The organism is Desulfitobacterium chlororespirans DSM 11544, assembly GCF_900143285.1.
In the GTDB taxonomy this organism is placed as follows: domain Bacteria; phylum Bacillota; class Desulfitobacteriia; order Desulfitobacteriales; family Desulfitobacteriaceae; genus Desulfitobacterium; species Desulfitobacterium chlororespirans.
Genome location: NZ_FRDN01000004.1, coordinates 353,351 through 468,693, shown reverse-complemented (window position 1 = coordinate 468,693; position 115,343 = coordinate 353,351). Strand labels below are relative to the sequence as shown.

Below are 115,343 nucleotides of genomic sequence, written 5' to 3'. Positions count from 1 at the left end.
CACTGTGGCTGCAGAAACTCTCTGAAGCATTATAGGGGAGAGACCGATGCTTTTCAGCAGTCTGCTGTTTACCTTTGCTTTTTTGCCGGTTACCATTCTTCTCTATTATTGCTTGGGAAAGCGGTTGAGAAACGGTGTTCTGCTTACGGCCAGCCTGTTTTTTTATGCCTGGGGAGAGCCTGTCTATGTGTTCTTGATGTGCGGTTCCATTCTAATCAATTATTGGCTGGGGATTCGCTTAGGCAAGGATGATGCCGGTGGCGGGAAGAGTAAGCTCTTTTTAATCATCAGTCTGGTGTTCAATTTAGGCTGTCTCACTTATTTTAAGTACTTCGCCATGATCATAAGTACGCTCACAGCCATGGGCGGTTGGAATGTGCAGGGGGAGGCGCCGGCCCTCCCCCTGGGAATTTCCTTCTACACCTTTCAGATCCTATCCTATGGGATCGATGTCACTAGGGGGAAAATAAAACCACAGAAAAGCCTGCTGCTTTTTGCTTTGTATATTGCTATGTTCCCCCAGCTGGTGGCCGGGCCGATTGTGAAGTATGGGGATATCGAATCCCAGTTAGCGGACCGGAGCATGACCTTCAAAACATTTTACGCCGGGATGGGGCGGTTCCTGGGAGGTCTAGCCAAGAAAATGCTGCTGGCCAATCCTCTGGGCCTGCTCTGGGCCGAAGTAAAGGTCATGCCAGGCACAGAAATGTCGGCTTTTTTGGCCTGGGCCGGGATTATGGCGTTTACCCTGCAGATCTATTTCGATTTCAGCGGCTATTCCGATATGGCCATCGGCTTAGGCAAGATGTTTGGCTTCCGTTTTAAGGAAAACTTCCGGCATCCCTATATGGCACAAAGCGTCTCGGAGTTTTGGCGAAGGTGGCATATTTCTCTGGGCTCCTGGTTTAAGGACTATGTCTATATTCCTCTGGGCGGGAGCCGGGCCGGGAAGTGGAAAATGCTGCGGAACCTGCTCATGGTTTGGTTGCTCACCGGGCTCTGGCATGGAGCAAGCTGGAATTTTGTTTTATGGGGGATTTACTTTGGCAGTTTAATCGCTATAGAAAAGTTGTTTTTGCAGACCTGGCTGCCGGGATGGCCCCGGGCTGTCCGGCATATCTATCTGTTGTTGCTGGTCATTATAGGCTGGGTGTTTTTTGAATTCACCAGCCTGGCGGATGGGTTGGGTTTTCTGGAGAGCATGCTGGGAAGAGGGGGAAACGGACTCATTGATGCTCAAGACATTATGAAACTAAAAGCTTATGCCCTTTTATACAGCGTTGGTATCCTTGCCGCATCGCCTGGGCTGGGGAAGCTGGCATCGTTATTGAAAGGGGTTGATGGCCGTAAATATCAATGGGCGGTAAGCTTGTATTATTGTGTGCTGTTGTTTTTGGCGACGGCCTATATGGTGGGTTCAACCTATAATCCCTTTATCTATTTTCGATTTTAGCCCGGAGGACGGGGATGGGGAGATGAGAAGATAGCAAGATGAGAATACAAGGATATGAGAGATGAGGATATGAAAAGATGAGGATATAAGAATGAAGAACAGAGGAAATTTTACTATGATCCGGAATGCTGTTGGCATGCTTCCCTTTGTATTGATGCTTGTTATGTTGATCATGCATCTGGCCCTTCCGGATAAGACTTTTTCGAAAGAGGAGCGGCGCTATTTAGCCCAATGGCCTGTTTTTCATATTGAGGAGGTAATTGATGGCAGCTATGGGAGTAAGGTTGAGTCCTATTTTTCTGATCAGTTCCCCTTTCGCAACTTTTGGATTCAGATTGAGGAGAGGCTCAGGGGATTTTTATGAATCAATAATAAACCAATGTTCATCTTCATCCTGCTTAAACAGATCATCAGTGCTGATACTCAAGCTGCAATCCCGTCCCGACTTCTTCCACATTTAAACTTTCTGCCAAGGCGATCTTGGGCCCCAAGCTGGTACAGTGACAGGCCCGAATGGTCTGGGGAGCAACGTTTTTAAGAAATTCTTTGGTTTTTCCATCTGGATAGGACCCGGATTGATTAAATGAAGCCCACCTATAATATCAATAACACGTTCATCCCGACAGACTTTTTGCGCATACTTCGTGATATTGCATATTCCTGCATGAGAACAACCTGTTATAATGATCAACCCTTTGCTGCTTTTGTAGACAAGGGCTGAATCATCCAGGATATAATCGTCTTGACCTTCGGTATTCTTATAGACTTTCCCCAAAGGGGTGAGGTTTTCAAAGTCATTGCTTTGTTCGATCTCTCCTAAAAATACTAAATTCTCGGTAAGCCATAAAGGTTCTCTGCTCAGTTGCAGTTGAAAATGACAAGCTACTTCAGCTTCAGGAATTCCGCAGCCTATTTCACCCCAGGGGTTATCCACTTTAGATAAAAAGCATTCCGGATGTGCGATCAAAGTTGGCTTATCCTTTAAGTGGGTTATTCCTTGATTTTGATAAAAATCAATTAAACTTCTTAACCCTCCCGTATGATCGACATGTCCATGGGAAAGAACCAAATAGTCAAGGTCAGAAAAGTCAAGATTCATTTTTTCGGAATTCTGCAGAAAAACACTGGTATGACCGGTATCAAAAAGAATCTTTTTTCCGTCTGCTTCTATATAGATAGAAAGCCCGGGTTCGGTTAGAAAGTACCTGTCTTTGAAATGGGGATTATTGGACAAAATCGTGTTGTTATCCACCAGAACTGTCAGCTTCAAGTTATCATCCCCCTTACGAATGATCTTACTTCGCTAATTTTGGGTTGCTCTCTCCGGGAAAGAGATCTCGTAATCTTATGTATTTAGTATAGTTTGAAAATTTCTGCTTTTCATTAGTACTCTCTGCTAATTAGGATCAAGATTCTTTATCCTGACAAGGGGACGAGGAGAGCCGGTGTCAAATGAACAGGCCCGTTCATTTACACAGGCTTTTCTCTTAAAGAATATTTTTCTTAGAGGATATTCTTGCTATTCCAGGCCCATCACGAACAAAGCCCGAAGTCTTGCCTCGTTACCACGGGTTACCGCCAGATCCTCCGGCATTCGCCCTGCGTGGAAATGGAGGACCCGGGAGCAGGCTTGGCCAATCAATTCGACATCATGGGTCACCACAAAGATCACCTTACCCTGCTGGGCCAGCTTCTTCAGGAGTCCCGCCACCTGGGCCATGCCGTCATAGTCAAGGCCGCTGGTTGGTTCATCGAAAACAAGCACCTCTTTGCCGCATACCATGCTGACCGCTACGGCGACGCGCTGTTTCTGTCCGCCGGAGAGGGTGTTGGGATGACGCTCCTTCAGTCCTTGCAGGTCAAGCTCTGTGAGAGTCTTCTCGATCAGAGAGCGGTCCGGATTTTTGATGCCGAAGGCGCACTCTTTGCTCACACTCTCAGCAAAAAGCTGATAATTCACATCCTGCATGACCATATAGGCGCTTTTTCGCCTGGCTTTAGGCTGGGCTTCTTTGCCTTGCCAAAAAAAGCTGCCCCCGCAGTCCTTGTGCAGGCCGCAGAGGGCTCTGGAGAAAGTGGTTTTTCCTGTCCCGTTATGCCCGATCACACCGATGATTTCGCCGCTGGCAGCCTGCAGGGAGATATTCTCAAGAATAGTGTGCTTTTTATAGCGCAAATTTACGTCCTGCAGGGTCAGGACAGGGGAGCCGGTAAGGGTGCGCTTTTCCACAGGATGGACCCTATCGAGGTCCACGGCCCGCAGGCCCATGAGGGAGCGCGCATCATCGGGTAAAGCCGCCAGTTGGGAAGGGGTGTAAATTCCGGCGACCCGCCCTTCCTCCAGATAGACGATCCGATCCGCCAGATCCATAAGATAGTAGAGCCGGTGTTCGGCAATGAGCACCGTTTTTCCCTGGCTCTTGATCAGCCGCAGATGGTCCTTAAGTTCCCGGATGGCTTTCATGTCCAGATTCGAAGAGGGCTCATCCAGCAGATAAACTTGCGGATTCATGGCGTAAACAGAGGCAAAAGCGATTTTTTGCTTCTCCCCGCCGGACAGTTCAAAAATATTCCGTCCCAGCAGTTTCTGGATGCGGAGGTCCCCGGCCGTTTCCTTGACCCGCCGGTGCAGCTCCTCCGGTGGCAAAGCTTCGTTCTCAATGCCGAAGGCTATTTCGCTGTCGGTGTCCACGTTAAAAAACTGGGTGCGCGGGTTTTGGAAGACGGATCCCACTTTCCCGGCGATTTGGTACATGGGGGTCCGGGCAATATCCAGACCGTTGACCACCACCCGCCCGGTCAGTTCTCCGGCGAAGAAGTAGGGAATAAGACCGTTGACCAGCCGGGTGACGGTGGTTTTTCCACAGCCGCTGCGGCCGCAGAAAAGCACACATTCGCCGCTTTCAATGGTAAGGTTTAACTCTCTGAGGTTTCCGGAGGTTTGCCCGGCATAGGCAAAAGAAACATTTTCGAATTGGATCACTATTTCCCCTCCTTACAGGAACTGCCCTGCGGCAAAATATACCCCAAAGCAGAACACCGTCAACAGATCCACGAGTCCGAAGCGGATCCGGGTCAGACAGGTGCGGGGGGCAGGGTTCTCAATTCCCCGGGTGACCGAGGCAATGGACAGTTCGTCCGCAGCCCGGGAGGCCGACATCATGAGAGGGACGTACAGGCATTCCGCCGTCATGACAGGCTGGATGAGAAGCCCCTTGAGGGAAGGGGATACATCCCGCAGATGCATGGCGTCTTTAATGAAGCGCCAGTCCTCCCGGATGGTGGGCAGGTAGCGCAGCATAACCGCCAGGGGGATGGTCAGGGATTTGGGGGCGCGGATTCTGTGCATAGCGGAAAGAAATTCGCTGACTTTGGTGGTGGCAATCACAATCCCCGCCAGAAATCCGCTGGGGTAGACTTTATGGAACAGGCCCAGGAAGGCGATCAGAGTGGTTTGCAGAGTTGTCTCCCCACCGGCAAGGGAGGCTTTTGTCAAAAGAAACAGGACAGTGTAGGCCATCAGCCCCACCAAAGCGTAGAGTCCTTTCCCGCCTGAAACCCCCAGGAGGGCAATCATCGACACCAGCCCCAGTACATAACTCAGGCTGGGAGCCATAGCGGTTGAGAGGACACAGAGCAGAATCAGCAGGATTTTGGTCCGGGGATCGAACCTAAGGCGTGGGCTTCCGTTCATGCCGTGATGCCTGCCTTTTCAAATTGTTTTTTCAGCAGCCTGCTTCCTGCCCAGCCGCTGAGGGCCGCCACGGCCACGGTGCCGAAAAGGATCGCAAAAGGCATCCAGCCTTGGGCTGCGGCGTTCATGGTCTCGATATAACTTGCCGAGGTGCCGCCCTCCAGCATATAGCTGCCCCAAGTGACCGGGTCGGCAAAAAAGCAGAGATAGGAACCTGTGCAGCCAAGGCTCAGGCAGATATAGGCCAGGATGTTCATTTTGACACTCTTGTACTTCTTCGTTCCGGCAAGGAAATCACCCAGAATACCGCCCAGGACATACCCGAGATCCATCGCCCAGTGCATGCCGGTGGCAAACCAGATGATACCGATCAAGATCCCCGCCAGGGCGATGGGCCCGCGCTTGGGCACTTTGGCCACAAGCAGCAGAAACACGGGACCGCCCAAGAGTGCGGCGCTCAAAGGCATATAAAATGTGGTGACCGGGTTGGGAGCCAGAGGCAGTCCGCCGATGAGCATGGTAATCCAGAGCAGGGCTGTAAAGATGCCGATGGTGACCAGATCCTTAACGGTCAGGCCCTGCTTGTTCAGGTAAGTTTGATTGGCCATAGATAAATCCTCCTCAATAAAGGCTGGCATATCCCCTCCGATTGACGGTAATTTGGATATGTGCTAATATCACAGTTAGACGAGGCTAACTGTGATATCTCAAACATACTATGCCGGGGATTTTCGGGCAATGGTTCTGGTGGAGCTTCGTCTGTTTCCGATAAAATTGCGTCCGATCGTGGCAGGAGGGTGATCCCAGTGACCGATGTTATTGAGGAAGTCTATGCCCCCATCCTTACTCAAAACGGATTTGTTCCCAGACCGGAAAATAAGCGTTTCGGTGCAATGGGGTTATGCTGGGAGCTGATTGGGGATCATGGCGCGGGATACTACTGGACCTATGGGCAAAGAGATCTGTTTGATATAAAGATCCATGACTTTTATTTTAATCAGGACATGATTATTGAGTTCCGTTTGCCGGCCTGTCTGAGCATTACCTATTATGAGTCGGTTTCAGGTGAGGAGCTGACTCCTCGTCGCCCCCTGAGCGCCGGATGCACCAAGGCCTTTGTGGGAGGCGAGGCTCCTTGCCGGGTGCTGATTCACGGGGGAATCCCCGTTCGCTGCATTGGCATTGAGATCATGCCGGCCTATTATGAGGATTATCTGAGGCGGCAATATCCCGGAGAGTATGTGAATCCTTTGGCGGCCTTTCAAACTCTTGACCAGACCGAGCATTTCCCGGAGATGGTGCGGCTGCTGGAACAGGTGAAAAACTATCGGGGCAGCGGTATCGCGGCTAAGCTGTTTTACGAAGGCAAGGTCGCCGAGGCGGTATCCTTGGTGGTAGAGCGGCATAAAGGACATCTTCCGAGCACGAAGCTCCAGCTGGCAGACCGTGACAGAAAGCAGATCGAAACCGTAACCGCTTATATAAACGACCACTACCCCTGCGAACTGCCCCTGGAACAGCTCTCCAAGATTGCCTGCATGGGCACGACCAAGCTGAAAACCTCTTTCCGGATCGTTCATGACTGCACCATCACCGAGTACATCCAGCAGCGGCGGATGAGCCGGGCCCAATATCTGCTCTCTGGGACGGATCTTACCATCGGCCAGGTTGCCCAAACCGTGGGGTATAAAAGTGCCAGCCGTTTTGCCGAGCTATTTAAGAAGAGCATGGGTTTGCGGCCTGGTGAGTACCGTAAAATATCAGGCTGATTTGACCGGGTCGAAAGAAAGCTATCCCACTCTACGCGATAGGCGGTTATCTCTTGGGAAATGATCTTAATGATCTTCCTATAGATTTAGCCGCCTTTTTGTGTTTAGAATAAGAGAAGACGGACTAGTGTAACGCTGTTAAAAACATAATAAGGGTTGAAGAAAATGATTTCACTCATTTAGAGTCTGAAAGGAGGGGGACAAATGAAGAATATCAGGGGTTATGAAACCTTTGTCAGAGTTGAGCCGCTCCATAAAGGCTGGTCCAGTGATCAGAAATATTACATAGAAACTGCGGAGGGCAGGAGGCTTCTTCTGCGCATAGCCGATAGCTCGGAATACAGCAGAAAAAAGGCCGAGTTTGCAATGATGGGGCAGGTTGCGGCCTTAGGTGTGCCCATGTCTCACCCTGTGGATTTTGGAATATGTGACCATGGAAAGAGTGTGTATTTGCTGCTTACATGGTGTGAGGGCGAGGATGCGGAGCTTGTTCTGCCACGATTGACAGAGCAAGAGCAATACCGGCTGGGAAAGCAATCCGGTGAAATACTCAAACGGATTCATTCCCTTCCTGCTCCGGAAGAAAAGGAAGAATGGAGCAGCCGCTTTAACCGCAAGGCCAGCCATAAAATTGCAAAATATCAGGCCTGCGGGATAAAGCTGAACGGTGACGATGAAATGATCGGATACATCGAAAACAACCGTCATCTCCTTTCCGGCAGACTCCAGTGCTGTCAGCATGGTGATTATCATGTAGGCAATATGATCATCTCAGGAGAGAATACCCTGTCCATCATTGATTTCAACCGCTTTGATTTCGGTGATCCTTGGGAGGAATTCAACCGCATCGTGTGGAGCGCAGCAGTCAGTCCTCCATTCGCTACCGGTCAGCTTGACGGCTATTTTGGCGGAAAACCTCCCCTTGAATTTTTTAGACTGCTGATATTTTACATTTCCAGCAACCTGCTCTCCTCAATTCCCTGGGCCATCCCCTTTGGCAAAGAAGAAATTGACACAATGAAGAAACAGGCAGAGGAGGTACTAGGCTGGTTTGATAATATGAAGAATCCCGTTCCAACCTGGTATTGGCAGGAAAGAAATGAAAGCATGAAATGATTAAAGGGGGGTAAATGGCTTGAGCTACCGTTATCAAACCAGCAAGCCGGTTTCCCGTTCAAAACTGCGCATGACCTTAGGGAGGATATATTTCACCTGGCGGCGATATTGGCAGTGGACATTTAACCGGTCAAACAGATATGCTTTGAGCTCAGGAGAGAAGGAGCTTGCTCATGGTGTGGCAACCCATAAAACGCCATTGTACAGGCGTTTACGCCATGTGGATATGTGGCTGCAGGAAAATAAAGCAGCCAACTTGAAGTTGGCTTGCGGAAAAATTAACAAGATTCTGGTGAAACCAGGGGAGACTTTTTCCTTTTGGCGCTTGGTTGGGAAACCGACACAAGCTAAAGGCTATCGAAAAGGAATGGTTTTGACAAACGGCTCATTTACGGCGGGTGTGGGCGGCGGTTTGTGCCAGCTCTCCAACCTTATCTATTGGATGACTCTGCATACCCCCTTGACGATCACAGAACGCTGGCGCCACACCCATGACGTTTTTCCCGATGCCAACCGGACTCAGCCCTTCGGCAGTGGTGCAACAGTTGTCTATAATTATGTGGATCTGCAGATCAGAAATGATACTCCCTATGAATATCAACTGCTGGTTAGCGTGGGGGATAATGATTTGGAAGGGGAATGGCGATGTGAGCATCCCAGTTCACGCACCTTCCAAATCTATGAAAGCCAGCACTTAATCAAGCAGGAATGGTGGGGCGGTTATACAAGGCACAATGTGATCAAGCGGAAGGTGTTGGATTTAAGCGGCGACCTGCTCGCCGATGAGTTTGTCACAGAGAATCATGCGCTGATGATGTATGAACCCTTGCTTCAAGCGGGGGAAGAAAGCTATTGAGGCGTTCGCCCATGGCAGGAGCCAGGGGAGATAGGATAGAACACTATAATGGTGATAGGGGGTAGTTGCCATGGAAGAACTAAAGGTATGCCCGTACTGCAATGGAGATATGGTACAGGGTTATATTCAAAGTCCGAGAATCATTATATGGAGTAAGAAAAAACACAGGCTATCGTTTTTACCTAAAGAATATGAGGGCGATATTATGGTCAAGGGAGCCAATTTGTTAGGGGCGTATGAGCAGGCATATTGCTGTCAAAAGTGTGAAACCATCATAATTCGCGGAAATAATTAGGGCTTGTTATTTCGGGAGGTTTTACGAATATAAATCAAATTCGTTTTGAGGATTACAAGATACTTAAACGCGATTCCACTCTGGAAAAGTCGTGGTGGCTATATGATGAAGTATATAGAACAAGCGATAAATATGAATTGCATGTTTTGCTTTACAATGAGAGCTTAGAATTGGAAGAATTTATTATTTCGTTTGGGGCGATTTCGTTTAGTGCCTAAGACAATGCCGTCCTCGACTCTTCAAGATACACTGTGTGACAGCAAATTTATGAACATTATCCGAAATCATAGACAAGATAATTTACATTTTGAGGTGGGAAAGCAGGAAGGATCAATGCAAAAGCCGATTACTTCTTTAATTTTATTTGTTGTTGTGTTTATCGCCGCATATTTGATGCTTTGCTATTGGCCAGGTTTTCGGATTAAATTATATGCTCCACCGATGGAATACTTTGCTGAAAGCATAAAGCATATGGCAGTTTTTAAAACGCTGGTTTCAGCCGTTGTGGGGTTATTGGCGGCTGGTATAGCGTTCGTTGTTCATGGGCGAGCAAAATGAAAACCGGCAGAGCAAAAAAAGCAACCGGTTAGGGTTGCTTTGACGGATGATACAAATAGTTTTCAAGGCCCATTAAAGTCCTTTCCAAAAATCTTTCTCAGTTATATGAAGTTGTTTGCGCAGAATTCTATCCCATAGATTTTGAGGAATCTCTTTGCTAACGGCATGGCTTATTTTGGTTCGTAGAAGAGTTCCATCATTCAGGACTTTTTCATAGTACCAATGATCCGTGTTCCGGACCATGATCCAACCGTTTTTATCACAAAAATGCTTCAAATCTCCAAACTTTGGTGCCATAGTTTATAATCCTGCCAGCGCACGGATTTCATCATCGTTTTCGCACAACATAATCCTCAATATATAGGGAAAATGGTGTGTTCGGTTTGGCGAATGGAGAAATAACTGGGAACGTTTTAAATAATCTTGAGCATAGAGCTTAAGGTCTTCAATTAAGTCCGCAGCGGCTAAATCTAATGTCGAGTTGTTGACATAAATCTCAAGTGTGTCAAGGGCAAGTGTTATTGAGCCATCGTCTTCCTGAATAACTTCCGGATTTAATTTATAATCATCCAGTATCATCTTGAGCAGATCAACCCGAAGCATCGCGATTTGTTCGGTCTGCTTTCTTTTTACAATGGCAGGATTAAAAGAGTTAAATACAGAATCATACAGGGTTGAAAACTGACTTCTGGCTTCAGTAAACTGTAATTCAGTCAACATGGTCATTCCTCCCTCACCTCCAATAGTATCATATGCTGTACTTTATGTACAGTATGAGCAAAATGCGCAAATGATATAACTGAGAAGCAAAAAAAGTAGCCGGTTAGGGCTACTTTAGCGGAAATATATCATGAGATTCGCCGATAGAAAGCGTATTGATTTGCTTACTGGCTTCAAAAGCATATCCCAAATTACGCAATGCTGCAAATCGGAAACGAAAACTAAAGATAAAAAGCAGCAATCGCCTGGGCCAGCGGAACCAGCAGCAATTGTCCCAGGAATGTTCCCAGAAGCTTGGCACTCATCAAAAAAACGACCAGGGCTTTGACATCGGCGTAGGGGCGGTTGCCCCGCAAAGCCTGATCGGTAATAATCGAGGACTTAGGATCGACAAATAGCATGAAAATGATATTGGCTGAGGTGTTAAGGAAGCCGGCTGAAGCAGCCGCTGCCAGGCGGTGTCCTTCCGGAACAAGGATAGCGGCATAATAGGCCGACATGCCCCCGACGGTGTATATGCCGGTAACCAGGGTGTTAAGAGCGATCAGTTCTTTGGGGATTTTTTGGAAGGGAAGATTGCGAACCATTTTTTTGCTCGGCAAAGTAAAATAATGCAGCAACCGGCCCGGGCTGCGTATCTTTACAGCCTCCCGCACAATGGCAGGAACGGAACCGGCCCTCTCCAAATTAAACACAGCGCGGTGAAAAAACTGCAAAAAAGTGGGCATAAAAAGGATGCCGGCAAAGGTGCCGGCCGTGGCCGCCAAGATGAGTCTGCGCAATTGAGGAAGGGGATCTATGCTCTGGCTGATGGAACTGTCGATCAAGCTGCCGATCATAGGGGCTTGAATGGTATGGGCAACGAGGGAGATGAGGTAAAAGAGGTTGAACAGGGTGACTGATAAAGCAAACTGGCCGGTTTTGACAGAGTTCAGGCGTACGGCGTAGGCAAAGGTATCGATCATATGAATGATCATCGTCACAACCAATAATTCACCAAGACTGAAAGGCATAGATTCACCCCCGTCTTTGCTATGCTATGGCAAGGATGGGGGTAAAATAACTGAAATAATAATAGAAATTGATTTTTTCTTTTGTCTTGCAGCGGTAAGAGGTATTTGAATGATTGACACCTTGGAGGGGGCAATAGTAAAATAAATGTGTATATGCACATAATTCCGGCGCAAATAACATGATGGAAGGCACCCGATTATGAAACAACAGATCAATCCGAAGCGACCCAGCCCCTGTCATTGCATAAATATCCGCAGGGCTTCCCGGGCTGTTACCCAATTTTATGATGACATACTAAAGCCCAGTGGAATCACCACTTCCCAACTATCCCTGCTCAAGCATCTTGAAATAGCAGAAACAGCCACGATCAGCGAACTGGCCAAAAGGATGCGTATTGATCGCACGACTCTGAACCGCAATATGAAACCATTGATTGAGGCCGAATTCCTTGAGATTAAGCAGGGCAAAGATTCACGTACCCGGCAAATCTTGTTGACGGATAAAGGAAAAGATGCCGTAGCTAGGGGCTGGAAGTTATGGGGAGTGGCTCAAGCATCGTTAAAAGAATATATGGGTGAAGAAGACCTGGCCAAGCTTGTTGAATTGCTGTCGAAGCTGGAAGCGCTTGCCCCTTGAGGTGAAGGAGTATAAGGCAACTAAAGACGGGCGCCTTTTAAGGAATAATATGTGTATATGCACGTTGTTGTGAGCCGTTCATCCCGGCCGATTAAATAGTGAGGAGGACGTAAACCCATGAAAGAAAAGATTAAAAAGTTTATTTTGGATTTAGGCGTCGATGATGTGGGGTTTGCAAAAGTCGAAGATTACCACAGCCCAAAATCCTACCCCATCGCAAGTTTCTTGCCGGAGGCCAGGACGATTATCTCTTTGGTTTTCCAGGAGCTGGATACATGCGAAAGCCCCAGTGTCACGATCGCCATGAACGGTCGTCTGGACATGAACTCTTTTCAGCGGTCCTGCAGCTATCAGATCAATCGCTTCCTGAAAAGAGAATTTCGGGCCAAGGTCGTGGATATGCCATATTCTTATCCTATGGAATTACATAAGGACAGACCGGCAATAGCAGACTTTTCCCAGCGCCACGCGGCGGTGGCCGCTGGAATGGGAACCTTTGGCCGGCACAACCTCGTTATTCATCCGCGCTTCGGAACACGGATCGGGCTGACGGCGCTGATCACCAACCTTGAGATCGAGCCGAATGAAAAAATAGAACAGGACCTGTGCAGGCACTGCGATCTGTGCGTCAGGAACTGCCCGGCCGGGGCACTTGACGAAGCCGGCAAAACAAGTGTCGGCAAGTGTATCAGGAACTCCCAGCCTTATGGCTTAGGGGCGAACATCGCCTTTTGGCAAGAGTTCAGCGGCAGCTCACCAGAAGAACAAAAAAATATGTTTATGGAGGAAAGATATGGGCGGCTACAACAAGCTGGCTCTATGGGAATGCAGTATTACTGTTTTAATTGCATGAAATTTTGCCCGGTCGGGGTGCGTTAAGTGATTACCGGCTGCGGCGGCATACGTTCATCACGGTTCGGAGAGAGGATGATCCGGATATCGGAGAAAAATGCCCGCCATTGGGAAGCCGGTACAGGGTAGAGTGCCTAATTGCTGCCTGTAAGCCATAGTTGGTCTTGCGAATCATCTTGAAAGACTGATCGGAAAAGATCAGCATGGTTTCGCAGGATACCGCTCTGCTTCTTTGGATGTGATCGATTTTTTGGTATTCCTTCATCATGTCGATGTAGAAAGAATTAACTTGGTTGTTCCAGAGCCTGGAGGTAAGCTTCAGGCTTTGTAGTTTGGCCAGGCCCTTCAGGGCGGGGGCCAGTTCCAGGAGGGCAAGACACAATTTGTTATGGCTGAATTTTTGATAGAGGACACGAAAAAAGGGAGTATTGCAGAGGGTCATCCACCAGGGCAGATAGATCATGGTTTCGATCAGATACAGTCTGGATAGACGGTCTGGGTTGCGGATGGCATAATCCAAGGCAAAAATTCCCCCCAGGCAAAATCCGCACAATTCAAACTGGTTTAAACCCAGTTTGTCGGCTACCTGATCGATCAGCTTGCCGATTTCCAAAACGCCTGCCCCAGGGATAAAGTTGGAACGGCCATAACCGGGCAGGTCCAGGGCCACGATCATCCTGTCCGGAAACAGTTCTTTCATGTTTTTACCGGCGAACATCCTCCCATCTAAATTCAGACCGTGGAGGCAAAGGAGAGGGCTGCCTTTGCCGTATAAGGCGTAGTGGATGGTAAAGCCGCCATAGGTTAGGGTGCCATGGCCTGATTTCATGGCTGAATCCCACCCAGCAGGCGATAAAATTTAGGGAGGGCAGGAGGGCAGGAGCCTTTAGCCAGGCAGGAGCATTTTGGCCCGCCGGAAGCCTGGTGCATCTTCTGCCATACTTCCCGGACATCGTCGGTCAAAAGATTTCCATATCTGAGGTCCTCTAAAAAGTCACAGAGACCGAAGTTGCCGGCGGTATCCACATAGCTGTGCTGGGTGCCGGCACCGCAGCCGAACTGTTCGGCAGACTCAAAATAGGGAAAGACGGAAGCCTTCGGGTAGCGCAGATCACCGTTTAAAGTGATATGCAGCTGTTTGAGCCGGTCTTGTTCCTCCGCATAAAGCAGGGCAGCATGGGGGCCGGACAATTTGCCGCAGGGAAGAGGTTCCACGATCCGCATTTCGTGGATTCCTTCCCCCTTGAGCATTTCCGCCAGTGCAAATAGTTCTCCTTCTGCCATAAGCTCCCGGGTGCCCACCGTCTGGCTCATGGTATACAGCCCTGCTTCCCGGGCATTCCTGATTCCGTTCAAAGCATGGTCGTAGGCTCCCGGATATCCTCTCAGCTCATCATGCTTTTCTTTCCGCACGGAATCCAGGCTGAGGGCGATGCCGAATAATCCCGCCGACTTTAAAGCTGCCGCCCGCTCTAGAGTCAGGTTAAAGCCGGTGGAAAACACCAGGACCATGCTTTTCTGCCGGTCCACAGCAGCAATAATCTCTTCCAGATCATCCCTGAGCAGGGGCTCGCCCCCGGTAAAACCGATGATTCCCACCCCTAGATCCTGCAGTTTTTGAATAATCCTGATCAGGGAGGGGGTGCTCAGTTCATTTTGTCCGGCAGAGGCCGCACTGCAATGCCAGCAGTTGTACCGGCATTTCCCGGTGACGGCGATATAAGCGGAAATGGGAGCCAGGCGCTTCCCCTGGACATGATTATCGAAAAAATCTGCCCCTTCTCCCGGTACCTGCAGGGCTATATTCAAAAAGGCAGGAGAATTAAGGGGGGGAATAAAGGAGTTCAGGAGATAGCTCTGCTCATGCCGGATCAACCGGTCGTGTTTAATGGCATTGAGGCCGCATTGGACCATGTTCTTCAGCCGGTAGTTGGGGGAGGGGGAGAACCGGCGGTGGATTTCCAGAAAATTGGCCAGAGTCCCCTTGTCCAGGCACATCCGGGCGATCATCCGTTTATTCATTGGCTTTCCTCCTTCGAAGATTGCGTTGGCTGCAGCTGGGTTTTTGGTAAATCCCGTACACATAGCGGTGGGTGGTTCCGGTAAAATGATGGTCGGTTAAGAGCTGGACCAGATCGGCGAAAACGGCGGGATCTCTTAAATCCAGCATAATGTCGAAACCGGCCAGAGCGCCGGTGGATACGATAAATTCAGCTAATTCCCGGCTTGTCGGGAAATTAAAATCCTGAAATCCCGCTTGGCTCTTAATTTTAGTGAAGGAATATTTCTGGAACCAGCCGTCGAAGGCTGCTAAATTGCGGGGATTGGGCAGAGGCAGCATCAACTTGGTGATTTTATGAACATGCCGGGCTAACAGCCGGGGGTAGATGTGGGCCACTTGGGGCAGGGTGTCTTTGGTATTGACGATAACGGCCAGATAACCCCCCGGTTTCAGAACCCTGTGGCAGTGCCGGATGACTTGCAGGGGGTTCCGGTATTTGATGGCCCAGGCGCAGATCACAACATCAAAGGTACCATCGGCGCAGTCCGCCAAATAGTGCAGCATATCGGAGGTGATCAGGGAAGCATCTTCACCAAGGTTTTGGCGGGCCTCCCTCAGCATGCCGGAGGAAATATCGACCAGGGTCAGCCGGGAGGCAGGAAACAACCCCTGCATGGCTTGGGCATTGTAGCCGGTTCCTGCGGCCAGGTCCAGGATCTGTAAGGATTGGGAAGGGTCCAGGTGTTTGCTTAATTCCCCAATCATTTCATCATTATAGCGGTGCATGGTGCTTAAAAACCATTGCTCGTAGCCGGGGCTGACCAGACTGTAGGAGCTGCCGATATCCTCGCCGGCTACGATGTGCCCGCCCAGAAACAAACGGGCCACTTTAGGATACAAACGAAGCTTGCTCATAGTTCCACCTCTGCAGGTTTTTCTTTAGTGCCTGTCACCAGATAATCGCGGCTGTTCAGCCGGACAATGGTGCTGTTAAAACCGGCCTGGACCATCATGGCGGCCAGGGTGGCAGATGGGATGGGATAGATTTTTTCCAGCAGACACCGTTCCAGTGTAAAGAGCAGTTGAGCTCTTAAACTACCAGGAGAGAAATCCTGAATGATCAGCAGCCCATCATCCTGAAGGATTTGGGATAGTTTGCTCAGTGCCGGTTCTTGATCCGCAATGTGGTGAAAACAATCTCTTAAAATGATTACATCGTAGAGGGGCTCCGGGCTTACCTTTGCCAAGGTTTCATTAATAACTGTAACCCGGAGGTTCCGTTCTTTAGCGATGGCCGTCATCCTCTGGGCCGGGTCGATGATGGTAACGTCATGGCCCAGCTCCAGTAGGCTATGAGCCAATACCCCCGTACCCCCGCCGATATCGGCGATCTTAAGGGGTTCAGGCTGCCCGGGCCGGCCTTTAGCGGTCAGAGCCCTGATCTGGCTGAGGACAGCCTCATGATCGTCCAGCCGGAAAGTTTTCATAAAGTTATCATAGGAGCGGTAAAAAACATCAAACAGGATACTGGTCATGACAGCACCAGGTTCTTAAACTTCTTCTCTATGTAGGTAGGAACGGCGGAAAACGGATGTTCAGTCATAAGAAAGACCTCCCTTATAGTGTAATTTTACACTGTAAGGGAGGTTCTGTCTATAATGTTTGGCTACTCTGGTGGCTGAACAAGAATTCTTCCGGTGATAAAGTGTTGGCAGAAAAAGACAAGATACTTGTGCCTGTGCTATAATAATCAACATGAAATACTTTAACACGCTTAAAGAAGTTTTCATATCGTCCCTGCCCCTGGCCGCAGTGATTATCATTGTGTGCGGTTTTGTAGCGCCCATGGAAAATGCTTACGATTACGTAAAGCTGGCCGTGGGCTATCTGGGTGTGGTTGTCGGTCAGGCTTTGTTTTTGAACGGACTTGATATCAGTATTCTGCCTATAGGAAAACTGGTGGGCAGTTCACTGATCCGGCTGAAAAAAGCCCTTTTCATTATTATAGTCGGTTTTTTGTTCGGACTTCTGGCCACCGTCGCTGAACCGGCCCTGTGGGTATTGGCAAAGCAGACTCATATGATTATGGCAGGCGTCAACGAAATGCTCTTCGTATGGGTTCTGAGCACGGGAATAGGCCTGTTTGTCGGGTTCTCCCTGTTCAGAATTTTGAAAGACTTGAGTATCAAAATCGTTTTCGCTGTGTTTTATATTGTGATCTTTATGGTGGTCATTTTTGTTCCTGAACAGTTCATCGCTTTGGCCTTCGATGGCAGCGGAGCAACTACGGGTGATGTGTCAGTGCCCTTTATCCTGGCCTTAGGTTTGGGGATTTCCGCTACTATGTCCAAATCCAAAACCAATGAAGACACCTTCGGCATCATTGGCTTGGCCTCAGTGGGTCCGATCCTGGCGGTGTTTATTTATGGTCTCGTGCTCAAAGCGGCCTATGGGGGAGTAATCCCTCCCGCCGGGCTGTATAATCCGGGTGCGGTGGAGCATCTCGGTGAAATCATTCTGGACAATATGGGAGGCGTTGCCCTGGCCCTGTTCCCGATTGTGATTGTATTTTTACCCTTTCAGCTTTTTCTGATTAAGCTGTCGCAGAGGGAGTTTGTCAAGATTCTGCTGGGAACCCTTGTCGTCTACGTCGGTCTGCTCATCTTTTTGTCGGGAATCGATTTCGGCTTTGCCTTCGCCGGCAAATATATTGGTGAAGTCTTTCTGGATGCTGCCCGCCCTGGTTGGTTTAAATGGCTGCTGCTGGTGGTCGGGTTTGTGCTGGGCGCCGCCATCACCTTGTCGGAACCGGCCGTCACCGTACTGGGGGAACAGCTTGAAGAAATAACCAACGGTCATATTACGAAAATGTCGATACGCATGACCTTGGCCATCGGTATAGGCTTTGCCGCCTTGATCTGCATGGTGAAGATCCTGACTCAAATCAATATTCTTTGGTTTTTGATTCCTCTCTATGCTATAGCGCTGATTATGCTCAGATTTTCCTCCCGGCTTTTCGTGGGTCTGGCCTTCGACTCGGGAGGAGTTACAGGAGGTGCCTTGACATCAGCCTTTTTAACTCCCCTTACCCTCGGAACGGCCCAGGCTGTAGCCGCTTCAGCAGGACCAGGTGCCCAGTCGGTTTTGATCAACGGGTTCGGGATTATTGCCTTTATCTCGGTTACGCCCTTAATCGCCGTGCAGGCTTTAGGCATAATCTATGATATACGGCTTAAAAAAGAACAGAAACTCATCACTGAGGCTGAGGCAGAGGAGCTTGAGGAATTGGCAGCGCTTGCCGCCCAGGCCGGAACTGCTGAAACCAAGGATGTTCAGAAAAATACGAAGGAAGAGGGCTTAGCCATGGAGGTAAAGGATCGTCATGAATAATTGTTTAAACGGCTTGGTTTTTCTGACGCTGATCGCCGGAAGAAAGCAAAAAGAGGCGCTCTTAGAGGCCCTCACGGAGACGGGAGGGCGGCTGGTCAACATTGTCTATGGCCGGGGTACGGTCAACGCGGGGTACCTTAAAAGCATACTGGGGATGGTGCCGGAAGAAAACAAGGTGGTCATAACCTGTCTGCTGCCTGGAGAAAAAACCGATGCCGTGCTGGAAATGCTGATCAAGAAATTCAACTTTGATCGGCCGAACACAGGAATTGCCTTTACGACACCTGTGGAAGAGCTGTCGCTTGCTAAGCGATGTTAGTGCCTTGGACACTTTTAGCAATTTAAATTGCAGGAGATTATAAATAAACTACAGGAGACTGTTAAAATGGAAAACGATAATAATAACAACCTAAAAGCTCTCTATATCATCGTCAATGCCGGCTTCGCCGACGAGGTGGTGGAAATCGCCCGCCAGGCCGGGGCAGGGGGAGGGACCGTCATCAACGCCCGCGGTTCCGGCCCGGTGCATAAATCGATTATGGGGATTACCGTCGATACTGAAAAAGAAATCATCTTAAGTATCGTAAGCGGGGATGTGGTGGAAAAGGTCATGGCAGCCATCGGGGAAAAGGCGGGGTTGAAATCCCCCGCCAATGGCATTTGCTTTATTATGCCTGTGGAAAAATGCCTGATTAAGCAATAGTGGTGTGGGGAGTAAGCCGGTTGGGATGTAATTTGTCCTAATCGGCTTATTTTTTATGGGAAATATGGCGCGCTTTTATATTGTTTTAATCATAACAATACTATTCCAAATGGGCTGACTCATGTTCTCCATCAGCCCTAATTGATAGGATGTGGTGAAGGGGCTTGGAGATGAAAGCCTCTGGACAGCTTCTCTACGCAGTCAGCGTTGCGGGTGCCGGGTAAAACATCGTTGAGACTTACAATGATAAATTTATCCTTGACTACCGCAGGCAGTTCCGAAAAAAGCGGGTTGTTTTTAAAAGAGGTGATTTTATCCTCCGGGCCGGTTTTCCCATAATCGATAACTACAACCGCCTCAGGTCTGCCCTGGGTAATTTCTTCATGACTAACAAATAACCAGTTTCGGTTGGCGGCGGCAAAGATGTTTTTGCCGCCGGCCAGCTCAATCATATTGGAAAGAAGAGCACTGCCTGCAGTAAAGAACATTCCGTCCTCCTCAGAATCGAAGACAAACACTGGAACAGGCTCTTCGATGCTGCCTAATTTACCCTGCACTTCCTTGATTTTTGCCGACATGCTTTGCACCACTTCCCCGGCCCGCTCCTCCACGTTAAAGATGCGGCCTAAGGTCAGAATTTCTTCATAGACATCATCCATCCGGGCATTGAACATGTTCGTGGGCTTGTTGATATAAGTAGTGATGCTGGCCTTGTCAACATTTTTCAACAGGGAAATGATTCGGGTGATGTCCAGAGAAAAAGATGTGCCGTAGATAAAGTCCGGTTTTGTACTCACTACGACTTCAAAGGGAGGATAGTTGTGACACCGGAAAGTATTTCCCTCCAGGCAGTTTAAGGAATTGTAAATTTCTTGATATTCAGGTAAAAAATCAGCAGCATGTCCTGTTGACACACCGACAATTTTATCCTGTAAACCAAGGGCGATCAGAGTTTCGATATTCGTTGCCTGCAAGGCAAAAATAGCTTTAGGCACTTCTACAGGTAGGGCAATTTCAATGGAATAGTCATGCTCGGACTGGGTTTCGGTCAGGCTGCCATGATATTGCTCTGCAACAGTGCGGGTATTTTTGATACCCATGCCGGCGTTCTCCGAATTTTTGGCTTCTGGTTTGGTTCCGTTGGCAAAACATAGAGTCAGCATTTCTTCAGCCAAGGTGATTTTGATGATAACAGGCTTATCGGTCGTTGCGTATTTTAAGATATTGGCAAATACGTTATCGAGTATACGTTCCATGGATTGCCTGGATAGTCTTAAAGAATACTGCTGATGAGTCAGAGTTGTTTTAACAGTAAATCCGCTGGATTCCAGCAGAAATATCCCATCAAAGACCAGTTTTTCAAAATCTGTACGGTTCAGGTTTTCTTCAACCTCTATGGACTGCCGTTCAGATCCCACAAAATAAGCAAAGAGGTGATCGGTGAGGCTTTTCAGTTGATTGGCCTTTTCAACACTTTTGACCAAATACTGCTGCAAACGCTGGTCATCCGAGACACGCTTATTCAAAATAATGTCCAGATAGACAATTAAGGCGGCTAGTGGTGTGCGAATATCATGAGACATGGTAGCTGCGAATTTTTGAAGAGCTTCTTGAGTTTGCTTTTGTTTGATTAGCACCTGGCGTATTCCATCGAGGTTTTCGGCTAAAGAAGTGATTTCATCACTTCCTCTTAAAGGTATGGCTATGTCCAGTTTTCCTCCCTGCATGAGCAGAACCTGCTGTTCCAATTCCAGCAGGTAGAATGTTTTGCGATGAACGAAAAACAATACGATGCCCAAAAAGACGGTAAAGAATATTAATAGACTCAAGAGCAGGGCAAGATCATAATCGTAATGTTTGAAATCAAGAGACAGGTTCAGTAACCCGTCTCCATCCCGGAAATGAACCGGGTACAATTCCTTCCACGGCAGGGGCTCATGCCGGATGCCGCTGTCCGGGGTCTCCGCCTGATAAGGAAGGGCAGAATGATAAATGAGGCGGTTATCTTCATACAGCGAAATGCTTGTAATCTTCGTGGTATCCACCCAATGGGAGATTTTAGAGAAATCATGAATGGCAACATCATTTTCCGTGATATAGTGCTGAAAATCAGCTGCCTCTTCCGCCATTCTCTGCTTCAAATAAGCCCCGTCTGCATATTTAACTTCTATCCCGTAGGAAAATAATTGTTGCGATAGGATAAAAACAAGACCGGCGCAGATAAACGCCAGAATGACGGATAAGACCAGCCTTCTGGCCAGTATTTTTTTAAACAATCCGATACCCCTTTCCCCAGACTGTGAGTATATACTTAGGGTCTTTGGGATCATGTTCAATCTTTTGCCGCAGGTTTTTGATATGAGTTACCACCGTATGATTGGAAAGGGGCAAAAAGGGCTGCATCCAGAGGGTCTCGTACAATTCCTCGGCGGAAAATATTCTGCCCCTGTGCAAAGCCAGATGCACCAACAGGCGGTATTCCATATGGCGTAAAGGAATACGTTTACCGGCAAGGATCACTTCCTCAGCTGAGGGGTAAATATGCAATTCCCTGATCTTGATCACATCTGAGCTTACATTATGGTCTTTTCCTTGGTAAACAGCGTATCTGCGCAGCAGAGCCTTGATTCTGGCCACCAGCTCAACGGGGGAAAAGGGTTTGGGCAAATAATCATCTCCCCCGATAATAAGGCCGGTTTCCTTATCCTCGATCCCGGCCTTGGCGGATAAAAATAAAATGGGCGCAATAGTGATTTCCCTGATTTCCCGGCAGGTCTCAAAGCCGGATTGGCCGGGCATCATAATGTCCAAAATGATTAAATCAATAGTCTGCCGATCCTGCAGTAAGCCGAGGGCTGTTTCACCGCTGTCGGCAGTGAGGACTTGATAGCCTTCACTCTCCAGCAAGATCCCAACACCCTCCCGGATATCCTCACTGTCATCAACAATCAGAATAGCTGCACACATGTTTGAGCACCTCCTTGACAAGAAGACGATGGCTTTATGTTTGTAATATTAAGTTACGCTAATTAAAAAGACAAGGGTAACCTAATTGTAAACTATTATAAAATCAGAGGTGATTCTGTTGTGCTTGGGCGATTTTTTTGTATAATTTTAAATCAGGGTTAGCTTGCGCTAACTTATGGTTTAAAATTTATTTATTATAGGGAGGTTTATTAATGAAAAAGGTCGCAAGGTCTATGGTTCTCTTATTGATGAGTGTGCTGCTGGTTTTTACACTTACCGCCTGCAGCCAGAATTCAGTGGATCAACAAGCTGATGAATCCGCCGCTGACGCAAACTTTAAGCCCTTTATTGTTCCGAATTTTAACAGGCAAGTATCTATTGAAAAGATACCTCAATCGGTTTTTGTGGTATCGACTACCAATGCTGAGATACTCTTGGCCCTTGGCCTGGAGGATAAAATAGTCGGGGTGGCGCCGGATATGAGCCAACAAGTGGCTCCGGAGTATCAGGATATCTGGAATTCCCTGAATGTTGTCGGGGAAGAAGTTACTGCTGCGGGAGGTGTATTTACCGGTTACCCCACCTTCGAAGAAATTGTCGCTACAAATCCGGATTTTATTTACGCTAATATCCTTACTTTGGGCGATTCAGGGAAAATTACCGCACTGTCCAATGTCGAGAAGACAGGAATCCCGATTTATTTAAGCAGTGTCTATAGTATGCCAAATACTAAGATGGATGACGTGTATACTGAAATCCTGACATTAGGTCGTATCTTTGATGTTGAAAAACGTGCTGAAGAATTAGTGGGTGAGATGGCAGCAAAGGTTAACAGTGTGAGTGAAAACCTGGGGGAAATCGAAAAGCCGGTGCCAATTTTTGTCTATGATTCTGAAGACGCCGGAATGATTTTTACAGCAGGCAGCGCAGCACTCTCGGACTTTATATCACTTGCCGGGGGGAACAACATCTTTTCCGATGCTTCTAAAGCCTGGTTGTTTGCCAATAAAGAAAAAATAATCGACAGCAAGCCTGAGATAATTGTCATTATCAACTATGGAGAGGTCAGCGCAGAGGACAAAATAGCCAGCATCAAGCAAAACCCGCTTTTTTCGGAATTGCCTGCCGTAGTCAATGACAAAATTATTGTTGTTGATATAAGTGAAACCCTGGCGGGGATACGCAGCGCAGATTGTGTAAAGAAGCTTGCCACAGCTTTTTATCCGGAAAAGTTTGAATAAGAGAAGATAAAGTGCGGTGGATTCGGGGAAGTCCACATGGAAAAACGCACAAGGAGATGAAATATGTTAATCAGTAAAAGATTGTTTGCTATAACCAGGGGCATGCGGGGAAGCGTTGTGCTCAAAGTAGTCATCGGTGTATTGGTGACCGGGACGTACATCATTCAAGGCGTGCTTACAGCTATGGTTTTAAGCCGTGTTTTTGCCGGGGAAGCCTGGGAGCAATTTATAGTAAATTTTGCTGTTATCTTAGGAATGATCCTCCTGCGCTCCGTATTTAACTGGTTCAATGAGGTGCAAAGCAAAAAACTGGCGGGCCAGGCCAAGGAAAAGCTTCGCTATACGATGTTTGAGAAGCTTTTGACCCTGGGGCCGGGTTTTTTGCAAAACAACCGTTCCGGCAGTATTCAGTCGGTGTTTGTGGATGGGGTGGAAGCCATAGGACCTTATATTTCCTACTATATACCCCATTGCTTCGTAACTCTGATCAGCTCCCTGGGGATACTGGCCTATGTGTTTTATTTGCACACCATGGTGGGCGCTATTATGCTCCTGGGTATGATTATCGTGATGGTGGTGCCTTCTCTGTGGATTAAAGTCATGCGCTCTACGGGCATGACCAGCTGGGAAAAGCGCAATCATTTCAATGCCCAGTTTCTCGATGCCCTGCAGGGTATGATGACCCTCAAAGCTTTCAACGCTTCGGAGGCCAAGGGAAAGGAACTGGAAAACGACTCACGGGAGTGGTATAAATCCATCATGCACAATCTGGCCGTCTCGTTGCTGGACTCCTGCCTGATTGGATTGGGTGCGGCCCTCGGTTCGGCTTTTTCCGTGGGTGTGGCCGCCTACCTTTTTGCCCTGGGCCAGCTTAGTCTCACCGGCATGTTTTTAATTCTGTTTTTGTCGGTGGAATGCTTCCGACCGATGACCGACCTTGTGAAATACTGGCATGTGGGATTCCGGGGTTTGACCGCTGCGGATAAAATCTTTGTTTTTTTAGACACTCGGCCCCAGATTGCCGAGCCGGAAGATGCCCCGCCCCTGGCGAAGGCGGGTTTCCACGGGGATGTGGTTTTTGATAAGGTCACTTTCGGCTACAACCAGGGAACCCGGCCGGCGTTGGCAAAGGCAACCTTTACCATCAGCCAGGGGGAAAAGGTAGCGGTCGTGGGGAAATCCGGGGCAGGCAAATCCACCCTGGTCAATTTGCTGCTGCGTTTTTTTGACCCTCAGGAGGGGAGTGTCCGCATCTCCGGGCGGGATCTTAAGACCGTGCCCAGCAGGTCTTTTCACGAGCTGATTTCGGTGGTGTGGCAGGATACCTATCTTTTTCACGGAACCATCGCAGAGAACTTGCGGATTGCCAAACCCGGCGCCGGCCATGAGGAAATTGAAAAAGCGGCCAAGCTGGCCAATATCCATGATTTTATTGTTTCTTTACCGGAGGGTTACGCTACACAAGTAGGAGAGCGGGGAGTGCGCTTTTCAGGGGGCGAGCGGCAGCGTATCGCGGTGGCCCGGGCATTTTTAAAAGATGCGCCTATCCTGGTTCTGGATGAGGCCACTTCCAGCCTGGATGCGGAGAATGAAGCCGCCATTCAGCAGGGGTTGCAGCATCTGATGGAAAACCGTACCGTGCTGATCATAGCCCATCGTTTTTCAACTATTCGTGAAGCTGACCGTATTATCGTGCTGGAAGATCATAAAATCGTGCAGACGGGTACCCATGACGAGCTCATGGCCAAGGGTAAGGGCCAGTATGCGCAGCTGCTGACAGCTCAGCTTTAGAAAAAGGAGAGAGACATGGAGACGAAGGATAATAGTGCATTTTTAAAAAAATTGGGGCGGGTAATGAAGCTTACCTTCTATATAAAAAACCACGCTTGGCTGATTGGGTTTTCCGTGCTCACCGGTATTTTCAATAAAACCCTTCCTGTGCTGAGCGCGGCCCTGGTAGCCTATATCGTCGGTACAGCAGCGGCGGGGGCAGCAGCCCAAGCTCTTGTTGTTTATCTGGTGGTGCTGGGTGTCGTTGTTCTGCTGCGGGCATTGTTTGAATATTTGGAGATGTACATTGCTCATGCGGCTGCTTTCCGCATGCTCCACGATTTTCGCCTGATGATCTACCGGAAGCTGGAACAGCTTTGCCCCGCCTATATGATTGACAAAAAGTCCGGCGCCGTTATATCAACTGTCATGGATGATGTGGAGCAGCTGGAGTGGTTCTACGCCCATACCCTGGGCACCTTCTTTATTGCCATACTGGTCCCCGCTGCTATTCTGATTTATATGCTTTCCCTTCATTGGCTGCTGCCCTTGGTATTGATACCGTGGATGCTGCTGACGGCAGTGACCCACCTGTGGTTCGGGAAAAAAGCCGCTGCCCAGGGGAAGGAAGTGAAGGAAAGCCTGGCCGAAGTCAATGCGGAAACCATTGACGGGGTACAGGGTTTGCGGGAAATTATTTCTTTCGGGCAGCAAAGCTCCTACCTCAACCGCCTGGTCGGCAGAACGAAACGCCTTAACGAAGCACAGGTCCGGGACGGCAAACGGTTGGGTATTGAACAGGCTCTGATCAAGGCCTTCACAGCTCTGGGCATGCTTTCCGTACTTATTGTCTCCTCCCAAATGGTCTCAACCGGAGTGATTCACCAATCCCTTTATCCTGTGGCGGTTATTCTAACTGTCTATGCCTTCAACCCCCTTTTAGAGCTTATGGGGATGATCACGAATTTTGGTTTGATTTCCGCTTCTGCAGACCGTGTGTTTTCTATCCTGGAGGCTGCGCCGGCTGCAGTGGACCGGACGGATAAGCCCCCTGCCCGGGTGTTGCTGCCTTATATTGCCTATCAGAAGGTCAGCTTCCGCTATCAGGAAAGTCTGCCTTTCGTGCTGGAGGATATCAGCTTTGAAGTAAAGCCCGGGGAAACGGTGGCCCTGGTGGGACACTCGGGGGCGGGGAAATCCACCTGTATCAGTCTGCTGCTGCGGTTCTGGGAGGTAACAGAGGGAGCCATCGCCGTAGACGGCGTGGATTTACGGGACATGCCCCAAAAAACCTTGCGGGAGATCATTTCCCTGGTGCCCCAGGATGTTTATCTGTTCAATACCAATATTCGCGACAATATCCGCCTGGGGTTGCCTGGGGCTGAGGATAGAGAGGTTGAAAAGGCGGCAAAAGCCGCCCTTGCTCACGATTTCATTATGGAGATGCCCGAGGGATATGATACCGTTGTCGGGGAGCGGGGGGCACAGCTTTCCGGCGGTCAGCGCCAGCGCATCGCCATCGCCCGCGCCTTTTTGAAAAATTCCCCCATCCTGCTTATGGATGAGGCGGTCTCCAACCTGGATACCACCCATGAGCAACGGCTGCAAAGGGCTATCAAAAATTTGCAGAACAACCGGACAACCCTGATCATTGCCCACAGATTGTCAACCATTATGTCGGCAGACCGGATTGTGGTTCTTGATCATGGGCAGGTAGCGGAAATGGGTTCCCATCAAGAGCTCATGGCCAAAGACGGTATTTACGCCAGATTGGTGGCGATTCAGGCCGGTGCCTAATAAAGGAGAGAGTGGTTTAAAGATGAAAAACAGGCACTTTTCATGGGTCATAACCGCATTGGTGGTATTGCTTATTGCATCCAGTGTGCTGTGCGTTATACTGGGGCCCGTCCATGTGGAAGCCCGCTTTACCTGGCGTATTCTGCTGCATCAAATTCTGGGGGAGCACAGTTGGCTGGAAGTGGATTGGGATAAATCTCAGTTTATCATCGTATGGCTGATCCGCTATCCCCGGGTTCTGCTTGGGCTGGTGGTGGGTGCAGGGCTGGCGGTGGTGGGTACCGGATTGCAGGCCCTTACCCGGAACCAGCTTGCTGATCCCCATTTGCTGGGCATATCTTCCGGTGCTTCCGTAACGGCCGTTCTGTCCATCCTTTTCGGCGTGTTTTCAAGCTTTGGGCAATATGGCTTGTCTTTAAGCGCTTTTATCGGGGCCTTGGGGACCATGATTTTAGTCTATTTTATTGCTCAGGAAGACGGCCGTGTCATCACCACCAGGCTGGTGCTGGGCGGGGTGGCTCTCTCCATGACCTTAGGGGGGATTACCAATCTCATGGTTACCATGGGAGGGTCGGAAGCAGGGATACGTTCGGCCTTGCAGTGGATGCTGGGCAGTTTATCCAGTGCATCCTGGGAGCAGCTGCCTATTCCTACTATGGTTATGCTGATCGGTACGGCAGCCCTGTTCATAACCTATCGTTCCCTTAACGGCATCCTGATGGGGGACGATGTGGCCATATCCATGGGTATCAATGTGGTCCGTTACCGGAAGTTCTTGTTGGTCACCACATCCATCATTACCGGAGTCCTTGTGGCCGTAAGCGGGGCGATTGGTTTTATCGGGCTGATGGTGCCCCATGTCTCCCGTATGATCGTGGGGGCCGACAACCGCAAGGTTATTCCGGTGAGCATGTTAATCGGCGCTATCTTTACTATCTGGATGGACTTGCTGGCCCGAACCCTGGTCCCCTCCTCGGAATTTCCGATCGGTGTGCTCACCTCCATTGTGGGGGGACCCTTTTTCATTTGGATGCTGCGCAAGAAGAAGAGAAACGCCCCGGGGAGGATTTAGATGGAATTGAAATTAACAGGTGTAACCTGCAAAATTCAGGATATCACCATTGTTCAGGATGTCAGCCTGGAGGTAAAGGATGGGGAATTTGTGGGCTTGATCGGTCCCAACGGCAGCGGCAAGACCACCTTGCTTAAGAATATTTATCGGGTCTATTCTCCCTGCCAAGGTGTGATTTCCATGATGGGAGAGGATATTTCCAGACAGTCCTTCAAAAAAACCTTTCGGAATATGTCCGTTGTGGCTCAGGAAATCACTCATGATTTTGATTTCATTGTCCGGGAAGTGGTGATGATGGGGCGCACCCCTCATAAGAGCATCCTTGAACAGGATACGGAAGAAGATGAGAGAATCGTCAGGGAGTCATTGGCTGAGGTCGGCATACTCGAACTGATGGACCGGCATTATGCAACCCTTTCGGGGGGCGAAAAACAGCGGGTGCAGGTGGCCCGGGCTCTGGCCCAGAAAGCGCAGCTGCTGATTATGGATGAACCCACCAACCATCTGGATATCGCCTATAAGATACAGATCATGAAAATGGTCAAGGACCTGGGCATCACTGTGCTGACCACCCTCCATGATCTCAATATTGCAGCCCTCTACTGCGACAGAATTTATGTCCTTAGTGAAGGAAGGATTGTTGGCCAGGGAACGCCTGAAGCCGTACTTTGCCCCGAAATGCTGGCAAAGGTCTTCGGGGTTGCCGCTGAGGTTTCTGTTCACCCCATGACGAAAAAACCAAACATCACCTTCTTGCCTTAATCATGAGACTGCTCCGGTTTTAATAATAGGAAAAGGGGAATGGCAGTGGAAAAACAAATTAAGATTGAGGAAAAGTGGAATAAAGCCGCCCATGAATATGACCATACGGTCAAAAATGAATTAAACAGCTTTAAAGGAAAAGCATGGCTTGAGCTGATTCAACAACATATTCCCCAGAACAGGCCTTTGCATATCCTGGATGTGGGTACTGGTCCCGGTTTTTTTGCCATTTTGCTGGCCGGAGCCGGTTACCGGGTGACGGCCATTGACAGCAGCCAGGGGATGATTGAGAAGGCAAGGCAAAACGCGGCAGAGGCGGGGATCAAAGCGGATTTCGCCCTAATGGACAGTCACCATCTTGATTTTGCCGATGATTCCTTTGATTTGGTCATCAGCCGTAATGTAACCTGGACTTTGCATGATCCGGTCACAGCCTATAGGGAATGGCAGCGGGTCCTGAAACCGGGCGGCAGTCTGTTGATTTTCGATGCCAACTGGCATCTCTATCAATATGACAGGGAATTGATGGACAAGGTAAAGCAACGGGATTCGGAATACAGAAGTCAATACGGCGAACCTGACGATGATTATTATGGGCCGAAGGCCAGGCGGGATGAATCGGCAAAGCTGCTTCTTCATGATCAGCAGCGGCCTGCCTGGGATAATGGAGCCCTTGCCGCTTTGGGCTTTATAGAAATCAGCAATGACCTCCATATTGCCCAACGGGTATGGGATGAAAAAGAGCAGCTCTTGTACGGAGCCAATCCTTTGTTTATGGTGGCGGCTAAGAAAAATGGATAAAAAACAGGGGGTCTTTTTCAAAAGATCCCCTTGACAAAAGGGTTTGGCTGCCATACACTATGGTCATGAATGAAGTTAGAAGCGTCAAACAACAAATCGGCTACGATATTTTAAACTTAGCCATGACTTATGTGGAACTGGATAAACAGGCCCGTTGCTATGGAACCGATACACAGATTTTTCACGCGGAAATTCATATGCTGTCGGCCATTGCCAGGCATCCCGGTATTCATGTGGGAGGGTTGGCCGAACTTTTGGGGATTACCAAAGGGTCGGTTTCCGAAATTATCAAAAAGCTGGAGAGAAAGGCTCTGGTTGTCAAGGAAACAGATGATTACAATCAATCCAAGCTCTCCCTGCGGCTGACGGAGAAAGGAGAGAAAGCCCACTGCAATCATATGCACTATCATGCTCTTTTGAACGGTATGGTAGAGAATGAGTTGGCTGGGGCTTCGGAAGATGAGGTTCAGTTTTTGTCCCGCTTTTTAACCGCGATTACGACTAAAGCGGAAGAATTAAGTCATCTTATTGGCGATTAAATTTTTTACCTAAAGAGTATGGTTGCCATACTCTTTTCGAAAAACAACAGTTAGAGGAGGCTGACCTTGGATACGAAAATCTTAACCAAACAAATCAAAGCCAAGAACAAAGCAGCGGATAGTTATATGACAGTGAGCGTATTGTCCGGCATTGCCACGACCTTTTTGGTGGTCTGGCTGGTCAATTTGTTTATAACCGAACAAGCGTCAATCCAGAAAATTATCCTGGCCGGAGCGGGCCTTTGCCTTTTGCAAGCCATGAAAGCCATTTTCTACGCCCTGGGAACCGGAAGGGCCCATGATGCGGCTTACCGCAGCTTGGCGGAAATCCGGTTGGATATAGTAAGCCATCTTAAAAAACTGCCCCTGAGTTTTTTTCAAAAGCGCAAAACCGGGGATTTGGCCAATATTATCAATCATGATGTGGAGCAGATTGAAATCTATCTCGCTCACGCCCAGCCGGAAATTAAAATCACCCTGTTGCTGCCCCTACTGGTGACCCTTGCCATGCTGGTCCTTGACTGGCGGCTGGGCCTGGCTTTAGTTGCACCTTTTCCGGTGATGGTGCTGTACCAAAAAGTTGTTTACAAGTTATGGGATAAAACCTTGAAACGCTATAATCAGAGTACGAAAGAAATGTCGGAAGACTTAATTGAATATATCTCCACCATGCCCGCCATCAAAGCCTTTGCCACCGATGAACAAAAAACCGATGCAGTCCTTACCCGTATGCGGTCCTATATCAGTTGGGTCAAAAAGATCATGTACACGGTTTCCGTTCCTTTAAGTATGGTTCAGATGCTGCTGGAAATCGGCCTGGTGCTGGTGGTGATCGTAGGGACGGGACTGATGATCAGCGGGCAGCTCTCCCTTATCCGTTTCATTCTGGCCCTGATTCTGGCTAATGTGTTTTCCAGCTCTTTAATCAGGTATATGTCCTTTCATCACGCCGATATTGTGCTGGGCCGTTCCGTGGAGAGCATTGCCACCATCACAGGTGAAAATCCCCGGCCGGATTATCCCCGAGACCCATCACTGGGTCCCGGAAATATTGAATTGCGGGATGTAACGTTCAGCTATGACGGCAGGGAGGAAGCCTTAAAAGAAGTCAGCCTCACTTTCCGGGAAAATACCATCAACGCCATTGTCGGCTCCTCCGGCTCCGGAAAATCCACCATTGCCAGCCTGATCATGGGTTTTTGGCCTGTGGAACAGGGAAGGGTAACCATCGGCGGAAAAAATATCGCAGCTATGAATGAGGGGGATTTGTCCGGACTGGTTGCCATCGTGCAGCAGGATACCTTCCTGTTTAACGCTACCATTGCGGAAAATATCCGCATCGGACGGGCCGGGGCAAGCAGGTCGGAAATCATGGAAGCCGCCCAAAAAGCCCGGCTCCACGAGATGATCAGCGAGCTGCCGGAGGGCTACGATACCATGGTGGGGGAAGGGGGGGCCAAGCTCTCCGGCGGGGAAAAACAGCGGATCGCCATTGCCCGCATGATGCTGAAAAATGCTCCCATCATTATTCTGGATGAAGCGACCGCCGCTATTGATCCGTATAACGAACATTTGATCCAGGAAGCGATTACCAATCTCAGTCAAAACAAAACCTTGATTATGATCGCCCATCATTTGAACACGATTGTCAATGCCGATCAGATCATCGTCATGGATGCAGGGCGGATGATTGCCAGGGGCAAACACCGGGAGCTGCTTGACACCTGCCCCCTTTATCAAGAGATGGTCCAAGCGCAGAAGAAAGTAGATCATTGGGAAATCAAGCAAAGCCAGGAGGTATGGACATGATCAAAAAAATTCTCTCGGTGGTAACCGGTCAGGGAAAAGCACTGATCGCCACAGCCACCATGGCTTTTACAGCAGCAGGTCTTTTAGGAGCTTATCTGATGTACTTGGTTATCGACATGCTGAATCATGTTCATACTTATCAGGAGGCCGGTGAGCTGACAGGACTGTGGATTGCTCTGTTGGCCATTGTACTGCTCAAAACCTTGATGGCAGTGGTGGCGGATATGGCCAAACACTTTGCTGGTTTTGAGGTGGTGCTCACTGTGCGGGAAAGCATGATCAAAAAGCTCAAGCAGTTCTCTTTGGGTTTTTACAGCAAGGAGCGGCTGGGTGAGATCAGCACCATCATCCATAAAGATGTGGACAATCTGGAGGGTGTGGTGGGGCATTTTTTCTCCGTGATGCTCAGCGATATTCTCATCGCCCTGATCCTTGGGGCCTGGCTTTTCAGCCAAAGTCCGCTTCTGGGGCTGGCCATGGTCTCCCTGCTGCCCCTGGCGGTGCTGATGCTGGTCTGGGGCTTTCGCAAAAATCTCAGATTGCAGGAAAAAACCAACGACGACTTGGCCGATATGGTCAGTTTGTTTGTGGAATACACCAAAGGCATTCCTTTGATGAAGGCCTTTTCAGAAAACCCGGCTTTCGAAGCCAAACTGCGGGGCAGCATCGAAAAATTCGGGGTAAGCGCCCGCCGGCAAGCCAAGACAGTGGCAGATTATGTGGGCAGGTTTTCGCTCTTCTTTGAGCTTTCTTATGCCATGATGATCATCACCGGCGCTTTGCTGCTGTACAGGGGAAGCCTGGAAATGGGGACCTTTTTGCTGTTTATTATTTTCAGCATGGAATTTTACAAGCCCTTTCGGAAGATTGAAAAATACTGGCTGGATTATCTCCAGGTCAAGGACAGCTACCGCCGGGTGGCGGGGATTCTGGAGGCCCCTACTGTGCCGGCGGTGGCAACACCCAGGAAGAGCGAAGCGTTTGACATCACCTATGAAAAGGTCAATTTCTCTTATGAAACCGATGAATTTGCCCTGAAAAATGTTGATTTCCGATTGCCCCAGGGAACCCTGACCGCCCTGGTAGGTCCCTCCGGGTCCGGTAAAACCACCGTTACCAACCTGCTGCTCCGTTTCTGGGATAGTCAAAGGGGTTCGATCAAAGTGGGCGGGGTGGATATCCGGGAGATGGATTACGATGAGCTGCTGGCTAAGGTCAGTATTGTTATGCAGAATGTGGTGCTCTTTGCCGACAGCATCTATGAAAATATCCGGTTGGGCAACCGGAATGCCACAAAGGAACAGGTGATTGAGGCGGCTCAAAAGGCTCAGATCCATGACTTTATCAGCAGTTTGCCCCAGGGCTATGAGACGAAGGTGGGGGAAAACGGGGTAGGCTTGTCAGGCGGTCAAAAACAGCGCATTTCCATTGCCCGGGCTTTCCTCAAAAATGCGCCGATTGTAGTGCTGGACGAAATTACCAGCCATGTTGATCCGGTCAATGAAACCAAAATCCAGCAGGCCATCAGCGCTTTAGCCAAGGACAGAACGGTGCTGGTGATCGCCCATCATCTGCGTACCATTCAGACCGCTGATCAGCTCCTTGTTTTTGATAAGGGGGAACTTGTGGAGCAAGGAACCCATACTCAGTTGCTTGAGAAAAAAGGGATATACGCCCGGCTCTGGGAGGCTCAGGAGATGGCTAAAGGATGGAAAATTGCCTAGCTGGGCAGCACAAGGCAGCATAGGCACAAAGCAGTATATAAGGAGACCATGCCCATGACAGAATGCGTTCATGGGCATGGCTCTGAAATTTACTCCCAAATACCGGAATATTTTTGCAGGCCGTGCCTTGTGCAATACACATACAGATGACCGGCCTTTTTCAGCATAGGAATACGGACTTCCGCGCTTTGCTCCGGATACAAGCGGGTCAGCAGCATTCGGTCATAGAGCACATAAGCCACAAAGGAAATATAGTGGTCTTTCAGCATGTCATGGTCAAGGGTAAGATAATAGTCCAGATCCAGCTTCTCCACTGTGATTGCATGATCTGCGGTGCAGGGCACGGGCTTTAAGGGCTGCAGTTTTCGTCCGCAGCAGGCGAGGGAAGCTTTCCCCGTACTGGTCAGAATGTTTCCACAGGTTGGACAGACATAGAATTGAGTTTTATCAATCTTCCCTACATCGGGTAAGTTGGGATCGAGTTTTCCCTCCAGCATTTTTTGAATATCCGCCCCCAGCACCGCTGAAAGTCCGGACCAAAGGGTGACATCAGGGCAACCCAAACCCCGCTCCCATTTGGAAATGGTCTTGTTGCTGATATTCAGCCTATCCGCAACCTGCTGCTGGGTCAGGCCCTTTTCTTTGCGCAGCTCTAAAATCAGACGCCCTACCTTGGCGCAGTCCATATGAATCACCTCCGGAAGTCGTTAGTTGAATGCTTATAGGTTTAATTATAGATTCAGTTAGTACTCTGTAGCACCTAAAACTTACATTGCCCGGCGAGGAAAATTTGCGTAGGACAAGGCGGAGGAATGAGGAATACCGGTCGTATGGCGATTGACGACAACGCAGTCCTACGTGCTAGAGATATTTGGCAATGATTTGAACCAGCCGGGCCGGAAGCTGTCGTAAATCGGTGATGTCCAGATAGCGTTCCGGCCCGTAAATATCACAAAGGGTCTCTTTATCCTGCCCGATGGCGGCGGCCAGAAACAGGATGCCCTTGCGGCTGTAGTCCCTGATAACTTCTTTCATATCGGCTATGGCAACTTTGCCGGTATAGTCCGGCAGAGCCTTGGGCTGACCGTCGCTGATGCTGATGAGCAGCTTAGTCTTTTGGGTCGCTTGCAGCAGTTTTTCGCCCAGGATGCGCAGGGCCATGCCGTCCCGGTTGTTGCTGTGTCCTTGAATCGCCATGAGAGAATACTTGTCGTTCAGGGATGGATTCTCATAGTCAATATAGGAGTAAAGGGACATCCGCTCCAAAGGTGAGCGGTCTGCCGTGTCCCCGTAAATCAAGGTGGGTATGCCGCAGCTTGCACAAAATTCGTAAACTGCCACAGCCGCTTGTTTGGCGGCAGTTAACCGCCCAAAGGCACTCATGGAGGCCGATTCGTCAATGCGCAGTGCTACCGCCAGAGAAGGTTCTTCATTGGGCGGGCACTTCTGGGAAAAGCAGCGAAAATCAGGGGAAGCCAGCTTTTCGGCATGGAACTTCGTTCCATAAACACGGGATTTTCCGAATTCCGTGGCTGCTTCATGTTCCAACAGCGGAAAGGTTTTCCGTACCAATTCCCGGATAACCGGCCTCAGTCCGGAGGCAATCTGCTCATATTCATGATGATGAGCAAGAGTTGCTTCCGGACGGTGGACAATCAGATTGACCTTCTCGTGGCAAGATCCCTTGACCATTTCCCGGGCCTGCTGGTTGAGATGCTTGCGAAAATCCCGCTTTTGCTGCTCCAATTCCTCAGGGGAAGTTGGCTGCAGCTCATGATAGATGGGAGCCCCATCCTCACCCTGATCCGAGCTTTGACTAGGGTCGGAGTTTTCTTCATGATCAGCGGAGTGGCCTGCGCTGTCGGCTGACTTGCGCAGGGCAACCGCCGGCATATCAGTCGGTGCCGGGGCGGGGAACTCGGCATCCATAGCTCCTTCGGCGTGGATTTCCATGATCTCGCCCTGGGTTCTCCCTGACTGTTCGGATACCTTTTCCAGGGCTGCCAACATGCCCTGTTTTGCCAGAGCTTGTTCAAGAATAAGGATTTCATCGGGATCGGTGGTGATTTTATAAATGACCTTGTGATAGAGGGCCTCCACCGTTTCTGAACCCTGCAGGACGGCATCCACCCAGAAAAAGTAGGAACGCATACCGGCCACACCCTTGATGGCGTTGGCTTTGGCAGTTTGATCCAGCAAGACGATGGCCCGGGCAAAGGTCAGCAGAAGTTCCTGATCGGTGCAGCCGGTTTTAGCCAACCCTCGTTCCATCATGACTTCCACAGCAGGCAGATCCATCTTCTCACTGTGCTGCACACGGTCACGCAAAGCCTCGTTCAAGGGGCGGCAACCGTTGTAGCCGCGGTTTGTGGTAATGACTGCGATAAAATCGGGATGACGATGGGCAATCCGGGTGGGCAGATTGATACTGCCTTCCGGCTCTAAAGCCGAGTTAAGAGCCATCAGCACCGCCGCGTCCCGGATAACCGTAGGTTCCTGAATCTCCAACAGCCATCCCTTTTCATAAGCCTGCACAATTTCCGAGGGATAATAGTTGTAGGTTACGGCTTCAGCCTTGTTCCCGTCTTCATCTCTATGCTTATCTTCCGGCAGTACGGGCAGGATGGAACCCAGGATGTCGGATTTATCCATATCGGCGAAGCAGGTCACTTTCGTATAAGGCAGACCAAAGTTGGCCGAGAGGGCTTTGGCAAGCTGTGTCTTGCCGGAGCCGGCATCTCCTTCCAAAAGAATAGTGGTTATTTTCATTTCACCCCGTGCCCAATTCCGGTACACTTCTGCAGAGATGCGGCGCTCAGCTTCACTTTCGATGTGAGTGTCAGGTTTTTGCCAGACAAGGGATGTCTCTTCCTCTGTCAGCTGTCTGGCCGGCGACAGAATCCACCTGTTTTCCATAATAAACTACTCCAATTCTTTTAAAGTAAACTACTCCAGTTCTTCTAAAATGCGGGTCAGCACGCGCAGCCGTTCCCCGGTCAGTTCGCCCAGATCATTGAGGGCTTGGGAAAATTTCTGAATGTCCTCCTTGATATCCAGGTTTTCAGTGCAAACAGCCACGGCAAGAACACCCCCCTGGACACCAAGGCGTTCCACAGTCGGTTTCTCCGGATCATAGAGCAGCGGCAGCCGGTAAGCTTCGCGAAAATGCAGCAGGGTGCGGCTGAGGAGAATCATCAGATCGATGACTTGATGAAGGGGCAGTTCTGTACTGATTTCTAATCTGCCCTCTGCGGTTTCTTTCCATACTTGAGCGGCAATCGGCATAGATTTGTTGTCGGCCATGGTGGGTGCGCCCAGGGTCAGTCGTTTGATATCCGACCGATAAGCCTTTCTCCCGTCGATGAGGTCATACTGCTCGGCAGTCATTACGATATCCTTGTTCATCGCCAAATCCTCCTTGCTTGTTTATCCTGGGCCAGACACTGCTCACGCAGCGCTTCCAGTTCATCTGTGTGATCAACTTGAGGATCTTCGTATTTCAAAACTTTAAGCACAGACAATTCAAACCCATTTTCTCTATAGTGGTTCCAAAGCTCTTGCAGCCGTTGATTAGGGTGCCGGTTGGCTGACAGTTTACAGCGGGTACTGTTGAAATAAGCCCTGGTATCTTTGGCAGCACCAAGGAAAGCTTCTCCTGTGGCAAGACAGCGGAAAGAAACGACACCCATTTCGGGTTTTCTGTTTTTATATTCCTCAAGAAGTTGTTTTTTTCTTTTTATATCCATCATGTTCACCTCGGCTTTATTGTAGATGCTGAGTCTATGGAAAACAATCTATGCTCCGTAGAGTAAACATTCCTAGTTAAGCTGCTATTGGCAAAAATAAGGGCTACTATATCATTATAAGCCGAAAAAAGCAGGTGTATTTGCAAACTAAGATACACCTGCTTTTTTGTTCTTTTTGGGGATTCAAGTAAGCATTTTTTCAAACACAACCGGGCGATTTAGTTTTCCCAGGCAGCTTGGCCGTACACTATATTCATAATGATCCCAAAGGCTTGCCGTTGCAATCTGGCTGTTGTCATAAGTCCTGAAGAAATACTCACAAGCATGGGTATTCATTAAAACTGCATACTGGGTATAATCGTAAGTATTGCGCTCAGTTATGACTGCTCCTTTGGGAATAGAAACGCCTTCCATGAGGTGGAAGCCGGCCATTACTGCTTCTATTCTGTTCTTTGGCAGTGGTATATGTGTTTTTTGATAGGCAGTTTTTACGAATCGTTCGGGGGAGGTATAGCCCCCCGGCAGCAGCCTGGTTCCCGCTCCCTGGCCGAAGGGCGTCAACTGAATGTTTCCCCAATAAGTTTCAGGGGTCTGCAAGGGGGATACATCCAGGTAATTTCTTAAATTCGTCATCTGCCACTGAAAATCAGGGCTGTTGGTCAGAACACCGAGGGGATTGGGGAAGAGTTCCAGACCATTCTTGGTGGATTCTATGACGACACATTTTCCGTTTCTGTCTGTGGCAATCCAATGCAATGGGGCAACAGTCTGTGTTATAGGATCGGGCAGACCAATGAGGGAGAGGTTCTGCAGGATTATGTTTAGTTCTTCGACCGAGCCGCAGCACCCTAAAATATAATGAAGAAAATCCAAAGAGGCAACAGGTTTCTTTCCCGAGTGCATCATAGGCATGGCGTATTGGGCATAACCGGCAAAATAGAGTGCTGCAGCGGCAAAGCCTTTTTCATTGACACCATCGAAAAAACCCAGTGCACCATCGCTTTCCTGGCCAATGCCGATGAAACTGTAGTAATTATAAAACCTATGGTTGTTTAAACTATTATTCCATACGTAATTTTTAGGTACTACATAGAGCTGTGGTTCAATCCAATAAGAAAAGTCCATGGTTCGCCCGAAAAAATTCTCCATCTGTTGGGATTGTAATGTGATTGCTGTGCACATGTTAATATCCTCCCCGGCGCCTTATAAGATTGCAGAATGGTTATTTAAACTTATGCATTGTACACGCCGGAAAATTGTCGAATCCTGAGCACCCGGGACCCCGGCAAGGAACTTGTAACTATTTTACAACAAAAAGAAGGAGAAGCATCCATATATAAGAAACTATATTAACGAATACATATTTTCCGGATACTTCACTTAAGCGGTTGCCACTGATTATCCGGGTGAAAATTTTAAGCTATTGGATCGCAGTTATAGATGTTGTGCAGCAAAGATTGGTTGAAGTCGATAAGGAGGAATAAATATTGTCCGAAAATGAAATGGATTTATCTTTTTCTGTCCAAAAACACAGTAATCTGCACCCCGACTGTGAAAACTGCTTTGGCTTGTGCTGTGTTGCACTCTACTTTTCAGACTCAGAGGGTTTCCCAATCAACAAAAACGCAGGGGAACCTTGCCCCAATCTGGAACAAGATTTCCGCTGTTGTATCCACAATATTTCATTTCATGAGACAACTTCATGAACTTCTCTGGTATCTGACAGAAGCGTTGACGCTTCAGCCAGCTGACCCTATTCATAGTACGCTTAATTCTATGCTTGATGAGACGGAACAAGTCACTTGCCTTAGACCTGATTTACTCATGCAACTAGATTTGGCAGCACACCGAACAAAAGTCAATACGCTGCTGCTGAGGACTAGTGAACTTGTAAGGAGTGAAGTTTCACACGGGCTTAAGACTCAGCGCGGACGCAAGAAAACCTTCGGCAGAGGGGCAGACCTCAGCAAGAGTATCTTTCTTACCCAAGCTCAGCTTAATGTAGCGAAGGGGGATGTCAGTTCGCAAGACGTTAGCCGAAATCAAAAAGATATAGAATTTTTAAGAGGAGAATAATAGATGGAAGATTATCTGGAGTTTGATGAAATGCAAATTGGCAGTGTGAGTTGTTTAGGTAAAGAAGGGGTTCCGGTTTGGGGGATTATTCATTACCTTGAACAAACATGTTTGAATCACATGAAATTGACTACCGTACAAAGAATTTGCGAGCTTTCGGCTAGGGGTATAGAAGATTGTCGTTTTTCAGTAGCAGCAAGTTCCGCAGAGATTTTTCCATCTGAATCTTTATTGGACAGCACTTTTAAGGATTATGTAGTTATGGCTGATAATGAAAAGTCTCCTGATAGTTTTTGGAAGGTGATTGCCAACTATAAAAGACCAGTGGTTTTTTATCATAATGGAAACCGAAAGATTCCCCTCTATGATTTTACTTATCCTGAGGCAGTAAGAATAACTTCCTTTACCGAGCAATCACCTTTCCAAGTAGATGCTAAAGGCGCGGTAGGGGCATTGATTGATTTGGTTTATGCAGGGGAGAGAGAAGAAAGAGCCAGACAGCTATTTCTTAACGAACAGATTGGACAATCTGCCAGGAACATTGAAGCTATTGTGCGGGCAAGTGCAGTTATCTCAAACCCAAATGTGCCGGAGGGAGTCAGGCGGTATGCAGAACAGCAATTAATTAATTGCCTGGGTTCCCAAGCAAAATTAAATGAAAAGGTTGGTATAAATCAAGTTACGATCCGTTTAGATGGGCAGATAGATGTTAAAGGGTAGATGAAAGTTTTGAGTTCGGCTAACAGCGTTCGGAATTTATATCTATTGGCTAAGGAGGGGTGGGAAATGAGGTTTTTGGGAATTGGGATAATGGTAAGTCTAGCGACACTAATAATTTCGTGGTTGGTTGGGAATCCAGAAATTATAGTCAATGCGTTATTAATTATTGGCTTAATTCCGATGGCGTTTTCGGCCCTATTTGCCGGAGTATTTGTTAGCGGAGATAGAATGAGAGGCAATTATTCTGGTGAAGATGATTTTCGAAAAAGAATGGATATATCAACAAAGCTGTTTTTACTGGGATTACCATCTCTGTTAACGGCGTTCGCAGTTTATTTCATTATTAAGTAAAAACAAGCTGCACAATGCAGTTATATAAACTAGAGAATGTTTTCCCATGGGAGTTAAAGGAGTGACAAGTTTGCTGAAAAAGGAATTATTAAGAATTGCAACTTCAGTGGTAAAGATTCCTGACGATTATGAGCTGACTATTGAGGATTATCCTGAAAGCGACAACGCAGAAGGAGAAGCTATATTTTTATGGACCGATCAAAAGCGGGATGAGGCAATCTCTGTTCACCTTGATGCTGAAGGGAACTTAACCTATTTATCCATTGATCGGCAAGAGAAAGAACCCGCTGCCATAGCCATGGATGAAGTTGAAAAAAGAAAATGTGCGGAGCAATTTTTACGTATTCATTACCCTGATGCATTGAGAGATTTAACCTTCTATAAAACAAAAAATTTGTCCCATGCTGATCGTTTCTATTATGAACAAATCGTGATGGGCTTACCTTTAGAGCATGCCGGGTGTTATATGGATATCGACCCATTAGGAGAGGTTGTAACTTTTTCCTATTCTTATAAAGGAGTAAGTGGAATTCCAGAAATACCCTCTACTCTGATTTCTAAAGAAAAATTGAAGGAACACATAGGCCATGCTCTTCAATTCCGACTCAAGATTCATTCATTGCATAGTGAGGTCCATGATGTGGAACAAGACGGTCTTTATTTGGTATATGAGCCAAATGTCGTTTTTCAGACATATCGAGCGGCTAATTTAAGTCCGGAAATAAAGATGAGCAGTGATGAAGGGGAAGGTGAAACCTATGTTTCCCTGCCAACCCTCTCATTAAAGAAGGTTCGCCGAGACTTAGGAAATGAAGAAGTGATGGGTATTACGGAAAACCTTGAGATAATCCGTGAAGTGGATATGGGGGAAGAGAGGGGCATAGTCTGGCGGAATCGTAACTGGCAAATGACGGAACAGGATTTGTCGATGAGCGGCTTTTTTAGGCGGCAAACAGAAGATACGGTTAAGGCTTTTGTTTCCAAAAGCTCCGGAAAAGTAAGGAGCTTTATCTGGTTTATGGAGCGCAAGGGTGATAGGCAGCTGACCCGCGAAAAATGCTATACCATTGCCATTGAGTTTTTAGAATGGGTGATCCCGGAGTATTTCGACTTCCTTCAACTAACGGTACCCAAAGCTAGAGATGAAAATAAGGAAAATAGGGATAATGATCTAAAGGAATTGTTCATTTTTACATTTCACAATGGTCATGGTATATCCGTGGACTCCATAGTCACAGTTGCCATCAACCGTACTACAGGGCTGGTTGATTATTACAACGGACCTGATTTTGATATAGAACAGCTGCGGCAGTTGCCTATAAAACCAGCGATAACAGAAGAGAGAGCCAAGGAAATATTTATGGATCATTTGGATTTTGAGTTGAAATGGGACCATGCCTATGGTGAAGAAGAGTCAGATACGCTTGTTTACCAACTATGTGATGTTAAATCAAGAACTCCAATTCGCTATATTGATGCTATTACCGGGGAAGTTCGGCATTAGGCAGGCACTTTCTCAACACAACCGGGTGATTTAGGGCAGACCAATGAGGGATAGATTCTGGAGGATGATGCCTAATTCTTCCACTGATCAGCATCTTCCAAAGTCAATGTTCATTAAAGGGATATTGACACGCCATGATGGAGGCAAAAACTGTTGAAAGCGCTGATTCAAAATGTAGAAAAAACCTGCACTTTTGTCCGGCGCGGTATCAGGTTAAGCAAAACGGATAAGGGTTACAGATTATACACGGCCTATGAAAAAGGGAGAGGCATCTGGAGATTACCCAACAGCTTGAAGGGTATTGGAAGGTCTTCAATCATCTCTTGGGCCCCATATAGCCCGGCGCCTCATGGGCGGAGCAAATGGCGTGCAGCTTCTGTTGTTGACTGCGGTGGTATCGGCTCTTCTGCCTTTAGGCGTCGATCTTATCTCTCAGTCCGTGAGCTTTACTCCCCTTATGGGGGCAAGCAATGGCCGTACCAATTTGCCGGTGGAGCTGTCACGGCTTGATCGAGGTGCCCTTTTTTGTATTCCTGTTGAGGCGAAAGTGAAACTGCGGGGAAGTATTGATTTTGGCTGCAGGTTGAGATACTATTGAAGAAAGTTAGATTGAACTAACTGTCTTCAATAGTTTTTCTTTATAGGCATAGACGTTTAGGCAGCTGGTGCTACACCAGTAATAAATTTTGCAGCTGTCCGAGCTTAAATTGTCCTATCTGTGAAAGATTTGCCACTATTTTTGAGTCAAAGAGACGAAAAACTCATAGAAATAATCTGCCAAGGCGGTGTTGCCATGAGGCTGGCAAATTCTGCTCCTCTGATGCGGGAGCTGTATGGGCCGGATATCAGGGTGGTAGTGCAGGAAAAGGAAAATATAGTGTACAAAATGGAAAATGCCGGCGGGGAGGGCATGATTACCCGCTATCAGGTGTTTCCGGGCATAGAGCTTCTCTATAATGATTTTCACATGGGGGAATGTGAACAGAATAAGCTTCCCTGCCGTGACATGATGGAGATCAATCACTGCTGGGAAGGACGGTTTGAGTGCGAATTTCCCAATGGCTCCTGTACTTATTTGGGACAGGGGGATCTGGCGGTCAATATGCTGACCAACCGGACTACGGCTTCTTTCTTTCCTCTTGCTCATTATCACGGCATTTCCGTGGTGATTGATCTGGCCGGAGCTTCGGAAACCATAGACCGGCTTGCAGCTGTGCTGGGCAATCTGCCCATCGACCTTTACGCCATCCGGGATAAACTGTGCGGAAAGGGGGCCTGCTGTGTGATGCGGGCCCAGGAATCCGTCCAGCATATTTTTTCCGAACTGTATACTGCTCCTGATGAATTGCGGCAGGGGTATTTTAAACTCAAAGTTCTGGAGCTGCTCTTATTCCTCACCCGGGCAGAATCCCCCCGGCAAGGGGAAGAAAGGCGTTATTTCTATAAAAACCAGGTGGCTGTGATCAAGGCGATGAAAGAGTACATGACCGAGCATCTGGACCGGCATTTTACTCTGAAAGAATTATCCGTGGGCTTCAATATTCCCTTGACATCTATGAAAGAGTGCTTCAAGGGGGTCTACGGGACGTCTATTTATGCCTATATGCAAAGCTGCCGGATGGAGGCGGCCGCGCTGATGCTGCGTCAGACCGGTGACAGTGTGACGGTCATTGCCGAAAAAGTAGGCTATGCCAACAGCAGCAAATTTTCCGAAGCGTTTAAAAAGCAGATGATGATGACTCCCTCCGAATATCGGAATAAGCGGGTTTAAGAAAGATTTGTCCGGAGGGAGCCGACTCCGGCCAGTAAGAGTGGCGGAAAGCGGGAAAAAAAGATATTCTATAGCCTGATAGATTCAGGCGATGAGCGCTGGTGGCGCATTTTTTTTGCCCCTTTGGTTAGCGTTGGCTAACTAAAAAGGGGGAGGAAAAGCCGCCGGAGCTGCTCATTAGGCAGAGACTGACAAGAAAGAGGAGGTATAGCGTATGCATGGATAATCTGGCGAACTATCTGGGAAAAAAGATGTTTGAAGTTATTTTGACTTTGCTTTTTGTGACGTTTCTCTCCTTCCTCCTGATGCGCCTTTCACCTATTGATGCGGCTACGGCTTATGTGACGCGCAATACGGCGATTGTAACTCAGGAGCAGATTGAAGCGGCCAGAATTGAAATGGGTTTGAACAAGCCCCTTTTGGTCCAATACGGGCTATGGTTAAAAAATGCTCTGGGCCTTGATCTGGGGACCTCCCTGGAGAATGGCTATGCGGTAACCCGAGAGATCGGCAAAGCCATCCCCGTTTCCCTGGCGGTGGTTGGGCTGGCCGGTGGGCTTATGGCGGTGGGAATTCTGGTGTTTGGTGCGCTGGCTTATTTCCTGCGCAGTCACCTCTTGGGATATCTCCTGACCTTCCTGTGCATCGCCGGGATCTCCGTTCCGCCTTTTTACACGGCCAGCCTGTTTATTGATATCTTTGCGGTGAAGCTGGGGTGGCTTTCCGTGACTGGAAATGCGGGCTTGATGAGGTTTGTGCCTGCTGCCCTGTGCCTGGCCCTTTTTGGTATTTCTCTGTACTCACAGCTCTTTGCCCAAGGGCTGGAGCGAGAGATGAAGGAGGATTATGCCTTCTATGCCCGCTGCCGTGGTTTGTCCGAGCTGAGAATCCTGCTCTTTCACGCCTTTCCTCATGTGGCGGCTTCGCTGCTGCCCAGTCTTATGCAGGCGCTGGGGCTTTTTTTGGCCGGTATTACGGTGATTGAACAGGTTTTTTCCCTGCCGGGGATTGGCAGTTTGATTATTCATAGCGTAATTCAGCGCGACTCACCGGTCATTCATGCTCTCGTTCTCTTTCTGGCCCTGGCCATCGTGTTGCTCAATGTGGCTTCCGATGTGGCCCAGAGGCTGCTCTTAAACCATCAAAACACAAAGGAGAGGGCGGGATGATGAGAAGAGTGAATGTGCTGCTCAAAACAGGACTCCCCCTTTTGGTAATTATGATCTGCGCTCTGGGCTATCTCTTCATGCCCAATGATCCCTTTCATGTGGATTTAAGCAGCCGGTTTCTGGCGCCTTCAGCCGCTTACCCCCTGGGGACCGACCATTTGGGACGCTGCCTTCTTTCCCGTCTGCTGGAAGGGGGAAGAACCACCCTGGGTATCGTTGTGGCGGCTTCGGTTATCGTTGCTGTGCTGGGGACAGGGCTGGGTTTATTGGCAGGACAGATCGGTCCGGATAAGGCACTTTTCCTGGAAAGCGTCCTCAACGCGGTAACGGCTCTTCCCCCTGTGGCCTACCTGATCATTTTTATCGGGGCTTGGGGGAACGGTTTTTTGACCATGATTTTTGCCGTGACGATTTCCCTTTTGCTGCGGCTGATTAAACTGGTCAAAACCAGGACGGAGATTGAATGGGGAAAAGCTTATGTGATGTGCGCCATAGCGGCGGGGGCATCAAAGGCCCACCTGCTGGCCATTCAGATCGCACCTAATGTGATCAAGGATGTGATTCGTTTTATTTGCCTCTCCTGTGCCGATACGATTATGGTTATTACCGGTTTTTCCTTTATCGGACTGGGTTTGGGCGATAATGTCATCGACTGGGGGATGATGGTCTCGGAGGCCAGAAGTTTCATTATCCTGCGGCCTGATCTTATTCTTTATCCCATCGGGACGATTTTTGCCTGTACGCTCTCTTTTAATGTTTTAGGGCGGCAAATTGAAGAAAAGGGAGGAGACGGCCGTGCTTGAGGTACGGGATATGACAGTTGCAGTCCCCAACGGGAAAGCATTGCTCCGAGCGGTTTCCTTCAGTCTTGAACCGGGTCGGATTCTTGGGTTGACCGGTCCGAGCGGTGCGGGAAAAACGACACTCCTCAAAGGCATCCTGGGCATGCTTGACGCCCCTTGCCTGAGCCAGGGGGAGGTGAAGGTGAACGGGAGGGAGCTGGGAGGATTGTCACCCAGGGGACGGAGAGAAATTTGCGGCACCGGGCTGGGTTTTATTCCCCAAAATCCTATGACGGCTTTTGACAGCCGGCTCACCATCGGCAAGCAGATGGTGGAGACCTTCCGGGTCCGTTTAAAGCTGTCTAAGGCCGGGGCCGCCGCTTGGGCGGGGGAAATGCTCAGGGAGGTAAATCTTAAAGATACCCTGCGGATAATGAACAGCTATCCCGCTCAAATTTCCGGAGGGATGCTGCAGCGGGTGGCCATGGCGCTTTTAATCGGGCTGAAGCCGGACTATATCCTGGCGGATGAGCCTACCTCGGCTTTGGATGAGGTTAATCGGGATATAATCCTGGAGCTGCTCGGTCAACAGAGGAATTCAGCGGGCATCCTGATGATTTCCCATGATGTGGGGGCCATGGGGCGGCTGTGTGATGAGGTTATGGTGCTGGAAAAGGGCTCTGTCCTGGAACGGGGAACCATGGGCCGGCTGCTGGCCGCTCCCCGGGGGGAGTGGACCAGGGCTTTTGCGGCAGCCTGCCGGGCACCGGACCGGAGCCTGTGGAAATGGAGGGATTGGCATGGCGGGAATTGCGGCTGAAGGAGTAAGTAAGAGCTACGGCAGAGGGAAAGCCGCTTTTACCGCCTTAACAGATATTCATCTGCAGCTGGGGAAAGAGCAGATCATTGCGCTGGTGGGGGAAAGCGGCTGCGGTAAAAGTACCCTGGCCCGTCTCTTGGTAGGGCTGGAGTCCCCCGATCAAGGAAAAATTCTTTTGGACGGGGAGGATACCTCCGGATGGAGTTACAGAAAATGGCGCTCCCGCAGAGGGAAAATTCAGGCAGTCTTTCAGGATGCCTCCGGGACCCTTAATCCGGCTTTATCGGTGTATCGCAATGTGGAATCAGCCCTGGTCAATCTCACCGCCCTGAACTCCGGGGAGCGGCGGGAGCGGATTGAGGAGCTGATGGACTTAACCGGAATGAGGCCCGCACTGCTCAAGGTTCCAACCCGGCAGCTGTCGGGAGGAGAACAACGGCGAATGTCCTTGCTGCGGGCTTTGGCCATTCGTCCCGACTATCTCATCCTTGATGAAGTGATCAGCGGACTGGATAAGATCTCCGCCGATGCGGTGCTCCGGGTGCTGGAGGATTATCAGCAGAGATTCCGCTGCGGCTGTTTGTTTATTACTCACGATAAGGACAGTGCTTATCGTCTGGCGGACAGGATTGTGGAAATGAGCGGGGGAAGGATCCTCCGCTATGCTGAACGGGTAAAAGAACCATGATAAAAAAAGGAGGAAGTTCAGTGAAGAAAATGGGTTGGTTGAAAAAAGTATCCCTGGGCTTAGGCGCGGTGATGCTTTTAAGTATCTTAACCGGCTGCTCGGGTTCGTCAGCCGCCGGCAAGGCTGGGGAAGAAGGAGCCGGTCAGGAGGGGGGAAAGATTCTGACTATGGCTACCGGACATGAAATCAATACTTTGTTTCCCCTTAATATGGACCCTCAGAACAATATCACCACCAAGCTTTGCTATGAGGGACTGGTCAATTATGTGAATGGAGAAGTCGTCCCGGGTCTGGCGGAGAGCTGGAAGTTCAGCCAGGACGGCACTCAGCTTACCTTTTTTCTCAAGCAGGGTGTTTCCTTTCATGACGGGGTGCCCATGAATGCCGAAAGCGTCAAAACCCAGTTTGAATATGCCAAAGCCAACCCCAATTTCCGGGCGATCAAGGCTGTGGCCAATTTGGAACGTGTAGAGGTAAAGGATGACTATACGGTGACGTTTCATTATCCATCCCCCTACTTTGCTTACATGACTGATTTTTGCTATCCGGAAGTGATGATCCTCGTTTCCCCCCAGGTGATTGAAAAGGATAATTTTCAAACTATGAAAGGGGTTATCGGGACGGGACCCTATATCTACAAAGAAATCGTCAACGGCCAATATGTGCGCTTTGTCAGAAATGAAGCCTATTGGGGAGAAAAACCCTACTATGATGAGGTGATCGTCAAATTTATTCCCGATTCGTCTTCACGCCTCCAAGCCCTGAAGAACGGAGAAGTGGATCTGATCTATGGCAGTGCTCTTCTCTCCTGGGATGACTATGAGCAAGCCAAGGCGCTGCCCAATGCAGCCGGACAGGTCTCGGATTACGATTCGGAAACCCGCAATCTGGTGCTCAATGGGGCAGGGGAAATGCTTGCCGACCTCAAGGTCCGGGAAGCGGTGGAATATGCCATTGATAAGAAAGCTGTCTCCCAAGGACTGACTTACGGCCATGAAACGGCCGCCGATCAGCTGTTCCCGGAGGGGATTCCCTATGGGAATGTTAAACCGGACCAGGTCAGAAGCTATGATCAGGCCAAGGCCCGAGCCCTGCTGGATGAAGCGGGCTGGGTAGTCAATCAGGCCACCGGGGTAAGAGAGAAGGGGGGAAAGACCCTCGGCCTGCTCTTTACCTATGATTCGGGGGAAGTGATGAACAAGGCTTTGGCGACCCTGATCAAGAGCCAGCTGGCCGAAGTGGGAATCCATGTGGAAACGGTGGGGCAGGAAATGTATACCTGGTGGACGGAAGGGGTAGCCGGCAACTATGATATTACCATTTGGAATACAGAACAGCCCTATACCTCTCCCCATAACTTCTTCACCCCGATGCTGGATTCTTCCCCCCATACGGTGAGCCTGGCTGTCCTCCCCGGCGGCGGACAGTTTAAAAGCCTGATCGGAGAATTCCAAACCACCAATGATCCGGAACGGGTGACGGAAATCTTTGCGGAGCTCCTGAGCTACAGCCATGAACAGGTGCTCAACCTGCCCCTGACCTATGTGAAAGATATGATCGTCTATAACAAGGACAGGATTGGCGGATATACGTTTACGAGCACCCCGATGTTTTTCGATATTACCAGGCTTCAGCCGGCCCAGGGGAGCTGAGCCGGGATTTTTTCACCAAAGAACTGGCCTTGTCCGATGAAGGCGGCGAAGCGGATATCCATTTGACACCCGTTCCGGCTTATATTATAGTAAAAAGAGTTAGACGATGCTAACTCAAGGTGCCGTTTAACTCCTTTTTACATATCCCGGCTTGGGGCGGGAAGGAGGCGGGCTCATGTCCGGCAGGATTATCATCAGCCACGTGGAGGACAGCTTTCATTTATTAACCCGGCAATACGGGTTTGGGGAAGAGGCTACGGAGAATTCAAAGACCATGAGCGTTCCCCGGGAATTAGGCAGCGGATACCTTAAGTTCATCAGCCTTGGCGAGGATCTGGTGTTGAGCGTCACTAAGCTGCGCCTCAAATACCCTCTTGTCATGAATTACGAAAATTATAACAATCAGTTTGAGACCACCTATTGCCTGGATGGATATATCGGTTACGCTGAAACAGGGCTTATGGAAACCGGGTTGAGAAAAAATGAGTATGGCATGTATTTAAAGCAGCAAAGCCGCGGCATGGTCATGTATCCCTCCGCAGAAAATATTTGTGCAGTTTCCATTATGGCCAAAGGAAACCTGTTGACCAGCCTGCCTTTTTACTTTGATTGCATTTCCGAAAAGAAGTCCTGTCACCGGAATTTGATTCATCATTTAATGACACCGCAAAAACCTGATTTGCCCCTGCACAGCATGTTCAGCCAGGCTCTGGAGAATGATGGGGATACCGGCCTGCAGTCCTTGCTGCGGGAGGGTTTGGTGAAGACCATTATGGCATCCTTGTGGCAAAACAATGTCCTGACCCCCCTTACCGGAGGGGCCAGATGCCCTTACCGGGAAAGCGATCAAAGAGCGTTTAGGCAGGCGGCCGCCATTTTGGAACAGAGATACGATAATCCGCCCACCATCAGTGAACTGTGCCGGCTGGTGGGGGTCAATGAATATAAGCTGAAGACCGGATTCCGCGCCTTATATGACAAGACCATTCATGAATACGGGCATCATGTCCGCATGAAAACGGCCCGGGTGTTATTGGAAAACAGAGATTTAACCATATCCCAGGTAGCGTATCAGGTGGGATATATCAACGTCAGTCATTTTGCCAAAGCGTTTCATGGACAATACGGAGTCAATCCAAGGGATTTGCGAAATGGAGCATAAAAGATCCCGATTGGAGCAGAGCAGGGGCATAAGGGGTGTATAAAATGAGCGTAAGATAACGCTCATTTTTTTATACCTGGGATGGTGTTGCCTTTGCTGAAAGCATTGATAAGCAAATTCGTCCATGTCCTCTGTGTGCTGCTGGGCATTACGCTGATTTCCTTCGTACTTGCCAATCTGTCTCCCGTCGATCCTGCGGAGGCCTATGCCAAGCGCCACTATAAGGGAGCCGGGGAAGAACGCATAGCGGAAGTGCGGAAGGAGCTGGGCTTTGACAAATCGGTGCCGGAACAATATCTGAGCTGGCTGCAACGGGCTGTGCGCCTGGACTTTGGGGAATCCTACCTGACCCATAAGCCTGTGATGAGAGAAATGGCCGGGGCTTTGCCCACCACCCTCAACATCGCCATTCTGGCGGCGGTGCTGATCCTTTTGTTCTCCGTTCCTTTGGGTATTTTGGCTGCGGAAAGGGAGGGAAGGCTTGCCGATTTCCTGATCAGTGGGTTTGCTTTTCTTTCCCTCTCCATACCGGGATATTTTCTGGGGCTGCTGTGCGTGTTTCTGTTCGGGTTTCAGCTCAGGCTTTTTCCGGTGATTGGGCATGGACACCCGCTGAGCCTGATGTTTGCCGCTCTTGTTCTGGCCTTTCCTATGATCGGCTCCCTCGCCAAGATGCTCCGCACCTTGCTGCTGGAGTACCGGCAAAGGGATTTTGTCACGTATGCCCTGGCAAGGGGGATCAGTAAAAGAAGGATCATGTGGCATCATCTGTTAAGAAATGCCGCCGCGCCCTGTGTTACCATGTTCGGTCAGAATATCGGGTATCTGATCGCCGGAACCGCTGTTGTGGAAACCATATTTTCCTGTGCCGGAATAGGAACCTACGCGTTGCATGGGGCCCTTAACCGGGATTTTCCGGTGATTACCGCCTATATCCTGATCATGGCGCTGTTTTTTGTGTTGTGCAACCTTGGCGCCGATCTGGCCGGCATGCTGCTCAACCCCAAAACCAGGAAAGCTCAGGAGAACAGGATATGAAACGAATAGATATGAAAAAAATCGGTATGAAAAGAATGGGTTTATGGGTGTTGGCCAATAAGAGTTTATTCTTTGCCGGAGTGATCCTGGTGTTGGTGGTGATTTGCTTTGTCTTTGCCGGCGCCCTCGCTCCCCATGATCCCATGAAAAACAATCTGGAGCTGCGCTTCAGCGGCTCATCTCCGGCCTATCCCCTGGGTACGGATGCCTACGGCCGCTGCATTCTGTCCCGTTTGTTATTCGGGACGCGCTATTCCGTGGGGCTGGCGGTTCTGATCATGAGCATCATCGGTTTAACAGCCCTGCCCTTGAGCATGCTGGCCTCTTACCGGGGAGGTCCCGGGGAGAAACTGCTTGTTCTGGCCGGCGATATCAGTATGGCGCTGCCGCCCACAGTTCTGGTGCTGGCCATGATTGGCGTCCTGGGCCAGGGGACCGGCACTCTCATCTTCGCTGCGGTATTTTCCTATTGGGGCTGGTATGCCCGGATGGTGCGCAGTTATGTGCTGGTGGAAAAGAGCAAGGGGTATGTGCCCCTTGCCGTCACAGGAGGGAGCTCCACGGCGCGGATTCTGTTCCGGCATATTTTGCCCAATATTCTGCCCGGTCTCCTGGTGCTGTTCTTCCTTGGGATCGGGGATGTCATGATGACCGTTTCCGCTTTTTCCTTTTTGGGGGTTGCCCTGCCGTCCGGTACACCGGAATGGGGAGCCATGCTGAACGAAGCGCGCAGCGTATTCCTGAAAAGTCCCCACTATGCGGTGTATCCGGGGTTATGCGTATTCCTTACCATTTGCGGTTTCAATTTATTGGGGGAAGGATTGCGCGGCAGATTATCCCCTTTTGAGAGAGGAGAAGGCCTGTGAGATATGATGGCACGAGGTATGATGGCACGAAATCTGACGAGGCGAAATATAACAATGTGAAATATGACAATGCGAAGTCTGATAATGCGAAGTCTGACGATGCGAAGCTTGACGACACGAAGTCCGGCGATATGAAGTCTGACGACGAGCCTGTGCTTGCCGTCAGAAATTTATCCATCACCTACCGGCATCATGCTGCTTCCGTCAGCAATGTCAGCTTTGCGCTGGGGAAAGGCAAGGTCCTGGGGCTTGCCGGGGAAAGCGGGAGCGGCAAAAGCTCGGTCTGCAAGGCCATCCTGGGGCTTCTGACCCCCGGCCCGGCGGCGGTATCCGGAGAGATTGACTTTATGGGGGAGGAACTTCTTGCTTTACCCTACGAGGAACGCCGGAGAATTAACGGCAAGGAGATCGTTTTTATCATGCAGAATCCCATGACCGCCTTCGATCCCTGCATGAAGATCAAGCACCATTTTATGGAGACTTTCATGGCCCATCTTTTGTGCAGCAAAAGGGATGCCCTCCATTATGCCTCGGCAATGCTGGGAAGGGTGGGCCTCGGGGAAGGGGACAGGATTATGGACAGCTATCCCCATATGCTCAGCGGCGGGATGCTGCAAAGAGTGATGATTGCCCTGGCTATCTCCCTCAATCCCATCCTGATCATTGCCGATGAACCGACAACGGCCCTGGACGCGGAAAGCCAAAGTACGGTGCTTTCACTGCTGCAAACCGTCATACGGAGCTATCAACCCGCCATGCTCCTTGTTTCCCATGAACTGCGGGTCTTATCCCTTTTGGCGGATGATATTGCCGTAATGAAGGATGGGCGCCTGATCGAGACGGGCTCCACCAGGGATGTCTTCGGAAATCCGCAGCAGGAATACACCCGGGAGCTGATGGCGGCTCATTCCCTGATGGGGGAGGCGGTACTGTGCTGAAGGTAGAGGGGGTAAGCAAAAGCTATGGCAGCGGCCTATGGGGCGGCCCCCGCAGCCAGGTGCTCAACAACATTACTTTTACCCTGGAACAGGGGGAATGGGCAGCCTTGATTGGTGAAAGCGGCTGCGGGAAAAGCACTCTTGCCCGGTTGATTCTGGGGCTTGAAGAGCGGGACGGAGGGAAGATCACCTGCTCCGGTCTGGCGGTTGCCAATAAGCCCCGGCATAGGAAAGCCCTTTACCGGCTACTCCAGCCCGTATTCCAGAACAGCGCGGGGTGTCTGAATCCGCGGATGAGAATCAAGGAGTGCCTGCTGGAACCTCTGCGCAATTTTGAAAGCATAGGGGCCGGGGCGGAGCAAAAGGAGGCGGAAAAGCTGCTGGCAATGGTGGAGCTCCCGCCCCATATCCTCCGCCATTATCCCCATGAACTGAGCGGAGGGCAGCAGAGGCGGGTGTGCATCGCCAGGGCTCTTTCCATCAAGCCCCGTTTTTTAATCATGGATGAAGCCCTGGCCGGGATCGATGCCACCATCACCGGAAGCATACTGATGCTGCTCAAGGCATTGCAGCGGGACGTTGGCTGCGGCTGTTTATTTATTACCCATGATCTGGGGATGGCTCTCTACATGGCCCCCAAAATCCTGGTCATGCGGGGCGGGCAAATCGTGGAAACGGTTCCCATAGCAAGGTCGGCCGGGGATTTTGTCCACCCCTACTCAAAACAGCTTTTCAGGAGCAGCACCTTAAGCTGCCTGAAGAAATAGAAGAATCTGGAGGAGATTAATATGTTGAAAATACGATGCCGAAAATTATGGGCCGCCCTTCTCAGCGGAATTCTCATCCTATCCCTTGCCGGCTGCAGACAGGAAACCCCGCCGGTGTCCTCCCTCAATGTAGGGGAGAGTGTGGATTTTTCCAGCTATGATCCTATGGGGATCATCGACGGACAGGGGTTTTACCATTACTCCCCCCTGGTCTACGAAACCCTCCTTCGTTTTGAAGAGGGAAAGCCCGTGCCTTGTCTGGCCGAATCATGGGAAAACGAGGGCAATTCCTGGATATTTCACCTGCGCCGGGATGTTGCTTTCACAGATGGCAGGCTCTTCAATGCGGAAGCAGTAAAGTTGAATATAGAAAAGCTGCAGGAATTTGAGGAAGAATGGATTTCTTACTATGGAGGGGTTTCCGGAATCATGGCCATTGAGACACCGGAGGAATATACGGTGGTTTTCCAATATGAAACGCCCTATTATCCGGTATTGCAGGATTTATGCGCCATTCCCTTCGGCATGCTGTCCCCGGCTTTATTTGCCGGCGGCAACAATCCCTACGGCAATATCCAGACAGATACGGCGGGAACCGGGCCGTATCTCCTGAAAAAAGAGAACAGCAGACCGGGAAAAAGCTATACATTTACCAGGAATCCGGGCTATTGGGGAAAGGTATCCGGGCCGGACAGTTTTACGGTCAAGATCATTCCCGAAGGGGAAAGCCGGCTGATGGCCATGCAGGCCGGTGAAATCGATCTGCTCTACGGTTCTTATCAGGTGACCTATGATATGTTCGATCAGCTGGCCGGGGTGCAGGGCCTTAAGGCTGAAACATCGGCTAACCTTTATGCCACCCGCAATCTTCTCCTGAACACGGCCGGGGAGATCCTGGGGGAACGCAAGGTGCGTCAGGCCATCCAGCATGGGATCAACAAACAGCAGATTATTGACACGCTTCTGCATGCCCATGAGGAAAAGGCGGATTATCTGTTTTCCCGGGATCTGCCCTTTTGTGATGTGGATACGGTTGTTTATGACTATGATCCGTCCCAAGCGGCGGCTTTACTGGATGAAGCAGGGTGGAACAGGAAGAATGACCGGGGCATCCGCCTGAAGGACGGTGTGCCTCTGGGACTTACCGCCATTTATATGAGCGAGCGCAGAGCCGATGAGCAGATTCTCAACGCCCTCAAAGGGCAGCTGGCTGAAATCGGTATGGATCTGCAAATCCAGGGGTATGAGACCATGACCTGGTATGAAAAAGCCATGGCCGGCGAATTTGATATTTCCTGCAATGATACCTACGCTTTCCCTCAGGACCCCTATGTCTTTATAGCGGCCATGAAAGATTATGGGGCGGATTATCCGGCCCAGCAAGGGCTGGCCCAAAAGGGGGAGATTGACGCCCGCATTCTGAGTATGCTGGGCACCACCGATGAAAAGAAGCTGCAGGATGATGTTGCTTATATTCTCACCACCTTGCAGGAAGAAGCGGTCAATGTCCCCTTATCTTACTTAAGGGAGCTTTGTGTCTACACTACGGAAAAGATAGAATCTGTTCCCTTTGACAGCAATGGGGGTTTTGCAGATATAAGCCGCGTCATCCTGCACTAAGGAGGGAGGAAGAATGGTTCAAAGCATGAAGAGGCTTTTTGGCTACGCCAGTGAGTACAGAGGAAAGATGATGTTAGCGGTCCTGCTGGCTATGGGCAGTGTGGCGGCAGGAATTTTCCCCTATTTTGCCATTCAGCAGTTTGTGGTGGAGATGATCAGCCCGGAGGCTGCGGAGAGTTCTTTGCTGCTGCTTGCTCTGGCCATCGGCGGGGCACTGTGCCTGAAATCCCTGCTGTTTGGCATGTCCACAACGGAGTCCCACCAGGCCGCCTTCCGCATTCTGCGCACGATCCGCCTGGAGCTGGCCGGCAAACTGACCCGGCTTCCCCTGGGATATGTGCTGGACAGGGATTCAGGAGCCCTTAAAAAAGTTATGGAAAACGACGTGGAGGAGCTGGAGCGCTTCCTGGCCCACAATATTCCGGAAACCATCTCCAGTGCCGTCGTGCCTCTGGCCGTGCTGCTCTACCTGTTCTTTGTAGACTGGCGGCTGACCCTGTCTTTTCTGGTCTGCATTCCTTTCGCCCTGTTTTTTTACTGGCTGATGATGCGGGACAGCAGGACGAAAATGGCAAACTACCACCGTTCTGTGGAAACCATGAATGCCGTAGTGGTGGAGTATATTGATGGTATGAAGGAAATCAAAGCCTTTAATCAGACGGAGGATTCCTTTGCCCGTTTCCGGGAAGGGATAAACAGTTACCGCCGGTATGTATTGGAGTGGTACCAAAGCGCCTGGCCGCTGATGTCCGCCTACTTTGTCCTGATTCAGGCCACTACGGTATCGGTCCTGCCGGCAGGGTTATATTTTCTGGCCAAGGGCAGCCTGCAATTGCCGGAATTTGTTTTATTTCTGCTGATCTCCCTGAGCTTTGCCGCCCCCCTGGTTAAACTGGCCGAGTTCGCCGACGGCATTATCCTGATCGTGAATGCCGAACAAAATGTCCACGCCATGCTGGCGGAGACGGAGCTGAAAAGGGCAGCCGGCTCTCCTTCTCTGGCCGGGCACGATATTGTCTTTGACAAGGTATCCTTTGCCTATGATCAGGAAAAGGTGCTGCACAATCTATCCTTTACCGCCCCCGCTGCCCGCAGGACGGCGATCATCGGACCCTCCGGCAGCGGGAAATCCACCATAGCCAAGCTGATCTGCCGCTTCTGGGATGTCAAGGAAGGCCAAATCACCATAGGCGGGGTGGATATCCGCGACTTGCCAACCCAGGTTCTGATGGATTTGGTCAGCTTTGTCTTTCAGGACACCTTTTTGTTCAACATTTCCCTGGGGGATAACATCCGCATCGGCAAACCGGAGGCTACCGATGAGGAAGTGAGGGAAGCGGCGCAAAAGGCCCGCTGCCATGAGTTTATCATGAAAACCAGCCAAGGCTACGACACACCGGCCGGGGACGGGGGAAGTCATTTGAGTGGGGGCGAACGTCAGCGTATCTGCATTGCCAGGGCGATTCTGAAAAATGCGCCGATTTTAATCCTGGATGAAGCCACGGCCAGCATTGATCCGGATTCTGAGGAACAGATTCAGGAAGCGCTGGGTGTGCTTGCCCAAGGAAAGACCTTGATCGTCATCGCCCATCGCATACGTACGGTCATGGATTTCGAGCAAATCATCGTCTTGGGAAACGGGGAAATAGATGCCGGCGGAACCCATGGCGAACTGCTGCAGTCAAGCAGTGTTTACCGGTCCATCTTTGCTGCTTATGCAGAGACGGAAAACTGGCGCATCAGCACGGAAGGGGGGATGTTCTGATGTTGCGGACCGTGCAAAGGATTCTGGATTTAGGGGGGAAATACCGGGGCAGGCTGCTGGTTTCTTTTCTGGCTGGATTTTTGGAAAACTCCATGGCGGCCGTGGCCGTGTTCGGCGTCTATATGGGCTTGCTTTTCAGTGTTGAGGATAACCTGCTGACAACAACACATATCCTGTGGCTGGGGCTGGCTTTAGCGGTATCCCTGTTGCTGCGCTTTGTTTTCAAGCTGCTGGAGTATCGATACCAAAGCGGGGTGGGATACGAGGTCGTGTGTGATAAGCGCCTGCTGCTGGGAGAAAAGCTGCGGCGTCTGTCCATGGGTTTTTACAGCGGGACCGATGCCGGGAAGATATCCTCCGTGATCAATAACGACCTGGTTTTTGTGGAGACCCTGGCCATGGCCTTTCTCTCCAAGATCGTGGGTGCCTTGACCAGTGCATCGCTGATGATGGTATTTATGCTGATCCTGGACTGGCGGATTGCCCTGGTGGCCGCTATCGGCTATCCGGCGGCCTGGGCGGTCCATGGGCAGATTCAGAAAACCTACCGGAACTATGCCGGGCCGCGCCAGGAAGCTCATGCCCAAACCTCCAGTGTGATGCTGGAATACCTGCAGGGATTGTTCGTGATTCGGGCCTTCACTATGTCGGAGCAACAGAGCTTCCGGCTGAAAAAGGCAGTGGAGAATTTGGAGCAGGTCTCCTTTGCGTTTGAAAAGCAGGCCCTCCCCTGGACCCTTCTCTATTTTGGCTGCTTTCATATCTGTACCGTATTGATCTTATGCGTCACTGCCCATTTGTTGCTTGACGTGCTCATTACCCTGCCTGTGGCTTTGTTTTTTGTCGTCATGGTCTTTACTTTTTATACGCCCCTGGAGCTGATGGGGCTGGTGGCGGGGATTATCCGGCTGATGAACACTTGTCTGGACAGAATGCAGGAGCTATTGGCTGCTCCGGTCATAGACCAGGAGGGCGGGGAGATTACCCTGGACCGCTTTGACGTGGAATTCAAAGAGGTTACCTTTGCCTATGGGGAGAAGCCGGTGCTCAATAAGATCAGCTTTTATGCCCCGGCTAATTCTCTGACCGCCCTGGTGGGGGTGTCCGGAAGCGGCAAAAGCACGGTGCTGAATCTGATTGCCCGGTTTTGGGATGTGGGGAGCGGCAGCATTGCCATCGGCGGGGTGGATATCCGGGAGATGACCGGGGATTGCGTGATGAGGCAGATCAGCGCGGTTTTTCAAAAAGCTTATCTGTTCCACGATACAATTTTCAACAATATTCGTTTGGGAAATCCTATGGCTACCAGGGAAGAAGTGATCCGTGCCGCCCAAAAGGCGCGCTGCCATGATTTTATCAGCAGGCTGCCCCAGGGTTACGACACAGTGGTGGGGGAAGGAGGGGCTACCCTGTCCGGCGGTGAACGCCAGCGCCTGGCCATCGCCCGGGCTTTGCTGAAAAATGCTCCCATCGTCTTGCTGGATGAAGTTACGGCACATATTGACCCTGAGAATGAAAGGCTGATCCAGCAAGCCATCGGTGAGCTGGTCGCCAACAAAACCCTTTTTATCGTCGCTCATAAGCTGGCTACCGTCCAAAACGCCGATCAGATCCTGGTCCTGAACACTCAGGGACAGATCGGCGAGTCCGGCACTCATGAGCAGCTGCTGGCAAGGGGCGGGCTTTATGCAGCTCTGTGGCGGAAGTCGCAAAAAGTAAGCAAATGGTCCATGGGGGGCAGTTAAGATTTCCCAAAGAACGGTTGCATCAGGAAAAAGATGCAGCCGTTTTTAATGGTACAGGCGGATGACAGGGCGGATGGCAGTAATCCAAAAGAAGACTTGGTATTCTTGACATACTCGTGAGGGTGTAGTATATTTTAATTTAAATGATAATGATTATCATACGCAGAAAAGCGGTTGCTGCTAAAATAATAAGCCCCTTGGAGGAAAAAGCCTTGGAAATCAGCCTTAATGAAATTATCGATTATTATGCCAAAGCGGATGTCTCTTTTGTGGGAGCCTTTGGGGAGAGGGTATCCCCCCAGTTGAAAGTCCTCGACCGGCATACCAACCCGGCTGGGGGAGGATTGGTTATTCCTTTCAGCGGCAGCGCTTGTTTTACCTTCGACGGCAAGCCTTATGTTATAGAGCCGGGGATGGTCGTTCATGCCGGTCCCGGCATGCGGCTGAGCAAGGAAGTCATCGGTGACCGGGAATGGGAGTATGCTGTGATTCACTACCATATTCCCCAGCATGAGAGGGATGAATATCCTTTGTTTCACAAGGATTTTTCACTGGCTCATGGCCGCAGCGCCAAAGTTCCCCATCTGGTACGGCAGATTCTCGACATCCAAAGCATACCTGGCGCGGCGGCGAAGTTCCAGACCAAAGTCCTTTTCCTTTCCTTATTGCAGGAAATATTCACAGCAGCCTGCGGGCAGCCCGGCCACGAGGACAGCAAGCTGATCGAAGAGGCCATGGGATATATCCGCTTGAACTATGCTGATGAACTGACCGTGCAAAAAGTGGCTGATGAGTTTAGCACCGAAAGGCGGCAGTTTTCCTATTTATTCAAACGTCATACGGGAATGAGTCCCATCCATTACTTAATCGAATGCCGGATCAGCAAAGCCAAAGAGCTGTTGGGCTCCCCAGGCTGTTCTGTGAAACAGGTGGCGGAATGGGTCGGCTATACGGACAGTCTTTATTTCAGCAAAGCGTTTAAGAAATACACGGGGGTTTCGCCGTCGGAATACCGGGAGGGCTTTGCCCTATAAGTTCGCTTAGCCAAGCAGGAGCAGAGTCAGCAAAAATCCATAGGGTTTTGAATTTTAGTCCATTTCAATTTAAAGTATCCCTTGCTATACTGACATTGATGAGTTAGCTACAACTAACTCGAACGCTATTGGAGGGGTATGATAATGAAAAAACTAAGGGTACTGATAGTGTCCATCTCACTGATGCTGGGGCTGCTTACAGGTTGCGGCGGAGCGCCGGCCAGCAATAATGCTGAGGTTCCTTCGGAAAACACGCCTGCGGCAGGGGAAGAAGCTGCCTGGCCAAGGACCTATGTGGACGCCGTGGGAAATGAAATCGTTTTGGATAAGAAGCCGGAGCGCATTGCTCTGCTGAATTTTCATAATTACGAAGCCATTGTGGCTTTAGGCCAGATTCCTGTGGCGGCTACGGATACGGAGACGGTTTACAAAGGGTGGGGGTCGCTGATCCCTTATGCGGAGAAGTTTGAAATTATCGATGTAGGGGCCACGAAAGCCCCCAATCTGGAGAAATTGGTGGAAGTCAACCCGGATGTCATCCTCTATATTGACAGCACCCAGGGCGCCATTGTGGAAGACCTGAAAAAAATAGCCCCCGTCATAGCCGTGGCCGGCGGACCGATCCCCGGCTATGGTGAGAATTGGTCCACCTGGCAGGGGGTGATCAGAGAGTATGGCATGATGTTGGGTGAAGAAGCAAAAGCTGAGGCTGAAATTGCCAGATTAGAGGGCTTGCTGACGGATGCCAAAGCTAAGCTTGCTCCTGATCAGGATAAAACCTTTGTCTTCATCAGACTTCAGGAAAAGGATATCTATTCCTGGATGCCGGATTTTGCCTTTAACCCGGAAAAAGGCATCGGCCTGAAAAGCCCTTATGAAAAACCGGGGCAATTATCCCTGGAGAGCCTGGCGGATTTGAATCCTGACTTTATCATCCTCTATGACGAAATAACCAATACCGTGGATGAAGATAAACTGGCTGATTTAAATGCCAACAGCTCTGTATGGCAGTCCTTGACTGCAGTGAAAGCGGGGCAGGTGATTTCTGTCGATCGCTCCGCCTTTTCCGGCGGACCTCTGGGCATGGAAATTGGGATTCGCGCCCTTGTTGAAGAGCTGACAAGCAAGTAGAAAATTTACCGGGCGTTGCCTGTTCGGACGGCCAACGTTCGGTTTCTGTTTGCTGAAACCTTCAACTATTGACGAAAAAAGGGGCAAATCAATCATGATGATCAGACGGTTTCTGCGGTACTACAGCCCCTACAAGGGACTGTTTCTCCTGGATGTCTCCTGTGCTGTAGCGGCCGCCTTGCTGGAATTGTTTTTTCCTTTTACAGTCCAACATATTGTCGATACCCTCCTGCCCAGGGGAGAGTGGAAGCTGATTTTAGGGGCCTGTATCCTGCTTGGGTTGATCTATATCGTGAATACGGTGCTGAAATTTGTGGTGGGATATTGGGGAGAAAAACTGGGACTCTACATCGAGACGGATATGCGGATTGAGATTTACACTCATCTGCAAAAGCTGTCCTTTCGCTTTTTTGATAATCATAAGCAGGGCCAACTGGCTTCCCGGATTACCAACGACCTCATGGATATCGGCAATATGGCCCATTATGGACCGGAGCATTTCTTGATCTCCACCTTTACCCTGGCCGGCGCCATGGTGATGATGTTCCAGGCCAACTGGCAGCTGGCCCTGCCTCTGAGCCTGTTTGTGATGATCCTGCTGGCGATCAATATGCATTTTATGCGCCGGCTGGTGGTGACCAGAAAGCGCATGTTCGGCGCTGTCGGCGGTTTTTTGTCAAGGCTGGAGGATGGTATCGGCGGCATCCGGGTGGTGCAGGCTTTTGCTAACGAAGACCATCAGAAAAAGCTGTTTGTGTCGGACAATCAATGTTTTTGTGAAGCCAAAATTGACGGGTTCAAGAATGTCGCCCAAAACGAAGCGGTTACCTATATGTTTATCAGTCTGTTGCCGGTGCTGGCTCTGCTGGGGGGAAGCTGGTTTACTTTGAACGGCAGGATGACCGGCGGTGAACTGTTCAGCTTCATTCTCATTGCCAATGTGATGGTCATGCCCATCCGCATGCTGGCGGCTTTCTCCGTCCGCTTTCCCAATGGCATGGCAGGTTTTAAGAACTTTGTGGAAATTATCGATACGGAGCCGGAGATCAAGGATGCTCCGGATGCGGTGGAAGTATCCTCCTTGCGGGGGGATATCCGCTATGAGCAGGTGAGCTTTGGTTATCGTGAGGACAGCACGGTCCTGAACACTATCGATCTGTCTGTCCGGGCCGGTGAAACGGTGGCTTTCGTAGGGACATCGGGTGCCGGTAAAACCACCTTATGCAGCCTGCTTTTGCGCTTCTATGAAGCGGATGAAGGGCGCATCACCATTGACGGGATGGATATCCGCAAGCTTAAGCTGGCTTCTTTAAGGCAGCAGATCGGGGTGGTGCAGCAGGATGTTTTCCTTTTCTCCGGCAGCATTGGGGAGAACATCCGCTTCGGCAAGCTTGGTGCCACAGAAGAAGAACTATGGGAGGCGGCCCGCCGGGCCCGGCTGGACGATTTCATCCGGGAACAGCCCACGGGCATGGATACCTTGATCGGAGAACGGGGGGTAAAGCTTTCCGGAGGACAGAGGCAGCGCATCGCCATTGCCCGCATGTTCCTGAAAAATCCGCCCATTCTCATCCTGGACGAAGCCACGTCCTCCCTGGATACCCTGACCGAGTCTTCGATTCTGCAAGCTCTGGCGGAGCTGGCCCAGGGGCGTACCACTCTGATCATTGCCCACCGGCTGGCGACCATTCGCCATGCCGACCGGATCGTGGTCCTGACGGAGGAGGGTATTGCCGAAGAAGGGGGTCATGAGGAGCTTTTACGGAAAAATGGCATCTACAGCAATTTGCATAGGGCGCAGGTCGGTGCATAGCAACAAGGGGGCTGTCAGTCAATGAAACATACCAAAGAGTCAGCGCAACTGCTTAAGGCAGGGCAGGACAAGAAAAAAGGCCGTACCTGGGCGGGGAGCCTCATTATTCTGGGGGGAACGGGACTGCTTATACTGCTGATGGCCTTTTCCATCACCAAGGGAGCGGCGGAAATCCCCCTCTCCGTGATCGGGGATGTATTGTTCCGCTTTGACTCTATGAATACTCAGCATTTAATTATCGTGGATCTCCGTCTGCCCCGGGTCATCGCCAGTGCCATGGTAGGGGCGGCCTTTGCTGTGGCCGGAGCCATTATGCAGGGGATAACCCGCAATCCTTTGGCGGACTCCGGGCTGCTGGGGCTCAATGCCGGGGCCGGCTTTGCCCTGTCTCTTTGCTTTGCTTTTTTTCCCGGTATGGGGTATATGCAGGTTATCTTTTTTTCCTTTTTAGGCGCGGCTCTGGGGGCGGCTTTGGTCAACGGCATCGCCTCTATGAGGCGGGGAGGAGCCACTCCCATGCGGCTGGTGCTGGCCGGTGCCGCGGTCAGCGCTCTTTTGATCGCCCTCAGTCAGGGCATTGCTCTGTATTTTGACGTAGCTCAGGATATTATGTTTTGGACGGTGGGAGGGGTGGCCGGTTCCAACTGGGTTCAGATTAAGATCATGACACCATGGATCGTGGGCGCCCTGCTGGGGGCCATGATCCTTTCCCGTTCCATCTCCCTGCTCAGCCTTGGTGAAGAGGTGGCCAAAGGATTGGGCTTGAACACCCTGACCATCAGTATGCTCTGTTCCCTGATCGTGGTCATCCTGGCCGGGGCCTCCGTTGCTGTGGTGGGTGCTGTGGGCTTTGTGGGACTGATCATTCCCCATATTGTCCGTTATTTGGTAGGTGTGGATTATCGCTGGATCATTCCTTCTTCGGCGGTCATGGGGGCTTTGCTCATGGTGCTGGCGGATCTGGGGGCCAGGAGGCTTAATCCCCCCTTTGAGACACCCGTCGGCGCTCTGATCGCTGTGGTCGGCGTTCCTTTCTTTCTCTATCTCGCACGCAGGCAAAAGAGGGCATTGTAATGAACACTCAACTTAACACTAAACTGAACATTCAACAACAAAAAAACGAACTGTACAAAAGGAAAGTAGCCCGGCGTCATCGGATGATCCTGGCCGGATGTGTGGCTCTGCTCCTTCTTTCTTTGCTGATCAGTATGAACTCGGGTTATGCCAAGCTGACTCCCCTGGATACCCTGCGCACCCTGTTTGGGGGCGGTACGGGCAAGGAAAATCTGATTTTGTTCAGCTTCCGGCTGCCCCGGATCGTGATCTCGATGCTTATCGGCGGGGGGCTGGCTTTATCCGGCTGCATTATCCAGAGTATTGCCAGGAACGGACTGGCGGACCCCGGACTCCTGGGGATCAATGCCGGTGCGGGACTGATGGTCATTCTCTATGTCATGTTTTTTGGTGCCCAGTCCTTTCTGTCCATCTTCACTTTACCCTTTTTATCCTTAATAGGAGCGGGGGTTACAGCGGTTCTTGTCTATATCCTGGCCTTCAAAAAAGGGGAAGGAATCGCGCCCATGCGTCTGGTCCTGACCGGTGTGGCGGTCCAGGCGGGGATTTCGGCTCTTACCACCCTTCTGGTGGTTAAGCTGGACGACACCCAGTTCGATTTTGTCGCCACCTGGCAGGCGGGCAGTATCTGGGGATCCAACTGGAATTATGTGCTGGCCCTTTTGCCTTGGCTGCTTTTGCTTATTCCTTATGTCATGATGAAAAGCCGGGTGCTGGATGTGCTGAATCTGGGTGAGGATGAAGCCTGCGGTTTGGGGGTGGCGGTGGAACAGGAACGGCGCAAGCTCCTGGCAGCAGCCGTTGCTTTAGCGGCTTCCTCAGTGGCGGTCAGCGGCAGCATCAGTTTTGTGGGATTGATCGCTCCCCATTTAGCCCGGCGGCTGGTGGGACCGAAGCACAGCATTTTGCTGCCTGCCTGTGCATTGGTGGGAGGGGTGCTGGTGGCGGTGGCGGATACCATCGCCAGGGTGATCGTCCAGCCCGCGGAAATTCCTACCGGCATCGTGGTGGCCGTGATCGGCGCACCCTATTTTCTCTACTTGCTGGCCAAAAGCAAAACAGCATGAAAGGAGCTGAAGTAGATGAACAGTATTGCCACAGAGTGTCTGGCCATCGCCTATGAGGATAAAATGGTGGTGGACAATCTGGATATGCAGATCCCTCAAGGAAAGATCACCACTATTATCGGAGCCAACGGTTGCGGAAAATCAACGGTTTTGAAGGCTGTGGGGCGCATCCTCAAGCCTAAGGGAGGCATGGTCTACCTGAACGGCGAGGATATCCGGCGCCTGTCCACCAAGGAAGTGGCCCAAAAGATGGCGATTCTGCCTCAGTCTCCCCAGGCTCCGGCCGGTTTGACGGTAGGTGAATTGGTGGCCTACGGGCGCTTTCCTCACCAGCGGGGCATGGGCAAGCTTAAGGCCGGGGATAAGAAGATCATCGCCTGGGCCCTGGAGGTAACCAAGCTGACGGAATTGGAAACGACAGCCGTGGATAATCTCTCCGGCGGCCAGCGCCAACGGGTCTGGATCGCCATGGCCCTGGCCCAGCAGACGGATTTGATCCTCCTCGACGAGCCTACCACCTATCTGGATCTGTCTTATCAGCTGGAGGTGCTGCAGCTGCTCTACCAGCTCAACCGGGAACAGGGCTGCACCATCGTGATGGTTCTCCATGATTTGAACCTGGCGGCCAGGTTTGCCGACTATATGGTGGCTATCCGGGGCGGGAAAATCATCCGTCACGGTACGCCGGAGGAAGTGATGACCGTCGAAGTGTTGCGGGAAACCTTCCAGATTGAGGCGATGATTATTAAGGAATCCCGGACCGGGAGGCCTACTTGTGTTTTCTATGACCTGATCGATCAGCAAAAGCAGCAAAAGAAAGTATCCGGAGGAACTTTGATATGAAAAAAATTGCAATCTACGGCAAGGGCGGCATCGGCAAATCCACCACCGTATCCAATGTAGCGGCAGCCATGGCGGCCATGGGTCTGAAGGTGCTGCAAATCGGCTGTGATCCGAAGGCTGATTCCACCCGCAATCTGACCGGCGGGAAAAATATCCCCACCGTTTTGGATACCCTACGGGAGCAAAGCGACGCTACCCTTGAGGAGCTGGTGGTGGAAAGCAGCACCGGGGTATTGTGTGTGGAGGCGGGGGGACCTGTGCCGGGTGTAGGGTGTGCCGGACGGGGGATCATTACGGCCTTTGAGAAGCTGGAGGAACTGGACGCTTATACGATCTACCGGCCTGATGTGGTTCTGTACGATGTCCTAGGCGATGTGGTCTGCGGCGGTTTTGCCATGCCCATCCGGGGCGGGTACGCCGATGAGGTGTGTATCGTCACTTCCGGTGAGATGATGTCCCTGTATGCGGCGACCAACATCTCCCACGCCGTCAAAAGCTTTGGCAAGCGGGGCTATGCTTCCCTGCGCGGGCTGATTCTCAATGCCAAAAACTTTGCAGGAGAGCAGGAACTGGTGGACAAGGCGGCGGCGGAGATTGGAGCACCGGTTCTTTACCGTTTGCCCCGGGATCCGGCGGTGCAGCAGGCCGAAGCCCAAGGCAAAACCGTGGTGGAGGCTTTCCCGGATTCGGAGATGGCCGGGCATTATAGGGCTTTGGCCAAATACCTGCTGGAGGGGGCTGCTAAGGCATGAAGGAATTAAAAGAGTTAAAAGAATTAAAGCATTTAAAGCGTCTGTCCTCAGTCAAATCCGGCACGGGGATTAAATTCCTGACCCCTGCCGTTTCACCCGGGTCCCACTGTCCAATGCGGATCGCTTCCGTGATTGTCAAGGATATTCAAGGTCTTTCCTCTCTGCTGGTGGGAACCCAGGAATGTGCCACTCATTCCCGGCTCTTCAACCCCCATCCGGAGGGCAGGCAGGGGGAACTGCACTGGCTGTATACTCTTAGTGATCAAGAGGTGGTGTTTGGCTGCCGGGAAGGATTGCGGGATGCCCTGAAAAAGATGGATCAGGCGGGGGCCAGAGCGATTCTGCTCATCGCCACCTGTATTCCGGAGTTAATCGGCGAGGATATGGAAGGGATCATTCAGGAAATTCAACCGGAACTGTCGGCACGGGTTACCTATGTGATGCTGGGTCAATTCAAGAACGTCAGCCATCCCCCCGGCTCCTGGAAAACCATGAAGGCTCTGGGATTGCTGATGGAAAAGAAAGCCACGGATCCCAGGCGCATCAATGTCCTGGGCCGGGCACCGGAGGAGGACCATATTCCTGAGCCCTCACTGCTTCCTGAGCTGGTCAGGCAGGGCATTGCTCTGCGTTACCTGGCACCGGGTGCCTCCCTGGAGGATTTGCAGAGTGCAGGGGATGCAGCTCTCAATCTGGTGGTGTCTCCTTATACCCAGCCCCTTGCCGTGCAGATGCAGGAGGAATTGGGAATTCCCTATGTCAGTCTGCACCATCGTTATGCAGTAAGGGATATCGACCAGGCCTATGAGGACATCGCCCAGCGCTTCGGCCTGTCCTGGGGAGATGCCCTTGCCGAAGAGCGCCGACGGGCCCTGGCTCAGGAACATCAGGCCCAACAAAGGCTCGGCGGGCTGCGGTTTGTCTGCGTGCCCAGAGTCGATTTGCCTATTCCCCTGTCAGTTTACCTGACCGGCCTTGGTATGGAACCCCTGCTGCTTCATTTGGAGGAGTATTATCCTGAGGATAAAGATCATGCCGGGCAACTTATCGCCAGGGGGCAGGACCCTCTGGTCTGCCGGATGGTCAATGAGGAGGCGGAGCTGCCTATTCTGCAAAAGCTGAATCCGGATTTATGTATCGGCTATATGTCCTATACGGATATCAGGATTCCCTGTGTAGCCAATATGATGGATTATTACGGTCAGGTGGGCTATGAGCGGACGCGGGGTTTATTGACAAGGATTTTGGGGGTAGCGGCTAAAGTGGATCCAAAGGATATAAAGGAGCAAGGAGGAATGGCTTATGGGACTGCATCGCTTTAAACCGGTACCTTCAGGGCGGATGGGCACATTGTGGACCCTTGCCACGATCAAGGGTGCTGCTCTTGTGGAATTCGGCTGTATGGGACATATGCTTTACAGCGGCGTCACTCTGAAACGGGCCGGTGTCCACGACGGCTGCAAACTTTACTCCACCCATATCGATGAGGCGGATATTGCTCTGGGAGGAACAGGCCGGCTCAACCATACCCTCGATCATGTCTTAACGCAGGATCGGCCCCGGGTGATTTTTCTGCTGCCCTCCGCTATTCCTGAGGTCATCGGGACGGATCTTCCGGCCCTCTGCGAGGAACTGCAGGGGGACTACCCTGATGTCCGTTTACTGCCTTTCGGTCATGGCGGCTTTGCGGTCAATCAGCACCGGGGCATCCAGGAAGCTCTGCTTCTCCTGGCCAAAACCTTGCCGGTAACCATCGAAAAAACAGAGCAGCCCACCTTTAATATCATCGGTTCCTGTGCCGATTTGTTCCGCTTCCAGGCTGATGCCGGGGAGATCCTCCGCCTCATGGAGGGAGCCTTCAGCATGAAAGCGGTTTGTGTGATGACTTCCCATACCTCTGTGGAAGAGATCGAGAGGATGGGGAGTGCCCATATCAACCTGGTCCTGCGCCGTGAGGGGGAAGCTGCTGCCAGGCATCTGCAAAAGCGCTTCGGAACGCCTTATCTGCTCGGGCGTCCCTATGGCCTGGAGGGAACCCGCCTCTGGCTGGAACAGATCGCTCAACTGTCCGGAATCCCGGTGGATGCCGCCTTCCTCAACCAGGAGCGGCAAACTGCCCGCAGCCAACTGGCCCCGGTGATCCCCCATTTCCGGCACATCACACGTTCCCATCCGGAGGAAGCGATGCTCTCTCTGGGCGGGCATGCCGATGTGGTCAAAGGGATTCTGGAATTTGGCCGTAAGGAGCTTGCTCTTCCCCAAGGAACCTGCTGGTGCGATTGTCCCGAGATGGGAAGTGAAGAGATTCCTTATTTTGGGGAAGACCAATGGTCCCAGGTGGTCGGGGAGCATAAAAAAGGCCTGCTCATGGCCAGCGGCGAAGCGCTGGAATGGGCGGGGCGCAACGGTGACATGCAGATTGCCAATCCCGATACCAAATGGCGGTTGCATCCTTATGATCCACCTTTGGTAGGATTTCGCGGCGCAGTTCATTTGGTCAACCTGTGGAGCAATGAGGATAGGGATGACCACTGATGAGGGGACAAACAAATCATCAGTTTTTAACTATACACTAAAGAAGCAGCCCAATTTGCATAACAAGGAAACTTACTGCAAATTGGGCTGAGTTGCTGCGATAGTTTTTTAAATCCATAATAATGAAAAAGTAAATTGTCTAGTGATCTGAATTCAATAAATGAGATATAAAAATCGAAGACAAAAACCAAATAACCCCACCTAATAACCAAATTAAATCCAGAGTTTTGTATTTCATATAGTTCAAAAACACTAAACTAATCCCAAAAGTAATTCCTCCTATCACACCATATATAAGAAAATTTTTTTTCATTATCGTCCTCACATCCTAGCTCTACAATAAAATTCTAAATCATTCCGATTTAGACGATTTGTTTGATTAACATAACAATTGCAATAAGTATACTGTTATTTACTATTTGATACAAGAGTTGCAATCATTGTAAATTATTTGGTCGACTGTGGAGGAAAGGGGAGAGGGGCGGCCACTGATGAGGGGAAAGGGCAGGCAAATAGGAAAAGGCTATTGGCCCAAAGGAGGCCATAGCCTTTTTCATAATCAATGAGATTTATCGTCTAGTTTTCTATCACCCCGGCGACGATATTTTGCGCTGCCAGCTCGATGGCCCGTGGGCTGCCGCTCCATACTGACATATTCAGATAAATCACATGACCGTTCTTCACCGCTTTCAGATTGCTCCAAACGCTTTGCTGGGACCCCCATTGTGTGAATTCATCATAGGCTGTTTTGCTGTCGGCATGCAGTAAGATATAATCCGGGTCCATAACTGCGATGCCTTCCATGGTTGCTGATTGCCATGTCTCCGGATACTGATCAGGAGCCTTGAGCCCCAGGCCTCGTTCACTGCTGTAATAGGCTCCCAGCTCTTTGCTGCCCAGAAGCTCCATGGTCTTTTGCTCACTGGAGGTAATGCGGAGGCTGGCAAAGGTCTGATCACTGTATGAGGATAATTTCCCGCGGGAATCGGCAAGCAGCTGATGAGTTTTTTCTTGATATTCCGCAGCTTCATTTTCTTTGCCTATCACCTCGGCTGTGGCTTTCAGTCTATCTTCCCAGGTTGTATAGCCCCCCAGGTTCACTGTGGGTGCAATTTTCCGCAGCTCGTCATAGATATCGGCATTAAAGCTGATATTTCCGATAATCAGATCGGGGTCAAGCTCTAAAATCTTTTCCAGGTTGGGTGCCGCCGAGGAGCCAATATCCACAATCCCTTTACCGCGGTAAGGCTCCAGGGTATCCCACATAGCTATTCTGCTTTCCGCGAAACCCGCGCCGATCAAGGGTGCATCCAGAGCCAGCATGTATTCCATATCCGAAAAATGGACGACAACAATTCTTGAAGGTGCCTTCTCCAGGGTAACCTCATGTCCCGCCGCATCGATGATGGTTCTTGGCCAGGCCTGGTCCGCCACCTCATCCCCTGAACCGGCTTCCGGCGCACTTACACCACTATTTTCCGCGGGCGTCCCGGCGCAGCCCATCAGAACAACCAGCAACAAGGCGATTGGGACTGAGACCATCAGCCCCCTTAGTTTTTTCATGGTTCATTCCCCCAATTCATTATAGTTAGCTATAGCTAACTTGCAAAGCAAGTATAGCAAACTTCCCATTGCATGGGAATGGAATAAAAACCCCGCATGCATGGAATTTTCCGAGCTTATCCTTTTGGGGAATGAAGGAGGGGGTGGGGGAGGGAAAAAAATGAATGAAAGGAGATTGACTAGCAAATGACGATCAACGTCAATAAACTTGTGGATTATTATGCAGGTGCGGCGATATCATTTTCGGATGGATTTTCGGAGATAGTCCCTTCCGGCAGCAGAGAGCGGGGTTCGAGGACCTATCATGGTGCGGGAGGACTTTTGGTTCCTCTTAAAGGCAGTGCCTGCTTTACCCTCAACGGCATGCCCTATATACTGGAGCCCGGTATGATCATGCATGCCGGACCGGATATGTGCCTGGATAAAGAGGTCATTGGCAATAAAATATGGTGCTATGCGGTGGTTCATTATCAAATTCCGGAGCAAGAACACCGCTCATCCCCGTATTATCATGAACATTTTACTTTTTCTACGGGCCTAAATACCCGGATTATGGATATGACCCAGCAGCTTCTGGCCTGTGAAGCTGCCCGGAGCAGCCTGGCCGCTTTGCGAAGCAGGTCCCTGTTTCATCATCTCGTTGAAGAAATTCTGCTGTCGGCGAAACGGCAGTTATGCGACAATAAGAGTGAGCTGATTGAGGATGCCGTCGCTTATATCTATGAAAATTATTCGCAGCAGTTATCCATCGCCAAACTTGCCGGGCAATATGGTTTAGGTGGCAAACAATTTACCCGGCTGTTTCAAATGCATACCGGCATAGCGCCGGCCAGATTTCTGGCCGAGCTGCGCATCCAACGGGCCAAGGATCTGCTGCAAACCTGTTCTTCGGTGAAGCAGGTGGCCGAATGCGTGGGCTTTTCCGATAATCTCTATTTCAGTAAAGCCTTTAAAAAGCAAACCGGGGTCTCCCCCTCGGAATTTCGCCAGGATATTAAAAAGGACACGATACCAAATGAACATTGACCATGAACATAAGGTGTTTAATTAATTTCAACAAAGTGAATAGCACATAAACCCTTAGAAGCATACCTTGATTCAGGGAGAAGCATTCAGAGGGCTTCCGAACGATTCTTTCTCCATAAGAATACTTTATATTACCGAATTCGTAAGATTGAAGAGTTGTGTGCAGTTAGTCTGGAGGATGAAAACGTGTGCTTTAGCTTATAGTTCAGAGTGTTGCGAATCATTGGCTAAAGCCCTTATTATCAAAACGCCGTGTGTTTGGACTTATTTTCGATGTGCTTGCCTGACCCTGAGCTGCTCAATAAAATTGTTGGCAATAAGTATCACTTCACCAGTGAAAGCACACGGTGCAAGAGATTTTTCTATCAGATGTGCGGACGATAGGCATCACAACATCATGGTCCACCTTATCTAGGATAAGGAGGATGTGCTGAAGGTCATCGCTACAGCATTTGAGGCGGGAAACAGCTGTGATATCATGGATATGGTGGGCGATTACGACTATGTCCGCAACAATGGTGGTATGCACATTGATGTCGTATATGACGGCAATAGGATGATTGGAGCTTCCTCCGGACGCATGCTCTCCGCTAAAACACGGGAAATGCTTTCTCTGTGCACCATCGATCAGGATTATGCTGTGGAAGGCAAAGTGGTTGAGGTTCTCTGGGGCAACCTCGGAACAAGACAGATGAGAATCAAGGCAAAAGTAATGCTGCTCCCCCATATCAAGGAGGACAGAAACGAGAACTTTGATGTGGAAAGGATCCCTCGTCCTGTTTTTAAGAAATAATCTGCAGATAAAACATATTCAGCAGGAAAAGGCAGCCCTTTTAAAAGGGTGGCCTTTTCCTGCTGAATAATTGTTAAAGAGCCGGCTGATGCGGGTAAACGCCAGGTTGCCTCAAAGCAAGAAAGCTGCGCACATCATCAACGAACTGATACAGAGGATCTTTGGTCTATGAAAAGACCGATAACCTTGACGACAGCAAGAGCCAGCGGGTGGATATGCAAAGGAACTGGCGAAAGGGCTTGCCGGATAGTAGAAGAACAGTTATTTTTGCATCAGTTTTGTGTCAGTTTTGTGATAGAATAAAGTATACAAGAGAGTAATTATACAGGGAGAGATTCATATGGTGTCAAGGCCAAAGGAAGTTAAAGCCCTATCGCTGGTTGCCAAAGATAGCCTTCCATTGGTCAATTGCCGTTGGTAGGTTGTGAGGTGAATTGATGAGGTTAATGGCTCCATGGCGATGGAAAGAATGCCACTTACGCAGTCTGATAAGGGTAGTATATATGATATATTTTACGAAGAAAAAATAAAAATGGAGGGGGAATTTGTTATGTCCATGCGCAAAATAATTACGGGTTCACTACTCATACTTGCATTTGTTTTTACGTTTTGTTTCCCCGCGGCAACCATGGCGGACACGTCGCCGACCGTAACAAGATTGGCCGGCTACGATCGGTACGAAACGGCAGCCGAAATTGCCAAATCTGGCTGGACAAAATCGGACTATGCTGTACTGGCTTATGGGGAAAACTATCCAGATGCCTTGACGGCTGTCCCCTTAGCGTACAAGTATGATGCACCGATTTTATTAACAAAATCAAATAGTATGCCGGAAGTGACAAAGCGGGTCATAAGCGGTTTACAGGTGAAAAATGTAATCATCATAGGCGGAACAGGTGTAATCTATGCGTCGGTTGAAGAGGAACTAGAAGCAATGGGTATCGATGTTAACCGCGTTTTTGGCTATGATAGATATGAGACGGCCGTGGAGGTTGCCAAACAAATTACTGCTGCCCAAGATTCTCCGGAATTGTTTGTTGTAACAGGAGAGGACTATCCCGACGCTTTATCCGTGGGTTCGATTGCTGGGTTTAAACAAATGCCGATTATCCTGGTGCCAAGTGACGGGGTTCCGGATTCGGTAAAGAATTATGTTTCTAGTGCAAATGTGAATAAAAGCTATGTTATAGGCTATTCGGATGTCGTTAGTGATTTGGTGTACAATGAATTTCCCAAAGCAGAGCGAATCTTGGGAGTGGATAAATATTCCAGAAATATAGCCGTAAATCAAAAGTTTGAGAATGAATTTAAATCAGAAAAGATATGTCTGGCTACAGGAGAAGTATTTGCCGATGCTTTATCCGGCGGAGCGTATGCGGCCAAGATTGGGGAGCCGGTCATTCTGGTAAATAATGATCCTCCAGATAATATAAAGAGCTATTACCAACAAAGAGCGGCTAAGGCAAATAAAGTTAGTGTATTTGGCGGAACAGGAATTGTACCGGAGCGTGTCATAGAAAATTTAAACCAGGGAAGTACTATTTGGAGCGATAGTGTTTATCCGACAGGTATAAGTTTAAACAAAAGTATACTAAACATACCGGCTGGAGGAAGCGAAACGCTGACGGCTCTATTGGAAGCATCTGACGCATCTGGTAACCCTGTATATGGAAATAGCGGTAACGTAACGTGGTCTTCGAGTAATCCAGCGGTAGCGACAGTAAGCGACTCAGGAAAGGTTGTAGGCGTAAAAGAGGGTACAACGGTTATTACGGTAACAGTTAAGGACGGGGGAAAGACGGCTAGCTGTAATGTAGGGGTATACATTGATGCATCGTTCGGCAATAATTTAGATTTTGATAAGTTTGAATTAACAATAAGCGATTTAAAAATTGGCGCGACCGAAGCCACCTTTAAGTTTCAGCTGCTTAAAAATGGTGAGGATATTACTGAGCTTGTCACTCTGAAAGCAGATGCGTTTGCTCCTAAAAGAGAATTGAAGGATGAGATACTACCGGTATCCTTAGATAATTTAGAAGAGACTTTAAAAGAACGAGCAGCAGTGCTTGGGAAACTGCCGGTAACCTTAAACTATTCGGAAAAAAAAGGAACGATAAAATTTGAGGACCCTTCTGATGGAGAGAGGCTACGGTGGATTTATTTATATTATGAGTATAACGAGAATGGGCCATGGAAAGGGCTGCTTGGTACGTCCTATGACTGTTGGAAAGACGGCAAGCAAATATTAAGTGATTAGTGCGTGTCAGGCTCGTCTGTTCCAGGTGTTAAAAACGAAGTCTTCCATGATATAATTATGAACGATTTACAAGCAGGCGCGACAGAAACTACCTTTAAATTTCAGGTATGAGCATTCCCGTGTGGTCGGCTCCTCGACCCAGCGGATCTCACCTTGTTTCTACCTGGCAGCCGCGCGCCCGTCTATGCAATCATGCCCGGTTTCAAAGTTGACGGGCTGCCCCGGCTTTGGGGATTGCTTGGTGGCCACTTTTGCCCCCGAAGCGTAGGCCAAGGGAGCGGCTTTATGGCCTTATTCCGGGTTAGTTGTTTTAACGGATAAATTCGTTCTAATCGCGGGGGGATATTCCTGCAGTGTCGCAACCATGTTGGTCGCAATTTCCAAGGCCTTTTTCCGGTTGACTTCCTTCCGCGCCGTGTCTATCCTGCTCTGGGCTACGAGTGTTTTCAGCAGCTCATTATAGGCGCTGATCAAGTTGTCGCGGTGCAGGGCAAATTGCTCGTCATACTTCATGCTTTCGGTGTAGGTTTCGGCCGTTGGCTGCACGGTTTTGGGCTGTATTTTTCTCACCTTTGGAGTTACCTTGACGACCGGGACCAGTTCCGTGCTCTGTTTTTTTTCCTGAACAGCCGCCTGCAGTTCTCGTTTGCTCATGTTTTCAACATCATGGCAGGCCAAAAATTCTTCCCGCTCCTCCGCCGGAATCCCAAGGAGGATAACCGCCTGGGAGAAACTAAGATTCGAATCTGGATTCGAATCTGGCAAGCTCACGCCGGGTGAGGCGGATTTAGGCCCGAATTCCCGATAGATCCGCATCAGGTGATTGGCTGTCCGCTGGGAATAACTGACCTCTTCCTTCAGCCATTCCCCCCATTCCCCATAGGGGAGCATTGCCTTGGCTTCCGTCAGACAGCGCCCGATTTGGACACAGCTTTGGAGCATGATTTTGTCGGTCCGGCTTTTAATTAAGTTAATTTCGGACGCAATTTGCGTTGGCGTCCGGACAGATAATTCAACATCCATTTTGGTTACACTCCCTTTAACCGGAAATATTCTGCAGAGTATACAACAGAATATTCCAATCCCTGGGCGAGTGTGAGGGCTTCAACTGCGTGTTCTTTCACTTTTTAGGCGGAAATATGCCATTGCCCGAAGGGTGAGCTGGCTATTTTACCGTAACAGCCTCATGGAAAGCTGAATATGGAGAAGCTCATCCGGGTTTTTAAAATCGGTTTGTCCGATTTCTTTGATCAGCTCCAGCCGGTAGTTCATGGTTGACCTGTGAATAAATAAATCCTTGGCGGTTTGCACCACTGACGGTTAATGCCCGCTCTGTCGCCGGTGTTAGCCCGATAGGTGAGAGGAAGCATTATGAGCCAATCGGCATCGTCATCGAGACAGCTGTAAATATTGTGATGAACCATGTATTTATTCTTCACCTCTCCATAAGGATCTTCTAAGGAAAGCTTTTTTCCCCTCCCGGAAATGCCCCACAGGGTCTTATACCCCTGGTGAGGATGCTTTTTTTATGTGCAATAGGATGCTATAATCAGGCTGAATTCAGGCGATAGGAGGCAAAAATATGCCGGATGAAATAGACATTGGATTCCTGCCGTCGCAAATAAGATTTTGCCATTTGGTAAGCCTGAGAAGGCCGTGAAAGATATTTCCTTGACTTTCCTGTGCAGAGGACAGTTTATAATCATAGCATGGAGGTGAATTCATGTATAAGATCAGTGATTTTTCAAAAATCACCAAACTGACGGTCAAGGCTCTGCGCTATTACGATGAGGAAGGAATTTTAACGCCGTCCCATCGTGATGAAAACAACTCGTACAGATACTATGATGACTATGATTTTAGCAAAGCCCAATTTATTGTTTTGTTAAAATCCCTGGATTTCTCCATTGCCGAGATCAAGGAGATTTTGGCCAACGGTGACAGGGACGCGGACCTGTCCTACTATCTGGCCGAAAAGAAGCAGCAGATTTTAAATAATATAGCCAAGGAAAATGCGCTGATCCAAAAGATGAATCTCCACATTCAATCCCCAAAAATGGAGGAAAGAGCTATGGAACATCCAATTGAAATCAAGGAGTTTCAGTCCGTAACCGTTGCATCCATCCGTTATCAAGGGAGTTATCGCGATGTTGGCACCTATATCGGAACCCTTTATAAGGCGGTCAAAAACAATGGAGCCGGTGCCCCTTTTAACCTGTACTACGACGCTGAATATAAGGAAGAGGCGGATATTGAAATCTGCCTGCCAACAAAAAAGCTGATTCAGGACCCCAGGGTAACCGCCAAAACCTTGGGGGCAGTTAAAGCTCTGTGCACAATTCATAAGGGTGGGTATGACTCCCTGAATTTAGCCTACAAAGCATTGCTGGATTATGCTCACCGGAATCATTTAAAATGCCTGACCCCCTCCCGGGAGGTTTATCTTAAAGGGCCGGGCCTGATTTTCAGGGGCAATGAAAACAATTATCTGACGGAAATCATCATTCCGATTGAGGAGGCTTAAGATGGCCGGTGAAAAATTGGATTATAAAAAAGCCTATAAAGACCTCTATCTGCCCAAACCCAAGCCCATGCTGGTTGAGGTGCCGCCCATGAATTTTATCATAGTTGACGGTCAAGGAGACCCCAATCCGGAAGGGGGAGAATACCAGCAGGCTGTGGAACTACTTTATGCGATCACCTATACCATTAAAATGAGTAAATTGAGCGGCAGTCCTCCCGCCGGATACATCGAATATGTGGTTCCCCCTTTAGAGGGACTATGGTGGTGTCGGGGCTCAGCCTTTGATCTGCAGGATCGTGAATCCTGGCTTTGGACGTCAATGATCCGGCAGCCGGAATTTGTTACTGAGGAGGTTTTTCAGTGGGCAGCGGCGGAATGCCAGCGAAAAAAACCTGGGCTTGATGTTGCCAAAGTCAGGTTTGAGAAATTTAGTGAAGGCTTATGTGTGCAGATGATGCATCTCGGGCCTTTTGCGGATGAGCCGGCCTCCCTTGAGAGAATGAAGGCTTTCATGGAGCAGAATGAACTGGTGGATATGACCGGTGCTGAACGCAAGCATCATGAAATCTATCTGTCCGACCCCCGTAAAACCTCCCCGGAAAAGTTGAAAACCGTGCTGAGACATCCTGTGGCAAAAGCTTGAGGCAGGTTCTCTTTTTTCTTCAATACAATAACTATCCTGGCTGGTTAAAAAATAGAGCGCAAGGAACTCGAAAAGGGATTTTAAGGGATCTGCAAGGGAAAACACAAGGGGGACGCTGTGAAATTTTCGCGGCGTCCCCCTTTTAAGTGAAACATTAGAAAATGTTGCCGGTGGCTTAATTATGTCATGGAGGGATTAGCTTACTGGACCAAAGGAAGGCGAGAAAGGGTGTTATATTTATTGGCATCCCAAGTGCCATCTAAAGTGCTGAAGAAATCCAATTCATTGTTGAGCCATATCTTTCCGTAGCCCAGCTCTATCAACCCCTGGCTTTGCAGCTTCTTCAGACCAAGGGTGACGGATGGCCGGTCGGCATTCACGATTTCGGCAAGATCCTCATGGGTGATATTCAAGGGAATCCTGTTCCAACCTCTGCCTTCAACCGTATTGAGGACCAGAAGTGCCCGCTGAACCCGGTCGTAAATTTTATTTGTATTCATAATCCATTGTTGCCGCATAAAGGCATTGGCAATCAAGTCGTTTGCCAAAATAATCTTTTGCAATGCCGACTTGTCACTGCTTAAATAAATTTTAAGCCCTGCAAAAGGAATTTTGCAGGCCTTCATTTTTGTGAGCGTTTGAACATGATAAGAGACAGGAAATCTGCTTTTAGAAGGTGCAATCAAACCAAATGCATATTCTTTTCCTAAAAGAGCCAGGACCAATTGCTCTTCCACATGGTGATCGTCATACATGACCCCCATATTCATCATCCCTATCCCGCTGATAATAATATAAGCACTCTGATCTTTGGCTTCCTCATAGATAATCTGGCCTTTTCTTAAAGTCTCAATTTTTTGCGGATATGTATTCTGTAAACCTGGATTCTGACAGTAAGACGAAAATAAACAGGAATCTTCATTCTTCTTTGATTTTTGTTGCGTTCACGATTAATTATAAAGCAGCTGACCCATCAATTCTGTTGGAATTATAACAATTGGCAATCAATCTTCTTAAATGAAAATCACCAAAGATCACCCGAACAGGCTCTCCGGAGCCTGTATTTTTATATGTGTCCTGTTTATCCAGGGCAGGGGGCAATTTTGTTGCCCGTTGGAAATAGTGTAGAGATATCGGCAATTGTACGAACTACAACTGAATTGCGGAAAAACCCTTGCTAATATTTAAATCAAGACAAGTTGGTCTTCCCAAAGGCGGTTTCTTAGGCAAAGGAGGGATGAGGAAGATTGAAACCCCTTCATCCGCTGACATGTTAAGGTTGTCACAATTGATCCTATTTACGGGATTTGTCAGTGCCCCCGGCGAGGGACCGAAAGGGTGAATCGAAAAGAGGTGTATTTGCTTAATGCTCAAAGAAAGATGAAGAAAGAGGATTACTGAAATCATTGCGTTGAATTGCGCTGCCATGCCCTTGTATTTCATCTTGAATCCTGCAGGAAAGACTTGTATAATAAATAAAAAAATACTAGTCTATGGCCGAACCGTATAGGAGGGTGTCATGACAACGTATGATATGATTAAAGAAAGCCTGAAATCGCTCCTCAAGACCACTCCGCTGAAAAACATCTCCGTGGAGGATATCTGTCGCAACGCCTATGTCTCCCGTAAAACATTCTATACGTATTTCACCAATAAATTTGATCTTATTGACAAAATGTTCCAGGATGATGTCATCGCCTCTATGAACGAATTGCGCGAGCTCCTGCCCAGGAGCAACTTTGATTCCTCGGCGGTCATTATACTGGAGCGTTTTTATCAGAGCTTTTATAGTGAAAAAGACTTTTACACCTGCATCGTGCGGGGCAAAGGCCAGTATTGGTTCCGCGATCGCCTTGTGATGCATATCACGAATGTCAATAAGGAAATAACCCAAAGGTACGCGAAAATTTTGCCACCGGTCGAGATCGAATACATGAGCTATTTTTTCGCGGCATCGCAGGCCATGCTGCTGTACAAGTGGCTGCAGGAGGGATGTGAGCGCCTGACCCCGCGGCAAATGGCGGAATATTATATAAAATGGGCAATGCGTAATTGGGATTTTTTAGAAAACGATGAAAGCTCCGAACCGCGCTTGGCGCGAAATGAGACGCGGAGTGGGGCGCGTCGCGCCTCCGGTGCACAGAAGAAGGGCTCTCTGTAGAAATAAGCAAACTATATAGTTGTGAAAATCGCTGATGAACTATTCAGCGGTTTTTTTTGTTTGCAAACAAGGGGTTGCCAGCAGCAAGTAACATTTTTACATATTTGTTACCAATATATCACTATTTCCAAAGTATTGTAACAATAGTGACAACGAAAGGCATCATTTTGAGAATTGAAGCCCCGCAACCACATTTGTTAAAGTTATTACAAGCAATAATGGCGGGATCGCCAACAATGAAGAACTGATTCATGAAAAGAGGTGTATTGACTTATGTGCTTCCGACCCCCTAATGTTTCCAAACCGACGCGATGCTCCTGCGGTACACTGAACCCGCCGAGTGCCCCCAAATGCCGCAAGTGCGGCGCTCCGCTGGCGGCAGCTGAGATCGAAACCTTCACCTGCCCGCGTTGCGGCACTCAGAGCCCGGTGACGGCTGCGGCTTGCGGGAATTGCGGTCTGACCGCGGAGGAGGCCGCGGCCTACAAGAACCCCGAGGATTAATCCAACCGTTGAAGGAAAGGCTTGTCTTGGGGTTAAGCTGAATGTCAGTAGCGTATCAGCAAAATGTGATTCGGAAAGAGTGGTGAATGCCCGCCAAAATAATTTACCGTGTCTGATTTTTTTATTATCTGAAAAGGGGGATAAAGAATGCTCAATCCTTTTCAAGCGGTGCCGAACTCGAAGAAAATCATGACGCTGGCCGGTATTTATATCGCTCTTCTGGGCCAGATCTTCGTTTCCTCCGGCCTTTCTGTGATCCTGCCGGCAGCGGCGCGGGACATCGGCGGCGAGACGCTCTTCCCGCTGGCCTCTACCATCAGCGGCCTGATCAGCATTGCCGCCATGCCGCTCTTCGGTTACTACGGCGCCAAGAACCCGGCACTCAAGCGCACCCTGATTGCCTTCAGTGTCCTCGTCGGCGCCTTGGTGTCATTCAGCCGCGCCATCGCACCAAGTATGGAATTCATTATCTTCGTCAGCTTTTTCTGGGGTCTGGTCAGCGCAGGCATCTACGTCCTTGGTTTCTCCCTGATCCGCGACATGTATGAGACAGAAAAAGCCGGTTTTTACCTGGGCCTGACAGGCACGATGATGAGTGTGTCCATGCTGATCGGCCCGACGCTGACCGGCATCCTGATCCAGACCGTCAGCTGGCGCGCCGCCTGCCATGTGGTTTGGCCGGTACTGACTCTGGCCGCCGTCCTTATTTTCTTCGGAGTTAACGTTAGCAAGGAGGAAGCAGCGCCCTTGGCCGTGCCTTCCATGAAACAGGTTGATCTGGTCGGTGCCTTCGGTTTTCTTCTTTTCCTCGGCGGCATCATTATGTCCCTCTCCCTGGGGCCGAAATCCAGCACTCCTTCCGCGCTGGAGATGCCCTTCGGCAGTTTGGGCAACAATATCATGATCGCTCTGGCCATTGCCGGTCTCGCCGTCCTGATCGCAATGGTTAAAAAGAAAGGGGACGACGCCATCCTGCCGGCACGGGTCCTGAAAGACCGCAACACACTTTGCCTCACTCTGATCAATTTATTTACGAACTTTTCCAATATGGCCGTATTTTTCTTTATTCCGACCTATGTCATTTACGTCATGGGGAAAGAGGCGACCTGGGGCGGTTTGGCCACCACGGTTTACAGTGTGCTCGGGCTCTTCCTGGCGCCGGTCTTCGGACGGATGATCGCTAAAGCCCGCAATGCCCGCCTGGTGCTGAACATGGGACTGTCCGTCCGTATAGTCAGCACGTTGGCGTTGATCTTTGTCCTCACGCCGACGACTCCTCTGGTCACCCTTTATGTCATCATGTTCATCACCGGTTTCTATGGCGCCCAGCAATCAGCCTTCATTTCGGCGGCGCCTCAGGTGCAGCTGGCGCCGCAAATTCGCGTCCAGGGCAACGCCGTGTTCCAACTGGCTCAAAACCTGGGCAGCGGCATTGGCATGGCGGTCTATACCATGATCATCGGGATGAAAGGTCCTGCCGCCGGGCTGCCTGTGGCCTTTATGATTGCAGTAGGCGCGGCAGTGGTCGCCCTTGTCATCACCCAGTTCCTGGTGCCGCTTAAGGAAACGGTCCAGACGCCGAAGAAAACAACTCTGGAGTCGGCAAGCAGTTGATGAGCAGAAAGGTGATAAAAGAAAGGAGATACCCTTATGGAGACGATTCTCAATAAATACGCCACCAACCAGATATCTTACTATGTGAAGGATCTGGAAGCAGCGGCCAGAGCGCACTCGGCGCTCTTCGGCTCAGGACCTTTCTTCTATATGGATCCACTGACCACCAAGGATATGAACTATCGCGGTCAAAAAATCGATCTGACCATGCAGACCGCTTTCGGCCAATTCGGCGACCTGCAGATCGAGCTGGTCCAGGTCTTCAGTGAACCCAATCCTTACGCCGAGCTGGGGCACTACGGCTTCCATCATTTTTCCAACTGGGTGGACGACTTCGAAGGTGCACTGCGGGAGTTCGCCGCCGCCGGCTTTGAACCGCTTTTTTCCATGCAGTCGGCGGGCGGACTTAAGGCGGCTTATATCGATTGCAAGGAAAAATGGGGGCATTACGTGGAGATTCACGCGCCCAGTATCAAACCCTTCTGGGAGATGATCCGGAAGGCGTCGCTGGACTGGGATGGTAAAGACATCTGGCGCAAGCTGGGCTGATCGTGAAAGGAGTTGTAAGCCATGGCTACTATGAGAGCGGGGATTTATAAAGGTAAGTTGCAGGCGGAGGTCGTGGATATGCCAAAGCCTGGAGTCGGGCCGAAGGACGTCCTGGTCAGGACTGTCCGTTCCTCGATCTGTGGTTCGGACGTATCGGGGGTCGGCGTCGAGGCAGGCGTACAGTTCGGTCATGAGACCGCCGGTTACGTAGCCGGACTCGGCAAGGAGGTCAAAGGTCTCAAGGAGGGCGACCGGGTTTGGATCAACCCCATGAATGCCATGCCCAAGTACCAGACCTGTATGCTCGGCGGTTTTTCCGAGTATATCCTGGTGCCGGACGCCAAGCTGAATCATAACCTATTCTTGCTGCCCGGGGCGATCTCCTGGGATGAGGCATCACTTATTGAACCCTTTGGGGTGGGCACCCGCGGCAAGAACAGGCCGGGCGCCAAACCCGGCGACCATGTGGTGGTTTACGGAGCAGGCTCCATCGGCTTGTTCTGTATCAGCGGGCTCATTGCCCAGGGCATCATCCCTGTGGTTATCGATATCGCCCTCAGTGACTATAAGCGGGCACTGCTGGAGAAGATGGGCGCGGTGATCTGTCCCCTGAATGGGGATAAGTTCAAGTTTTTGAAGGAACACTTCGGCGAGCTGCCCCAACGCCAGAGCGGCAGGGCCATCGATGTGGATATCGTGGTGGATTGCGCGGGAGCCCCCAATATCATTGATGACTTCTTTAAGCTTTGTAAGCCGAATTCCCGGCTTTCGATCGTCGGAGTGAACGCGCGCCCCCAGGAAGTGAACCTGGCGCGGCTGATGAGCACCGAGGTCGTCATGCTGGGTTCCAGCGGCTATGATCTGGCGGATATCGAGGAAGTCATCGACAACCTGGCCCATAAGCGGACCTTGGTCAACGAGATCATTACCCACCACTTTCCTCTTGAACAGCTCAATGAAGCTCTGAACATGGCCGCCGACCGTGAAAAGTCCATTAAGGTCGTCGTGGACATGGAATAGACACCATGATCATGGGAAAGGAGTGATTAACACAGAGTACGAAGACCAGAAAAAGAAAAAACCGACTGTATAATCAGAGAAAGGAGATTTACATGAGCGAATCAAAGGAGCAAGTAAAGACCATTATCCGGGGCATCGCGCCGGGCGGTACCGGCGGCGATCCCGTGGCGGTGGATTCCAAAGACGGCCAAATTGTGCGCATCCGGCCTATGCGCTGGGATGACAAGTATACCCCGGAGGAGTTGGCGCCCAGCATGTGGGAGCTTGAGGTGCAGGGCAAGACTCTGCGGCCTGCGATCAAGACCTCTCCCCCTTATATGGCGCTGGCCTATAAGAACCGCGTCTATTCCAAAAACCGTGTCAAGTATCCCCTGAAGCGCGTAGACTGGGAACCGGGGGGCGACCCGGCCAAGATCAATGCCCAGAACCGGGGCAAGAGCAAGTACAAACGGATCTCCTGGGAAGAAGCCTTGGACATCATGGAATTGGAAATCAAGCGGGTCATGGAGAAATACGGCAAGTATGCGGTGCTCTGCATCGGCGAGGACGGGCACAAAGAGTCCAAGGGCATCCACGCCGCCGGCGGCCTGCATATGATGCTGATGAACCTCATCGGCGGTTACACCCGGGAAACCAGGACACCGGACAGCGTCGAGGGCTTCTATTGGGGGGCCAAGCATGTCTGGGGCTCCGGCTCCAACAAGGGTCTGGGCATGGTCGCACCGCCCCAGACCAACTATACTTCATGGAACGTGGCCCTGGACATTAGCGAGCACAGCGAGCTCATCGCCTTCCACGCCGGCGACCTGGAACTGACCCAGACCTATGCCAGCCAGTTCTGGAGCCAGCTCATTCAATTCTGGAAAGAGCTGGGCAAGGAATTCGTGATCATCGATCCCTTTTGCAACTATACTGCTGTCGCCCACGACAGTATGAAGTGGATCCCCATCCTGCCCAATACCGACTCGGCGCTGGACTTCGCACTCATGTATGTTTGGATCCAGGAAGGCCTTTATAAAAAGGACTATGTGGAGACCCACAGTATCGGCTTCGATAAAGTAAAAGCCTATATTCTGGGCGAGGAGGACGGCATTCCCAAGACACCGGAGTGGGCTGCGCCAATTACCGGTGTGCCGGAATGGACGATCAAAGCCCTGGCCAGGGAATGGGGTACGAAGGTGACCTCCATCGTCCACTTCTCCAGCGGCACCATCAAAGGCCCCTACTCCCATGAAGCGGGACGGACGGAAGCCTATAAGCTGGCCATGCAGGGTCTCGGTGCCCCAGGTGTGCAGCAGATGTATATGAACGCCTCGGATATCGGCCGGCATGCCATATCCAAGTCAACCACCATGCCCTTCATAGTAGCGAGCAAGGCCCGTCAGTTTTATCCCAATCCCCAGACCATTCCCCGCACCATGGTAGCCAAGGCCATCCAGGAGGGCAAGGCGCAATGGTGGGGCAGCCCGCAGATCGTCTATGTGACGACGGAGGATCAATTCACAGAGTACAATTATCCGGCCCCTGCCGACAAAGGCGGCGGCGAATTCCACATGCTCTGGTCCGAGAAACCCTGTAATATGGGCTGCTGGAACGGCGGCTTCAACTACCAGGAGGCCCTGCGCAGCGACAATGTCGAGTGTTTCGTCACCAACCACCAGTGGATTGAGAACGACAGCCTGTTCGCCGACCTGATCCTGCCGGTCACCACCTGTCTGGAAGAGGACGATATCGGCGGCGCCAGCCAGATCGTCGCCGTGAAGCACGCGGGCTTGCAGAATAAAGCCCTCGAGCCGGTGGGTGAGTCCATGAGCGACTATGAAATCGCCGTGGAGCTGGCCAAACGCTTCGGTGTGGACGAGTATATCACGTTGGGCATGGACATTGACGAAGTCCGCGAGTTCGCTTTCAGTGAATCCGATGTGAAAAACGAGATCAGCTGGGAAGAATTTAAGGAAAAGGGCTACTATGTCCCCAAGATCTCTCCGACCTGGAAAGACGACCCGCCCGGTATGAGGCAGTTCTACGAAGAACCGGAGAAATTCCCCCTCGATACCCCCTCCGGCAAGCTGGAATTCTATTCCGAAGCTCTGGCCAAAAACTTCCCGGATGACAAGGAACGTCAGCCGATCGCCAAATGGGTCATCGGCGGCCCGGCCTCCGAGGGCTGGACTCACGATGAGACCCAGCTCGGTGAAAAAGCCAAAACCTACCCGCTGCTTCTGGTCGCTAACCCCGGGCGCTGGCGTGTCCACGTTCAGGGCGACGACATCGTATGGTTCCGTGAGATCGAGACCTGTAAGGTTAAAGGGCCCGACGGCTACCTCTACGAACCGATCTGGATCAGTCCCGAGGACGCGGAGAAACGCGGGATCAAGAGCGGCGACATCGTCAAACTGACCAACGATCAGGGGACGATTTTAGTGGGAGCCAAAGTCTCTCAGCGCGTCATCCCGGGCGCGGTTATCGTGAACAAAGGCTCCAGGGTCGACCCGATCGCCCCCCATCTTGACCGCGGTGGTTCCACGAACCTGCTCAGCCCGCCCAGAGGAGTCTCCAAGCACTGCTGGGGCTTCCCGGTTACCGGCTATCTGGTGGAAGCAGCGAAGCTTGAACAAAGTGAGTATGACGGATGGAAGCAGAAGTACCCGGAAGCCTTTGCCAGGGATTATGATCCGGCCGTAGGCATCAATTATACGTCATGGGTGGAAGGAGGAGCAGAATGAAAGTCTTTGTTATCAATATCGACAAATGTGTGGGCTGCCACGGCTGCCAGGTAGGCTGCAAGGACGAGCACTGCGGCAACGACTGGTCACCCTACGCCAAGCCTCAGCCTGAGATCGGCCAGTTCTGGATCAAGGTCAACCAGCAGGAGCGGGGCGCCAAACCCCATGTCAAGGTAACCTACTTCCCCGTACTCTGCCAGCACTGCGATAATGCTCCCTGCATCAAGGCCGGCCGGGGCGCCGTTTATAAGAGGGAAGATGGTCTGGTGCTCATCGATCCGGACAAAGCAAAGGGAATGAAGCAGCTCGTCGATTCTTGTCCCTATCATGCGATCTATTGGAACGAGCAGGAGCAGCTGCCCCAGAAGTGCACAGGCTGCGCACACCTCCTCGACGGCGACCACCCGATCAGTGTGCCAAGATGCTTTGACAATTGCCAGGTCGGCGCCATCCTTTTCGGGGAGGAGTCGGAAATGGATCTTCAAGGCACCGAGATTTTCCATCCGGAATACGGTACCAAGCCCAGGGTTTATTATCGGGGATTGCCGAAGCGGTTTGTGGCCGGAACCATCTATGACCCGGCGGCAAAAGAGGTCATCATCGGCGCCAGATGTACTCTGAACAGCGTGGACGGCAAGGTTGCCGCCATTGCCGAGACCAATAATTACGGCGACTTCTGGTTAAGGAATCTGCCTGAAGACGATTTCACCCTGACGGTAACTGCAGGCAAAAAGACTAAGATCCTGAATGTCAGCACGAAAGAGATGGACATTGGTTTAGGGGATGTCCCCTTAGCCTAGACAAGATTTGCGCGGGCGTAAGAGGAGGGTTTTCACAAGCCCCCCTCCTGCGCTGCGGGCTCCCCTCATAGTGTTCCCCGTCCCTATCCATGCGGAACTAGTTTAGAGGCCCATACTATGGTAAATGATGTAAAGGAATAACAATTATGAAGAAGCAATGTTTAGAAAGAAAAGTGAGGCCGCTGCTTATAGGCAAGCAATCAGCAATCAGTACAGAAGAAAAAAACAGCCTTACCTTTGACAATATAGTCGGTGATAGTCATCTGATCCGGCAAGCATTGGAACAATCTCAGCGCTTTGCTTCCTCATTGGCCAATATATTGATCCTAGGCGAGACAGGAACGGGCAAAGAACTCTTTGCGGAGGCCATTCACAATGAATCCCGTCCCGACGGGCCTTTTCTTGCCTTAAATTGCGCCGCTATACCCAAGAGCCTCATTGAAAGCGAATTGTTTGGTTACGACAACGGTGCTTTTACAGGTGCCAATAAAAACGGCAGCCTGGGGAAGATCGAACTGGCCCAGGGAGGAACCCTGCTTCTCGATGAAATAGGGGATATGCCCCTGGAAACCCAGGCCGTGCTCCTCAGGGTGTTGGAAAACAAGCAGGTGATGAGGGTAGGCGGAAAAGAATACCGGCCGGTGGACTTCAGGCTGATCGCATCAACCCATAAAGATCTCCAGACAGCGGTTAAAAACGGACAATTCAGGCAGGATCTGTACTATCGCCTTAATGTCCTGAAGGTAAATATCCCTCCCTTAAGACAGCGCGGGAGAGATGTAATTATCCTGGCCGAATATTTTATCAATACTTACTGTGATGATCGCTTTAGCAAAACCAAAAAACTTCAGCTGAGTCCGGCCGCCAGGGATATTTTGCTGAAATACGATTGGCCCGGAAATATCAGACAGTTAGAAAACGCCATGATTTATGCCCTGAATATGATAGACACAGATGTCATTGCGCCTAGACATTTACCTGATGAAATTATTGACAGCATAGCTCAAGCCGGGACAGAAGTCCAGATATCAGGACAAAGGACCAGAGGGAGCAAGGTCATACAATTTGGAGAAACGGAACAAACATGTTCACTCCGCGAAGCGGAACAGACTTGTATTATAAAGGCCATGATCAAATCCGGCAATAATATCGCTTTAGCAGCAGAGCTGCTGCAAGTCAGTAAATCCACTTTGTATAGGAAATTAGAAATGTTCAAGGCACAGGAATAGGTAATCATTTTATATATTCAGCAAAATCAAGGATCGGAGTGAACGTATAAATGAAAGAAAATAAGAATTTCACGTCAGTGACAATCAACTGCAATACGCTGACGAATGAGCAAATCCGGCAAAAGAATATGGGCAGTATCCTTAAGTTTTATCAACACTTCAGGACGAATCCGGAGGAATTCAACAAACTTTGGACAGATGACTGCCTTTTGTTATTTCCAATGGGCCTTGATGAAACAGAGGTCAAGCTTCAAGGAATCAAAAATCTGGGGCATATATTTAATGATATCAACAGCTTGATTGGAAAATATGATTGGATTATCCAGGAGATTATCTGTGGAGAGGATCCGAATGTCTTCGTTTTAAGAGTCTACAGTGACATTGACGTTGATGTGGATCCTTCAAAATCTTCCAGATTTAGAAGGATGGCTTATAAAGGGACATATATTCATATCTTCAAATTTGAGAACTTTAAGATCAAAGAATGGATTGAAGCGATAAATTCCTATGTGACGGCTCAGAATATGGGCTTAGGCGTTTTTAAGGAATAGAGCTGTCTAAAAAATAAATAGGGAGGCAGAATTGCCATGGGAGTATGTGTAATTACCGGTGGCGCTGGTGGTATGGGCATCGCCATTGCCAGAATGCAGGGAAAAGAGCACAATTTGCTGCTGGTCGACGTTTCTCAAGTCAAACTGGATGCTGCGCTGGAGACTCTTAGGGAAGATGGCATACAAGCTGCAGCGGCAGTATGCGATATTTCCGACAGAGGGTGCGTGCAGGCACTGGCGGAAAGGGCAGCCGCCATGGGAGAAATCAGCGCTGTTATCCATACAGCCGGTTTATCCCCAACGATGGCTTCAGCCCCCAGAATCGTCCAGGTCAACGCTCTCGGCACTTACTACATTATTGAGGAATTTTTCAAGGTAATGGGTGAAGGCTCCAGCATGGTTACAGTAGCCTCTCTGGCCACCCACATGATGGCGAGGAACGCCGGGGAAAGCATCCATGCCGTGGTGGATCATCCTGACGACCCTGATTTTGAGAAGAGGCTGAACCAGCTTATTGACGGTATGGCCGTCGCAGGGAATACACCTGCTGCCGGTGTTGCCTACTCTGTAAGCAAATACTTCTCCTGGCGGTATACCCGGCGCAATGCCCTGCGTTTTTGGTCCAAAGGCATCAGAATCAACTGTGTGACCCCAGGCAATATAGCCACTCCCATGGGCAAGGCGGAAGAAGCGGGCTGCGCAAGGACGGCTGCCCATATGGCAATCAAACGTTACGGCACTCCGGAAGAAATCGCCGCCGCCGTTGTCTTCCTGACCAGTGCTGCCGCCGGAGACACCACCGGGGCCGACCTGCCTGTGGACGGAGGTTTTTGCTGCTGCACCACGTTCCCCCAGGTCGGAGTTTAATATGAAGCGCACAACGTGCGTACAACAGGAGGAATAAAAATGGGCAATGCAAAGGGAAGACTGGAAGGCAAGGTGGTCTTGATCACCGGAGCAGGGAATGGAATCGGATATGCCGCCACAAAGCTTTTGGCCGGGGAAGGAGCCAAAGTAATCGCCGCAGACATTCTGGAAAAAGATTTGGCCGGATGGAATGGTGTGGAAAACGTGATTCCGGTACTGGCCGATGTTACCAAGCTTGAAGATATTGAGCGCATGGTGGGAGAAGCGGAAACCCGGTTCGGCAGATTGGACGCCATCTGCAATATTGCCGGTATCAACGATCTCAGCTATCCCTTGGACGCTACCGATGATGAGCGGTGGGACCGGGTGCACAATATCGATCTGAAGGCTCCTTTCAGGATCTGCCGCAGGGCGCTCCCGACGATGATTCAAGGCGGCGGTGGTTCCATTGTCAATATTGGTTCATATGCCGCCCTGCGCGGCAATCACGGTCCAAGCTATACGGCGGCCAAAGCCGGGGTTGTGGGCCTGACCAAAAGCATCGCCTTTGCTTATGGCAAGCAGGGCATCCGCTGCAACATCATTCATCCGGGCGGAACGAGAACTGATATTGGCGCCCATTCCGGCGGGGATTATCATCCGGCCGGACAGGCCTTATCGAAAATCATCGCGGCGCTGCCTGTCAATTGGTATGGTGTGCCTGAGGATATTGCCAAAACCTGCTTATTCTTATGCAGCGATGATGCCAGGCAGATCAATGGTGCAGAGATAGCAGTGGATGGCGGCATGAGTGTCTGCTAAGGTCGGAATAAGGTTTGTTTTATGAAATTCGCTTCGAAGCATAGTAACTGATTGAAAACCCAAAGGCTTTGCATTCTTCTTGTGATAAACAAGGGGAGGATGTTAAAGCCTTTTTTTGTTGCCCGTGAAAGCCGAAGGGAAAGGTTAGCAGGGCTAAAGGTGTTAAATATGGTAACCGATTTGGAATTTACAGATGGGCCAAATGGATAAAAAACGGATAAATCAAGCATTGCGGGAATTGGCACGGATTATGCAATAGCAATATTGAGGTGTGAAATATATTACCACTATAAAGGAGAGGAAATGAAATGTGTTTTAGACCACCAGCTGCACAGAAGCCAATTAAATGCCCTGCGTGCGGCGCGTTAAATCCGCCGGCTGCTAAGGAATGCAACAAGTGTAAAACCAAGTTTGAAAACAAAGATGAATAAATCTTTTGTTTTAACCGGGGGCTAACAACCTTGGTGCAACATTACTTTTTTAGGGGGTGAGGGATGAAGAATTGACTCATGTTGGGGCTTTATATGAAATTAAGTAAGGAGTGAAAGAGTTGTCAAAGAAAAGTGAAGAAAAATCTTTTATCAAAGGACTGGGCTGGTGTGGTTTTGGTGTTGGGTCAAATTCAGCCTCCGTTGATGTTAAAGATGGAAAAGTGATTCGGATACGTCCATTTCACTTTGACGATGAGTATGCGCCTGAAGACATGAAACCCTGGAAAATCAAAGCGCGTGGGAAGGTTTTTGAACCGACCATGAAATCGTTGCTGCCGCCTTTCAGTATAGCCTATAAAAAACGGACGTACTCACCGAACCGAATTCCTTATCCGCTTAAACGTGTGGATTGGGATCCGAACGGTGAGCGCAACCCTCAAAACCGGGGCAAAAGCAAATTTGTACGCATCTCCTGGGACGAGGCAACAGATCTGGTTGCCAGTGAATTAGAACGAGTCCAGAAAAAATATGGACCATTATCCGTTCTCGCTCAGGCTGATGGTCACGGAGACACCAAGTGCATCCATGGACCCCATGGCTGCCAGACCAAGCTTTTGAACATTATGGGGGGGTATACCCTTCAGGCCAGGAACCCGGACAGCTGGGAAGGCTGGTATTGGGGAGCCAAGCATGTATGGGGTCAAGACCCTGTTGGACAGGGTAATCAAAACAACCTCTGGCAGGACGTTGCCAAAAATACGGGAATGCTGCTCTACTGGGGATGTGATCAGGAGACGAATACCTGGGGGTGGTCTGGTCAACAAGCCAGCCGCTTAAGCTATTGGTTTACCGAACTGGGAATCAGATCGATCTATATTTGTCCGGATCTCAATTATGCTGCAGCTGTTCATGCGGATAAATGGATTCCCGTAAACCCCAATACCGATGCGGCCCTGCAGTTTGCGATTGCTTATACTTGGATCAAAGAAGATATTTATGACAAGGAATATTTGGCAACGCACGCCCATGGATTCGATGAGTTCAAGAAATATGTAGTGGGTGAAGTAGACGGAATTGCCAAAACACCGGAATGGGCAGCACCACTTTGCGGAGTTCCTTCCCGGACAATTAAAGCGCTGGCCAGAGAATGGGCCGAAGTCGCAACGACAATTGTCCATTGCAACGGGGGATCCTTTATCAGATCCACCTATTCATCCGAGCCGGGGCGCTTGGAAATATGTCTCCTCGGAATGCAGGGGTTAGGTAAACCGGGAAGAAATCAGCTGAAAATGATTGAGTGGGGTCTGTTTGGAATGGACAGTCAAGTGCCGCATCCGCGAGCTGAGGTGATCCCAAATGCTTCTGGCGCATACAATGGAATGTTTAGCGATATGCCTCAGCAGTTTATTCCCAAAACTTTGATACCTGAAGCCATTTTGAGTGATACACAAATCAGCTGGCATGGGACGACCCTGAACTCATCTCCGCGGGAAGATCAATTTATTGAATACAAATATCCCATTGATGACGGCGGCACCGAAATCCACATGATCTGGACCGACACACCCTGCTGGACGACTTGCTGGAACGGCGGAAACAAAATGATCGAGGCTCTCCGTTCCCCTAAGATTGAATTTGTTTTAGCCCAGCATCCCTGGCTGGAAAACGACTGTCTGTTTGCTGATATTCTTCTGCCAATCAATACGAAATTGGAAGAAGAAGATTTTTCTGTCGATCAGTTCAGCGGCCAGTTCCATCAAGTTTTTTATGAGGGACAATGCATGGAGCCCCTATTCGAATCCAAGAGCGATTATGAAGCGGTATGCGAAGTAGCCAAGAAGCTTGGGCTTTATGAAGAATATACCAAGGGGAAATCAGTAGAAGAGATGATCCAATCAGGTTATCAAGTATGCGGTATTGCAGATAAAATTTCTTATGAAGAATTCCGGAAAAAGCAATACTATGTGGTTCCGACTGCCGAAGGCTGGGAAGACGATCCGGCGGGCTTTGAACCTTTTTGTCAAGATCCGGAAAGCTCTCCGCTACAAACCCCTACAGGTAAATTGGAATACTTCTCGACAGAGCTTGCCGAATACTTCCCGGATGATGAGGAAAGAAAACCGGTTCCGCAGTGGATTCCTTATGGTGAATCCCATAGTGAGAGCTTGCTGCATCCAAGGTCGGAAAAGTATCCGTTCCTGATTGTATCCAACCACCCACGCTGGCGGGTTCATGCCAACATGGATGATTTCACCTGGTTACGTGAAATTGAAACGTGTAAAGTAAGAGGCGCCGACGGCTATATGTATGAGCCTGTGTGGATCAACCCCATTGATGCTGACAAACTAGGTATCGTAAACGGTGATATCGTTAAGGTGCTTAACGACAGAGGTATGGTTCTTGGGGGTGCTTATGTGACGGAACGCATTATCCCCGGCACTGTCTACCAGGATCACGGTGCCAGACTGGATCTGATTGTTCCAGGTGAATGCGATCGCGGCGGTGCCAACAACCTTATCGCACCCGGACAGATCATGTCGAAAAACTGTGCCGGTGAGGTCACCAGCGGCTACCTGGTTGATGTTGAAAAAGCAGATATTAATGAACTGAAAGCAAACTATCCGGAAGCGTTTGCCAGGAAATATCATAAAGATGCGGGGATTGTCATCGATTCCTGGATCGAAGGAGGTGTATGATCATGAAAGTATTTATCGTTGATATTGCAAAATGCAATGGTTGTCACAACTGTCAGATTTCCTGCAAGGATGAACACGTTGACAATGATTGGTCTCCCATTGCCAAGCCGCAGCCGGATACAGGGCATTTTTGGATGAAATTGAACCAAACTGTTCATGGCCAGGTACCGAAAGTCAATATCGAGTATGTAGCCAGACCCTGCATGCATTGCGCTGAGGCACCGTGCCTGAAGGTAGCAGAAAATGGAGCCGTTCACAGACGCAATGACGGGCTGGTTATTATTGACCCTGAAAAGGCTAAAGGACAAAGGAATATTATGGATGTTTGCCCGTATGGTGCAGTGTACTGGAATGATGAACTGGATCTTCCCCAAAAATGTACGGGTTGTGCCCATCTGGTGGATGAAGGCCGAGAGCCCAGATGTGTGGATTCTTGTCCAACTGGTGCCTTACTCTTTGGTGAGGAAAGCGAATTCAAGGATCTTATCGCCCAAGCTGAAGTTATGAAGCCGGAGTACGGGACCAAGCCCAGTGTTTACTATCTGAATGCTCCCAAACTGTTTGTTGCCGGCGAGATCTATGATCCGGCAATCGACGAGTGTCTAAAAGACGTGGAAGTCACCTTGACGAATGAAGAAAGTGGACAAGTCTACGTTCAAAAAACAGACCGGTTTGGCGATTATTGGTTCAAAAAACTTACTGCCGGCTCATATTCCCTTAAGGTTGCCAAGGCAGGTTATAAACCTTATGAGAAAAAAGGGATCAATGTAACCAAAAGCTTAAAAGTCGAAGATATTGCGATGGCAAAGTAGTCTGAATGCCCCCCTTCAAAGCCTTCAAAGGGGGGCGCCTCCCCGAAAAATATAAGGAAAAGATTACTATAGTACCTAAACGCAACAAAGACGTTCCAAAATAAAAGGAGGGTTAAATCATGGATGCGGTTAAGAAACTAGCGGGAGCTTTTATCGTCGGCGGCATTTTTGGGCTTATGGGTCAATTGCTTATGGTGCTGATTGGCGGAGTTTTGGGACCCGGATACGGCCCCGAGCTGGTCGGTCCTCTAGTGCTTGGCGTAATGGGGATCATTGGCGGTGTGCTATTTGCTTGCGGGCTTTATCAAAAGATTGAAAAAGTTGGCGGCTTTGGCGCAATTATGCCATTCTGTGGTCTCGCGGCAGCTGTAGCCGGCGCTATCTGCGGCATTCGGGGGAGCGGTGCGCCGCTTGGGAAAGCCATTGTTAATGGACTGAAACCATTTGTGATATTTGTCGTCATTGTTGTGGTCGTGTCTGCTCTGATAGGAGCCGGTGTAACGTTAATAGCATAGGAGGTTATTATTTATGATATTCCTTAATGCATTTATTCTTGGAGGCATCATGTGCCTGATCTTCCAGATTCCGCTTATGTACACTAAACTTGGAGTGTTTAAACTACTCGGTATCGCGTTTATTTTGGGAGCCATCCTGACACCGTTTGGCGTCATAGATCAATTGATGCAATATGCGAGTGGCGGTCTTAATGTGATGATCCTTGCTGCAGGCAATGTTGCATACAGTATCGGTTCATTAGCGGTTGCCGGTATCTGGCCTGCAAGCCTATCCGTATTAGTAACTCTCCTCGGTATCGTTCTTTTTGTTTTCCTTTGTGGTGTCTTAGGTGCCCTGGCATACTTGAAAATGCACAAACAGCCCATAATGGAAGCAGCAAAAGAAAGCGATGTAGAATGTTAGAATTTGTACATTTAATGCATAATAATCTCTATGAAAAATGATTGTGAATCCATAAGCTGGAAAAAGGCTAAAGGAGGATGGTAAAAAGAGTGACAGGAATATCCAGCACGCAAATCAAAAATAAGCCAGTAGGAAGAAGGAGGAAAAACGATGGAATTCAAAACTCAAAACGACTCTAAAGCTCTTCCGTGGAAATGGGAAGAAGACGGTTATACGGTATTTCGCAGCAATGCACGTACTGGCCCTGGCTGTCACGACAACTGTGGTGTCTTAATGTATGTAAAAGATGGTAATTTGATGAAAATTGAAGGCGACCCGGAGAATCCCTACAATCAGGGAAGACTTTGTCCCCGTTGTTTGGCGGGAAAGGAAATGATCTATCACCCTGATCGTCTTTTACACCCGATGAAACGTATTGGGGCGCGCGGCGAAAATAAATGGGAAAAAATCACCTGGGATGAAGCATATGATCTATGCGAAAAAAAGATTAAGGAAGTTGCTGATAAATACGGTTCGGAATCCATTGTTGTTATGCAGGGAACCGGACGCGATATCAACGGTTATGGTCCCCGTACGGCAAAATCCTTCAATACGCCTAATTATGCATCCTTTTTAAGCGGCAATGGTTGCTACATCCCGCGGCTGGTAAGTACTGCTTTCAAGATGGGAGATTTCCCTATTGCCGATTACTCCCAATTTTCAATAAAGCGCTATGAGGATCCAAAGTGGGTTCCCCCGGGTATTATTGTGATATGGGGTAACAATCCGGTCGTTGCCAACTCCGACGGAACTCTCGGTCATTGGATTGTCGAATGTATGAAGCGCGGCAGCGAACTGATTGTCATTGACCCCAAGCTGACATGGATCGCGTCAAGAGCAAAATATTGGCTACCTGTGCGTCCAGGCACCGACGCGGCTTTAGCTATTGCTTTTGCAAATGTTATTTGTGCCGAAGGGCTTGAAGACAAAGAATTTGTTAAAAAATGGACAAGCGGCTTTGAAGATTTTAAGAAAAACAGCGAGGAATACCCGCCGGAAAAAGTTGCGGATATTTGCGGTATTGATAAACAGCTGATTATCGACGCAGCCCGTGCTTTCGCAAATGCGGAATCAGCCTGTTTACAATGGGGTGTCGCCATGGATCACAATTCGGAGGGTTTCCTGACCGGTATGGCGATATTGGATCTTGTGGCTTTAACAGGCAACATTGAAAAGCCCGGCAGTATGGTGATAGCGCATCCTTGTTTCGGAGTAGCGGATACTTGGCAGCCGGCTTCAGGAACATCCGTGGAAGACGAAGAAAAGATGGCAAAACAGTTAAACCAAAAATACCCCGCATTACAGGCTGGCCGTATGTGCAGTCCCGATATGATTCTCGAAGCAATGGAAACGGCTGAACCCTATCCTGTCAAGGCCTTATGGCTGCAAACAACGAACCCGATTGTCTGTATGGGCGGGGAGTCCAAACGAGTCTTGAAAGCATGTCAAACGCTGGATTTCATTGCCGTTGTTGATATGTTTATGACCCCGACAGCACTGGCGCTGGCGGATGTGATATTGCCCGCCGCCTCCTTTGCCGAGCGCATTGGACTCATCGGTCACCAACCTTATTATCTTGGTCCTATTATTCAGGCTATCGAGCCATTGGGTGAATGTAAGTCGGATCAACAGATCATTTACGAAATTGGCAAGCGCTTTGATCCCACAGGGAACCCATGGAAAAACGATGAAGAATTCTACAACTTTGTATTGAGAAATACGCCGTTGAAGTATGATGAGTTAAAAGAGCAGACATGGTTATATCCGGAATTTGAATATTATAAGCACGAAAAAGGCCTGCTCCGCGAAGATGGCCAGCCGGGATTTAACACCTCGGATGGTAAATACCAATTCAATTGTGAGACTCTTGGCTTTTTCGGTCTTGAGACACTCGCAAGTTTTGAAGAACCCCCGGAAAGTCCTGTTACAACACCAGAGCTGGCCAAAGAGTATCCCCTGGTACTCACCACCGGTGCGCGTCGTTGGGGTTTTTTCCATTCTGAACACCGTCAGAGTCCGTCAATGCGTCGTTTGCATCCTTTTCCCCAAGTAACCATGAACCCTGAAACCGCCGCAAACTATGGTATCAAAGAAGGCGATTGGGTGAAAATCGAAAATAATCTTGGTGAATGCAGGATGAAAGCGGAATTCCTCGAAGGGATGCGTAAGGATACTGTGTCGGCCGACCATGCCTGGTGGTTCCCGGAAAGAGATCCTGAGGATGGTACCTTATTTGGCGCCTTTGAATCCAATATTAATTTACTGGTGCCCATGCGCCCCGGCAAATCCGGATTAGCTAACTCATACAAAACACTGCTCTGCAAGATCAGTAAAGCTGATTGAAAAGATTCGAATGAAAGGGGATTGAACCCATGACTAAAGGACTTTTAATTGATTACAAATATTGCACCGGATGTCACACTTGTGAAATCGCTTGTCGTCAGGAGCACGAATTCGAGCCAACCAAAGACGGCATAAAATTAAATAGCATCGGACCGACACCTTTGCCCTTTGGACGATACCAATATGATTATTTTCCCTCACCAACTGATTATTGCGATAGTTGCGGGAACCGGACTTCTAAAGGAAAGAAACCCTCTTGTGTCCAACACTGTCAGGCTGGGTGTATTGAATATGGGGATGTTCAGGATTTGGCACCCAGAATCACGCATGAAAAAATGGTTCTTTTTACTTTAAACAAAACGTTATAGCGGGCTTAACATCATAGTTACAGGTGAATACCTGTCTTCAAGGTTTAAAAGAATGATTCGATAAACGAATATGAAGAAAAGTGCGTTTCCTGAGCAAGGAAGCGCACTTGTAATTGGTGTGCCACCCATGAAATGAAAAACTAAACCTCGAACATGTCGATAAAAAATTGCAAAAATTGATTCGGTTAGGAAAGGTCTAAACAGTTTATACGGAGGAGGATTTATCATGTCAGATCAAAATTGTGATATTTTAGAATGTATCACAAGAGCCGCTCCGTTTTATCAGAAGGTTATACCGCTCGATAGTGTGATTCTTGTCTGTGACACGAAATCAATCACTGCTTTAGCAATGGGGGATAAAATGAGGGCCACTGGCTTATCAGTTGGTCAATCGATTGAAGTTCTGGATGGTGTTTCTGGAGTAGTTCGGACAGGTCAACCACTCTTAGGAGAAATCGTTAACGAGACCGATACTTTCGGCTTTCCATTCAAGGTTTGTACCATACCTATAGCTGGAGATAGGGGTCAGACCGTCGGAGCTATATCGTTTACTTCGAGTATGGAAAACCAGTCTGCACTTTATGACGTAGCTCAGTCGTTGTCGGCCGTATCTCAGGAAATTTCAGCGACAAGTGAGGAGTTGGCCAATTCAGCCCAGGGGTTAGCCCATGAAATCATTAGCATTAAAGCGATGTCTGAAAAAATTGTGGAGCAAATCAAAAAAACTGACGAAGTCCTTAAATTCATCAAGGATGTGGCAGCCAACTCCAACCTTCTCGGGCTTAATGCAGCGATTGAGGCAGCCAGAGCAGGCGAACAAGGCCGGGGCTTTGCCGTTGTTGCTGAGGAAATCCGAAAAATGGCGACAAACAGCAGCTCGTCGATCAACGATATCAACGGTATCATTATGACTATTCAAAATGACTTTAGGGAGTTAATCAACCGTGTTAACCAAGTATCCGAATTGGGAGAAAGTCAAGCTGCTGCATCGGAGCAGATCACTGCGTCAATGTCGGAAATGGTTGCGTCTACCGACAAAGTTATGCGGGTTGCTGAAATTGTTTAAATCTCAGTTGTCATAAAGGCGAAGACCTACTTAACAACAAAGGTGTGCGGCTTGAATCACCATATAATTTAGGCAAGAACTAAAAGTGTTAAATATGGTAACCAATTTGGAAATTTTGATGGTTCTATTGGATGAAACCCGGCAAAACTAAGAGCTTTCGTCATTGGTACAAATATTGCAATATAAGGGACATGTATAAATTTTATTCTAAAGATAAGGAGATTGTTCATGATCATCATTGGTGAAAAAATCAACGGTGCGATCCCTTCCGTAGCGAGAGCCATCGCTGAAAAGGATGCCGGCTTTATCCGCAATCTTGCTAAAATTCAGTCCGATGCCGGCGCGGATTTCATTGATGTCTGTGCATCTACAGACGTCAGCATCGAACTCGAAACCTTGAAATGGCTGATCGATCTGGTACAGGAGGTGACCGACACCCCGATTTGTATTGACAGCCCCCATGCCCAGACCTGTGTCGCAGCCATTGAGTTCTGCAAACGGCCGGGACTCATTAACTCCGTATCCGGCGAAGGTGACAAGATCGATGCCGTGTTTCCAGTAATTGCCGATACCAAATGGCAATGTGCTGCTCTTTTGTGTGATGACAGCGGAATTTCCAAGACAGCTGAGAAACGCCTCGAAGTATTCACGAACATTATGAAAAGAGCCAAAGAATTTGGTATTGCTCCGTCCCGCCTGCACATTGACCCGCTCGTCGAAATGCTCTGCACCTCGGAAGACGGCATCAATATGATCGCGGACGTGATCAGAGAGATTAAGAGACAGTATCCGGCCATCCACATCACCGGCGGATTCAGCAATATTTCGTTTAACCTGCCGGCCAGAAAACTCGTGAACCAGGCCTTCTGTGTTCTGGCGATAAACGCCGGTATGGACAGCGGTATTCTCGATCCGACCAACCAGGATTTGGTCGGGATGATCTACGCCGCGGAAGCCCTTCTGGGCCAGGATGAATACTGCATGGAATACATCGGCGCCTTCAGAGAAGGAAAATTTGGTCAGAAAAATAGCGCTTAAATTTGTTCCTGTATAGGTGTTCTATTCATAAAGTGTTGTTTGATTCATTAAATAAATTAAACATTATAAGGAGGATCTTTTAAATGGCTAAAATTCAAGAAGTTAAAGCAGCGGTAGAGGCAGGAAAAACAAAACTGGTAGTTGGTTTGGTTCAGGAAGCTCTGGCTGAAGGAAGTGCAGCCCAAGACATTCTGCAGGAAATGGTAGACTCCATGGGCGTTATTGGCGACAAATTCTCCACAGGCGATATCTTTGTACCGGAAATGCTGATGGCTGCCAAAGCAATGGCAAAGGGTGTGGATGTTCTGAAACCGCTCTTGGCCGGTGACAGCTCCAATTCCTTAGGTACCTGCGTTATCGGGACCGTCGCAGGCGACCTGCATGACATCGGTAAAAACCTCGTTTCCATGATGATCGAAAGTGCCGGGTTTACCATAATTGACCTCGGCGTAGACGTACCTACGACCAAATGGATTGATGCGATCAAAGAAAATCAAAACGTCACATTAGTAGCCTGTTCAGGACTTTTGACCACCACCATGCCGGCACTGAAAGAAGCTGTTCAGTCAATCAAAGGCAGCGGAGTGACCGGGGTGAAAGTTATCGTCGGTGGAGCGCCCGTTACCCAGGCATACGCCAATGAAATCGGTGCCGACGGATTTGCTCCGGATGCCGGAAGCGCTGCTGTCAAAGCGGTTGAATTGGTCAAAGCTTAGTAAAATGATGAATTTAGCTAGTTATTTAAAATATAAGGAGGGCAAATTCTCATGTTAACAAAGAGACAAAATTTATTGGAAACTATTAAAGGCGGGAACCCGGATCGTTTCGTCAATCAATATGAGTTTTTGAATTTGATTATGGAAGCACCCTTAGGACTTGAGATGTATTACGGTAAGACTTGGAAAGATATTTGGGGTATTACATGGAATTGGCCGGAAGATCAAATCGGCTGGTTCCCTGTCCATGGTGAGGAACACACGGTTTTGAAGGATATCACCCAGTGGAAGGAACAAGTGAAAATACCTCCGATTGAGACTTCCGATGAAGCATGGGCTCCGGCTATTGCTCATGCCAATTCCGTTGACCGTAACGAGGAGTTTGTAGCAGGATTTTTTGTACCAGGCCTCTTTGAAATGACGCACCTCCTGATGGGTATGGAAAATGCTTTAACAGCCTTTTATGAAGAACCGGAAGCTATGCATGAATTAATTGAAGCCCTTACTCAGCGTGAACTGGAATGTGCCAAAGTGATCTGTGAGAAAATTCATGTGGATGCTATGTTTCATCATGATGACTGGGGCAGCCAAATAAACTCCTTCCTTTCTCCTGAAATGTTTAAAGAGTTCTTCGTGCCTTATTACAAAAGAATATATGCTTGCTATAAAGCCAATGGTGTCGAATTAATCGTTCATCACAGCGATTGTTATGCCGCTAACCTGGTCCCCTTTATGATCGAAATGGGAATCGATATCTGGCAGGGCGTTATGAATACGAATAACATCCCTGAGCTAATCAAGCAATATGGAGGACAAATCTCCTTCATGGGAGGACTCCACAGTGGTTTGGTTGATTTTCCGGCTTGGACGCCAGAAAATTGTGCCAAGCATGTGGAAGAGGCTTGCAAAGCAAATGGTAAGAAATACTTCATCCCATGTCTGACCTCGGGTCAGCCATTAAGTGCTTTCCCAGGTGCCTATGATGAAGTAAGTAAACAGATCGACAGAATGAGCAAGCAAATGTTCTAAATAGTTAATCAGTTCCTTTTAAGCACCTTTAAAGGCACCTTTTGGAATTACTTCATCCATACAGAAAGTCGTATCTTCATCCGAATTACTGTATAATTATGCTGAGGCGGAATAAGACGTGTAATATAAAAGAAAATAAAACTTAATGGATGAATTTATTTTATCTTTATATAATATCGATTTGAGATTCTATAATATCCGTTTAGCAGGTCATATAATCTGATAAACGGATATTTGTTATTATGCTATTTACTGAAGCTTAAAAAAATCAAACAGATATACCATTAGCAATGGTATAATTACACTTAATAATACTATGAAAAAAGCTAATGCTGGGAGGTCTTTGGATATGAACTTTACTAATACTCAGATTGAATTAAGTAATCCTTCTGATTTCGATTGTCTTTTCCAGTCGTTTAATATAGATAGTGAGTTATGGGACAATATCCTGGAATTGAAAACTGAATTTATCAATAAGAATAGCGACTTAAGGCGTTCAACCATTATCCCCCGCGAAATCGCCGAATCCTGGCTCAGATCAAAAAATAATAAAATTGATCCCTATACCAAATTGATTGGGAAAAAATTAACTAAGAATGAATTTGAGAATAGAATCCAGAGAAGAAAACTGCTGGTTAGTACAGCTTCCTCCTATATTAAAAAATTCATACCGATTTTAACTGCCTCGAATTATTTGATGAGTTTAACAGATGAAAATGGCGTAGTTTTGTTGAGCGAAGGGTCAACAGAAATAGCATCTGGACAACATAATATAGATATTGCCACAGATTTAAGCGAAGAGCTGGTAGGGACGACGGCTCATTCTTTAAGTATTCGTTATCGCAAGCCTATACAGATCATTGGTCCCTATAACTATTGCAATGTTTTTCAGGATGATATCAGTTCAGCAACTCCGATCATGGACGAAAAGAATAATGTCATTGGGGCTCTTTTAGTTGTACAAATGTCGGCCAAGAAAGAATCGCAAGACCTTCAGGGCCATTCACTCGGGTGGGTAATCTCCATGGGATATGCGATAGAAAACTTGATGAGGGTAAAAGAGCGCAATATCAGTCTCAAGATAATGAATGGAACGCTCGAAACAACCTTGTCTCTTTTTGATGAAGGGATCATTACGATCGACCAAGACGGGTTCGTCAATCATATCAATAAAGACGGCGCAGTAATACTGGGCACGTCTGTCGATGAAGTACAAAACAAGCATTATACGCAGCTAATGAAGCAAGAGCAGGTCAGACTCATTACAGATGTGTTGTCTGGCGGTACTTCGGTACAAGATTATGAAACAACGTTAGGAACTCCTCACACAGAAATCCAATACCTGATGAATGTAAAGCCGGTACTCGATAGCCGGGGAGAAAGCCCTAAAGGAGCGGTCATACGTTTAATTCGTACCGAAAAGGTGGACAAACTGGTTATTAATCGAAGTGGCGCCAAGGCAGCATACCATTTTAACGACATTATTGGGGAAAGCACTGCGGTTAAGAATACTGTCAATATTGGAAAAAATATTGCCGGAAAAGCGGTTAACGTCCTATTAATCGGGGAAAGCGGGACTGGCAAAGAATTATTTGCTCAGGCTATTCACAATGAGTTTAAATCAGAGGGCCCCTTTGTAGCTATAAATTGTGCCTCAATGCCGAGAAATTTAATCGAAAGTGAATTATTTGGATACGAGGGCGGGGCGTTTACAGGGGCTGAACGAAAAGGCCGTCCCGGGAAAATCGAACTGGCCAATGGCGGAACACTTTTTTTAGATGAAATCGGCGACATGCCTTTGGAAATTCAGCCGGTCTTTCTGAGAATCCTTGAAGATAAGAGAGTAATGCGTTTAGGTGGCAGCAGGTATATACCTGTTGATTTCCGCATTGTTGCAGCAACCAATAAAGACCTTTATCAAATGGTTCACGAAAAAACATTCAGAGAAGATCTATATTTCAGATTATCGGTATTTAAAATTCGTATCCCTCCGCTTAGAGATCGCGGAGGTGATGTCTTGTTACTTGCGCAATATTTTGTGAATGAAATATCAAAGAAGTTTAATTGCAAGCCGCCCAAACTAAGTGCTGAGGTAGTGAGGAAAATCCAGGAATACAACTGGCCGGGGAATGTCAGGCAATTACAGAATGCCATGGTCTATGCGGTAAATATGGCTCAAAACGGGTTGATCAAGTTAGAACATTTGCCGGAAGAGATGATGAAGCATCCTCCCATAGTGAGCAGCCCGACGAAGTCGTTGTCATTGAAAGAGATGGAAAAGGCTGCAATTCTCGAAGCTATGAGAGTTACCGGAAATAATACAATTGAGGCATCAAGGCTGTTAGGATTGGGACGGACAACCCTATACAGAAAGCTAAAAGAATATGGTCTTGAAAACTGACTTCTTGCATTGCATTACAAGCGCTCCGAGAACGAGTGCAACGCCAAGCAAAAACCATTCCGCTCATTATACCAAAACTTTTGCGAAAAGCACTGCCGTAGATTTGATTAAAAGCTGTTTGACCACGCCAAAATACCCACCAACGAGGCCGTTTTGAACCTCCATTAATATCAGTTTCTACCAATTGAAACATATGCAAAAATTGTGCCACCAAGCAAAATACCCTTTAAAATCGGGATATTTTGCTTTTAAAGGATAACAAACTGCTCCATTTCAGTAACCAAATCGAAAATAGCTCCGCTATGAGAAATCAATAAAATTATTATTTTTGGACAAAGGGATTGCCTCTGTAGAAAAGGTTCTATAAGAGGCCGTCTCTTATATTTAGAAAATAAGTTCATCGCCCCTAAGCTCCTCTCGAATAATAGTATACTGATGCTGTTTTTTTTCAAATTGGGAATCAAGATGTCAAAATGAGAAATTTGTACTGTTGAGGAAGTCTTGGTTTGTGGACGGCTGAAAGCCGCCATAAGGCGAATCCACTGGTGTTGTAAACCTTGTGATACCTTCGGGAAATTCAAAATCGAATTGGTACAATTTTTGCATGTAAATATAAACAGCAATAGCTTTAAGTTGAACAAAATTAATGAGGTGAACTCATTGAATCAGGAAAAGGGCTGGGCAAAAAGGATTGCCGCAGAGTGCCTTGACTGCGGCCGGTGTGCGGAAAGCTGCCGCATCTTAACAGAACTTAATGAGTCTCCGGGGCAGATCGCCAGGAGAGGTATAGAGATGGATGAAGCGTATGGGTGCGCCCTTTGCGGGAAATGCGAGGCCATGTGTCCCCTGGGCTTGAGCCCTTGGCGAATGTTTGAGCAGCGCAGGGTGGAGGCGGTGAAGCAGGGGGAAATAACTATTGAGGAATACCAATATTTATTTCCCGACCGACCCGACACGGTCATGAGCATGTTCAGGGAGTATTACGGGATCGATTATTCTGAACTGAACACGTCCTTGCCGGCCCAGACAGGATTTTTACCGGGGTGTACCATGCTGACCTATTCTCCGGAGTTGACGAAAAGGGTCTATGCAGCATTGGCCAAAAAGTATGAAACTGTCTTGTTTCTTGATCATTGCTGCGGTATCCCCATGTATCATATCGGGCTTCCGGAAAGAGGGGACAAAATCAAAGGAGAATTAAGGGAAAAAGCGCGTCACTTGGGGGTAAAGCGCCTGATTACAGCCTGCCCTAACTGTTATTATCAATTTAAGAAGGAAGCGGCCTTTCAGGATGTTGAAATTATCACGGTTTATGAAGCCTTGGCGGATGAGTTTATAGCTAACCAAGGCTCGGAAGTTTATGCCATTCATGATTCATGCCCGGATCGTTTTGAGGGTATCTTCGGCAGTCAGGTCAGAGAAGCCCTGGACCGGGGAAATTATCGGAGAACAGAGATGAAGCACCATGGTAAAAACTCGGTTTGCTGCGGCAGCAGTGGACAACTTGGTCATTTCCGACCGGAATGGGCCGCGGAGCATGAAGTGCAGAACCTGGAGGAAGCCGGTAAGGCCGGAGCGGATACTTTATTAGCCTACTGCCATGCTTGTGTGTTGAATTTCGGCAATATTGCCGATCATAAAAGCAAAGTACGCCATGCGCTTAATACCTTGCTGGGTTTTGAAGAAAATTATGATGAAGTCAAAGGAAAGGCCGCCGCAATGTTTGAAGGAGAGGAGGGATATGAACGTTATCTTAAGCTCTTTCAAGATTAGCACTCTGTAACACCTGATTCCTTTAAGTGTTACAGAGTACTCGTCACGCTTTGATAGGGAAATCAGTTAGCTAAATAGAGGGCTCCTCGTGAAAGAAATGACATGAAAATGCTGAAACAACCCCGATTTAGGCTGAGGAAAGAAGAGGAGAGAAACATGAATCATGCTGAAGAAACTTTGGCTGCCTGTCAAGAAATCATGGATAACTGCGTGGATTGTGGCCAGTGTAGATCAGAGTGCCAACTCTTGCAGAGAATTGATGAAAGCTTAGTAAGCCTTGCCGCGCGTCAGCCGACTGTATCAGAAGCCTATAATTGCTCCCTTTGCGGGCTGTGTGAAAGTGTCTGTCCAGCGGGCTTAAGCCCTAAGTATATGTTTGCAGCAATACGCGAGCAATCTGTAGCAAAAGGAGAAATAGAGATTGAGGACTTCCGGTATATGTTTCCGGATCGGCCTTTAAACGTTATGAAACTGATCCGTGAAGTCAATGGCATCGGGTATGGCGAACTGAACCCGGACCGGGAGTGTGATACAGCCTTTTTTGCGGGATGCAGCATGCTCACTTACGATCCGCACTTGGTTCATGTCTTATTTAAAACTCTTCAACAAAAGGGTAAGAATATTTCGCTTTTAACCGATTGCTGTGGCTTACCTCTGTATCAGCTGGGTTTAAAGGAGAGAGAAGCCCGCTTCAGCCAAGGATTAAAGGATAAGCTCCTCAGACTTAAGGTAAAGAAACTTATTTTTGCCTGTCCTAATTGCTACTATCAGCTGCAACCCATGGCACTGGAAATGGGCATTGCCATCCAGACAATTTATGAGGCTCTGGAGGATTCGGAATTAGTGAATGCTCCACTGGAGGAACAACGCCGGAAAGTTGTTACAGTCCACGATTCATGCCCGGACCGGCCGGCCGGTAAATTCGCCGGCCAGGCCAGAAAAGCCTTGGCCCGCAAGGGCTACGCATTGGTTGAAATGGAGCATCACCGTGACAGAGCCTTGTGCTGCGGAAGCGGCGGGCAAGTATCCCATTTTGACCCGGAGCTGGCCCAAAGTCTGGTGCAGGCCCGGCTACAAGAAGCTGAAGCATCTGAGGCAGAACTTCTTACGGCTTATTGCTTAGGGTGTGTCCTCAATCTAAGCAAGAATCAGAACCAGATCCCGGTCCAACATGTTTTAAACCTGCTTCTGGAGTTTGAGCAGGATTTTGCCGGTTTAAAGAAAAAGGCTCAATCCCTGCTTGAAGGGCCTGAGGGGGAAAAATTATGGGAAAGAGTTATGGCAGATTGACAGTTATAGTTTAAACAAGATGAAAAACATAGGGCCTTCTAAACTATACTAAAGGAGATATTCGTAATGAACTGTAAAGAATTAAGCAAGATTTTCAAAGAGACCCTTTCCCTGCGCTGGGACCCGGTGGCGGTGAGAATGATGAGACCCGGAGAGGAAAAGCCGGCCCAAGGGGTCGAACCTACCGTGCCCTTACGCCATTGCCAATCCATCATTACCGCACGCCGGGGCAACTGTCTCTATATGCCCCCCCGCAGCCACGCCTGTCCTGACGGAACCGGGGTTCTGGGCTTGGTGGAGATGTCTCCCAAACTGAGATCAGGGGATCTTTATCTGCTCTTTAAAAAGATGCCCAATATCGAAACCGCCCGCCAAATGATCAGCTCCCGTCCTGAATTTAAAGCGGGAAGCTATGAGGCCACCCTCCTGGCTCCTTTAGAGAAAGCAGCCTTCGAACCTGATGTGGTGGTGTTTACTCTGTGGCCGGAGCAGGCTATGTGGCTTTGCTGTGCCCAAACCTACGCCACCGGGGAGCGTCAGGATTTTAAAACCTCAGGGTTTAATTCGGCCTGCGCCGATCTGATTGTGCAGACCATGACCTCGGGGGAAATGAATATCTCTTTTGGCTGTTATGGCGCACGGGCTTCCAGTGAGATTGATGATTTCGAACTGTATCTTTCCATCCCCACAGCCTTGCTTGAGCCTATAGCTCAAGCTTTGCTGAAGTTATCCCAAAAGAGTATTCCGGAGGAGAGAAAGAAAATCTACCTCCACCCCGTTATGGATAAAGTGGGTTCCCGAAGAGCTCAGTCTCAGGGGGAAGGGGCACGGGTTGAGCTTTTTGTGGATACCAAACGATGTATGGGGGATGGGCTCTGTGTGGATTTCTGCCCTTCGGGAGTCCTGGCCATGGTGGAGGCAGGAGACCGGAAGGTCGCCCAAGCCCTGCATCCCGATGCCTGCAGTGCCTGTTATACCTGTGTGGGGCAGTGCCCGCAGCAAGCGATTCAGCTTTCCTATAGTTAAGGAGTTAAGGAGGGATAGGGAATGGGAGTCAAGTTTACATTAATGGGAACCACTGCCGGACTCGGTGTTCCGGCTTTTCATTGTAACTGTATAGCCTGCCGGGAAGCCCGGGCTGACCCTTTCTGGGCCAGAACCCGCAGTGGGGCGGTTGTGGAGACGGGAAAGGAGAACATTCTAATAGACGCCTCCCCTGATTTAAGCAAGCAGTTGCTCAGGGAACGGATTCAATCGGTAGATTATCTGTTCATCACCCATTGGCATTATGATCATTTCGGTGGTATCGGGGATCTGGAATACTATGTCAAGCTGGACCGGAAGCGGCCGGTTGCCCTGTTTTTACCGCCAAGTGCTGTAGATGCCTTTGCTAAGGCCTATCCCTTTTTAGAAGAGGTCTTTGTGATCGAACCCTGGGAATTCGGCAAAAGCTACGCTTTTGAAGGCGTAGAACTGACTATTTTACCGGCCAAGCACAGTATCGAGACCGGAGGCATCCTCCTGGCGGGAGAAAAAAGAGCGGCCTATTTTACAGATACGGCCGGACTGCCTGCCCCAACCGCCCGGCAGATTCAAGGTGTCGATACCCTGATCTGTGACGCCACCTTTAACGGCGCCAACTGGTTTCCCCATAGCCATATGAATTGGCAAGAAGCTATTGCCTTAGGGGAGAGTGTCCGGGCCCAACATACGGTATTAACCCATCTGGCCATGCATTACAGTACCCCGATCACAGCGGCTCAGCTTCAGGAGAAATTAAAGGATTATGCTCAGGTGTCCCTGGCCTATGATGGTATGGTTCTGACCCTCTGAGCGGTTAAATTAACAAAGTTTAAGGTCAAAGAGGATTTACTTTGTACATTGTCGAACTATCGTTATGACCTAACCCCGTAACGTTATTATTTACTAGGAGTGATCGCCAATGGTAAGTAACCGAGGTTCGGACTCCCTGACAAATAAACAGCGTTCAGCATTGATTACCCAGGAACGGATTGACAATATATTAAGGTGGAAGGAGAAATTCCTTAACGAACCCCATAGCGTAGATCCTCGTGAATGTGACGACATAAGCAATGAGGTGGCGGAATCCTGGCTAAGGTCAAGAGACAGGGGAATCGATCCCTATAACTCCATGAGCAAACCCTATCCCAACTCCACAGAGCACGCTGAAAAAATTGAAAAAAACCGTCCATTAATCGAAATCACCAAACCTCTGATGGACAAATTCAGAGATATGGCAGTGTTGCCAAGTGGGTTTATTCTATACTTATGCGATTATACAGGCGCATTTTTACTTCAAGCCGGGGATATGGTGAGAGTCCCCACGGAAGGGGTGGCCTGGAATGAAAGCACCATCGGCACCTGTGCTCATACCATATGTATGGAGTTGAAAAAACCGATCCAAATATTAGGTCCGGAACATTACTGTGTGGGGCTGCATAATATTGTCGGTTCAGCGGCGCCGATTATGGATGAATCAAGAAAAGTTATTGCTTCAATCATCCTGGGTCAACCGATTGAGTGTCGATCGGAAGGAGAGTATTTTAATAATTTTCTCTCCCACACCCTGGGGCTGATTACGGCCTTGGCCAAAGCGATTGAGACCCAGTTGAAGCTGAATCAAACCAATGAATTGCTGAAAGAGAGCAACAGTAATCTTATTAAGGTGATTCATGAGCTGAACACGGCCATGGATACCTTAGAGACGACACTGGAAGTCATGGACGAAGGGATTATCACCCTTGATCCAACGGGAACAATTCTTAATATGAACCGGGAGGCAACCCGAATTTTTAAAATGAGGTCCGAGGAAAAACCTCATAAAAACATCAATGAATTTTTGCATAGCCAATCTCAGGTTACAGCCCTGGTCACGGCCGGGAAAAGCGTGGACATAGAAGAAAGTATCGTCATCGGCAATGATGAGCAGCCTTATATGATCAATATTCGACCGGTGCTGAACAAAAAGACCCAGCAGATCGAAGCCGCCGTGTTGCGGCTTAATCATGTGGATAAAGTCAATGCCCAAGCAGCGAACCGTACGGGTTCCATTGCGACCTATAGCTTTGAAAGCATCATCGGGGAATCTGAAGAAATAAAGAAAGCCATCTCCATTGCCAGACGTTTTGCAACCTCAGCGGAAAATGTCCTGCTCATGGGTGAAAGCGGGACAGGAAAGGAGCTTTTTGCCCAAGCGATCCATAATCATTCCTGCCCCCAGGGACCTTTTATGGCGGTCAACTGTGCGGCCATGCCCCGAGAATTGATTGAGAGCGAGCTTTTTGGCTATGAAGGCGGAAGTTTTACCGGGGCTGAACGTACCGGAAGACCAGGCAAAATTGAATTGGCCCATGGCGGAACCCTTTTTCTCGATGAAATTGGGGACATGCCCCTTGAGCTGCAGGCCGTTTTGCTGAGAGCTTTGGAAGATAAGCAGATCATGCGGATCGGCGGCCGGCGCTACAAAAAAGTAGACTTCAGACTGATTGCCGCCACCAATAAAAACTTATTCAAAATGGTTAAGGAAAGACAATATCGGGAGGATTTATATTTCCGGCTGTCTGTATTGACCATAAATATTCCTTCCTTAAGGAATAGAAAGAATGATATTGATGTGCTGAGTCAGTTTTTTATCAAAAATTACTGTCAAAAACAGGGGTGGAAGACCCCTAAGGTTACTAAAGCGGCGCTCAGGAAAATTCAGGAATACGAATGGCCGGGAAATGTCAGACAGCTGCAAAATGCCCTGATTTATGCCGTCAACTCGGCCCACAATGATGTGATCGATATGGATAGCCTCCCCCAGTATATCCTGCTGGACTCCAGTCCATTTCATGATGAACCTAATTTCACAACTGATTCCTTATCTCTGGAACACTTGGAAAAGAATGCGATAAAAACCGCTTTGCTGCATGCTAAAAATTCCATACCGGATGCCGCCAAACTATTGGGGATTAGCCGTTCAACCTTATATAGAAAATTAAAAGATTATGGTTTTGAATACTGAAGACCTAAGAACCCTTTGCTGAAGGCAGAGGGTTTTTCATATTGAAAATTATTTCTAAAAATACTACATATTTGGGACAAAAATTTAAGAGGATTAGTCTGCAGACCTGATAGGGAGCGGGTTTGTTGGTTTGGCACGGATTTTGCATATAAATTATGCCAGAGGTGTTAGAAGCAATAACTTGCGGAGGGATATGAAAATGAAGATAATCTATGATTGTGATAACACTATGGGTGTTCCAGGGTGCGATATAGTCGATGGCCTGTCTTTACTCTATTTATTGGGTAAAGAGGAGCTTGACATCTGCGCAATTACCACGACCTATGGCAACAGCAAAGTCGATACCGTTTATCGCAATACGGTGAATATGCTCAGTGAGATCGGCCGCAGGGATATTCCTGTGTTCAAAGGGTGTACTAATCGTTATGGGCTGGAAAGTGAGGCAACCGACTATTTGATAAAGATGGTGAACGATCACCCTGGTGAAATCTCCATTTTAGCAACAGGAGCTCTGACCAATCTCTATGCAGCCTATATTAAGGATCAGGATTTTTTCAGGAAATTAGATCGGTTGGTGGTCATGGGCGGGGTAACCCATGACTTGATACTGGACGGGAAAGTATTTGACGAGTGGAATTTTTCAGTTGACCCGGCAGCCACCCATTGGGTTTTAAAGGAAGGCAAAGATCTTTTCGTCATCACACGGGATATGGGCCTTAATGTTTCTGTGTCTACTGCCGATTTTATCCATAGACTCACTAAGAATCGAAGTTCAATCGGCCGCTATATGGTAGAACGCTCCATTTCATGGCTGGAATACACGATGCTGCATCTAAAAAGCAATGATTTTTATCTGGGGGATCTTGTGGCTGCGGTCTATCTTGTCAATCCGCAGTTTTTTGAAGATCAGCAGCAAATCATTTCTTTAAATACCAAAACGATCAGCAAAGGCTTGTTATGCCCCACGGATAACAGACAGGAAGGGCAAACGATTAATTTGCCAACACTTCGCGATAGTGATGGTTTTATGGAGGATATCTATACTACCTGGCTGAAGGTAGACTGCGGTTTTGTAAAGCAAATAGGAGGAGGTTGGTAACATGTGCTGGTCGTGCAATCCATTCTGCGGGAATTGTAAACCACCCAAACCCCGCCCTAAAATGTGTCCAAAATGCAAAACCCTCAACTTTGATGATCCCGATGAAGCTGTAAAATGCAAGAAATGCGGAGAAGAGTTAGCCAAGCGTCCGCCTCGTCCTGTGGTGCATTGTCTTTTTGCCGGTATAAGCTGTGCTAACCCCTGCAATAAATATAAGACGGCGCCGGAGGATGGGATAGTAAGGCCTTGTAAATATAATCCCCAATAAAACTTCACCCCGAAATTCCACTCTCTATGAGGAACTAGAGTTGACCCCCTGCTCACAGGAAGACGAGCAAGGGGGTTTTGTTATTAGAAGAGGATACGAAAATGACACAAAAATCACAAAAAAGGACGCTGTGGGAAAAGGCGGCTCTGAAGCCATTTGTGAAGTCCCATACAATGCGGAACATCTCAAATTAAGATCAAACACAATCCGGAAAGAAGGGCAAATAAGGGCGGAACCCAGGCCTAATGCGGGTTGTAGCATGATCTGTCAAGTTGGCACGCTTATTGCATTAAACAGTGGCGTACAAGTTAATACATTAAACCGGGTTAAAGCCTTTCCCTTGGTCAACAAGGGTGATCCGGATGTAAGGGGGGGTGTCCATTAAATTCAGATAAATCATAGGGTATACCTGAAATTAGGAAAGGATGAGCGAACAAAATGGAAAAACAATGGAAAAAATCCCTGGATGACGGTTCGTATACCGTAAGAACATGTGGCTGGTCACCGCCGGGAGATCACCCCGTAGGCTGCGGCATGATTCTGACGGTCAAAGAAGGCAGACTCATCAAAGTAGAAGGAGATCCTGAACATCCCATCACCAATGGCAGATTGTGCGTCAGATGTCTGACTCTCCCGGAATATACTCATCATCCCCAACGGGTTATCTATCCGATGAAACGCCTTGGTGCCAAAGGAGAAAACAAATGGCAACGGATTTCCTGGGATGAAGCATGGGATACCATCGTCGATAAAATCAATTACTTTAAAGAAAACCATGGTGCAGAATCCATCGTCGTCTTTGGCGGAACGGGCCGTGAAGCCTGTCTGTACTATTACCCCCTTGGCTTTGCTTCCATCGGCACACCTAACGTCTGCTACCCGCAAAGCGGTTGGTCCTGCTACGGCCCACGCTGTGCTATTACCGACTATATTCTGGGTGCAGGCTATCCTGAAATCGACTTTGCGGGTCACTTTGAAGACCGCTATAACCATCCGGGCTGGAAGGCTCCTGAATACCTGATGTTATGGGGTAAGGAACCCTTAAAGTCCAATCCTGACGGTTTCTTCGGCCACTCCGTCATTGACATGATGAAGCTGGGAACCAAGATCATCATGGTCGATCCAAGGATCAACTGGCTGGCTACCAGAGCTGAGCATGTCCTCCAACTCAGACCCGGCTCAGATACGGCTCTTGCTTTAGGACTACTCCATGTCATCATCAAAGAAGATCTTTATGATCATGATTTCGTGGAAAACTGGTGCTATGGCTGGGATGAATTCGTAGAGCGGGTTATGGAATACCCGCCTGAGAAAGTTTCTGAAATCACCTGGGTTCCTGCTGAAAAGATTTATGAAGTTGCCCGTGTCTTTGCCAAAGCTAAACCGGCCAGCCTTGGCTGGGGCTTAGCTGTCGACCAGAATCCCAATGGGGTTCAACTGGGTCATGCCTTACTGGCTATGATTGCGATCACCGGTAACCTTGATGTTCCCGGTGGGGTTACCATCGGACCACCTGCCTCCCTGATGGGCAAATGGCGTGTTGAATCACGCTCAAATCTCTCCGAAGAACTTTGGAACAAGAGAATTGGTGCCGAGCAATGGCCGGCAGTGAGTACCGCTTTAGCGACAACTCACCCCGATGAAACCTTGAATACTTTGGAAACAGGCAAACCTTACAAATTGAGAATGGGCTGGTTCAACAGCAGCAACTTCATCACCCCCACCAACTCAGCTCAACCGGATCGTTGGTATCGGGCCCTGCAGTCCTTGGAGTTCAGTGTTGTCCAGGATACTTTCATGACACCTACGGCGATGGCTTTTGCCGACATTTTCTTACCGCTGCCCACCTTTGCCGAGCATGATGGCGTCGTGCTGACTCACTATGGACGCAATGCCGTATTTGCAGGCGCTATGAACAAAGCCTTAACAGTGGGTGAAACAAAATCTGACCTCGAAGTCTGCTTCGAGCTTGGTAAGAGGCTCAATCCCAAAGCCTGGCCCTGGGACAATGTTTCCGATTTCTTCACTGAGCAGCTCAAGCCTGATACAGGGTTCGGCTTTGAAGAATTACGTGAAAAAGGTCTCTATCAGCCCGGCTATACCTATAAAAAACATGAAAAAGGTCTCTTAAGATTCGATGGCGAGCCTGGCTTTAATACGGTTACCGGGATGGTTGAACTATGCTCCACCCTCTTTGAATCCTGGGGCGATGATGCTCTGCCTTATCATGAAGAGCCGCCTTACAGCCCTTACAGCACACCGGAGCTTGCTAAAGAATACCCCTTAACCTTAACCACCGGCGCTAGAAAATATACCTCTTTCCATTCAGAACACAGACAGCTCAAAACCTTACGGGAAATTGATCCTAACCCGGAAATGGAAATCCATCCGGAAACCGCAGCCGGCTTAGGCATCATCGAAGGGGACTGGGT

At 49.1% G+C, this 115,343-nt stretch carries 107 protein-coding genes and 1 pseudogene (2 of these 108 running past the window's edge); 86 read left to right on the top strand and 22 right to left on the bottom strand.

Annotated elements, in window-relative coordinates; all coding sequences use genetic code 11:
• The 3 genes from BUA14_RS05050 to BUA14_RS05040 form a co-directional block, all read left to right on the top strand.
• A protein-coding gene (locus tag BUA14_RS05050) for an SGNH/GDSL hydrolase family protein (protein WP_072771569.1) crosses the window boundary here: on the top strand, window positions 1-35 show its 3' portion. Its footprint begins 577 nt before the window's first position; the window shows 35 of its 612 coding nt (coding positions 578-612); its start codon lies beyond the left edge, outside the window; the stop codon is at window positions 33-35.
• A gap of 11 nt (window positions 36-46) precedes the next feature.
• Window positions 47-1,453, top strand: coding sequence for an MBOAT family O-acyltransferase (locus tag BUA14_RS05045; protein WP_072771568.1), 1,407 nt, complete (start codon window positions 47-49; stop codon window positions 1,451-1,453).
• 91 nt (window positions 1,454-1,544) lie between these two features.
• Entirely contained in the window at window positions 1,545-1,817 is a 273-nt protein-coding gene (locus tag BUA14_RS05040) for a DHHW family protein (RefSeq protein WP_072771567.1), read from the top strand.
• A 93-nt stretch (window positions 1,818-1,910) separates the two neighbouring features.
• Here BUA14_RS05040 and BUA14_RS05035 read toward each other — a convergent pair whose 3' ends face one another.
• The 4 genes from BUA14_RS05035 to BUA14_RS05020 all read right to left on the bottom strand — a co-directional run bounded on the left by BUA14_RS05035 (window position 1,911) and on the right by BUA14_RS05020 (window position 5,755).
• Entirely contained in the window at window positions 1,911-2,723 is an 813-nt protein-coding gene (locus tag BUA14_RS05035) for an MBL fold metallo-hydrolase (protein WP_242954552.1), read from the bottom strand.
• Between the two features lie 249 nt (window positions 2,724-2,972).
• The gene (locus BUA14_RS05030) at window positions 2,973-4,436 is read right to left on the bottom strand and encodes an ABC transporter ATP-binding protein (protein WP_072771566.1); all 1,464 of its coding nucleotides are present in this window, start codon (window positions 4,434-4,436) and stop codon (window positions 2,973-2,975) included.
• A gap of 12 nt (window positions 4,437-4,448) precedes the next feature.
• The gene (locus BUA14_RS05025) at window positions 4,449-5,147 is read right to left on the bottom strand and encodes an energy-coupling factor transporter transmembrane component T family protein (RefSeq protein WP_072771565.1); all 699 of its coding nucleotides are present in this window, start codon (window positions 5,145-5,147) and stop codon (window positions 4,449-4,451) included.
• Window positions 5,144-5,755 carry an MptD family putative ECF transporter S component gene (locus BUA14_RS05020; protein WP_072771564.1) on the bottom strand — a complete coding sequence of 204 codons (612 nt, stop codon included), beginning with the start codon at window positions 5,753-5,755 and terminating at the stop codon, window positions 5,144-5,146. The genes BUA14_RS05025 and BUA14_RS05020 overlap by 4 nt, the downstream gene beginning before the upstream one ends.
• Before the next feature lie 198 nt (window positions 5,756-5,953).
• Between BUA14_RS05020 and BUA14_RS05015 the strand changes: the two genes are divergently transcribed.
• The 6 genes from BUA14_RS05015 (at window position 5,954) to BUA14_RS04990 (ending at window position 9,741) form a co-directional block, all read left to right on the top strand.
• The gene (locus BUA14_RS05015) at window positions 5,954-6,916 is read left to right on the top strand and encodes a helix-turn-helix domain-containing protein (protein ID WP_072771563.1); all 963 of its coding nucleotides are present in this window, start codon (window positions 5,954-5,956) and stop codon (window positions 6,914-6,916) included.
• A 204-nt stretch (window positions 6,917-7,120) separates the two neighbouring features.
• Window positions 7,121-8,032, top strand: coding sequence for an aminoglycoside phosphotransferase family protein (locus tag BUA14_RS05010; protein ID WP_072771562.1), 912 nt, complete (start codon window positions 7,121-7,123; stop codon window positions 8,030-8,032).
• Window positions 8,033-8,051: 19 nt separating this feature from the next.
• On the top strand, window positions 8,052-8,888 hold the full coding sequence (locus tag BUA14_RS05005) for a VanW family protein (protein WP_072771561.1): 837 nt from the start codon (window positions 8,052-8,054) through the stop codon (window positions 8,886-8,888).
• 70 nt (window positions 8,889-8,958) lie between these two features.
• The gene (locus BUA14_RS05000) at window positions 8,959-9,183 is read left to right on the top strand and encodes a PF20097 family protein (protein ID WP_072771560.1); all 225 of its coding nucleotides are present in this window, start codon (window positions 8,959-8,961) and stop codon (window positions 9,181-9,183) included.
• A gap of 8 nt (window positions 9,184-9,191) precedes the next feature.
• A complete protein-coding gene (locus BUA14_RS28955; RefSeq protein WP_084078440.1) occupies window positions 9,192-9,401 on the top strand; it encodes a DUF4085 family protein in 210 nt (69 codons plus the stop codon).
• 115 nt (window positions 9,402-9,516) lie between these two features.
• Window positions 9,517-9,741 (top strand): hypothetical protein, encoded by a 225-nt coding sequence (locus BUA14_RS04990; protein ID WP_072771559.1) that lies wholly within the window; start codon window positions 9,517-9,519, stop codon window positions 9,739-9,741.
• A gap of 72 nt (window positions 9,742-9,813) precedes the next feature.
• Here BUA14_RS04990 and BUA14_RS04985 read toward each other — a convergent pair whose 3' ends face one another.
• The 3 genes from BUA14_RS04985 to BUA14_RS04975 form a co-directional block, all read right to left on the bottom strand.
• Complete coding sequence (locus BUA14_RS04985; protein WP_072771558.1) at window positions 9,814-10,038, bottom strand: hypothetical protein; 225 nt, start codon at window positions 10,036-10,038, stop codon at window positions 9,814-9,816.
• A 3-nt stretch (window positions 10,039-10,041) separates the two neighbouring features.
• Window positions 10,042-10,467, bottom strand: coding sequence for an exoribonuclease R (locus tag BUA14_RS04980; protein WP_084078438.1), 426 nt, complete (start codon window positions 10,465-10,467; stop codon window positions 10,042-10,044).
• Window positions 10,468-10,682: 215 nt separating this feature from the next.
• A complete protein-coding gene (locus tag BUA14_RS04975) occupies window positions 10,683-11,474 on the bottom strand; it encodes a lipid II flippase Amj family protein (RefSeq protein ID WP_072771556.1) in 792 nt (263 codons plus the stop codon).
• 199 nt (window positions 11,475-11,673) lie between these two features.
• Here BUA14_RS04975 and BUA14_RS04970 point away from each other — a divergent pair, with 199 nt between their 5' ends.
• Entirely contained in the window at window positions 11,674-12,111 is a 438-nt protein-coding gene (locus tag BUA14_RS04970; protein ID WP_072771555.1) for a MarR family winged helix-turn-helix transcriptional regulator, read from the top strand.
• Between the two features lie 117 nt (window positions 12,112-12,228).
• Window positions 12,229-12,990: a 4Fe-4S binding protein gene (locus tag BUA14_RS04965; protein ID WP_072771554.1), complete on the top strand. Its 762-nt coding sequence runs from the start codon at window positions 12,229-12,231 to the stop codon at window positions 12,988-12,990.
• 4 nt (window positions 12,991-12,994) lie between these two features.
• On the opposite strand, the gene BUA14_RS04960 is transcribed toward BUA14_RS04965, so the two are convergent.
• The 4 genes from BUA14_RS04960 to BUA14_RS04945 are packed head-to-tail and all read right to left on the bottom strand — an operon-like array spanning window position 12,995 to window position 16,500.
• Window positions 12,995-13,792, bottom strand: coding sequence for an alpha/beta fold hydrolase (locus tag BUA14_RS04960; protein ID WP_072771553.1), 798 nt, complete (start codon window positions 13,790-13,792; stop codon window positions 12,995-12,997).
• Window positions 13,789-14,985, bottom strand: a complete 1,197-nt coding sequence (locus tag BUA14_RS04955) for a radical SAM/SPASM domain-containing protein (protein WP_072771552.1) — start codon at window positions 14,983-14,985, stop codon at window positions 13,789-13,791. The genes BUA14_RS04960 and BUA14_RS04955 overlap by 4 nt, the downstream gene beginning before the upstream one ends.
• Window positions 14,978-15,880, bottom strand: a complete 903-nt coding sequence (locus BUA14_RS04950) for a class I SAM-dependent methyltransferase (protein WP_072771551.1) — start codon at window positions 15,878-15,880, stop codon at window positions 14,978-14,980. The genes BUA14_RS04955 and BUA14_RS04950 overlap by 8 nt, the downstream gene beginning before the upstream one ends.
• Window positions 15,877-16,500 (bottom strand): class I SAM-dependent methyltransferase, encoded by a 624-nt coding sequence (locus BUA14_RS04945; RefSeq protein ID WP_072771550.1) that lies wholly within the window; start codon window positions 16,498-16,500, stop codon window positions 15,877-15,879. The genes BUA14_RS04950 and BUA14_RS04945 overlap by 4 nt, the downstream gene beginning before the upstream one ends.
• Before the next feature lie 220 nt (window positions 16,501-16,720).
• On the opposite strand from BUA14_RS04945, the gene BUA14_RS04940 reads away from it, so the two are divergent.
• The 3 genes from BUA14_RS04940 (at window position 16,721) to BUA14_RS04930 (ending at window position 19,058) form a co-directional block, all read left to right on the top strand.
• Window positions 16,721-18,355, top strand: a complete 1,635-nt coding sequence (locus BUA14_RS04940) for a DUF1538 domain-containing protein (protein WP_072771549.1) — start codon at window positions 16,721-16,723, stop codon at window positions 18,353-18,355.
• Window positions 18,348-18,674 (top strand): hypothetical protein, encoded by a 327-nt coding sequence (locus BUA14_RS04935; protein WP_072771548.1) that lies wholly within the window; start codon window positions 18,348-18,350, stop codon window positions 18,672-18,674. The genes BUA14_RS04940 and BUA14_RS04935 overlap by 8 nt, the downstream gene beginning before the upstream one ends.
• Before the next feature lie 66 nt (window positions 18,675-18,740).
• Window positions 18,741-19,058: a P-II family nitrogen regulator gene (locus BUA14_RS04930; protein ID WP_072771547.1), complete on the top strand. Its 318-nt coding sequence runs from the start codon at window positions 18,741-18,743 to the stop codon at window positions 19,056-19,058.
• A 137-nt stretch (window positions 19,059-19,195) separates the two neighbouring features.
• Here BUA14_RS04930 and BUA14_RS04925 read toward each other — a convergent pair whose 3' ends face one another.
• Window positions 19,196-21,334 (bottom strand): ABC transporter substrate-binding protein, encoded by a 2,139-nt coding sequence (locus BUA14_RS04925; protein ID WP_072771546.1) that lies wholly within the window; start codon window positions 21,332-21,334, stop codon window positions 19,196-19,198.
• Window positions 21,327-22,025, bottom strand: a complete 699-nt coding sequence (locus tag BUA14_RS04920; protein WP_072771545.1) for a response regulator transcription factor — start codon at window positions 22,023-22,025, stop codon at window positions 21,327-21,329. The genes BUA14_RS04925 and BUA14_RS04920 overlap by 8 nt, the downstream gene beginning before the upstream one ends.
• Before the next feature lie 212 nt (window positions 22,026-22,237).
• On the opposite strand from BUA14_RS04920, the gene BUA14_RS04915 reads away from it, so the two are divergent.
• The 9 genes from BUA14_RS04915 to BUA14_RS04875 all read left to right on the top strand — a co-directional run bounded on the left by BUA14_RS04915 (window position 22,238) and on the right by BUA14_RS04875 (window position 33,540).
• Window positions 22,238-23,266, top strand: coding sequence for an ABC transporter substrate-binding protein (locus tag BUA14_RS04915; RefSeq protein WP_072771544.1), 1,029 nt, complete (start codon window positions 22,238-22,240; stop codon window positions 23,264-23,266).
• Window positions 23,267-23,329: 63 nt separating this feature from the next.
• On the top strand, window positions 23,330-25,057 hold the full coding sequence (locus BUA14_RS04910) for an ABC transporter ATP-binding protein/permease (RefSeq protein WP_072771543.1): 1,728 nt from the start codon (window positions 23,330-23,332) through the stop codon (window positions 25,055-25,057).
• A 15-nt stretch (window positions 25,058-25,072) separates the two neighbouring features.
• On the top strand, window positions 25,073-26,833 hold the full coding sequence (locus tag BUA14_RS04905) for an ABC transporter ATP-binding protein (RefSeq protein WP_072771542.1): 1,761 nt from the start codon (window positions 25,073-25,075) through the stop codon (window positions 26,831-26,833).
• Between the two features lie 22 nt (window positions 26,834-26,855).
• The gene (locus BUA14_RS04900) at window positions 26,856-27,905 is read left to right on the top strand and encodes a FecCD family ABC transporter permease (protein WP_072771541.1); all 1,050 of its coding nucleotides are present in this window, start codon (window positions 26,856-26,858) and stop codon (window positions 27,903-27,905) included.
• Complete coding sequence (locus tag BUA14_RS04895) at window positions 27,906-28,667, top strand: ABC transporter ATP-binding protein (RefSeq protein WP_072771540.1); 762 nt, start codon at window positions 27,906-27,908, stop codon at window positions 28,665-28,667.
• Between the two features lie 45 nt (window positions 28,668-28,712).
• On the top strand, window positions 28,713-29,468 hold the full coding sequence (locus tag BUA14_RS04890) for a class I SAM-dependent methyltransferase (protein ID WP_178371630.1): 756 nt from the start codon (window positions 28,713-28,715) through the stop codon (window positions 29,466-29,468).
• A 65-nt stretch (window positions 29,469-29,533) separates the two neighbouring features.
• Complete coding sequence (locus BUA14_RS04885; RefSeq protein WP_072771738.1) at window positions 29,534-30,007, top strand: MarR family winged helix-turn-helix transcriptional regulator; 474 nt, start codon at window positions 29,534-29,536, stop codon at window positions 30,005-30,007.
• A gap of 66 nt (window positions 30,008-30,073) precedes the next feature.
• Window positions 30,074-31,816 (top strand): ABC transporter ATP-binding protein, encoded by a 1,743-nt coding sequence (locus BUA14_RS04880; RefSeq protein WP_072771538.1) that lies wholly within the window; start codon window positions 30,074-30,076, stop codon window positions 31,814-31,816.
• Window positions 31,813-33,540: an ABC transporter ATP-binding protein gene (locus tag BUA14_RS04875; protein WP_072771537.1), complete on the top strand. Its 1,728-nt coding sequence runs from the start codon at window positions 31,813-31,815 to the stop codon at window positions 33,538-33,540. Before BUA14_RS04880 ends, BUA14_RS04875 begins: the two co-directional genes overlap by 4 nt.
• An 89-nt stretch (window positions 33,541-33,629) precedes the next feature.
• Here the strand turns inward: BUA14_RS04875 and BUA14_RS04870 are convergent, their stop codons facing one another.
• The 5 genes from BUA14_RS04870 to BUA14_RS04850 all read right to left on the bottom strand — a co-directional run bounded on the left by BUA14_RS04870 (window position 33,630) and on the right by BUA14_RS04850 (window position 38,468).
• Complete coding sequence (locus BUA14_RS04870) at window positions 33,630-34,226, bottom strand: helix-turn-helix domain-containing protein (RefSeq protein ID WP_072771536.1); 597 nt, start codon at window positions 34,224-34,226, stop codon at window positions 33,630-33,632.
• A 175-nt stretch (window positions 34,227-34,401) separates the two neighbouring features.
• On the bottom strand, window positions 34,402-36,456 hold the full coding sequence (locus BUA14_RS04865; protein WP_072771535.1) for an AAA family ATPase: 2,055 nt from the start codon (window positions 36,454-36,456) through the stop codon (window positions 34,402-34,404).
• Between the two features lie 30 nt (window positions 36,457-36,486).
• Window positions 36,487-36,945 carry a DUF6530 family protein gene (locus BUA14_RS04860; protein ID WP_072771534.1) on the bottom strand — a complete coding sequence of 153 codons (459 nt, stop codon included), beginning with the start codon at window positions 36,943-36,945 and terminating at the stop codon, window positions 36,487-36,489.
• Window positions 36,942-37,289: a GIY-YIG nuclease family protein gene (locus BUA14_RS04855; protein WP_072771533.1), complete on the bottom strand. Its 348-nt coding sequence runs from the start codon at window positions 37,287-37,289 to the stop codon at window positions 36,942-36,944. The genes BUA14_RS04860 and BUA14_RS04855 overlap by 4 nt, the downstream gene beginning before the upstream one ends.
• Before the next feature lie 180 nt (window positions 37,290-37,469).
• The gene (locus BUA14_RS04850) at window positions 37,470-38,468 is read right to left on the bottom strand and encodes a choloylglycine hydrolase family protein (RefSeq protein WP_072771532.1); all 999 of its coding nucleotides are present in this window, start codon (window positions 38,466-38,468) and stop codon (window positions 37,470-37,472) included.
• 320 nt (window positions 38,469-38,788) lie between these two features.
• Between BUA14_RS04850 and BUA14_RS28415 the strand changes: the two are divergent.
• From BUA14_RS28415 to BUA14_RS04710, 28 genes and pseudogenes are all read left to right on the top strand, one after another.
• Window positions 38,789-39,362 (top strand): annotated as a pseudogene (locus BUA14_RS28415) (hypothetical protein).
• Window positions 39,363-39,365: 3 nt separating this feature from the next.
• Window positions 39,366-40,082, top strand: coding sequence for a BTB/POZ domain-containing protein (locus tag BUA14_RS04840; RefSeq protein WP_072771531.1), 717 nt, complete (start codon window positions 39,366-39,368; stop codon window positions 40,080-40,082).
• A 66-nt stretch (window positions 40,083-40,148) separates the two neighbouring features.
• Window positions 40,149-40,433 carry a DUF5316 family protein gene (locus tag BUA14_RS04835; RefSeq protein ID WP_072771530.1) on the top strand — a complete coding sequence of 95 codons (285 nt, stop codon included), beginning with the start codon at window positions 40,149-40,151 and terminating at the stop codon, window positions 40,431-40,433.
• Window positions 40,434-40,494: 61 nt separating this feature from the next.
• The gene (locus tag BUA14_RS04830) at window positions 40,495-41,937 is read left to right on the top strand and encodes a YcdB/YcdC domain-containing protein (RefSeq protein ID WP_242954551.1); all 1,443 of its coding nucleotides are present in this window, start codon (window positions 40,495-40,497) and stop codon (window positions 41,935-41,937) included.
• A 367-nt stretch (window positions 41,938-42,304) separates the two neighbouring features.
• Window positions 42,305-42,535: a hypothetical protein gene (locus BUA14_RS04825; RefSeq protein ID WP_207649532.1), complete on the top strand. Its 231-nt coding sequence runs from the start codon at window positions 42,305-42,307 to the stop codon at window positions 42,533-42,535.
• A 195-nt stretch (window positions 42,536-42,730) separates the two neighbouring features.
• The gene (locus BUA14_RS04820) at window positions 42,731-43,708 is read left to right on the top strand and encodes a helix-turn-helix domain-containing protein (RefSeq protein ID WP_242954550.1); all 978 of its coding nucleotides are present in this window, start codon (window positions 42,731-42,733) and stop codon (window positions 43,706-43,708) included.
• A 218-nt stretch (window positions 43,709-43,926) separates the two neighbouring features.
• Window positions 43,927-44,877: an ABC transporter permease gene (locus tag BUA14_RS04815; protein WP_072771527.1), complete on the top strand. Its 951-nt coding sequence runs from the start codon at window positions 43,927-43,929 to the stop codon at window positions 44,875-44,877.
• Window positions 44,874-45,680 carry an ABC transporter permease gene (locus BUA14_RS04810; protein ID WP_242954549.1) on the top strand — a complete coding sequence of 269 codons (807 nt, stop codon included), beginning with the start codon at window positions 44,874-44,876 and terminating at the stop codon, window positions 45,678-45,680. The genes BUA14_RS04815 and BUA14_RS04810 overlap by 4 nt, the downstream gene beginning before the upstream one ends.
• Complete coding sequence (locus BUA14_RS04805) at window positions 45,673-46,479, top strand: ATP-binding cassette domain-containing protein (RefSeq protein WP_072771526.1); 807 nt, start codon at window positions 45,673-45,675, stop codon at window positions 46,477-46,479. The genes BUA14_RS04810 and BUA14_RS04805 overlap by 8 nt, the downstream gene beginning before the upstream one ends.
• A complete protein-coding gene (locus tag BUA14_RS04800; protein ID WP_178371629.1) occupies window positions 46,460-47,167 on the top strand; it encodes an ATP-binding cassette domain-containing protein in 708 nt (235 codons plus the stop codon). Before BUA14_RS04805 ends, BUA14_RS04800 begins: the two co-directional genes overlap by 20 nt.
• A gap of 29 nt (window positions 47,168-47,196) precedes the next feature.
• Window positions 47,197-48,819: a nickel ABC transporter substrate-binding protein gene (locus BUA14_RS04795; RefSeq protein ID WP_143153433.1), complete on the top strand. Its 1,623-nt coding sequence runs from the start codon at window positions 47,197-47,199 to the stop codon at window positions 48,817-48,819.
• 175 nt (window positions 48,820-48,994) lie between these two features.
• Window positions 48,995-49,981, top strand: coding sequence for a helix-turn-helix transcriptional regulator (locus BUA14_RS04790; protein WP_072771525.1), 987 nt, complete (start codon window positions 48,995-48,997; stop codon window positions 49,979-49,981).
• A 93-nt stretch (window positions 49,982-50,074) separates the two neighbouring features.
• On the top strand, window positions 50,075-51,019 hold the full coding sequence (locus tag BUA14_RS04785) for an ABC transporter permease (protein WP_072771524.1): 945 nt from the start codon (window positions 50,075-50,077) through the stop codon (window positions 51,017-51,019).
• A complete protein-coding gene (locus BUA14_RS04780; protein ID WP_084078434.1) occupies window positions 51,016-51,885 on the top strand; it encodes an ABC transporter permease in 870 nt (289 codons plus the stop codon). Before BUA14_RS04785 ends, BUA14_RS04780 begins: the two co-directional genes overlap by 4 nt.
• Window positions 51,882-52,823 carry an ABC transporter ATP-binding protein gene (locus BUA14_RS04775; RefSeq protein WP_084078432.1) on the top strand — a complete coding sequence of 314 codons (942 nt, stop codon included), beginning with the start codon at window positions 51,882-51,884 and terminating at the stop codon, window positions 52,821-52,823. The genes BUA14_RS04780 and BUA14_RS04775 overlap by 4 nt, the downstream gene beginning before the upstream one ends.
• Window positions 52,817-53,590 (top strand): ABC transporter ATP-binding protein, encoded by a 774-nt coding sequence (locus BUA14_RS04770; protein WP_072771523.1) that lies wholly within the window; start codon window positions 52,817-52,819, stop codon window positions 53,588-53,590. The genes BUA14_RS04775 and BUA14_RS04770 overlap by 7 nt, the downstream gene beginning before the upstream one ends.
• A gap of 21 nt (window positions 53,591-53,611) precedes the next feature.
• Entirely contained in the window at window positions 53,612-55,210 is a 1,599-nt protein-coding gene (locus tag BUA14_RS04765) for an ABC transporter substrate-binding protein (protein WP_072771522.1), read from the top strand.
• Between the two features lie 13 nt (window positions 55,211-55,223).
• Window positions 55,224-56,975 (top strand): ABC transporter ATP-binding protein, encoded by a 1,752-nt coding sequence (locus BUA14_RS04760; RefSeq protein WP_072771521.1) that lies wholly within the window; start codon window positions 55,224-55,226, stop codon window positions 56,973-56,975.
• Window positions 56,975-58,720 carry an ABC transporter ATP-binding protein gene (locus BUA14_RS04755; RefSeq protein ID WP_072771520.1) on the top strand — a complete coding sequence of 582 codons (1,746 nt, stop codon included), beginning with the start codon at window positions 56,975-56,977 and terminating at the stop codon, window positions 58,718-58,720. The genes BUA14_RS04760 and BUA14_RS04755 overlap by 1 nt, the downstream gene beginning before the upstream one ends.
• 212 nt (window positions 58,721-58,932) lie before the next feature.
• On the top strand, window positions 58,933-59,754 hold the full coding sequence (locus BUA14_RS04750; RefSeq protein WP_084078463.1) for a helix-turn-helix domain-containing protein: 822 nt from the start codon (window positions 58,933-58,935) through the stop codon (window positions 59,752-59,754).
• A 144-nt stretch (window positions 59,755-59,898) separates the two neighbouring features.
• Window positions 59,899-60,885, top strand: coding sequence for an ABC transporter substrate-binding protein (locus BUA14_RS04745; protein WP_072771519.1), 987 nt, complete (start codon window positions 59,899-59,901; stop codon window positions 60,883-60,885).
• Between the two features lie 94 nt (window positions 60,886-60,979).
• Entirely contained in the window at window positions 60,980-62,698 is a 1,719-nt protein-coding gene (locus BUA14_RS04740; protein WP_072771518.1) for an ABC transporter ATP-binding protein, read from the top strand.
• A 21-nt stretch (window positions 62,699-62,719) separates the two neighbouring features.
• Complete coding sequence (locus tag BUA14_RS04735) at window positions 62,720-63,772, top strand: FecCD family ABC transporter permease (RefSeq protein WP_072771517.1); 1,053 nt, start codon at window positions 62,720-62,722, stop codon at window positions 63,770-63,772.
• Window positions 63,772-64,839, top strand: a complete 1,068-nt coding sequence (locus BUA14_RS04730) for a FecCD family ABC transporter permease (protein WP_072771516.1) — start codon at window positions 63,772-63,774, stop codon at window positions 64,837-64,839. Before BUA14_RS04735 ends, BUA14_RS04730 begins: the two co-directional genes overlap by 1 nt.
• A 15-nt stretch (window positions 64,840-64,854) precedes the next feature.
• Complete coding sequence (locus BUA14_RS04725) at window positions 64,855-65,682, top strand: ABC transporter ATP-binding protein (RefSeq protein ID WP_072771515.1); 828 nt, start codon at window positions 64,855-64,857, stop codon at window positions 65,680-65,682.
• Window positions 65,679-66,434 (top strand): nucleotide-binding protein, encoded by a 756-nt coding sequence (locus BUA14_RS04720; protein WP_072771514.1) that lies wholly within the window; start codon window positions 65,679-65,681, stop codon window positions 66,432-66,434. The genes BUA14_RS04725 and BUA14_RS04720 overlap by 4 nt, the downstream gene beginning before the upstream one ends.
• Window positions 66,431-67,756 (top strand): nitrogenase component 1, encoded by a 1,326-nt coding sequence (locus BUA14_RS04715; protein WP_072771513.1) that lies wholly within the window; start codon window positions 66,431-66,433, stop codon window positions 67,754-67,756. Before BUA14_RS04720 ends, BUA14_RS04715 begins: the two co-directional genes overlap by 4 nt.
• A complete protein-coding gene (locus BUA14_RS04710; protein ID WP_072771512.1) occupies window positions 67,737-68,969 on the top strand; it encodes a nitrogenase component 1 in 1,233 nt (410 codons plus the stop codon). The genes BUA14_RS04715 and BUA14_RS04710 overlap by 20 nt, the downstream gene beginning before the upstream one ends.
• Before the next feature lie 576 nt (window positions 68,970-69,545).
• On the opposite strand, the gene BUA14_RS04705 is transcribed toward BUA14_RS04710, so the two are convergent.
• The gene (locus tag BUA14_RS04705; protein WP_072771511.1) at window positions 69,546-70,532 is read right to left on the bottom strand and encodes an iron-siderophore ABC transporter substrate-binding protein; all 987 of its coding nucleotides are present in this window, start codon (window positions 70,530-70,532) and stop codon (window positions 69,546-69,548) included.
• 186 nt (window positions 70,533-70,718) lie between these two features.
• Here BUA14_RS04705 and BUA14_RS04700 point away from each other — a divergent pair, with 186 nt between their 5' ends.
• The 4 genes from BUA14_RS04700 (at window position 70,719) to BUA14_RS04685 (ending at window position 74,608) form a co-directional block, all read left to right on the top strand.
• Window positions 70,719-71,558: a helix-turn-helix domain-containing protein gene (locus tag BUA14_RS04700; RefSeq protein ID WP_072771510.1), complete on the top strand. Its 840-nt coding sequence runs from the start codon at window positions 70,719-70,721 to the stop codon at window positions 71,556-71,558.
• Window positions 71,559-71,597: 39 nt separating this feature from the next.
• On the top strand, window positions 71,598-71,762 hold the full coding sequence (locus BUA14_RS28950; protein ID WP_084078461.1) for a helix-turn-helix domain-containing protein: 165 nt from the start codon (window positions 71,598-71,600) through the stop codon (window positions 71,760-71,762).
• A gap of 223 nt (window positions 71,763-71,985) precedes the next feature.
• Window positions 71,986-72,351 carry a glycine cleavage system protein T gene (locus tag BUA14_RS04690; protein ID WP_242954548.1) on the top strand — a complete coding sequence of 122 codons (366 nt, stop codon included), beginning with the start codon at window positions 71,986-71,988 and terminating at the stop codon, window positions 72,349-72,351.
• Window positions 72,352-72,805: 454 nt separating this feature from the next.
• Complete coding sequence (locus tag BUA14_RS04685; protein WP_072771509.1) at window positions 72,806-74,608, top strand: cell wall-binding repeat-containing protein; 1,803 nt, start codon at window positions 72,806-72,808, stop codon at window positions 74,606-74,608.
• Between the two features lie 291 nt (window positions 74,609-74,899).
• On the opposite strand, the gene BUA14_RS04680 is transcribed toward BUA14_RS04685, so the two are convergent.
• Entirely contained in the window at window positions 74,900-75,631 is a 732-nt protein-coding gene (locus BUA14_RS04680; RefSeq protein WP_072771508.1) for a DUF3102 domain-containing protein, read from the bottom strand.
• A gap of 147 nt (window positions 75,632-75,778) precedes the next feature.
• A complete protein-coding gene (locus BUA14_RS28945; RefSeq protein WP_143153428.1) occupies window positions 75,779-75,919 on the bottom strand; it encodes a helix-turn-helix domain-containing protein in 141 nt (46 codons plus the stop codon).
• Window positions 75,920-76,331: 412 nt separating this feature from the next.
• Between BUA14_RS28945 and BUA14_RS04670 the strand changes: the two genes are divergently transcribed.
• Window positions 76,332-77,132: a MerR family transcriptional regulator gene (locus BUA14_RS04670; RefSeq protein WP_072771507.1), complete on the top strand. Its 801-nt coding sequence runs from the start codon at window positions 76,332-76,334 to the stop codon at window positions 77,130-77,132.
• A gap of 1 nt (window position 77,133) precedes the next feature.
• Window positions 77,134-77,775 carry a GyrI-like domain-containing protein gene (locus BUA14_RS04665; protein WP_072771506.1) on the top strand — a complete coding sequence of 214 codons (642 nt, stop codon included), beginning with the start codon at window positions 77,134-77,136 and terminating at the stop codon, window positions 77,773-77,775.
• 200 nt (window positions 77,776-77,975) lie between these two features.
• Here BUA14_RS04665 and BUA14_RS04660 read toward each other — a convergent pair whose 3' ends face one another.
• Complete coding sequence (locus BUA14_RS04660; protein WP_084078426.1) at window positions 77,976-78,548, bottom strand: Crp/Fnr family transcriptional regulator; 573 nt, start codon at window positions 78,546-78,548, stop codon at window positions 77,976-77,978.
• A gap of 746 nt (window positions 78,549-79,294) precedes the next feature.
• Between BUA14_RS04660 and BUA14_RS04650 the strand changes: the two genes are divergently transcribed.
• From BUA14_RS04650 to BUA14_RS04500, 29 genes are all read left to right on the top strand, one after another.
• A complete protein-coding gene (locus tag BUA14_RS04650; protein WP_072771503.1) occupies window positions 79,295-79,936 on the top strand; it encodes a TetR/AcrR family transcriptional regulator in 642 nt (213 codons plus the stop codon).
• 273 nt (window positions 79,937-80,209) lie between these two features.
• On the top strand, window positions 80,210-80,440 hold the full coding sequence (locus BUA14_RS04645; protein ID WP_072771502.1) for a double zinc ribbon domain-containing protein: 231 nt from the start codon (window positions 80,210-80,212) through the stop codon (window positions 80,438-80,440).
• Window positions 80,441-80,587: 147 nt separating this feature from the next.
• Window positions 80,588-82,054: an MFS transporter gene (locus BUA14_RS04640; protein ID WP_072771501.1), complete on the top strand. Its 1,467-nt coding sequence runs from the start codon at window positions 80,588-80,590 to the stop codon at window positions 82,052-82,054.
• A gap of 36 nt (window positions 82,055-82,090) precedes the next feature.
• Window positions 82,091-82,603, top strand: coding sequence for a VOC family protein (locus tag BUA14_RS04635; RefSeq protein WP_072771500.1), 513 nt, complete (start codon window positions 82,091-82,093; stop codon window positions 82,601-82,603).
• 21 nt (window positions 82,604-82,624) lie between these two features.
• Window positions 82,625-83,623, top strand: a complete 999-nt coding sequence (locus BUA14_RS04630; RefSeq protein ID WP_072771499.1) for a zinc-dependent alcohol dehydrogenase — start codon at window positions 82,625-82,627, stop codon at window positions 83,621-83,623.
• 92 nt (window positions 83,624-83,715) lie between these two features.
• Window positions 83,716-86,349, top strand: a complete 2,634-nt coding sequence (locus tag BUA14_RS04625) for a molybdopterin-dependent oxidoreductase (protein WP_072771498.1) — start codon at window positions 83,716-83,718, stop codon at window positions 86,347-86,349.
• Window positions 86,346-87,149 (top strand): 4Fe-4S dicluster domain-containing protein, encoded by an 804-nt coding sequence (locus BUA14_RS04620; protein ID WP_072771497.1) that lies wholly within the window; start codon window positions 86,346-86,348, stop codon window positions 87,147-87,149. The genes BUA14_RS04625 and BUA14_RS04620 overlap by 4 nt, the downstream gene beginning before the upstream one ends.
• A gap of 146 nt (window positions 87,150-87,295) precedes the next feature.
• Entirely contained in the window at window positions 87,296-88,378 is a 1,083-nt protein-coding gene (locus BUA14_RS04615) for a sigma-54 interaction domain-containing protein (RefSeq protein WP_072771496.1), read from the top strand.
• 50 nt (window positions 88,379-88,428) lie between these two features.
• The gene (locus BUA14_RS04610; protein WP_072771495.1) at window positions 88,429-88,929 is read left to right on the top strand and encodes a nuclear transport factor 2-like protein; all 501 of its coding nucleotides are present in this window, start codon (window positions 88,429-88,431) and stop codon (window positions 88,927-88,929) included.
• Between the two features lie 36 nt (window positions 88,930-88,965).
• Window positions 88,966-89,796, top strand: a complete 831-nt coding sequence (locus BUA14_RS04605; protein ID WP_072771494.1) for an SDR family oxidoreductase — start codon at window positions 88,966-88,968, stop codon at window positions 89,794-89,796.
• A gap of 39 nt (window positions 89,797-89,835) precedes the next feature.
• Window positions 89,836-90,597, top strand: a complete 762-nt coding sequence (locus BUA14_RS04600; protein ID WP_072771493.1) for an SDR family NAD(P)-dependent oxidoreductase — start codon at window positions 89,836-89,838, stop codon at window positions 90,595-90,597.
• Between the two features lie 550 nt (window positions 90,598-91,147).
• Complete coding sequence (locus BUA14_RS04595; protein ID WP_072771492.1) at window positions 91,148-93,724, top strand: molybdopterin-dependent oxidoreductase; 2,577 nt, start codon at window positions 91,148-91,150, stop codon at window positions 93,722-93,724.
• A gap of 2 nt (window positions 93,725-93,726) precedes the next feature.
• Complete coding sequence (locus tag BUA14_RS04590; protein ID WP_072771491.1) at window positions 93,727-94,536, top strand: 4Fe-4S dicluster domain-containing protein; 810 nt, start codon at window positions 93,727-93,729, stop codon at window positions 94,534-94,536.
• Window positions 94,537-94,655: 119 nt separating this feature from the next.
• Window positions 94,656-95,051, top strand: a complete 396-nt coding sequence (locus BUA14_RS04585) for a SpoVA/SpoVAEb family sporulation membrane protein (protein ID WP_072771490.1) — start codon at window positions 94,656-94,658, stop codon at window positions 95,049-95,051.
• 13 nt (window positions 95,052-95,064) lie between these two features.
• Complete coding sequence (locus BUA14_RS04580; RefSeq protein ID WP_072771489.1) at window positions 95,065-95,454, top strand: SpoVA/SpoVAEb family sporulation membrane protein; 390 nt, start codon at window positions 95,065-95,067, stop codon at window positions 95,452-95,454.
• Between the two features lie 150 nt (window positions 95,455-95,604).
• Window positions 95,605-97,836 (top strand): molybdopterin-containing oxidoreductase family protein, encoded by a 2,232-nt coding sequence (locus BUA14_RS04575; RefSeq protein WP_072771488.1) that lies wholly within the window; start codon window positions 95,605-95,607, stop codon window positions 97,834-97,836.
• A 29-nt stretch (window positions 97,837-97,865) separates the two neighbouring features.
• Complete coding sequence (locus tag BUA14_RS04570; protein ID WP_072771487.1) at window positions 97,866-98,204, top strand: 4Fe-4S dicluster domain-containing protein; 339 nt, start codon at window positions 97,866-97,868, stop codon at window positions 98,202-98,204.
• 226 nt (window positions 98,205-98,430) lie between these two features.
• Window positions 98,431-99,270, top strand: coding sequence for a methyl-accepting chemotaxis protein (locus BUA14_RS04565; protein ID WP_072771486.1), 840 nt, complete (start codon window positions 98,431-98,433; stop codon window positions 99,268-99,270).
• A 228-nt stretch (window positions 99,271-99,498) separates the two neighbouring features.
• Entirely contained in the window at window positions 99,499-100,308 is an 810-nt protein-coding gene (locus BUA14_RS04560) for a methyltetrahydrofolate cobalamin methyltransferase (protein WP_072771485.1), read from the top strand.
• Window positions 100,309-100,391: 83 nt separating this feature from the next.
• Complete coding sequence (locus BUA14_RS04555; protein ID WP_072771484.1) at window positions 100,392-101,024, top strand: corrinoid protein; 633 nt, start codon at window positions 100,392-100,394, stop codon at window positions 101,022-101,024.
• A gap of 51 nt (window positions 101,025-101,075) precedes the next feature.
• Window positions 101,076-102,053 (top strand): uroporphyrinogen decarboxylase family protein, encoded by a 978-nt coding sequence (locus BUA14_RS04550; RefSeq protein ID WP_072771483.1) that lies wholly within the window; start codon window positions 101,076-101,078, stop codon window positions 102,051-102,053.
• A gap of 349 nt (window positions 102,054-102,402) precedes the next feature.
• A complete protein-coding gene (locus tag BUA14_RS04545; protein ID WP_072771482.1) occupies window positions 102,403-104,454 on the top strand; it encodes a sigma-54-dependent Fis family transcriptional regulator in 2,052 nt (683 codons plus the stop codon).
• Between the two features lie 600 nt (window positions 104,455-105,054).
• On the top strand, window positions 105,055-106,227 hold the full coding sequence (locus BUA14_RS04540; protein WP_072771730.1) for a heterodisulfide reductase-related iron-sulfur binding cluster: 1,173 nt from the start codon (window positions 105,055-105,057) through the stop codon (window positions 106,225-106,227).
• 156 nt (window positions 106,228-106,383) lie between these two features.
• Window positions 106,384-107,517 carry a (Fe-S)-binding protein gene (locus BUA14_RS04535; RefSeq protein WP_084078422.1) on the top strand — a complete coding sequence of 378 codons (1,134 nt, stop codon included), beginning with the start codon at window positions 106,384-106,386 and terminating at the stop codon, window positions 107,515-107,517.
• A gap of 66 nt (window positions 107,518-107,583) precedes the next feature.
• On the top strand, window positions 107,584-108,543 hold the full coding sequence (locus tag BUA14_RS04530; protein ID WP_072771480.1) for a DUF169 domain-containing protein: 960 nt from the start codon (window positions 107,584-107,586) through the stop codon (window positions 108,541-108,543).
• A gap of 21 nt (window positions 108,544-108,564) precedes the next feature.
• The gene (locus tag BUA14_RS04525; RefSeq protein ID WP_072771479.1) at window positions 108,565-109,350 is read left to right on the top strand and encodes an MBL fold metallo-hydrolase; all 786 of its coding nucleotides are present in this window, start codon (window positions 108,565-108,567) and stop codon (window positions 109,348-109,350) included.
• A 109-nt stretch (window positions 109,351-109,459) separates the two neighbouring features.
• Window positions 109,460-111,544, top strand: a complete 2,085-nt coding sequence (locus BUA14_RS04520) for a sigma-54 interaction domain-containing protein (RefSeq protein WP_072771478.1) — start codon at window positions 109,460-109,462, stop codon at window positions 111,542-111,544.
• A gap of 199 nt (window positions 111,545-111,743) precedes the next feature.
• Window positions 111,744-112,643: a nucleoside hydrolase gene (locus tag BUA14_RS04515; protein WP_072771477.1), complete on the top strand. Its 900-nt coding sequence runs from the start codon at window positions 111,744-111,746 to the stop codon at window positions 112,641-112,643.
• A gap of 706 nt (window positions 112,644-113,349) precedes the next feature.
• Window positions 113,350-115,343, top strand: partial view of a molybdopterin-dependent oxidoreductase gene (locus tag BUA14_RS04500; RefSeq protein WP_072771474.1) — the 5' portion only. The gene runs 241 nt beyond the window's last position; 1,994 of the gene's 2,235 nt are visible here — the first part of the coding sequence; its start codon is at window positions 113,350-113,352; the stop codon falls past the right edge of the window.

Coding starts and splice junctions, on each gene's coding strand:
- BUA14_RS04630 (WP_072771499.1), top strand. CDS start 82,625: ATGGCTACTATGAGAGCGGGGATTTATAAAGGTAAGTTGCAGGCGGAG.
- BUA14_RS04990 (WP_072771559.1), top strand. CDS start 9,517: ATGCAAAAGCCGATTACTTCTTTAATTTTATTTGTTGTTGTGTTTATC.
- BUA14_RS04600 (WP_072771493.1), top strand. CDS start 89,836: ATGGGCAATGCAAAGGGAAGACTGGAAGGCAAGGTGGTCTTGATCACC.
- BUA14_RS04920 (WP_072771545.1), bottom strand. CDS start 22,025: ATGTGTGCAGCTATTCTGATTGTTGATGACAGTGAGGATATCCGGGAG.
- BUA14_RS04865 (WP_072771535.1), bottom strand. CDS start 36,456: ATGGAAAACAGGTGGATTCTGTCGCCGGCCAGACAGCTGACAGAGGAA.
- BUA14_RS04730 (WP_072771516.1), top strand. CDS start 63,772: ATGAACACTCAACTTAACACTAAACTGAACATTCAACAACAAAAAAAC.
- BUA14_RS04570 (WP_072771487.1), top strand. CDS start 97,866: ATGACTAAAGGACTTTTAATTGATTACAAATATTGCACCGGATGTCAC.
- BUA14_RS04635 (WP_072771500.1), top strand. CDS start 82,091: ATGGAGACGATTCTCAATAAATACGCCACCAACCAGATATCTTACTAT.
- BUA14_RS04670 (WP_072771507.1), top strand. CDS start 76,332: ATGTATAAGATCAGTGATTTTTCAAAAATCACCAAACTGACGGTCAAG.
- BUA14_RS04980 (WP_084078438.1), bottom strand. CDS start 10,467: ATGACCATGTTGACTGAATTACAGTTTACTGAAGCCAGAAGTCAGTTT.
- BUA14_RS04820 (WP_242954550.1), top strand. CDS start 42,731: ATGAGGCTGGCAAATTCTGCTCCTCTGATGCGGGAGCTGTATGGGCCG.
- BUA14_RS04955 (WP_072771552.1), bottom strand. CDS start 14,985: ATGAATAAACGGATGATCGCCCGGATGTGCCTGGACAAGGGGACTCTG.
- BUA14_RS04960 (WP_072771553.1), bottom strand. CDS start 13,792: ATGAAATCAGGCCATGGCACCCTAACCTATGGCGGCTTTACCATCCAC.
- BUA14_RS04950 (WP_072771551.1), bottom strand. CDS start 15,880: ATGAGCAAGCTTCGTTTGTATCCTAAAGTGGCCCGTTTGTTTCTGGGC.
- BUA14_RS04975 (WP_072771556.1), bottom strand. CDS start 11,474: ATGCCTTTCAGTCTTGGTGAATTATTGGTTGTGACGATGATCATTCAT.
- BUA14_RS04710 (WP_072771512.1), top strand. CDS start 67,737: ATGGGACTGCATCGCTTTAAACCGGTACCTTCAGGGCGGATGGGCACA.
- BUA14_RS04715 (WP_072771513.1), top strand. CDS start 66,431: ATGAAGGAATTAAAAGAGTTAAAAGAATTAAAGCATTTAAAGCGTCTG.
- BUA14_RS04860 (WP_072771534.1), bottom strand. CDS start 36,945: ATGAACAAGGATATCGTAATGACTGCCGAGCAGTATGACCTCATCGAC.
- BUA14_RS05045 (WP_072771568.1), top strand. CDS start 47: ATGCTTTTCAGCAGTCTGCTGTTTACCTTTGCTTTTTTGCCGGTTACC.
- BUA14_RS04590 (WP_072771491.1), top strand. CDS start 93,727: ATGAAAGTATTTATCGTTGATATTGCAAAATGCAATGGTTGTCACAAC.
- BUA14_RS04625 (WP_072771498.1), top strand. CDS start 83,716: ATGAGCGAATCAAAGGAGCAAGTAAAGACCATTATCCGGGGCATCGCG.
- BUA14_RS04605 (WP_072771494.1), top strand. CDS start 88,966: ATGGGAGTATGTGTAATTACCGGTGGCGCTGGTGGTATGGGCATCGCC.
- BUA14_RS04550 (WP_072771483.1), top strand. CDS start 101,076: ATGTTAACAAAGAGACAAAATTTATTGGAAACTATTAAAGGCGGGAAC.
- BUA14_RS04835 (WP_072771530.1), top strand. CDS start 40,149: ATGAGGTTTTTGGGAATTGGGATAATGGTAAGTCTAGCGACACTAATA.
- BUA14_RS04795 (WP_143153433.1), top strand. CDS start 47,197: ATGGGTTGGTTGAAAAAAGTATCCCTGGGCTTAGGCGCGGTGATGCTT.
- BUA14_RS04780 (WP_084078434.1), top strand. CDS start 51,016: ATGAAACGAATAGATATGAAAAAAATCGGTATGAAAAGAATGGGTTTA.
- BUA14_RS04765 (WP_072771522.1), top strand. CDS start 53,612: ATGTTGAAAATACGATGCCGAAAATTATGGGCCGCCCTTCTCAGCGGA.
- BUA14_RS04930 (WP_072771547.1), top strand. CDS start 18,741: ATGGAAAACGATAATAATAACAACCTAAAAGCTCTCTATATCATCGTC.
- BUA14_RS04870 (WP_072771536.1), bottom strand. CDS start 34,226: ATGGACTGCGCCAAGGTAGGGCGTCTGATTTTAGAGCTGCGCAAAGAA.
- BUA14_RS04945 (WP_072771550.1), bottom strand. CDS start 16,500: ATGACCAGTATCCTGTTTGATGTTTTTTACCGCTCCTATGATAACTTT.
- BUA14_RS04645 (WP_072771502.1), top strand. CDS start 80,210: ATGTGCTTCCGACCCCCTAATGTTTCCAAACCGACGCGATGCTCCTGC.
- BUA14_RS04745 (WP_072771519.1), top strand. CDS start 59,899: ATGAAAAAACTAAGGGTACTGATAGTGTCCATCTCACTGATGCTGGGG.
- BUA14_RS04910 (WP_072771543.1), top strand. CDS start 23,330: ATGTTAATCAGTAAAAGATTGTTTGCTATAACCAGGGGCATGCGGGGA.
- BUA14_RS04725 (WP_072771515.1), top strand. CDS start 64,855: ATGAACAGTATTGCCACAGAGTGTCTGGCCATCGCCTATGAGGATAAA.
- BUA14_RS04985 (WP_072771558.1), bottom strand. CDS start 10,038: ATGGCACCAAAGTTTGGAGATTTGAAGCATTTTTGTGATAAAAACGGT.
- BUA14_RS04940 (WP_072771549.1), top strand. CDS start 16,721: ATGAAATACTTTAACACGCTTAAAGAAGTTTTCATATCGTCCCTGCCC.
- BUA14_RS04970 (WP_072771555.1), top strand. CDS start 11,674: ATGAAACAACAGATCAATCCGAAGCGACCCAGCCCCTGTCATTGCATA.
- BUA14_RS04610 (WP_072771495.1), top strand. CDS start 88,429: ATGAAAGAAAATAAGAATTTCACGTCAGTGACAATCAACTGCAATACG.
- BUA14_RS04705 (WP_072771511.1), bottom strand. CDS start 70,532: ATGAAAAAACTAAGGGGGCTGATGGTCTCAGTCCCAATCGCCTTGTTG.
- BUA14_RS04755 (WP_072771520.1), top strand. CDS start 56,975: ATGTTGCGGACCGTGCAAAGGATTCTGGATTTAGGGGGGAAATACCGG.
- BUA14_RS04855 (WP_072771533.1), bottom strand. CDS start 37,289: ATGATGGATATAAAAAGAAAAAAACAACTTCTTGAGGAATATAAAAAC.
- BUA14_RS05025 (WP_072771565.1), bottom strand. CDS start 5,147: ATGAACGGAAGCCCACGCCTTAGGTTCGATCCCCGGACCAAAATCCTG.
- BUA14_RS04815 (WP_072771527.1), top strand. CDS start 43,927: ATGGATAATCTGGCGAACTATCTGGGAAAAAAGATGTTTGAAGTTATT.
- BUA14_RS04915 (WP_072771544.1), top strand. CDS start 22,238: ATGAAAAAGGTCGCAAGGTCTATGGTTCTCTTATTGATGAGTGTGCTG.
- BUA14_RS04560 (WP_072771485.1), top strand. CDS start 99,499: ATGATCATCATTGGTGAAAAAATCAACGGTGCGATCCCTTCCGTAGCG.
- BUA14_RS04525 (WP_072771479.1), top strand. CDS start 108,565: ATGGGAGTCAAGTTTACATTAATGGGAACCACTGCCGGACTCGGTGTT.
- BUA14_RS04900 (WP_072771541.1), top strand. CDS start 26,856: ATGAAAAACAGGCACTTTTCATGGGTCATAACCGCATTGGTGGTATTG.
- BUA14_RS04720 (WP_072771514.1), top strand. CDS start 65,679: ATGAAAAAAATTGCAATCTACGGCAAGGGCGGCATCGGCAAATCCACC.
- BUA14_RS04565 (WP_072771486.1), top strand. CDS start 98,431: ATGTCAGATCAAAATTGTGATATTTTAGAATGTATCACAAGAGCCGCT.
- BUA14_RS04885 (WP_072771738.1), top strand. CDS start 29,534: ATGAATGAAGTTAGAAGCGTCAAACAACAAATCGGCTACGATATTTTA.
- BUA14_RS04905 (WP_072771542.1), top strand. CDS start 25,073: ATGGAGACGAAGGATAATAGTGCATTTTTAAAAAAATTGGGGCGGGTA.
- BUA14_RS04895 (WP_072771540.1), top strand. CDS start 27,906: ATGGAATTGAAATTAACAGGTGTAACCTGCAAAATTCAGGATATCACC.
- BUA14_RS04665 (WP_072771506.1), top strand. CDS start 77,134: ATGGCCGGTGAAAAATTGGATTATAAAAAAGCCTATAAAGACCTCTAT.
- BUA14_RS04580 (WP_072771489.1), top strand. CDS start 95,065: ATGATATTCCTTAATGCATTTATTCTTGGAGGCATCATGTGCCTGATC.
- BUA14_RS04680 (WP_072771508.1), bottom strand. CDS start 75,631: ATGGATGTTGAATTATCTGTCCGGACGCCAACGCAAATTGCGTCCGAA.
- BUA14_RS05040 (WP_072771567.1), top strand. CDS start 1,545: ATGAAGAACAGAGGAAATTTTACTATGATCCGGAATGCTGTTGGCATG.
- BUA14_RS04800 (WP_178371629.1), top strand. CDS start 46,460: ATGGCGGGAATTGCGGCTGAAGGAGTAAGTAAGAGCTACGGCAGAGGG.
- BUA14_RS04810 (WP_242954549.1), top strand. CDS start 44,874: ATGATGAGAAGAGTGAATGTGCTGCTCAAAACAGGACTCCCCCTTTTG.
- BUA14_RS04515 (WP_072771477.1), top strand. CDS start 111,744: ATGAAGATAATCTATGATTGTGATAACACTATGGGTGTTCCAGGGTGC.
- BUA14_RS04640 (WP_072771501.1), top strand. CDS start 80,588: ATGCTCAATCCTTTTCAAGCGGTGCCGAACTCGAAGAAAATCATGACG.
- BUA14_RS04965 (WP_072771554.1), top strand. CDS start 12,229: ATGAAAGAAAAGATTAAAAAGTTTATTTTGGATTTAGGCGTCGATGAT.
- BUA14_RS04620 (WP_072771497.1), top strand. CDS start 86,346: ATGAAAGTCTTTGTTATCAATATCGACAAATGTGTGGGCTGCCACGGC.
- BUA14_RS04530 (WP_072771480.1), top strand. CDS start 107,584: ATGAACTGTAAAGAATTAAGCAAGATTTTCAAAGAGACCCTTTCCCTG.
- BUA14_RS04615 (WP_072771496.1), top strand. CDS start 87,296: ATGAAGAAGCAATGTTTAGAAAGAAAAGTGAGGCCGCTGCTTATAGGC.
- BUA14_RS04535 (WP_084078422.1), top strand. CDS start 106,384: ATGAATCATGCTGAAGAAACTTTGGCTGCCTGTCAAGAAATCATGGAT.
- BUA14_RS04585 (WP_072771490.1), top strand. CDS start 94,656: ATGGATGCGGTTAAGAAACTAGCGGGAGCTTTTATCGTCGGCGGCATT.
- BUA14_RS04875 (WP_072771537.1), top strand. CDS start 31,813: ATGATCAAAAAAATTCTCTCGGTGGTAACCGGTCAGGGAAAAGCACTG.
- BUA14_RS04545 (WP_072771482.1), top strand. CDS start 102,403: ATGAACTTTACTAATACTCAGATTGAATTAAGTAATCCTTCTGATTTC.
- BUA14_RS04740 (WP_072771518.1), top strand. CDS start 60,980: ATGATGATCAGACGGTTTCTGCGGTACTACAGCCCCTACAAGGGACTG.
- BUA14_RS05020 (WP_072771564.1), bottom strand. CDS start 5,755: ATGGCCAATCAAACTTACCTGAACAAGCAGGGCCTGACCGTTAAGGAT.
- BUA14_RS04840 (WP_072771531.1), top strand. CDS start 39,366: ATGGAAGATTATCTGGAGTTTGATGAAATGCAAATTGGCAGTGTGAGT.
- BUA14_RS04935 (WP_072771548.1), top strand. CDS start 18,348: ATGAATAATTGTTTAAACGGCTTGGTTTTTCTGACGCTGATCGCCGGA.
- BUA14_RS04790 (WP_072771525.1), top strand. CDS start 48,995: ATGTCCGGCAGGATTATCATCAGCCACGTGGAGGACAGCTTTCATTTA.
- BUA14_RS04735 (WP_072771517.1), top strand. CDS start 62,720: ATGAAACATACCAAAGAGTCAGCGCAACTGCTTAAGGCAGGGCAGGAC.
- BUA14_RS04575 (WP_072771488.1), top strand. CDS start 95,605: ATGGAATTCAAAACTCAAAACGACTCTAAAGCTCTTCCGTGGAAATGG.
- BUA14_RS05000 (WP_072771560.1), top strand. CDS start 8,959: ATGGAAGAACTAAAGGTATGCCCGTACTGCAATGGAGATATGGTACAG.
- BUA14_RS04660 (WP_084078426.1), bottom strand. CDS start 78,548: ATGATGAATATGGGGGTCATGTATGACGATCACCATGTGGAAGAGCAA.
- BUA14_RS05010 (WP_072771562.1), top strand. CDS start 7,121: ATGAAGAATATCAGGGGTTATGAAACCTTTGTCAGAGTTGAGCCGCTC.
- BUA14_RS04700 (WP_072771510.1), top strand. CDS start 70,719: ATGACGATCAACGTCAATAAACTTGTGGATTATTATGCAGGTGCGGCG.
- BUA14_RS04555 (WP_072771484.1), top strand. CDS start 100,392: ATGGCTAAAATTCAAGAAGTTAAAGCAGCGGTAGAGGCAGGAAAAACA.
- BUA14_RS04520 (WP_072771478.1), top strand. CDS start 109,460: ATGGTAAGTAACCGAGGTTCGGACTCCCTGACAAATAAACAGCGTTCA.
- BUA14_RS04685 (WP_072771509.1), top strand. CDS start 72,806: ATGGCGATGGAAAGAATGCCACTTACGCAGTCTGATAAGGGTAGTATA.
- BUA14_RS04650 (WP_072771503.1), top strand. CDS start 79,295: ATGACAACGTATGATATGATTAAAGAAAGCCTGAAATCGCTCCTCAAG.
- BUA14_RS04760 (WP_072771521.1), top strand. CDS start 55,224: ATGGTTCAAAGCATGAAGAGGCTTTTTGGCTACGCCAGTGAGTACAGA.
- BUA14_RS04850 (WP_072771532.1), bottom strand. CDS start 38,468: ATGTGCACAGCAATCACATTACAATCCCAACAGATGGAGAATTTTTTC.